General features: G+C 63.9%; 102 protein-coding genes, 2 tRNA genes and 7 pseudogenes (1 of these 111 cut by a window edge). 53 read left to right on the top strand and 58 right to left on the bottom strand.

The annotated features are described in order from the left end of the window. Positions 1 to 1297, top strand: the 3' portion of a protein-coding gene (locus OKW35_RS08765; RefSeq protein WP_184060914.1) for a phosphoenolpyruvate carboxykinase (GTP). It extends 560 nt beyond the left edge of the window; 1297 of the gene's 1857 nt are visible here — the last part of the coding sequence; the start codon falls outside the window, past its left edge; the stop codon is at positions 1295 to 1297. A gap of 16 nt (positions 1298 to 1313) precedes the next feature. On the opposite strand, the gene OKW35_RS08760 is transcribed toward OKW35_RS08765, so the two are convergent. Then, positions 1314 to 1601, bottom strand: coding sequence for a hypothetical protein (locus OKW35_RS08760; RefSeq protein WP_429551715.1), 288 nt, complete (start codon positions 1599 to 1601; stop codon positions 1314 to 1316). Positions 1602 to 1640: 39 nt separating this feature from the next. On the opposite strand from OKW35_RS08760, the gene OKW35_RS08755 reads away from it, so the two are divergent. Continuing rightward, the gene (locus tag OKW35_RS08755) at positions 1641 to 2747 is read left to right on the top strand and encodes a LysR family transcriptional regulator (protein WP_429551714.1); all 1107 of its coding nucleotides are present in this window, start codon (positions 1641 to 1643) and stop codon (positions 2745 to 2747) included. Positions 2748 to 2935: 188 nt separating this feature from the next. On the opposite strand, the gene OKW35_RS08750 is transcribed toward OKW35_RS08755, so the two are convergent. From OKW35_RS08750 to dprA, 3 genes are all read right to left on the bottom strand, one after another. Continuing rightward, positions 2936 to 5602 carry a DNA topoisomerase III gene (locus OKW35_RS08750; protein ID WP_429356405.1) on the bottom strand — a complete coding sequence of 889 codons (2667 nt, stop codon included), beginning with the start codon at positions 5600 to 5602 and terminating at the stop codon, positions 2936 to 2938. A gap of 308 nt (positions 5603 to 5910) precedes the next feature. Beyond that, positions 5911 to 6288, bottom strand: coding sequence for a thioredoxin family protein (locus OKW35_RS08745; RefSeq protein WP_018418960.1), 378 nt, complete (start codon positions 6286 to 6288; stop codon positions 5911 to 5913). A gap of 101 nt (positions 6289 to 6389) precedes the next feature. Continuing rightward, entirely contained in the window at positions 6390 to 7619 is a 1230-nt protein-coding gene (dprA, locus tag OKW35_RS08740; RefSeq protein ID WP_429356406.1) for a DNA-processing protein DprA, read from the bottom strand. A 277-nt stretch (positions 7620 to 7896) separates the two neighbouring features. Here dprA and def point away from each other — a divergent pair, with 277 nt between their 5' ends. The 14 genes from def (at position 7897) to OKW35_RS08670 (ending at position 20652) form a co-directional block, all read left to right on the top strand. After that, the gene (gene def, locus OKW35_RS08735) at positions 7897 to 8400 is read left to right on the top strand and encodes a peptide deformylase (RefSeq protein ID WP_090805503.1); all 504 of its coding nucleotides are present in this window, start codon (positions 7897 to 7899) and stop codon (positions 8398 to 8400) included. 30 nt (positions 8401 to 8430) lie between these two features. Beyond that, complete coding sequence (fmt, locus tag OKW35_RS08730) at positions 8431 to 9426, top strand: methionyl-tRNA formyltransferase (protein ID WP_429551713.1); 996 nt, start codon at positions 8431 to 8433, stop codon at positions 9424 to 9426. Between the two features lie 116 nt (positions 9427 to 9542). Next, on the top strand, positions 9543 to 10184 hold the full coding sequence (locus tag OKW35_RS08725) for a LysE family translocator (RefSeq protein ID WP_187631072.1): 642 nt from the start codon (positions 9543 to 9545) through the stop codon (positions 10182 to 10184). A gap of 105 nt (positions 10185 to 10289) precedes the next feature. After that, positions 10290 to 11147, top strand: coding sequence for a zinc metalloprotease HtpX (gene htpX / locus OKW35_RS08720; protein ID WP_018418965.1), 858 nt, complete (start codon positions 10290 to 10292; stop codon positions 11145 to 11147). 199 nt (positions 11148 to 11346) lie between these two features. After that, positions 11347 to 12786 (top strand): 16S rRNA (cytosine(967)-C(5))-methyltransferase RsmB, encoded by a 1440-nt coding sequence (gene rsmB / locus OKW35_RS08715; RefSeq protein ID WP_429551712.1) that lies wholly within the window; start codon positions 11347 to 11349, stop codon positions 12784 to 12786. After that, positions 12783 to 13382, top strand: a complete 600-nt coding sequence (locus OKW35_RS08710; protein WP_184025788.1) for a DUF4390 domain-containing protein — start codon at positions 12783 to 12785, stop codon at positions 13380 to 13382. The genes rsmB and OKW35_RS08710 overlap by 4 nt, the downstream gene beginning before the upstream one ends. Further along, complete coding sequence (locus tag OKW35_RS08705; RefSeq protein ID WP_184060907.1) at positions 13372 to 15798, top strand: sensor histidine kinase; 2427 nt, start codon at positions 13372 to 13374, stop codon at positions 15796 to 15798. The genes OKW35_RS08710 and OKW35_RS08705 overlap by 11 nt, the downstream gene beginning before the upstream one ends. Continuing rightward, complete coding sequence (esaR, locus tag OKW35_RS08700) at positions 15799 to 16488, top strand: response regulator transcription factor EsaR (RefSeq protein WP_184051110.1); 690 nt, start codon at positions 15799 to 15801, stop codon at positions 16486 to 16488. A 93-nt stretch (positions 16489 to 16581) separates the two neighbouring features. Beyond that, a tRNA-Phe gene (locus OKW35_RS08695) sits at positions 16582 to 16657 on the top strand. Between the two features lie 395 nt (positions 16658 to 17052). Beyond that, complete coding sequence (gene queC / locus OKW35_RS08690; protein WP_429407813.1) at positions 17053 to 17784, top strand: 7-cyano-7-deazaguanine synthase QueC; 732 nt, start codon at positions 17053 to 17055, stop codon at positions 17782 to 17784. A 64-nt stretch (positions 17785 to 17848) separates the two neighbouring features. Continuing rightward, positions 17849 to 18481, top strand: a complete 633-nt coding sequence (gene queE, locus OKW35_RS08685; RefSeq protein WP_184060905.1) for a 7-carboxy-7-deazaguanine synthase — start codon at positions 17849 to 17851, stop codon at positions 18479 to 18481. A 9-nt stretch (positions 18482 to 18490) separates the two neighbouring features. Then, positions 18491 to 18946: a 6-carboxytetrahydropterin synthase QueD gene (gene queD / locus OKW35_RS08680; RefSeq protein WP_184061034.1), complete on the top strand. Its 456-nt coding sequence runs from the start codon at positions 18491 to 18493 to the stop codon at positions 18944 to 18946. A 192-nt stretch (positions 18947 to 19138) separates the two neighbouring features. Beyond that, positions 19139 to 19921 (top strand): HpcH/HpaI aldolase family protein, encoded by a 783-nt coding sequence (locus OKW35_RS08675; RefSeq protein ID WP_090802233.1) that lies wholly within the window; start codon positions 19139 to 19141, stop codon positions 19919 to 19921. Further along, positions 19918 to 20652, top strand: a complete 735-nt coding sequence (locus OKW35_RS08670) for a tetratricopeptide repeat protein (protein ID WP_184060904.1) — start codon at positions 19918 to 19920, stop codon at positions 20650 to 20652. The genes OKW35_RS08675 and OKW35_RS08670 overlap by 4 nt, the downstream gene beginning before the upstream one ends. A gap of 84 nt (positions 20653 to 20736) precedes the next feature. On the opposite strand, the gene rodA is transcribed toward OKW35_RS08670, so the two are convergent. The 5 genes from rodA to OKW35_RS08645 form a co-directional block, all read right to left on the bottom strand. Then, positions 20737 to 21885, bottom strand: coding sequence for a rod shape-determining protein RodA (rodA, locus tag OKW35_RS08665; protein WP_187612101.1), 1149 nt, complete (start codon positions 21883 to 21885; stop codon positions 20737 to 20739). A 10-nt stretch (positions 21886 to 21895) separates the two neighbouring features. Next, the gene (gene mrdA, locus OKW35_RS08660) at positions 21896 to 24229 is read right to left on the bottom strand and encodes a penicillin-binding protein 2 (RefSeq protein ID WP_429551711.1); all 2334 of its coding nucleotides are present in this window, start codon (positions 24227 to 24229) and stop codon (positions 21896 to 21898) included. Positions 24230 to 24308: 79 nt separating this feature from the next. Continuing rightward, entirely contained in the window at positions 24309 to 24821 is a 513-nt protein-coding gene (gene mreD / locus OKW35_RS08655; RefSeq protein WP_018419085.1) for a rod shape-determining protein MreD, read from the bottom strand. Then, positions 24818 to 25954 (bottom strand): rod shape-determining protein MreC, encoded by a 1137-nt coding sequence (gene mreC, locus OKW35_RS08650; protein ID WP_184060901.1) that lies wholly within the window; start codon positions 25952 to 25954, stop codon positions 24818 to 24820. Before mreC ends, mreD begins: the two co-directional genes overlap by 4 nt. Positions 25955 to 26108: 154 nt before the next feature. After that, positions 26109 to 27152 (bottom strand): rod shape-determining protein, encoded by a 1044-nt coding sequence (locus tag OKW35_RS08645; protein ID WP_004189550.1) that lies wholly within the window; start codon positions 27150 to 27152, stop codon positions 26109 to 26111. A 372-nt stretch (positions 27153 to 27524) separates the two neighbouring features. On the opposite strand from OKW35_RS08645, the gene gatC reads away from it, so the two are divergent. The 5 genes from gatC (at position 27525) to OKW35_RS08620 (ending at position 32766) form a co-directional block, all read left to right on the top strand. Then, positions 27525 to 27824 carry an Asp-tRNA(Asn)/Glu-tRNA(Gln) amidotransferase subunit GatC gene (gene gatC / locus OKW35_RS08640; protein WP_018419087.1) on the top strand — a complete coding sequence of 100 codons (300 nt, stop codon included), beginning with the start codon at positions 27525 to 27527 and terminating at the stop codon, positions 27822 to 27824. A 158-nt stretch (positions 27825 to 27982) separates the two neighbouring features. Next, complete coding sequence (gene gatA / locus OKW35_RS08635) at positions 27983 to 29470, top strand: Asp-tRNA(Asn)/Glu-tRNA(Gln) amidotransferase subunit GatA (protein WP_429551710.1); 1488 nt, start codon at positions 27983 to 27985, stop codon at positions 29468 to 29470. 5 nt (positions 29471 to 29475) lie between these two features. Beyond that, positions 29476 to 30951, top strand: a complete 1476-nt coding sequence (gene gatB / locus OKW35_RS08630; RefSeq protein WP_184060899.1) for an Asp-tRNA(Asn)/Glu-tRNA(Gln) amidotransferase subunit GatB — start codon at positions 29476 to 29478, stop codon at positions 30949 to 30951. 143 nt (positions 30952 to 31094) lie between these two features. Further along, positions 31095 to 31934 (top strand): PPK2 family polyphosphate kinase, encoded by an 840-nt coding sequence (locus OKW35_RS08625; RefSeq protein ID WP_429407800.1) that lies wholly within the window; start codon positions 31095 to 31097, stop codon positions 31932 to 31934. 52 nt (positions 31935 to 31986) lie between these two features. Then, positions 31987 to 32766: an exodeoxyribonuclease III gene (locus tag OKW35_RS08620; protein ID WP_429551709.1), complete on the top strand. Its 780-nt coding sequence runs from the start codon at positions 31987 to 31989 to the stop codon at positions 32764 to 32766. A 59-nt stretch (positions 32767 to 32825) separates the two neighbouring features. On the opposite strand, the gene OKW35_RS08615 is transcribed toward OKW35_RS08620, so the two are convergent. From OKW35_RS08615 to argB, 7 genes are all read right to left on the bottom strand, one after another. Beyond that, the gene (locus tag OKW35_RS08615; protein ID WP_429551708.1) at positions 32826 to 34151 is read right to left on the bottom strand and encodes a M48 family metallopeptidase; all 1326 of its coding nucleotides are present in this window, start codon (positions 34149 to 34151) and stop codon (positions 32826 to 32828) included. Continuing rightward, entirely contained in the window at positions 34133 to 35527 is a 1395-nt protein-coding gene (locus tag OKW35_RS08610) for an AmpG family muropeptide MFS transporter (protein WP_429551707.1), read from the bottom strand. The genes OKW35_RS08615 and OKW35_RS08610 overlap by 19 nt, the downstream gene beginning before the upstream one ends. Positions 35528 to 35541: 14 nt before the next feature. Beyond that, complete coding sequence (gene metW / locus OKW35_RS08605) at positions 35542 to 36150, bottom strand: methionine biosynthesis protein MetW (protein WP_090802214.1); 609 nt, start codon at positions 36148 to 36150, stop codon at positions 35542 to 35544. Beyond that, positions 36147 to 37292, bottom strand: a complete 1146-nt coding sequence (gene metX, locus OKW35_RS08600) for a homoserine O-succinyltransferase MetX (RefSeq protein WP_184060895.1) — start codon at positions 37290 to 37292, stop codon at positions 36147 to 36149. Before metX ends, metW begins: the two co-directional genes overlap by 4 nt. A 321-nt stretch (positions 37293 to 37613) precedes the next feature. Next, positions 37614 to 38324: a nucleoid occlusion factor SlmA gene (gene slmA / locus OKW35_RS08595; protein ID WP_429551706.1), complete on the bottom strand. Its 711-nt coding sequence runs from the start codon at positions 38322 to 38324 to the stop codon at positions 37614 to 37616. Positions 38325 to 38365: 41 nt separating this feature from the next. Then, positions 38366 to 39133, bottom strand: a complete 768-nt coding sequence (locus OKW35_RS08590) for a pyrimidine 5'-nucleotidase (RefSeq protein ID WP_429356420.1) — start codon at positions 39131 to 39133, stop codon at positions 38366 to 38368. 163 nt (positions 39134 to 39296) lie between these two features. Then, complete coding sequence (argB, locus tag OKW35_RS08585) at positions 39297 to 40196, bottom strand: acetylglutamate kinase (protein WP_018419098.1); 900 nt, start codon at positions 40194 to 40196, stop codon at positions 39297 to 39299. Between the two features lie 265 nt (positions 40197 to 40461). Here argB and OKW35_RS08580 point away from each other — a divergent pair, with 265 nt between their 5' ends. From OKW35_RS08580 to OKW35_RS08570, 3 genes are all read left to right on the top strand, one after another. Beyond that, a complete protein-coding gene (locus OKW35_RS08580) occupies positions 40462 to 40686 on the top strand; it encodes a cysteine-rich CWC family protein (protein WP_090802208.1) in 225 nt (74 codons plus the stop codon). 335 nt (positions 40687 to 41021) lie between these two features. Further along, positions 41022 to 42332, top strand: a complete 1311-nt coding sequence (locus OKW35_RS08575) for an ATP-binding protein (RefSeq protein ID WP_429551705.1) — start codon at positions 41022 to 41024, stop codon at positions 42330 to 42332. Further along, positions 42329 to 42871 (top strand): response regulator transcription factor, encoded by a 543-nt coding sequence (locus OKW35_RS08570; RefSeq protein WP_184025882.1) that lies wholly within the window; start codon positions 42329 to 42331, stop codon positions 42869 to 42871. Before OKW35_RS08575 ends, OKW35_RS08570 begins: the two co-directional genes overlap by 4 nt. Positions 42872 to 43004: 133 nt before the next feature. Here OKW35_RS08570 and hslU read toward each other — a convergent pair whose 3' ends face one another. From hslU to OKW35_RS08525, 9 genes and pseudogenes are all read right to left on the bottom strand, one after another. Continuing rightward, positions 43005 to 44351 carry an ATP-dependent protease ATPase subunit HslU gene (gene hslU, locus OKW35_RS08565; protein ID WP_090802203.1) on the bottom strand — a complete coding sequence of 449 codons (1347 nt, stop codon included), beginning with the start codon at positions 44349 to 44351 and terminating at the stop codon, positions 43005 to 43007. A 10-nt stretch (positions 44352 to 44361) separates the two neighbouring features. Then, positions 44362 to 44898 carry an ATP-dependent protease subunit HslV gene (gene hslV / locus OKW35_RS08560; RefSeq protein ID WP_184051150.1) on the bottom strand — a complete coding sequence of 179 codons (537 nt, stop codon included), beginning with the start codon at positions 44896 to 44898 and terminating at the stop codon, positions 44362 to 44364. Positions 44899 to 45237: 339 nt separating this feature from the next. Then, positions 45238 to 45657 carry an RNA polymerase-binding protein DksA gene (gene dksA, locus OKW35_RS08555; RefSeq protein ID WP_090802202.1) on the bottom strand — a complete coding sequence of 140 codons (420 nt, stop codon included), beginning with the start codon at positions 45655 to 45657 and terminating at the stop codon, positions 45238 to 45240. Between the two features lie 682 nt (positions 45658 to 46339). Further along, positions 46340 to 47447, bottom strand: a pseudogene (locus OKW35_RS08550) (CobW family GTP-binding protein). Positions 47448 to 47690: 243 nt separating this feature from the next. Then, positions 47691 to 48893 (bottom strand): class I SAM-dependent rRNA methyltransferase, encoded by a 1203-nt coding sequence (locus tag OKW35_RS08545; RefSeq protein ID WP_429551704.1) that lies wholly within the window; start codon positions 48891 to 48893, stop codon positions 47691 to 47693. 61 nt (positions 48894 to 48954) lie between these two features. Beyond that, complete coding sequence (gene xerC / locus OKW35_RS08540) at positions 48955 to 49878, bottom strand: tyrosine recombinase XerC (protein WP_187615113.1); 924 nt, start codon at positions 49876 to 49878, stop codon at positions 48955 to 48957. Between the two features lie 28 nt (positions 49879 to 49906). Then, entirely contained in the window at positions 49907 to 50665 is a 759-nt protein-coding gene (locus tag OKW35_RS08535) for a DUF484 family protein (RefSeq protein WP_090802196.1), read from the bottom strand. Between the two features lie 57 nt (positions 50666 to 50722). Next, on the bottom strand, positions 50723 to 51658 hold the full coding sequence (gene dapF, locus OKW35_RS08530) for a diaminopimelate epimerase (protein WP_429551703.1): 936 nt from the start codon (positions 51656 to 51658) through the stop codon (positions 50723 to 50725). 173 nt (positions 51659 to 51831) lie between these two features. After that, on the bottom strand, positions 51832 to 52716 hold the full coding sequence (locus tag OKW35_RS08525; RefSeq protein ID WP_429407783.1) for a lipid A biosynthesis lauroyl acyltransferase: 885 nt from the start codon (positions 52714 to 52716) through the stop codon (positions 51832 to 51834). A 285-nt stretch (positions 52717 to 53001) separates the two neighbouring features. On the opposite strand from OKW35_RS08525, the gene metK reads away from it, so the two are divergent. Next, a complete protein-coding gene (gene metK / locus OKW35_RS08520) occupies positions 53002 to 54192 on the top strand; it encodes a methionine adenosyltransferase (RefSeq protein WP_090802193.1) in 1191 nt (396 codons plus the stop codon). A gap of 248 nt (positions 54193 to 54440) precedes the next feature. On the opposite strand, the gene OKW35_RS08515 is transcribed toward metK, so the two are convergent. Further along, a complete protein-coding gene (locus OKW35_RS08515) occupies positions 54441 to 54809 on the bottom strand; it encodes a hypothetical protein (RefSeq protein WP_187612087.1) in 369 nt (122 codons plus the stop codon). Positions 54810 to 55381: 572 nt separating this feature from the next. Here OKW35_RS08515 and OKW35_RS08510 point away from each other — a divergent pair. Further along, complete coding sequence (locus OKW35_RS08510) at positions 55382 to 56143, top strand: phytanoyl-CoA dioxygenase family protein (RefSeq protein WP_429490631.1); 762 nt, start codon at positions 55382 to 55384, stop codon at positions 56141 to 56143. A 31-nt stretch (positions 56144 to 56174) separates the two neighbouring features. Here the strand turns inward: OKW35_RS08510 and OKW35_RS08505 are convergent, their stop codons facing one another. Next, on the bottom strand, positions 56175 to 56381 hold the full coding sequence (locus tag OKW35_RS08505) for a DUF3185 family protein (protein WP_018419114.1): 207 nt from the start codon (positions 56379 to 56381) through the stop codon (positions 56175 to 56177). 228 nt (positions 56382 to 56609) lie between these two features. Between OKW35_RS08505 and mgrA the strand changes: the two genes are divergently transcribed. After that, a complete protein-coding gene (mgrA, locus tag OKW35_RS08500; RefSeq protein ID WP_090802624.1) occupies positions 56610 to 57653 on the top strand; it encodes an L-glyceraldehyde 3-phosphate reductase in 1044 nt (347 codons plus the stop codon). 100 nt (positions 57654 to 57753) lie between these two features. On the opposite strand, the gene OKW35_RS08495 is transcribed toward mgrA, so the two are convergent. The 3 genes and pseudogenes from OKW35_RS08495 to OKW35_RS08485 form a co-directional block, all read right to left on the bottom strand. Beyond that, positions 57754 to 57936, bottom strand: a complete 183-nt coding sequence (locus OKW35_RS08495; RefSeq protein WP_090805541.1) for a hypothetical protein — start codon at positions 57934 to 57936, stop codon at positions 57754 to 57756. Between the two features lie 330 nt (positions 57937 to 58266). Continuing rightward, positions 58267 to 59457 carry an MFS transporter gene (locus OKW35_RS08490; protein WP_429551702.1) on the bottom strand — a complete coding sequence of 397 codons (1191 nt, stop codon included), beginning with the start codon at positions 59455 to 59457 and terminating at the stop codon, positions 58267 to 58269. Positions 59458 to 59832: 375 nt separating this feature from the next. Continuing rightward, positions 59833 to 60866, bottom strand: a pseudogene (locus OKW35_RS08485) (efflux RND transporter permease subunit); the annotation flags it as partial. A gap of 20 nt (positions 60867 to 60886) precedes the next feature. On the opposite strand from OKW35_RS08485, the gene OKW35_RS08480 reads away from it, so the two are divergent. The 3 genes from OKW35_RS08480 to OKW35_RS08470 all read left to right on the top strand — a co-directional run bounded on the left by OKW35_RS08480 (position 60887) and on the right by OKW35_RS08470 (position 62754). Beyond that, positions 60887 to 61051 (top strand): hypothetical protein, encoded by a 165-nt coding sequence (locus tag OKW35_RS08480; RefSeq protein ID WP_429551701.1) that lies wholly within the window; start codon positions 60887 to 60889, stop codon positions 61049 to 61051. A 234-nt stretch (positions 61052 to 61285) separates the two neighbouring features. Beyond that, on the top strand, positions 61286 to 61498 hold the full coding sequence (locus OKW35_RS08475) for a hypothetical protein (protein ID WP_018419122.1): 213 nt from the start codon (positions 61286 to 61288) through the stop codon (positions 61496 to 61498). A 209-nt stretch (positions 61499 to 61707) separates the two neighbouring features. Further along, positions 61708 to 62754 carry a serine/threonine protein kinase gene (locus OKW35_RS08470; RefSeq protein ID WP_429551700.1) on the top strand — a complete coding sequence of 349 codons (1047 nt, stop codon included), beginning with the start codon at positions 61708 to 61710 and terminating at the stop codon, positions 62752 to 62754. 11 nt (positions 62755 to 62765) lie between these two features. On the opposite strand, the pseudogene OKW35_RS08465 reads toward OKW35_RS08470, so the two are convergent. From OKW35_RS08465 to OKW35_RS08410, 12 genes and pseudogenes are all read right to left on the bottom strand, one after another. Continuing rightward, positions 62766 to 64668 (bottom strand): annotated as a pseudogene (locus tag OKW35_RS08465) (DUF3857 domain-containing transglutaminase family protein). A gap of 182 nt (positions 64669 to 64850) precedes the next feature. Continuing rightward, a complete protein-coding gene (locus OKW35_RS08460; protein WP_184060868.1) occupies positions 64851 to 65873 on the bottom strand; it encodes an XdhC family protein in 1023 nt (340 codons plus the stop codon). Then, entirely contained in the window at positions 65846 to 66460 is a 615-nt protein-coding gene (locus tag OKW35_RS08455) for a CoxG family protein (RefSeq protein ID WP_429551699.1), read from the bottom strand. Before OKW35_RS08455 ends, OKW35_RS08460 begins: the two co-directional genes overlap by 28 nt. Further along, entirely contained in the window at positions 66451 to 67716 is a 1266-nt protein-coding gene (locus OKW35_RS08450; protein ID WP_429551698.1) for a vWA domain-containing protein, read from the bottom strand. The genes OKW35_RS08455 and OKW35_RS08450 overlap by 10 nt, the downstream gene beginning before the upstream one ends. A gap of 11 nt (positions 67717 to 67727) precedes the next feature. Beyond that, a complete protein-coding gene (locus OKW35_RS08445; protein ID WP_090802637.1) occupies positions 67728 to 68609 on the bottom strand; it encodes an AAA family ATPase in 882 nt (293 codons plus the stop codon). A 167-nt stretch (positions 68610 to 68776) separates the two neighbouring features. After that, positions 68777 to 69574, bottom strand: coding sequence for an FAD binding domain-containing protein (locus OKW35_RS08440; protein WP_429347269.1), 798 nt, complete (start codon positions 69572 to 69574; stop codon positions 68777 to 68779). Positions 69575 to 69602: 28 nt separating this feature from the next. After that, on the bottom strand, positions 69603 to 71984 hold the full coding sequence (locus OKW35_RS08435) for a xanthine dehydrogenase family protein molybdopterin-binding subunit (RefSeq protein WP_187615098.1): 2382 nt from the start codon (positions 71982 to 71984) through the stop codon (positions 69603 to 69605). Positions 71985 to 71994: 10 nt separating this feature from the next. Continuing rightward, positions 71995 to 72516 carry a (2Fe-2S)-binding protein gene (locus OKW35_RS08430; protein ID WP_184025999.1) on the bottom strand — a complete coding sequence of 174 codons (522 nt, stop codon included), beginning with the start codon at positions 72514 to 72516 and terminating at the stop codon, positions 71995 to 71997. Between the two features lie 415 nt (positions 72517 to 72931). Continuing rightward, positions 72932 to 74323: an amino acid permease gene (locus tag OKW35_RS08425; protein ID WP_187612075.1), complete on the bottom strand. Its 1392-nt coding sequence runs from the start codon at positions 74321 to 74323 to the stop codon at positions 72932 to 72934. Positions 74324 to 74621: 298 nt separating this feature from the next. Next, on the bottom strand, positions 74622 to 75278 hold the full coding sequence (rqpR, locus tag OKW35_RS08420; RefSeq protein ID WP_090802643.1) for a response regulator transcription factor RqpR: 657 nt from the start codon (positions 75276 to 75278) through the stop codon (positions 74622 to 74624). A 10-nt stretch (positions 75279 to 75288) separates the two neighbouring features. Next, on the bottom strand, positions 75289 to 76176 hold the full coding sequence (locus OKW35_RS08415) for a sensor histidine kinase (protein ID WP_429551697.1): 888 nt from the start codon (positions 76174 to 76176) through the stop codon (positions 75289 to 75291). Between the two features lie 408 nt (positions 76177 to 76584). Beyond that, entirely contained in the window at positions 76585 to 77355 is a 771-nt protein-coding gene (locus tag OKW35_RS08410) for a ferredoxin--NADP reductase (protein WP_018419136.1), read from the bottom strand. Positions 77356 to 78039: 684 nt separating this feature from the next. On the opposite strand from OKW35_RS08410, the pseudogene OKW35_RS08405 reads away from it, so the two are divergent. Then, positions 78040 to 78252 (top strand): annotated as a pseudogene (locus OKW35_RS08405) (hypothetical protein); the annotation flags it as partial. 186 nt (positions 78253 to 78438) lie between these two features. On the opposite strand, the pseudogene OKW35_RS08400 reads toward OKW35_RS08405, so the two are convergent. From OKW35_RS08400 to OKW35_RS08390, 3 genes and pseudogenes are all read right to left on the bottom strand, one after another. Next, positions 78439 to 78648, bottom strand: a pseudogene (locus OKW35_RS08400) (ABC transporter permease); the annotation flags it as partial. Positions 78649 to 78744: 96 nt separating this feature from the next. Continuing rightward, positions 78745 to 79020 (bottom strand): annotated as a pseudogene (locus tag OKW35_RS08395) (sugar ABC transporter ATP-binding protein); the annotation flags it as partial. A 180-nt stretch (positions 79021 to 79200) separates the two neighbouring features. After that, entirely contained in the window at positions 79201 to 80253 is a 1053-nt protein-coding gene (locus tag OKW35_RS08390; protein WP_429551696.1) for a LacI family DNA-binding transcriptional regulator, read from the bottom strand. 340 nt (positions 80254 to 80593) lie between these two features. Between OKW35_RS08390 and OKW35_RS08385 the strand changes: the two genes are divergently transcribed. Beyond that, positions 80594 to 81598: an aldose 1-epimerase gene (locus tag OKW35_RS08385; RefSeq protein WP_429551695.1), complete on the top strand. Its 1005-nt coding sequence runs from the start codon at positions 80594 to 80596 to the stop codon at positions 81596 to 81598. Between the two features lie 46 nt (positions 81599 to 81644). On the opposite strand, the gene OKW35_RS08380 is transcribed toward OKW35_RS08385, so the two are convergent. Further along, positions 81645 to 82442, bottom strand: a complete 798-nt coding sequence (locus tag OKW35_RS08380) for an endonuclease/exonuclease/phosphatase family protein (protein ID WP_184060845.1) — start codon at positions 82440 to 82442, stop codon at positions 81645 to 81647. 54 nt (positions 82443 to 82496) lie between these two features. Beyond that, a complete protein-coding gene (locus OKW35_RS08375) occupies positions 82497 to 83057 on the bottom strand; it encodes a hypothetical protein (RefSeq protein WP_090802651.1) in 561 nt (186 codons plus the stop codon). A 270-nt stretch (positions 83058 to 83327) separates the two neighbouring features. Between OKW35_RS08375 and OKW35_RS08370 the strand changes: the two genes are divergently transcribed. The 3 genes from OKW35_RS08370 (at position 83328) to OKW35_RS08360 (ending at position 86211) form a co-directional block, all read left to right on the top strand. Further along, entirely contained in the window at positions 83328 to 84305 is a 978-nt protein-coding gene (locus OKW35_RS08370; RefSeq protein WP_184060843.1) for an AAA family ATPase, read from the top strand. Positions 84306 to 84660: 355 nt separating this feature from the next. Then, the gene (locus OKW35_RS08365; RefSeq protein ID WP_429551694.1) at positions 84661 to 85767 is read left to right on the top strand and encodes an NAD(P)/FAD-dependent oxidoreductase; all 1107 of its coding nucleotides are present in this window, start codon (positions 84661 to 84663) and stop codon (positions 85765 to 85767) included. A 132-nt stretch (positions 85768 to 85899) separates the two neighbouring features. Continuing rightward, entirely contained in the window at positions 85900 to 86211 is a 312-nt protein-coding gene (locus tag OKW35_RS08360) for a high-potential iron-sulfur protein (protein WP_429551693.1), read from the top strand. 65 nt (positions 86212 to 86276) lie between these two features. Here the strand turns inward: OKW35_RS08360 and OKW35_RS08355 are convergent, their stop codons facing one another. From OKW35_RS08355 to OKW35_RS08345, 3 genes are all read right to left on the bottom strand, one after another. Then, the gene (locus tag OKW35_RS08355) at positions 86277 to 87833 is read right to left on the bottom strand and encodes an amidase (RefSeq protein WP_429551692.1); all 1557 of its coding nucleotides are present in this window, start codon (positions 87831 to 87833) and stop codon (positions 86277 to 86279) included. Positions 87834 to 88075: 242 nt separating this feature from the next. After that, the gene (locus OKW35_RS08350; RefSeq protein ID WP_018419150.1) at positions 88076 to 88774 is read right to left on the bottom strand and encodes a dienelactone hydrolase family protein; all 699 of its coding nucleotides are present in this window, start codon (positions 88772 to 88774) and stop codon (positions 88076 to 88078) included. Positions 88775 to 88869: 95 nt separating this feature from the next. Further along, a complete protein-coding gene (locus OKW35_RS08345; protein ID WP_184146058.1) occupies positions 88870 to 89097 on the bottom strand; it encodes a hypothetical protein in 228 nt (75 codons plus the stop codon). Between OKW35_RS08345 and OKW35_RS08340 the strand changes: the two genes are divergently transcribed. Together OKW35_RS08340 and OKW35_RS08335 are read left to right on the top strand one after the other, a co-directional pair. Continuing rightward, entirely contained in the window at positions 89096 to 90199 is a 1104-nt protein-coding gene (locus tag OKW35_RS08340) for an NAD(P)H-dependent flavin oxidoreductase (protein ID WP_429551691.1), read from the top strand. The two genes, OKW35_RS08345 and OKW35_RS08340, sit on opposite strands and share 2 nt — an antisense overlap. A 451-nt stretch (positions 90200 to 90650) precedes the next feature. Next, complete coding sequence (locus OKW35_RS08335; protein WP_184026037.1) at positions 90651 to 91796, top strand: branched-chain amino acid ABC transporter substrate-binding protein; 1146 nt, start codon at positions 90651 to 90653, stop codon at positions 91794 to 91796. 106 nt (positions 91797 to 91902) lie between these two features. On the opposite strand, the gene OKW35_RS08330 is transcribed toward OKW35_RS08335, so the two are convergent. After that, positions 91903 to 93117 (bottom strand): MFS transporter, encoded by a 1215-nt coding sequence (locus OKW35_RS08330; RefSeq protein ID WP_429407744.1) that lies wholly within the window; start codon positions 93115 to 93117, stop codon positions 91903 to 91905. Positions 93118 to 93368: 251 nt separating this feature from the next. Between OKW35_RS08330 and OKW35_RS08325 the strand changes: the two genes are divergently transcribed. Together OKW35_RS08325 and OKW35_RS08320 are read left to right on the top strand one after the other, a co-directional pair. Continuing rightward, positions 93369 to 94031 (top strand): HugZ family protein, encoded by a 663-nt coding sequence (locus tag OKW35_RS08325; protein ID WP_429551690.1) that lies wholly within the window; start codon positions 93369 to 93371, stop codon positions 94029 to 94031. A 404-nt stretch (positions 94032 to 94435) separates the two neighbouring features. Next, entirely contained in the window at positions 94436 to 94738 is a 303-nt protein-coding gene (locus OKW35_RS08320; RefSeq protein WP_008921239.1) for an H-NS family nucleoid-associated regulatory protein, read from the top strand. Positions 94739 to 94923: 185 nt separating this feature from the next. On the opposite strand, the gene OKW35_RS08315 is transcribed toward OKW35_RS08320, so the two are convergent. Next, the gene (locus OKW35_RS08315) at positions 94924 to 95127 is read right to left on the bottom strand and encodes a hypothetical protein (protein WP_187612135.1); all 204 of its coding nucleotides are present in this window, start codon (positions 95125 to 95127) and stop codon (positions 94924 to 94926) included. Between OKW35_RS08315 and OKW35_RS08310 the strand changes: the two genes are divergently transcribed. Further along, the gene (locus OKW35_RS08310) at positions 95116 to 96309 is read left to right on the top strand and encodes a cation diffusion facilitator family transporter (protein WP_429551689.1); all 1194 of its coding nucleotides are present in this window, start codon (positions 95116 to 95118) and stop codon (positions 96307 to 96309) included. The genes OKW35_RS08315 and OKW35_RS08310 overlap by 12 nt on opposite strands. Before the next feature lie 63 nt (positions 96310 to 96372). Here OKW35_RS08310 and OKW35_RS08305 read toward each other — a convergent pair whose 3' ends face one another. The 3 genes from OKW35_RS08305 to OKW35_RS08295 form a co-directional block, all read right to left on the bottom strand. Continuing rightward, positions 96373 to 96831, bottom strand: coding sequence for an Lrp/AsnC family transcriptional regulator (locus tag OKW35_RS08305; RefSeq protein WP_012431468.1), 459 nt, complete (start codon positions 96829 to 96831; stop codon positions 96373 to 96375). Between the two features lie 90 nt (positions 96832 to 96921). After that, a complete protein-coding gene (locus tag OKW35_RS08300; protein ID WP_090802665.1) occupies positions 96922 to 97554 on the bottom strand; it encodes an exonuclease in 633 nt (210 codons plus the stop codon). Next, positions 97551 to 98195: an MBL fold metallo-hydrolase gene (locus OKW35_RS08295; RefSeq protein ID WP_184060827.1), complete on the bottom strand. Its 645-nt coding sequence runs from the start codon at positions 98193 to 98195 to the stop codon at positions 97551 to 97553. The genes OKW35_RS08300 and OKW35_RS08295 overlap by 4 nt, the downstream gene beginning before the upstream one ends. A 648-nt stretch (positions 98196 to 98843) precedes the next feature. Here OKW35_RS08295 and OKW35_RS08290 point away from each other — a divergent pair. After that, positions 98844 to 99449, top strand: a complete 606-nt coding sequence (locus OKW35_RS08290; protein ID WP_184060825.1) for a septal ring lytic transglycosylase RlpA family protein — start codon at positions 98844 to 98846, stop codon at positions 99447 to 99449. 120 nt (positions 99450 to 99569) lie between these two features. On the opposite strand, the gene rsmI is transcribed toward OKW35_RS08290, so the two are convergent. Then, positions 99570 to 100454 carry a 16S rRNA (cytidine(1402)-2'-O)-methyltransferase gene (rsmI, locus tag OKW35_RS08285; RefSeq protein WP_429356447.1) on the bottom strand — a complete coding sequence of 295 codons (885 nt, stop codon included), beginning with the start codon at positions 100452 to 100454 and terminating at the stop codon, positions 99570 to 99572. A gap of 88 nt (positions 100455 to 100542) precedes the next feature. Between rsmI and OKW35_RS08280 the strand changes: the two genes are divergently transcribed. The 5 genes from OKW35_RS08280 to OKW35_RS08260 all read left to right on the top strand — a co-directional run bounded on the left by OKW35_RS08280 (position 100543) and on the right by OKW35_RS08260 (position 103006). Beyond that, on the top strand, positions 100543 to 100965 hold the full coding sequence (locus OKW35_RS08280; protein WP_429551841.1) for a YraN family protein: 423 nt from the start codon (positions 100543 to 100545) through the stop codon (positions 100963 to 100965). 142 nt (positions 100966 to 101107) lie between these two features. Then, positions 101108 to 101695, top strand: a complete 588-nt coding sequence (locus OKW35_RS08275; protein ID WP_429551688.1) for a phosphoheptose isomerase — start codon at positions 101108 to 101110, stop codon at positions 101693 to 101695. A 26-nt stretch (positions 101696 to 101721) separates the two neighbouring features. Continuing rightward, entirely contained in the window at positions 101722 to 102513 is a 792-nt protein-coding gene (locus OKW35_RS08270; RefSeq protein WP_184060819.1) for a BON domain-containing protein, read from the top strand. An 8-nt stretch (positions 102514 to 102521) separates the two neighbouring features. Then, entirely contained in the window at positions 102522 to 102866 is a 345-nt protein-coding gene (locus OKW35_RS08265) for a c-type cytochrome (RefSeq protein WP_429551840.1), read from the top strand. Positions 102867 to 102930: 64 nt separating this feature from the next. Further along, a tRNA-Ala gene (locus OKW35_RS08260) sits at positions 102931 to 103006 on the top strand. Between the two features lie 134 nt (positions 103007 to 103140). Here OKW35_RS08260 and OKW35_RS08255 read toward each other — a convergent pair. Continuing rightward, positions 103141 to 104709 carry a phage integrase central domain-containing protein gene (locus OKW35_RS08255; protein ID WP_429551687.1) on the bottom strand — a complete coding sequence of 523 codons (1569 nt, stop codon included), beginning with the start codon at positions 104707 to 104709 and terminating at the stop codon, positions 103141 to 103143. 895 nt (positions 104710 to 105604) lie between these two features. Here OKW35_RS08255 and OKW35_RS08250 point away from each other — a divergent pair. The 5 genes from OKW35_RS08250 to OKW35_RS08230 all read left to right on the top strand — a co-directional run bounded on the left by OKW35_RS08250 (position 105605) and on the right by OKW35_RS08230 (position 111101). Further along, complete coding sequence (locus tag OKW35_RS08250) at positions 105605 to 106603, top strand: hypothetical protein (RefSeq protein WP_429551686.1); 999 nt, start codon at positions 105605 to 105607, stop codon at positions 106601 to 106603. Between the two features lie 278 nt (positions 106604 to 106881). Then, positions 106882 to 107130, top strand: a complete 249-nt coding sequence (locus OKW35_RS08245) for a helix-turn-helix domain-containing protein (RefSeq protein ID WP_429551685.1) — start codon at positions 106882 to 106884, stop codon at positions 107128 to 107130. After that, entirely contained in the window at positions 107130 to 107408 is a 279-nt protein-coding gene (locus tag OKW35_RS08240) for a hypothetical protein (protein ID WP_429551684.1), read from the top strand. Before OKW35_RS08245 ends, OKW35_RS08240 begins: the two co-directional genes overlap by 1 nt. A gap of 240 nt (positions 107409 to 107648) precedes the next feature. Continuing rightward, the gene (locus OKW35_RS08235) at positions 107649 to 109112 is read left to right on the top strand and encodes a DUF3987 domain-containing protein (RefSeq protein WP_429551683.1); all 1464 of its coding nucleotides are present in this window, start codon (positions 107649 to 107651) and stop codon (positions 109110 to 109112) included. Positions 109113 to 109877: 765 nt separating this feature from the next. Then, on the top strand, positions 109878 to 111101 hold the full coding sequence (locus OKW35_RS08230; protein WP_429551682.1) for a hypothetical protein: 1224 nt from the start codon (positions 109878 to 109880) through the stop codon (positions 111099 to 111101). Between the two features lie 708 nt (positions 111102 to 111809). Here the strand turns inward: OKW35_RS08230 and OKW35_RS08225 are convergent. Beyond that, on the bottom strand, positions 111810 to 112169 hold the full coding sequence (locus OKW35_RS08225) for a hypothetical protein (protein ID WP_429551681.1): 360 nt from the start codon (positions 112167 to 112169) through the stop codon (positions 111810 to 111812). A gap of 167 nt (positions 112170 to 112336) precedes the next feature. Here OKW35_RS08225 and OKW35_RS08220 point away from each other — a divergent pair. After that, positions 112337 to 112516 (top strand): annotated as a pseudogene (locus tag OKW35_RS08220) (helix-turn-helix domain-containing protein); the annotation flags it as partial. A 1118-nt stretch (positions 112517 to 113634) separates the two neighbouring features. Beyond that, the gene (locus tag OKW35_RS08215; RefSeq protein ID WP_429551680.1) at positions 113635 to 114369 is read left to right on the top strand and encodes an SIR2 family NAD-dependent protein deacylase; all 735 of its coding nucleotides are present in this window, start codon (positions 113635 to 113637) and stop codon (positions 114367 to 114369) included. The last annotated feature ends 27 nt before the right edge of the window (positions 114370 to 114396 follow it).

Raw genomic sequence — 114396 nt, 5'->3', positions numbered from 1 at the left:
CGGCGCGCCGCTCGCGGCGGGCGAGCAGGACGTGTCGTGGCCTTGCAACAAGACCAAGTACATCGTGCATTTCCCCGAATCGCGCGAAATCTGGAGCTTTGGCTCGGGCTATGGCGGCAATGCGCTGCTCGGCAAGAAGTGCTTCGCGCTGCGCATCGCATCGACGATGGGCCGCGACGAGGGCTGGCTCGCCGAACACATGCTGATTCTCGGCGTCACCTCGCCGGACGGGCGCAAGCATCACGTGGCGGCGGCGTTTCCGTCGGCGTGCGGCAAGACCAACTTTGCGATGCTGATCCCGCCGGCGGGCCTGAACGGCTGGAAAATCTCGACGATCGGCGACGACATCGCGTGGATCAAGCCGGGCAAGGACGGCCGCCTGTACGCGATCAATCCGGAAGCCGGCTACTTCGGCGTTGCGCCGGGCACGAGCGAAAAGACCAACTACAATGCGCTCGCCACGTTGAAGGAAAACGTGATCTTCACAAACGTCGCGCTGACCGACGACGGCGACGTCTGGTGGGAGGGCATGACCGACGAGCCGCCGGCGCATCTGATCGACTGGCAGGGCAAGGACTGGACGCCGGCCGAGGCAAAGGAAACCGGCCGCAAGGCGGCGCATCCGAACGCGCGCTTCACGGCGCCGGCTTCGCAGTGCCCGTCGATCGACGCGGACTGGGAAAACCCGGCCGGTGTCGCAATCGACGCATTCATCTTCGGTGGCCGCCGCTCGACCACCGTGCCGCTCGTCACTGAAGCGCGCAACTGGGTCGAGGGCGTCTACATGGCGGCGACGATGGGCTCTGAAACCACCGCCGCGGCGGCTGGACAACAGGGCGTGGTGCGCCGCGATCCGTTCGCGATGCTGCCGTTCTGCGGCTACAACATGAGCGACTATTTCACTCATTGGCTGAAGACCGGCGAGCGTCTGCAGCAGTTGAGCGCGAAGCTGCCGAAAATCTTCTGCGTGAACTGGTTCCGCAAGGGCGCGGACGGCAAGTTCGTGTGGCCTGGCTTCGGCGAGAACATGCGCGTGCTGAGCTGGATGGTGGGCCGCATCGAAGGCACCGCGCAGGGCGAAGAGCATGCGTTCGGCATTTCGCCGCACTATGAGGACATCGACTGGAGCGGGCTGAACTTCAGCCGCGAGCAGTTCGAGCAGGTGATTTCCGTCGATGACGCTGCATGGCGCGACGAGCTCGTGTTGCACGCGAAGCTGTTTGACACGCTGCAACACGGTCTGCCGCCGGCACTGACTGAGGCGAAGCGCGCGCTCGAGGAAAAACTCACAGCTTGATTATGTGAGTGCACACTCAGCATAAAAAGCCGCCCTCGGGCGGTTTTTTCGTTTGGGCGCACGGTTTATTTCCGTTTTTTCGAGTTCCGCAACGGCCGAACGACCGTTGCGCCTGTTCGAACAAAAAAAACGGAGCGAGCTGCAGCGCAGCAGATTGTTTTTGATTTGGGAATAACCGCTGGTCAGACCCCGGTTTTATCGACACAGTCGTACCAAAATTGACAATATTTCCTATTTTGCGGGCAACTTCTGCACGATTTTGCGAGTCGTAGGAGAATTCCAAGTTCGCTTCACTGGTTTTCACCAATTGTCAGGAAGCAGTAACAAGGCAGGGAGTTGTCATATGGATCATTTGCAGTCGATGCGAGTTTTCGTCAAGGTGGCGGATCTCGGCAGTTTTGCCCGCGCCGCGAGCGCCATGGATATTTCCAACGCGGTCGCCACCCGTCACGTTGCCGACCTCGAGGGCCGTCTTGGTACGCGGCTGCTCAATCGCACGACCCGCAGCTTGTCGCTGACCGAATCCGGTCAGGTCTACCTCGAGCGCGCCCGTCAGATTCTCGACGAACTGGAAGACGTCGAACAGATGGTGGTCGCTCGCAATCACGAACCCGTCGGCACGCTACGCGTCGTCGCGCCTGTCGTGTTCGGGCTGCATAACCTCGCGCCCGTGCTGCAAACGTACGCGGAGCGCTATCCAAAAGTGATTCCCGACGTCACGCTGGTCGATCGTCAGGTGGACCTCGTCGAGGAGGGCTTCGACGTCGGCGTCGTGATCGCGCGGCAAATGCGCAGCGCGAGTATCGTTACGCGGCGTCTGACCACGGGCTGCATGACCGTCTGCGCGACGCCGGCTTATCTGGAAAAGCATGGCATGCCGACGCGTCCCGAACATCTGCTCGAGCACCCGTGCCTGAGCCTGCCATCCGAATACTGGGGCGATGAACGCGTGTTTACGGGGCCGGAAGGCGAAGTGCGCGTGCGGCCGTCGAACGTGATCGTCGCGAACAACACGGAGATGCTGAGACAGTTTGCGCTGCTCGGCATGGGCACCGCGATTCTGCCGAGCTATCTGATCGGTCGCGACATGACGCGCGGCCGGCTCGTGCGTTTGCTCGGCGATTACCGTTTGCCGCAGGTCGAGATCAATATTGCGTACCCAAGCCGCCGTCACCTGCCGGCCAAGGTGCGCACGTTCATCGACCATCTGGTCGAGCACTTCAACCAGACGCCGAACAGCGTGCTCGGCGAGCAGTGGATCAAGGACGGTCTGGAGCGTCCGGCGACGTCGGCCGCGTTCGAGACTGCCGAGTCGCGCGCACCGGAAGCGTTCGATGGCGCCGAGCCGCTGTCGCGGCTTCTCGATAGCGAGCTGTCGCCGGCCGTGCCGAAGCCGATGACGAAGTCGTCCAATCGCAGTCCACGCCCGACGGCGTTGTCGCCGTTGTAAATCTCTGAATGTCGAAGCCCGCAGCGATGCGGGCCGGCATTAAAAAGGCGCAGTCACCTCAAGTGACTGCGCCTTTTTTCATGGACAGATGCGGACTACACCGCGGGCTGTGCACGGATCGCCGACTGCGGTGGCTAATGTAGCTATTCCTGCTACCACCGCGAGCCGCCGGTCCGAATCTCGCCCCACTAGCCGGTTTTTCGCGCCGCGGTCTTTTTCGCCGGTGCCTTCCTGGCCGCCGCGGACTTGGCGGCGGGCGCCTTCTTCGCCGCCACCTTCTTTTCCGCCGGCTCGGCCTTCACGGCCACCGCGGTATCACCTTCGTCCGCTTCCGGCATCGCCTTGGCCGCGGAACGAGCACCCGAAGTCTTCGCCGCTGCGGTCTTCGCCGCCGCCGGCTCCTTCTTCTCGAATTCGAAGCCGATCTTGCCGTCGTTCTGCTTGACGAGGAAAGCTTTGAAGTTACGGCCGGTACGCGACGACTTGAAGTTCGTCAGCAGATCGGTGCGACCCTCCTCGAGCAGTTTGGCCATCTGCTCGCGGGCGATTTCCTGCTGCAGGATCACCTTGCCGGAACGGAAGTCGCACGACTTCGGATTCGCCACCGAGTTTTCGCAGACGTAGCTCATGCCATGCTCGAAAACGCGGCCTTGGCACTTCGGACACGCGCCGACCGGCTGCTGATCGGAGAAGTCGGGCGGCTCGCCGTCTTCGCCGGCCGCGTCCTGGCCGAAGTCGAACTCGAGCTTGTAATTCTTGATCTCGTCGTCGAGCGACAGTTTCAGGATCGCCGAGAACGGCCGCCCCATCTTGCTGCGGAAGCCCGACAGCGGCCCGATCGTCTTGTTCTGCAGCAGTTCTTCGACTTCGGCGATCTCGAACTGACGGCCGCCCGGAATCTTCGAGATCGAGAACTCGCACTTCGAGCACGCGAAACGCCGGTAGTTTTCCTTCACCTGGCCACCGCAATGCGGGCAAGGTGTCTGCAATGTCGCGTAATCGCCCGGGATCGTGTCGGAATCGTATTCCTTCGCGCGCTTGACGATAGTCTGCGTCATGCGCGCGATTTCCTGCATGAACGCGTCGCGTGGCAGGTTGCCGCGCTCCATCTGCGACAGCTTGTATTCCCATTCGCCGGTTAGCTCCGGCGCAGTCAGCTCCTTCACGCCGAGGCCGCGTAGCAGCGTCATCAGCTGGAAGGCCTTGGCGGTCGGAATCAGATCGCGGCCTTCGCGGATCAGGTACTTTTCGGTGAGCAAACCTTCGATGATCGCCGCGCGCGTTGCCGGCGTGCCGAGCCCCTTGGCCGCCATCGCTTCGCGCAATTCGTCGTCTTCGACCAGTTTTCCCGCACCTTCCATCGCCGACAGCAGCGTCGCTTCGTTGTAGCGTGCGGGCGGCTTCGTGATCAGTTGCTGCGCGGCGATCTTGTCGGTCTTGACCTTTTCGTCCTTCTGCACCGGCACGAGGTTCGCGTCATCGCCGCTGGTTTCACGGCCGTAGATCTGCAGCCAACCCGGCTCGACGAGCACCTTGCCCTCGGTCTTGAAGTGATGGCCGACCACCTCGGTGATACGCGTCGTCACTCGGGATTCGGCGGCAGGGAAGAACACGGCGAGGAAGCGCTTCACGACGAGGTCGTAGAGCTTCTGCTCCGGCTCGGACAGATTCTTCGGCGCCTGCAGCGTCGGGATGATTGCGAAGTGGTCGCTGATCTTCGAGTTGTCGAAGATGCGCTTGTTCGGTTTCACCCAGCCCTTGTCGAGCACCTGCTTCGCGAACGGCAGGTAGTTGTTGCTCTCCTTGAGCATGCCGAGCGTCTGCTTGACCGTGTCCAGATAGTCTTCCGGCAGCGCGCGCGCGTCGGTACGCGGATAGGTCAGAACCTTGTGCTTTTCGTACAGCGCCTGAGCGAGACCCAGCGTGTTCTTCGCCGAAAAGCCGAAGCGGCCGTTGGCTTCTCGCTGCAGACTGGTCAGGTCGAAGAGCGCGGGCGACAGCTGCGTCGACGGTTTCGACTCCTCGGTCACCGTGCCGAGCTGGCCGCGGCAAGCCGCGACAATCGTCTCTGCCGCTGGCAACGCCCAGAGGCGCGAATCGCGCTTCTCCGGATCGAACTCATCGCGCTTGAATTTCGGATCGAACCAGCGGCCTTCGTAGAAGCCGCCCGCGCAGACGAACTCCGCCTTCACTTCCCAGTAGTCGCGCGGCACGAAGCGTCGAATCTTCTCTTCGCGCTCGACGACGATCGAAAGCGTCGGCGTCTGCACGCGCCCGACCGTGGTCAGGAAAAAGCCGCCGCCCTTGCTGTTGAACGCGGTCATCGCGCGCGTGCCGTTGATGCCGACGAGCCAGTCCGCCTCCGAGCGGCAGCGCGCCGCGTCGGCGAGCGGCTGCATCTCTTCGTCGCTGCGCAGACGCGCGAAACCGTCGCGGATCGAGCCGGCCGTCATCGACTGCAGCCACAGCCGTTGCACCGGCTGTTTGGCTTTCGCGTGCTGCGCGATCAGGCGGAAAATCAGTTCGCCCTCGCGCCCCGCGTCGCATGCGTTGATCAGACGGTCGATGTCCTTGCGCTTCATCAGCCTGGTCAGCACCTTCAGGCGCGACTCGCTCTTCGCGATCGGATTCAGATCGAAATGCGGAGGAATGACGGGCAGATTGGCAAAGCTCCACTTGCCGCGCTTGACTTCGTAGTCGTCGGGCGCGGCGATTTCCAGCAGGTGGCCCACTGCCGATGAAAGGACGTAGTCGTCGCTTTCGTAGTACTCGTCATGCTTGGTAAAGCCGCCCAAAGCGCGCGCGATGTCGTTCGCGACAGAAGGCTTTTCGGCGATGATCAGTGCTTTGGACATGACTCGATGTGAGGTTGGTAGATCCGGGTTGGTGGCCTTGAGGGCCAACATGGCGCGAGACGCTCGCTTGAGACCTCTTTCGATCCAATAACGACCGCTTTATAGCACAAGGTGCGAACCCAACGGGTCAAGTGCCATAAAAGCGCGTCATCATAATTGCGCGTCCGGCGGTTGATCAACTGCGGCAAACGCCGCGTGCGGACAGCGATGCCAGCCGCGATGCCGTCCCAAATGATCGGCGGGGGCCTGTGCCGCAAGCCGCGCGTCGCGAGGCTTTCCGTTTGACCGGGCGGCGCGCGAGGCCGCCTTCAGGCGACCGCCAGCGCCGGTCGGAGCTTCGGCGCTCCGGTTACGCCGGGCAGCGCGGTCAGATCCGACAGCATCCGCTCGACGATCGACACCTGTGGCAAAACCGTACCGAAAAACCGTGTCGTCACCGAGTCTTCGATCAGGACGGTCGGGAAATTCTCGACGTCCAGATCGTCGAACCGATCCGCATGAGTTTCGATGTCGATCCATGCGAAACAGACTTCCGGGTGCCGCTCGGCCAGTTGGTTGAAGGAGTCCCGGTACTCGCGACACGTTCCGCACCACTCCGCGCACAGGCATGCAACGAACAGCGTGTCGGGTTCGTTGACGCGCTCGGCGATCCGGTCCTGGTCGGTGTCGAGGTTCAGCGCGGGCATGAAGTGATTTCCTTGTGTGTTTTGTCGGGTGCTTTGGCGCGAATGTAGCATGGCCGGTCGCGAAAAGTTGCCAATCTGCATTGACGCCGGTCAGTCTCGGCTCAGTCATGATGGGCTCGCATGAAGCGGCCGCCGGGCAGCAGCGTGACCTCGCCGGCGAGTTCGAGCCGGAGCAAGGCGGCGTGCAGGGCGGCGTTCTCCATCTCGGTACGGGCGGCGAGAATTTCAAGCGTGGTCGGCGAATGGCCGAGCGCGGCGAGCAGACGCTGTGCGTCAGGGGCGAGCGCCGGCTGCGGGGCCGGCCCGGACGCCGGTGAGTCGGCGAAGGCTGCGGTCGTAGCGGGCAAAGCGGTCCCACCCGACGAAACGTGCAAACCCGCATGCTCCAGCGGCACGGCCCGCTTCGCCGAGCGTCTCGCATCGCCCGCCGGCCGCCGGGCAAAACCGAGCTCCTCCAGCACCTCGTCAGGCGTTTCCACGAGCCGCGCTCCCTGCTTGATCATCCGATGACAGCCGCGCGACAACGGCGCGTAAATCGATCCGGGCAACGCGAACACGTCACGCCCCATCTCATTGGCAAGCCGCGCAGTAATGAGCGAACCGGAACGCATAGCCGCCTCGACGATCACGACTCCGCTGACCAGCCCAGCGATCAGCCGGTTGCGCTGTGGGAAGTTGGCGGCGCGTGCCGGCGTGCCGAGCGGCCACTCCGAGAGAATCGCACCCTGCGCCGCGATCTGCCGCGCGAGCGCTTGATGCGCGGCGGGATAGACGAGGTCCGCGCCGGTGCCGACCACCGCGACCGTTCCGCCGACACCCTCCAACCCGCCCCGATGCGCGGCGCCGTCGATGCCGAGTGCGAGCCCCGATACGACCGTCACGCCCGCCGCCGACAGTTCTCGCGCGAACCGCCGCGCATCCTCGATGCCCTGCGGCGTCGCGCTGCGGCTGCCTACGAGCGCGACCGCGCGCGTATGCAGCAGCTCAAGCCGGCCTTTTATATATAGGAGGGGTGGCGGATCGGGCAACGTCAGCAGCGCGGGCGGATAGGCGGGATCGTCGAGCGTGACGATCTGGTTGCCCGGCTGCTCGCGCCATGCGAGCACCGCATCGAGCTGGCCGTCGAACGCTGGACCCGGCGGCGCCAGCACCGCGCGCGCCGCGGCGTCTCCGGCGACCTCCGCGAGCGTCTCCGGCGACTGCGCCAACAGCGCCTGCGGCAGCCCGAATGCGCCCAGCAACAGGCGCAACGCCGCGGGTTTTAGGCCCGGCGCAAGTGACAACCGCAGCCAGGCGGCAAGTTCGATACGGGTCGCGGGCAAGGTCTGCATGCGGGTCGCTCCTCTGGCGGGGCCTGCGGGCAGGCGGGCGCCATGCTAAAATTTTCATCATCCGAAATAAAAACGCGGAAATAAAACGGCAATGAGCCGCGAATAATCGCGGCGCCGTGCTTACCGGCGCGGGTTCGTCGTCGGGCGCACGAGGCGCGTTGAATCGAACCGGTTCGACATCATCTATCCTCTGCGTATTACGACGGGCTCACAACCTGGCCAAATGGCCAACGCGAGCCGCCAACGGTTGGCGGCGTCTCAAATCACACTCGAAATCATGGCTTTACTGAGCATCCTCAATTACCCGGACAAACGGCTGCACAAGGTGGCGAAGCCAGTCCCGGAGGTCAACGACCGTATCCGCCGTCTCGTCGCGGACATGGCCGAAACGATGTACGCGGCGCCCGGCGTCGGCCTCGCCGCCACCCAGGTGGACGTGCACGAACGCGTGATCGTGATCGACGTGTCGGAAACGCACGACGAACTGCTCGCGTTCATCAATCCGGAAATCGTCTGGTCGAGCGATGAGAGGAAGTTGTCGGAAGAGGGCTGCCTGTCGGTGCCCGGGATCTACGACAACGTCGAGCGTGCCGAGAAAGTGCGCGTGCGTGCGCTCAACGAGAAGGGCGAAACGTTCGAGCTCGATTGCGAGGGGCTGCTCGCCGTGTGCATTCAGCACGAAATGGATCACCTGATGGGCCACGTGTTCGTCGAGTATCTGTCGCCGCTGAAGCAAACGCGCATCAAGAGCAAGATGAAGAAGCTCGCCCACGCGATGTAACGCGCTTTCAACTTGCCTATCGCCCCATTCATGAGTCATTCGTTGCGCGTCATCTTTGCCGGCACACCGGAATTCGCCGCGGCCGCGCTAGCCGCGATTCATGGCGCCGGGTTTGCCGTGCCGCTCGTCTTGACGCAGCCGGACCGGCCGGCGGGTCGCGGCATGAAGCTGCAGGCGAGTCCGGTCAAGCGCTACGCGCAGGAGCACGGCCTCGCGGTTGCGCAGCCCGCGTCGCTGCGCCGCGCTGGCAAATATCCACAGGAAGCCGCCGCCGGCATCGAGCAACTGCGCGCGACGCCGCACGACGTGATGGTTGTCGCCGCCTACGGACTGATCCTGCCGCAGGAAGTGCTCGACATTCCGCGCTTCGGCTGCATCAACATCCACGCGTCGCTGCTGCCACGCTGGCGCGGCGCGGCGCCGATTCATCGCGCGATCGAGGCGGGCGACGCGCAAACCGGCATCACGCTGATGCAGATGGACGCTGGACTCGACACCGGCGCGATGATTTCCGAAGTACGCACCCCCATCTCCGCCGACGACACCACCGCCACGCTGCACGACCGCCTCGCCGGGGACGGCGCGCAACTGATCGTCGACGCACTGATCGAGCTCGAGCGCAGCGGCAAGCTGACGTCGATCCCGCAACCGGCCGACGGCGTGACCTACGCCGAGAAAACCGCCAAGCACGAAGCGGCGCTCGACTGGCGCCGGCCGGCCGAGGCGCTTGCGCGTCAGGTGCGCGCGTTCGACCCGTTCCCCGGCGGCGCCGGCACGCTCGACGACGGCAGCACCGTCAAGATCTGGGCCGCCACCGCCGTAGCCTCGCCGGCGTCGGGCAGCAACAAGGCGCCAGGCACCATCGTCGAAGTTGCGCCCGACGGTGTGCTGGTCGCTTGCGGCGAAGGTGCACTGCGTCTGACGCAATTGCAGAAGCCCGGCGGCAAGCGCCTGCCGGTGCGCGAATTCATTGCTGGCTCGCCGCTCGCCGCAGGCCAGCGCTTCCAGCTTCCCGAGGCGCAATAAGCGCGTCTCGCACGCCGGAGCATCGTCCATTCGGCCGGTGTTCTCCGCGCCCGCCGCGAGCGCGACGCGCGTTAGAATCCTCCATGCAGCAGACCAGGTTTTCGAGGGTGCATCACATGTTCGGCATCGTCCATTTCGAGTTTTTCATCGTCGCGGTTTTTCTCCTGAACATCACGCCGGGGCCGGATACCGCTTATATCGTCGGGCGCAGCGTCGCCCAGGGCCGCGGCGCGGGGCTGATGTCGGCGCTCGGCATTTCGGCGGGCTGTTGCATTCACTCGCTTGCCTGCGCGTTTGGGCTGACCGCGCTGCTGGCCGCGTCGGCCACGGCGTTCACCATCGTCAAATTCGTCGGCGCGATTTATCTGATCTATCTGGGGGTGCGCCTGATCTTCACGAAACCGGCCGCGGATGCGCCGGTCGGCGACGCGCGCGCGTCGTCCACGCCGAAGTCGCTGCGGCAGTTGTTCCTGCAAGGCTTCTGGACCAACGTTCTGAACCCGAAAGTCGTGCTGTTCTTCGTGTCGTTCTTCCCGCAATTCGTCACGACGGGCAGCGAACACAAGACCTTCGCGTTTCTCACGCTCGGCGCGGTCTTCGTGCTGATGAGCATGGTCTGGAACAGCTTCGTCGCGTGGATCGCGGGAAGCGTCACGCAGCGTTTCTCGGGCAAACCGGCGGTCAAGCGCTGGCTCGATCGCGGCGTCGGCAGCGCGTTCGTCGGCCTGGGCATCAAACTCGCGAGCGCCTCGCGATGATTGAATTTTCCCGCACCGCCCATATCTAACATTTCGCTTACAATCTGGCGCCGCAATCGCGCGGCACGGAGATGAAGGCCACGCTCGGGGCAAGGAGTTGCAGACATGTTTAACTGGGTGAAAACCGCGATGTTGATGGCCGCGATTACGGCCCTTTTCATCGTGATCGGAGGGATGATCGGCGGGTCGCGCGGCATGATGGTCGCGCTCGTGATCGCCCTTGGGATGAATTTCTTCTCGTACTGGTTCTCCGACAAGATGGTCCTGCGCATGTACAACGCGCAGGAAGTCGACGAAAACAGCGCGCCGCAGTTCTATCGGATGGTGCGCGATCTCGCCACGCGCGCGAACCTGCCGATGCCGCGCGTCTACCTGATCAACGAAGACGCGCCGAACGCGTTCGCCACCGGTCGCAACCCGGAGCACGCGGCAGTCGCGGCGACCACCGGCATTCTGCGCGTACTGTCCGAGCGCGAAATGCGCGGCGTAATGGCGCACGAACTCGCGCACGTGAAGCATCGCGACATTCTGATCTCGACGATTTCGGCGACCATGGCCGGCGCGATTTCCGCGTTGGCTAACTTCGCGATGTTCTTCGGCGGCCGCGACGAAAACGGCCGTCCCGCCAACCCGATCGCGAGCATCGCGGTTGCGCTGCTCGCGCCGATTGCGGGTGCGTTGATCCAGATGGCGATTTCGCGTGCGCGCGAGTTCGAAGCCGACCGGGGCGGCGCGCAGATTTCGGGCGACCCGCAGGCACTGGCGTCGGCGCTCGACAAGATCCATCGCTATGCGAGCGGCATTCCGTTCCCGACGGCCGAGGCGCATCCGGCCACCGCGCAGATGATGATCATGAATCCGCTGTCGGGCGGCGGTATCGCGAGTCTGTTCTCGACGCACCCGGCGACCGAGGAACGCATCGCGCGTTTGATGGAAATGGCGCGCACCGGGCGCTTCGACTGAGGCGCCGCGTCGCTCGGCGCGTCGAGCCTGAAGTACTGAAGAGCGGGCCCGCGAGGCCCGCTTTTTTTCGCACCGTTCGTCGCCACTGCGCGACAGCGTCTGCGGCCACCACCCACGCATGGCAGCGCCCCACCGGCGCCACGCTACAATGTGCGCTGATTGCGCCGCGCGCACCGTGCGGCTTGCCCTTGCTCCCTTCATGACTCCAAAGCCTTCTTCGCGTTCTGCTTCCTCGTCGGCGCATTCGCGCGAATCCCGTTTGTCGACGCTGCAACTGTCGCCCGAATCGCTCGGGTTCGCACTCGATTGCGCGGCCCAGGCCGTCGGCGCCGTGCGTCTCGGCGCGGCCTTGCCCGCGGCGCTGCAAAGCGTTTTCGTGGCGGTGCCCGAGGACAACGCCGCAGCGGCGCGCGGCGCGGTGCAGGATATCGCCTATCGCACGATGCGCCGTCTCGCAACCGCCGAGTGGCTGATCGCGAAGCTGGTGAAGAAGGCGCCTCCGCCGCACGTCGCGCATGTGCTCGCGTGCGCGCTCGCGCTGCTCGTCGACGACGAAGCGAGCGCCGCCTACACGCCGTTCACGGTCGTCGACCAGGCGGTCAGGGTGATTGGCGCGCGTCGCGAGTTCGCGTTCGCGAAGGGGCTCGTCAACGCGGTGCTGCGCAACTTCTTGCGCGAGCGCGACACGTTGCTCGCCTCGGTGCAAGCCGATGAAGTAGCGCGCTGGAACTATCCGGCCTGGTGGATCGACGCGGTGAAGCGCGCATGGCCCGAGGCGTGGCAATCGGTGCTGGCCGCCGGCAACACGCAAGGTCCGCTGACGTTGCGCGTGAACGCGCGCCATTCGACGGTCGACGCCTATCTGCAAGTGCTGCAACGCCAGCAGATCGCCGCAAGCAAGGCTGGCGAGTACGCGGTCACGCTCGCGACGCCAATGCCGGTCGAGCGCATTCCGGGCTTCAGCGAAGGTGTCGTGTCCGTGCAGGACGCAGGGGCGCAACTCGCCGCGCAATTGCTCGGCGTGCGCGACGGCATGCGCGTGCTCGACGCATGCGCGGCCCCTGGCGGCAAGACCGGGCATCTGCTCGAACTCGCCAACGTTCAACTGGTCGCGCTCGAAAGCGATGCGTCTCGTGCGCGCCGCATCGGCGAAAACCTGCGGCGTCTGAAGCTCGAAGCGGAAGTGCGCATCGGCGACGCGGGCAACCCCGCGCAGTGGCACGACGACCTCGACCAGCCGTTCGACCGCATCCTCGCCGACGTGCCGTGCTCGGCGTCGGGCATCGTGCGGCGTCATCCGGATATTCGCTGGCTGCGTCGTCAGTCCGATATCGCCGCGCTCGTCGCCGAACAGCGCCGCATTCTCGACGCGCTGTGGCCGCTCGTGAAACCGGGCGGCGAGTTGCTTTACGTCACCTGTTCGATCTTCCCCGAAGAGGGCGAGTTGCAGGCACAGTGGTTTGGAAACCAGCACCAGGATGCGGTACGATTGGACGCGCCGGGGCAGCTTTTACCCTCAGTTGCTCGCGCGCCCGCCGACCCATCGGCCGGTTCTCATGCTGGACGACCCGCTGAATTCAGCGCCGGCACGAACTCAGACCACGACGGATTTTTCTACGCGCGCTTTCAGAAACGGTGACCATAAAACGCTTCTTCCCGCTTCGGCTCGCTGCCGTGCTCTGGATCGCGCTGGCCGTCTGGCTTGCAGCGCCGGGCGCGGCGCACGCTGACTCGATAGCGGTGCAGCGGGCGTCGCTGCAGGCCGACAACGGCGGCTGGAGTCTCGACGCGCATTTCGAATTCCAGCTGAACAGCAATCTCGAAGACGCGGTCAACAAAGGCATTCCGCTTTATTTCACGACCGATTTCGAACTGAGCCGGCCGCGCTGGTACTGGTTCGACGAGCAGCCGGTCAGCGTGTCGCAAAGTTTGCGGCTGTCGTTCCAGCCACTCACGCGCGAATATCGCGTGTCGAGCGTGCAGTCGGGCGGCTTGCAGCTCGGCTTTTCCACGCTCAACGATGCGCTCGCGGTGATCAAGCACGTGACGTCGTGGCACGTGATCGACCGCAATCAGGTGCGGGTCGGCGAAACCTATAACGCGTCCGTGCGCATGCAACTCGACATCGGGCTGATGCCCAAGCCGTTCCAGATCGACGCGGTGAACAACCGCGACTGGAACCTCGCCTCCGATTGGAAGCGCTTCACTTTCACGGCCGCCGATCGTGCTAAATAAAGTGCGCTCATCTTCCACCAGTGTCAGCAGCATCGTCGTGCGCGTGCTCGTATCGACGGTCGCGGTGACGGCCGTGTTGCTGCTCGTGTTGTTGGCCGCCGCCAGCGCGAACACCGAATTCTTCGACCGCTATTACCAGTGGCTGTATGCGGCCAACGTCGCGGTCGCGTTGATCTTTCTGCTGGTGGTGGCGACGCTCGTCGTCATCATCATCGTGCGATTACGCACGGGCAAATTCGGCACACGGCTGCTCGCGAAGCTCGCGTTCTTCATGGCGCTGGTCGGTGTGGTGCCGGGCGGCATCATCTACATCGTGTCGTATCAGTTCGTGTCGCGCAGCATCGAGTCGTGGTTCGACGTGAACGTCGAAACCGCGCTCGCGTCCGGCCTCAACCTCGGGCGCGGCATGCTCGACGCGTCGCTGTCCGATCTGCAGACGAAGGCGCGTCTGATGTCCGAGCAGCTCGCGAGCGCGGATGCGGCCGGCACCACGTTGACGCTGCTGCGGTTGCGCGACCAGTTCGGTGTGCAGGACGCGACGATCGTCGAGCCGACCCGCAGCATGTCTGGCGCGACGCCGGACATGCACGTGGTCGCGCAGGCGTCCGGCAACTACGCGATGCTGCTGCCGAACGATCTGCCGACACCGCTGATGATCGAGCAGGCGCGTGGCCACGGCTATGCGGCGATCGAAGGCGAAGTGGACGGCGATCCGAATGCGCACGGCGGCAAGGGAGCGCTGCGTCTGCGCGTGGTGCAGCGTATTCCCGATGCGAACGCGTCGCTGTTGCAGCCCGCCGAGCGCTTCCTGCAACTGACGCAGCCGGTCTCGACGACACTCGCGCGCAATGCCGACTCGGTGCAGCGCGCGTATCGCGAGTATCAGGAGAAGGCGCTCGGCCGCACCGGCTTGCGCAAGATGTACATCGGCACGCTGACCCTGTCGCTGTTTCTCGCGACTTTCATCGCGATGATGCTCGCGCTGGCGCTCGGCAATCAGCTCGCGCGGCCGCTATTCCTGCTCGCGCAGGGCACGAAGGAAATTACCGAGGGCGACTACACGCCAAAGCGCGAGATCAAGTCGCGCGACGAACTCGGTTTCCTCACGCAGTCGTTCAATGCGATGACGCGGCAGTTGTCGGAAGCGCGCGGGGCGGTCGAGAAAAATCGTATCGCGCTCGAGCATTCGAAGGCGTATCTCGAGAGCATCCTCGCGAACCTGACCGCGGGTGTGTTCGTGTTCGACCGGCAATTCCGGCTGACCACCGCGAATCGAGGCGCCGAGCGGATTTTCCGTCAGCCGTTCCAGACGGTGCTCGGCTCGTCGCTCGATCAGATCGGCGTGCTCGGCGAATTCGGCGCGATGGTGCGCAAGGCATTCGCCGATCGCGAAGCGGCGAGTGAAGACGGCCATGACGACAACGGCCATTGGCAGCAGCAGTTCTCGGTGCCGGTGCCCGGCGAAACCGAGCCGCTCACGCTGCTCGTGCGCGGCGCGCGCCTCGTCGCGGCGAACGAGCGCGACGCTGAAGGCATGCAGACCGCGGGCTACGTGATCGTGTTCGACGACATCTCCGACGTGATCTCCGCGCAGCGTTCGATCGCATGGGGCGAAGTCGCGCGGCGCCTCGCGCACGAGATCAAGAATCCGCTCACGCCGATTCAACTGTCGGCCGAACGATTGCAGATGAAGCTCGCCGACAAGCTCGCGCCGTCGGATGCGGACGTGCTGAAGCGCGGCGCGACGACGATCGTCAATCAGGTCGCCGCGATGAAGCAGATGGTCGACGATTTCCGCGACTACGCGCGCACACCGCCCGCGGTACTCGCGCATCTGCAATTGAATGGTCTGGTCAGCGAGGTGCTCACGCTGTACGGTATCGAAGAAGGCAAGGGCGCGATCCAGGTCGAGCTGGCGACCTTGCCCGCGATACGCGGCGACGCGACGCAGTTGCGACAGGTGATCCACAACCTGCTGCAGAACGCGCAGGACGCGGTCGCCGAAGTCGCGCATCCGCGTGTTTTGCTCGAGACGAGGACAGTAGAATACGGAGACCCCGACGCGCAAGGCAAGGCGCGCGTCGCGGTCCGTCTGACAGTGTCGGACAACGGACCAGGCTTCCCCGCGCGTATCCTCACGCGCGCGTTCGAGCCGTACGTGACGACCAAGGCCAAGGGTACGGGTCTGGGACTTGCGATGGTCAAGAAGATCGTCGACGAACATGGCGCGCGCATCGACATTCGCAATCGCATGAAGGCCGGCGACGTGATCGAAGGCGCGCAGATTTCGATTCTCTTCCTTCAACTGGCGGACGACCCCGCGCAGCCGGGTGCACCTGGTTCGGGTGCCCATCCGGCGCACGGCGGCGCGTCGCAGGGAACGACAAAAGCAACAGTGCAGACAAGGGCAGCGTAAATGGCAACCATCCTGGTGGTAGATGATGAAATGGGCATCCGGGAACTGCTCTCGGAGATCCTCAGCGACGAGGGACACGTCGTGGAGGCCGCTGAAAACGCGCAGGAGGCGCGCGAGTTCCGTCTGCGTCAGGCGCCGGACCTCGTGCTGCTCGACATCTGGATGCCGGACACCGACGGCGTGACGCTGCTCAAGGAATGGGCCGCGCAAGGTCAATTGACGATGCCCGTGATCATGATGTCCGGTCACGCGACGATCGACACCGCGGTCGAGGCCACCAAGATCGGCGCGCTCAACTTCCTCGAAAAGCCGATCGCGTTGCAGAAGCTATTAAAGGCGGTCGAGCAGGGACTCGCGCGTGGTAACGCGGCGGCCGTGCCTGGCGGCGTGGCTGCGAAGCCGGCGTTGCCGGTCAGCGCATCGTCAGTCGCGTCGGCGGCCGCGTTGCCGATACTGTCGTCCGATGGCGTCGGCGGCGGCACGCTCGTCGCGCAAACCGCGTCGATCTCGTTCGACATTCCGCTGCGCGATGCGCGCGATGCGTTCGAGCGCGCGTACTTCGAATATCACCTCGCGCGCGAGAACGGCAGCATGACGCGTGTCGCGGAGAAGACCGGTCTCGAGCGCACGCATCTTTATCGCAAGCTGAAGCAACTCGGCGTCGATCTCGGCAAGAACAAAGGGGAGTGAGCGCCACGTGTTGCATGCGAACGCGGCCCGGCAGATTATTTATGAAAGGGCTTGCTGAACTGCGGATCGCTTGATATAGTTTCGTTCTTCGTTGGCCCGGTAGCTCAGTTGGTAGAGCAGCGGATTGAAAATCCGCGTGTCGGTGGTTCGATTCCGCCCCAGGCCACCAGGATTCGGCCCCAGGAAATCGCAAGATTCCCTGGGGCTTTTCCGTTTGGCGGACAAGTCGTCACTTCGGCTTGCCATGCAGTTGAAGCCGCGCGCGTGAGACAGCTGGCGTCGGCGACATTCGGTGTCGCGTGATAAAATCGCGCCAGTTCAAGGACTTGCATGCAGGCGTCGGACGCGGTCGTGCACCGCGCGAATGCAGTGCCGAGCATGTCGCACCGAAGCACCCAATCCTTCGCCCGACGATCGGCGGTATAAGCGCCCAGCCACGTTCCCGCGCAACGCGCGACCTATACTGCTTTGGGCCGGCACAGTGCCGGCACACGTCGCGCCGCGTTGCTTGCATGGCGCACCTCGCGCAGCGCGACGTGGCACTCTCATTCACGGAGTATCACGGTGATCCGCAAAGACGCTAAGCGTAGCGCGCTCGTGCTGTTTTCCGGCGGCCAGGATTCTGCCACGTGTCTCGCGTGGGCGCTCGACCGTTACGACACGGTCGAAACGGTCGGCTTCGATTATGGTCAGCGTCATCGTGTCGAACTCGAATGCCGCGAAGGATTCCGTCAGGCCGTCGCGCGTGCGTTTCCGGCGTGGGCCGATCGTCTCGGCGACGATCACACGATCGACCTGTCGCTGCTCGGCGCGATCAGCGACACCGCGATGACGCGCGAGATCGAAATCGAAGCCACGGCCAATGGGTTGCCGAACACGTTCGTGCCGGGCCGCAATCTGATGTTCATGACGATCGCCGCGGCCATCGCGTATCGGCGCGGTTTGCAGGTGCTGGTCGGCGGGATGTGCGAGACGGACTTCTCGGGCTACCCCGATTGCCGCGACGACACGATGAAGGCGCTGCAGGTCGCGCTGAATCTCGGCATGGACACGCGCTTCGCGCTGGAGACGCCGCTGATGTGGCTCGACAAGGCCGACACGTGGCGCCTCGCGCGCGCGCTCGGCGGCGACGCATTGGTGGAACTGGTGCGTGTCGAGACGCATACCTGCTACGTCGGCGAACGGGCCGAGTTGCACGCATGGGGCTTCGGCTGCGGCGAATGCCCGGCATGCCGGTTGCGCAAACGCGGCTATGAGGCCTATCTCGCCGGCGAAAAAGTCACCGAGCCGGTCTGACGGCTCGCGCGAGAGCGCCCATCATTGAGCATCATTGATTCAGGAACACAGGACAGAAAGCAGCATGACGTACGCGGTCAAGGAAATTTTCTACACGTTGCAGGGCGAGGGTGCGAATGCCGGGCGGCCGGCCGTGTTCTGCCGTTTCGCGGGCTGCAATCTGTGGTCCGGCCGCGAAGAGGATCGCGCGGACGCCGTCTGCCGTTTCTGCGACACCGATTTCGTCGGCACCGACGGCGAGAACGGCGGCAAGTACCGCACACCTGACGAACTGGTCGCGATGATCGCGTCGCAATGGCCGCAAGGCGAGGGCGAACGCTTCGTCGTGTGCACTGGCGGCGAGCCGATGCTGCAGCTCGATCAACCGCTCGTCGACGCGCTGCACGCGGCCGGCTTCGAGATCGCGATCGAGACCAACGGCTCGCTGCCGGTGCTCGACACGATCGACTGGATCTGCGTGAGCCCGAAGGCCGACGCGCCGCTCGTCGTGACGAAGGGCAACGAACTGAAAGTCGTGATCCCGCAGGACAACCAGCGCCTCGACGACTACGCCAAGCTCGACTTCGAGTATTTCCTCGTCCAGCCGATGGACGGCCCGTCGCGCGACATCAACACGAAGCTCGCGATCGACTGGTGCAAACGTCATCCGCAGTGGCGCCTGTCGATGCAGACTCACAAGTATCTGAACATTCCCTGATTTGCCGTGCTGACGATTACCCGAAAACTCGAATTCGACGCGGGCCACCGCATTCCCGATCACCGCAGCCAGTGCCGTAATCTGCATGGCCATCGCTACGTGCTCGAAATCACGCTGCTAGGCGATCTGGTCGACACCGAAGGCGCGCCCGATCGCGGCATGGTGATGGACTTCGCCGACGTGAAGTCGCTCGCCAACGAGCACCTGGTCGACAAGTGGGACCACGCGTTTCTCGTCTACGAAGGCGACACGCAGGTGCGTGGCTTCCTCGACAGCATGGCGGATCACAAGACGGTCGTGATCGATCGCATTCCGACCGTCGAAAACCTCGCCGCGATTGCGTTCGACATTCTCGCGAACGTCTACGACGCGCACTACGGCGTGAACCTGCGCCTGCACAAAGTGCGTCTGTACGAGACGCCGAATTGCTGGGCCGAGGTGGTCCGCGACTCGCTTCCCACCTGAACCCACGCCCCGCCGCGCGAACGAACTTCTCGCGTTATTGTCACGGTATGATCGTTCCGACCAACACACGGAGCGAGACATGCCGGTCACCGCATCGCGTCGCAGCAGGCAACGAGGCCGTCAGCGCCCCGGTGCCTGCCTGATCCACTATCTGGCCCCGCTTCGCATTGCAAACCTGCGCGAGGCCAGCCGATGAGCACCTTCACCAACTCCCTCAAACAACGTCTGAAGGACAACGCGCCGCTGATCGGGCTGTGGTTGTCGCTCGGCAGCGAGGCCGCCGCCGAAGCACTCGCGCACGCCGGCTTCGACTGGCTGCTGATCGACATGGAGCACGCGCCCAACGATAGCGGCGGCGTCGAGTCGCAATTGCGCGCGATTGCCGCCGCCCATCTGCCGAGCGAGCCGGTGGTGCGGGTGCCCGCGAGCGAGCCGTGGCTCGTCAAGCGCGTGCTCGACGCCGGCGCGCGCACGCTGATGTTCCCGAACATCGAATCCGCTGAAGACGCGGCACGCGCCGTGCGGCTCACCCAATATCCGACCGCCGAGGCGCTCGACGGCCTGCGCGGCGTCGCGGGCGTCGTGCGCGCGGCCGGTTACGGCATGCGGCGTGATTACGTGCAGACGGCCAACGCACAGATCGCGACGATTGTGCAGATCGAATCGGCGCGCGGCTTGCGGGAGGTCGAGCAGATCGCGGCGACGCCGGGCGTCGATTGCCTGTTCGTCGGGCCGGCCGATCTGGCCGCGAGCCTTGGTCATCTCGGCGACGCGAAACACGCGGACGTGCAGGCGGCGATGGCGCGTATCGTCAGCGCGGCGGACAAGGCCGGCATTGCCGCCGGCATCTTCGCGATGGACGTGGCGAGCGCGCGGCAGCATCGCGACGCCGGTTTTCGCTTCGTCGCGCTAGCCGCCGACGTGATCTGGATGTTGCGCGCGACGCGCCAGGCATTACAGGAGGTGAGGTCATGAACGGCAGAGTGCAGGGGGGCGCCGGGCGGATGATCACGCGAGTGACCGCGCAAGTGACCATGGCGGTGGCGCTGCTCGCGACTGGGGCGTGGAACGCCGCGTATGCACAGGATCACGTCGCCAAGGCGAACGATCCGCAGACGCAATCCGCGGTGGCCGACTACAACGCCGGCAATCTTGGCGCCGCGCTGAGCGAATTCCGCCAGGCCGCCGAGCGCGGCAGCCGCCTCGCCCAGTTCAATTACGCGATGATGCTGCTCAACGGCGAAGGCACGCCGGTCAACGTCGACGAAGGCAAGAAGTGGCTGCGCAAGGCCGCCGACGCGAACATGTCGCACGCGCAATATGTGTACGGCAAGATGTACGACGATGGCGAGTTCGTCGGGCGCGATCCGGTGGAGGCGCATCGCTGGTTCATGAAGGCGGCCGCGCAGGGCCATGTGCAGGCGGAGCTCGCGCTCGCGAATCAGTTCCTCGACGGACGCGGTACCGAGCGTGACAACAAGCAGGCGTTCGTCTGGTACAAGAAAGCGGCGCAGGGCGGCGACATGACCGCGCAGTACGTGACCGGCTCGTTCTACGAGCGCGGCGGCGATGGCGTCGACCGGAATCTGAATGTGGCGCGCGCATATTACGCGGCCGCGGCGGCGCAGGGCGATCCGGCCGCGCGCCTGAAGTATCAGCAGTTGAGCGCGCAGCTGCGCGATCAGAAGGAAGTGAAGCCGCAGTAATAAAGCAGCAAAAAAGCAAAAAGGGCGCTCGCAACGAGCGCCGTTTTTTGCATTGTCGTTTGCTAGCGTGCCGCTAGCTACGGGTTAGCTCTGCATCAACCGCTTCTGTCGCGCGACGCTCATGATCAGCCCGATCGCGACGCCCAATGTAGTCAGCGCGGTGCCACCGTAACTCATGAACGGCAACGGCACGCCGACCACCGGCAGAATCCCGCTCACCATGCCGATATTGACGAACGCGTACGTGAAGAACGCCATCGTCAACGAGCCGGCCAATAATCGCCCGAACAATGTCGCGCCGTTGGCCGCGATGTAGAGCCCGCGCGCGATCAATAGCATGTACAGCGTGAGCAGCACGATTCCGCCTGCCAAACCGAACTCTTCCGAAAACACCGCGAAGATGAAGTCGGTGTGCTTCTCGGGGATGAACTCCAGATGCGCCTGCGTACCCTTCAGCCAACCCTTGCCGAGCGGGCCGCCCGAGCCGATCGCGATCACCGCTTGAATCGTGTGGAAGCCTTTGCCGAGCGGGTCAGAGGTCGGATCGAGCAGCGTGCAGATGCGGTGCTTCTGGTAGTCGTGCATCAGCGGCCACTGCACTTCGGGCTGACAGATCTTGTCCTGGAACGCCGCGATCGACGCAACCGCAATCACGGCCGCGATCAGCACCGGCATGATCAGCTTGAAGCTCAGCCCCGCGAAGTAAATCACGAACAGGCCGGCCGCGAACACGAGCACGGCCGTGCCGAGGTCGGGCTGCTTCGCGATCAGGCCGACCGGCACGATCAGGATCACGAAGCCGACCAGGTAGTCGTACCAGCGCATCACGCCTTCGCGGCGCTGGTAGTACCAGGCGAGCATCAGCGGTGTGGCGATCTTCATGATTTCCGATGGCTGGATCACCACGCCGACGTTGATCCAGCGCTTCGCGCCCTTGCGCGTAAGGCCGAACATCGCGACTGCGACCAGTAGCGCGATCCCGAACGCGTAGAGCGGGACCGCGAAGCGCATCAGCGTATTGGGCGGCACATTGGCGAGCCCCCACATCAGCACGAAGGTGAGCAGGATGTTGCGCAACTGGTCTTCGACGCGGCCCGGCATGTCGAGCGTCGCGCTGTACAGCGTGACGATGCCGACGCACAGCAGCAGAAACACGATCAGTGCGAGCGGACGGTCGAAGCCTACGAACATCCGTTTGATGCGCTCGAGCCAGGCGCGCTTGTCGAATTGCATGCCTTTCTCCTTATTCGTCGATGCCGCCGGCGGCCGGCTGGCGCGGCGACGCGCCCTGGAAGCTGTCCTCGCGCGATGGTGCCGCTGCGGTCGGCGCCGGCTCGCTTGCCGGACGGGGTTGGTGCGGGGCGCCGGACGTACGCGACGCGGATTTCTTTGCCACGGACGAAGCCGATGCCGCTGCCGGCGCGCTGGCCGGCACCGTTGCCGCCGCGCCAGCCGACGCCGCCACCGGCGCAGACGCGCCATTCGTGCCCGAAGCCGCAACGGCCGCCGACGCACCGGAGGCCACAGCGGCAGCCGCCGCCCCTGGCATCGGCAGTGCCTTGAAGCCCGCCGCAATCTTGAGCGGCTGAGCGCCATCATGCGAGGCCGGCGTATCGCCGACCTGCGGCGCGGATGCTTCGAGCGTGGTCGATGCCGCTACCGCGACGGCCGCTTCTTCCGCGCCGGGCTTGTTCTTGCCGACCAGGTAATAGTCGAGCACCCTGCGCGCAATCGGACCGGCCGCCTCCGCGCCCCAGCCGCCGTTTTCGACGACCAGCGCGAGTGCGATCTTCGGTTGATCGGCCGGCGCGAAGGCGATGAACAGCGCGTGATCGCGCAAATTCTCCGCAACCGCGTGACCTTTGTAGTTCGCGCCTTGCAGCGAGTACACCTGCGCGGTACCGGTCTTGCCGGCCGCCTGATATGGCGCGCCCGCGAACACTTTGGCCGCCGTGCCGTTCGTGACCACGCCTTCCATCGCGCGCTTGATGAAGTCGATGTCCTGCTGCTTGACCGCGATCTTGTCGCTCGGATCGCGCACCACCGGCCGCGTGTCCTTCGTGATCGGATTCTCGATGTCGCGCACGAGGTGCGGCTTCATCACGACGCCGTTGTTCGCGAGCGTTGCGGTGGCATGGGCGAGCTGCAGGATCGTGAACGAGTTGTAGCCCTGGCCGATGCCGAGGCTGACCGTTTCGCCTTCGTACCACTTCTGCTGCTCGGGGCGGCGGTACGCGTGGCGCTTCCAGTCGGTCGACGGCAGGATGCCCTTCGCTTCGCCGGCGATGTCGATGCCGGTGATCTGCCCGAAGCCCCACGGCTTCATGAAGTTCGCGATGTTGTTGACGCCGAGATCGTGCGCGAGCATGTAGAAGTACGTGTCGTTCGACACGACGATCGCGCGGTTCATGTCGATCCAGCCTTGGCCCGAGCGCACGTCGTTGCGGAACGTGTGGCCGCCGAACGTGTAGTAACCGGGGTCCTGGAAGCCCCAGCTCGGCGTGCGCTTGTGCAGCGTCAGCGCGGCGAGCGCCATGAACGGCTTGTAGGTCGAGCCCGGCGGATAGGTGCCGTGCAGCGGCCGGTTCAGGAGCGGATGGTCGGGCGAGTTGTTCAGCTCGTCCCAGGTCTGCTGGTCGATGCCGTCGACGAAGGAATTCGGATCGAAGCTCGGCGCCGACACGAATGCGAGCACGTCGCCGGTGGACGGCTCGATCGCGACGAGCGCGCCGCGGTGTCCGGCGAACGCCTGCTCGGCGACCTGCTGAAGGCCGATGTCGAGCGACAGCACGAGGTTGTTGCCCGGCGTCGCCTGGGTGCGCGACAGCGTACGCACCGGGCGGCCGCCCGCCGTCACCTCGACTTCCTCGAAACCGGTCTGGCCGTGCAGCTCGGTCTCGTAGCTCTGCTCGACGCCGATCTTGCCGATGTAATCGGTGCCCTTGTAGTTGTTCGCGTCAAGACGCGGATCGTAGTGATCCGGATCGCTGTCGTTCTGATCGCTGGCGTCGTCGATGCGGTCCTGGTCGCGTTGCGAAATCCGTCCGATGTAGCCGATCACGTGCGCGGCGGTCGGCCCGAGCGGGTACTGGCGGAACAGCCGCGCGCGCACTTCGACGCCAGGGAAGCGGAAGCGCTGCGCGGTGAAGCGCGCGACTTCGTCGTCGGTCAGGCGCGTGCGGATCGGCAGACTTTCGAAGTTCTTCGAGTCTTCCTGCAGCTTCTTGAAGCGGCGACGGTCGCGCGCATCGATCGACACGACGGTGGCGAGGTTGTCGATCACGTTATCGAGCGTGTCGTTCAGCTTCGACGGGGTGATTTCAAGCGTATAGGCCGAGTAGTTCTTCGCGAGCACGACGCCGTTCCGGTCGGTGATGATGCCGCGGTTCGGCACGATCGGCGCGACGGAGATGCGGTTTTCATCGGCTTGCAGCGAGTACTTGCTGTAGTGCCAGACCTGCAGGAACAGGAAGCGGAAGCCGATCAGCCCGAAGCAGACAAACACGAACAGGCCGGCCGCCGCGACGCGCAGGCGGAATTTCGTGAGCTGCTGTTGAGTGTCCTTGAATTCGGTCATGCGATTCTGCAAAAGGCCGGCATGCGGCCATCAAGAGTGTGCGCCCAAACTGGCCGCGGCCGGTGGGCCCGATGCGGGATCAAATGGGGCGCGTATCGTCCGGGTCGGCGGGGCGGCGCTGCGGCATCAGCAGCAAGATGCTGGCGACCGGCCACAGCGCAGCTTCGACGAAACCGTCGATCAGATAACTCCAGCCCGGAAACGCCGCGCCGGTCAACAACCGGATCACGAACGGCACCAGTTGCGCGACGACGAGCAGCGGCATCACCGCGAACGTCTGCACGCCGAGCGACATCCACAACACGCGGCGGTGAATCGTGATCGCGCCGTACGAGAGCAGCGTGTAGGCGAGCGCGTGCTCGCCGAGCAGGCTCGCGTTGTGCACGTCCATCAGCAGACCGAGCAGAAACGCGATGCCCATGCCCACCTTGCGCGGCTGATGGACATTCCAGAACAGCAGCACGAGTGCGACGAAATCGGGCACGCCGGCGAGACGCCCCCACGGCATCAGGTTCAGCAGGAACGCGGAAGCGAGGCTGAACGCGATGAAGTACGGGTTGACCGGCTGCAGGATGTATTGCGGGCGATTCATGGCTGAGCCCCCGGCTCGGCTTGCGGCTTCACGTTCTTCGCGGCGGCCGGCTTTTCGGCTTTCCTGTCGGCTGCGGGCTTGTCGGACTTCTTGTCGGCCGCAGCTTTGCCCGGCGCCTTTTCCACGGATTTGGCTGCGGGCTTTTCGGTCGGCGCTTTGTCGGCGGCGTTCCTGTCGGCTGGCCTGGCGGCGGATTTGTCCGCCGCGCCCTTGCCGTCCGCTGCTTTGGCGCCCTTCTTCGCTTTCGCTTCCTTCGCGACGGTTGCCGCGTCGGGTTCGTCCGCCGGGCGCGGCGGCGCGTTGTTCTGGACGTGCAGCACGAGCACCTGACGCGCACCGCGCACTGCGGCGACCGGCAGACTGACTACGTGCGCAAACGCGGTGTCGGCCTGCTTGTCGACGCGCACGACCTTCGCGACCGGCAGCCCCGGCGGATACACGCCGTCGAGGCCGCTCGTGACGAGCTCGTCGCCGGTCTGGACGTCGGCGCTGATCGGCACGAAGCGCAGATCGAGCGTGTCGCCCTTCGGCGTACCGTAGATCACGCTGCGCAAGCCGGTGCGCAGAATTTCGACCGGCACCGCCTGGTCCTTGTCCGTCAGCAGCGTGACTTCGGCCTGCAGCGGGAACACCCGTGTGACCTGGCCGATCACGCCATCTTCGTCGACGACCGGCGAGCCGTTCTGGATGCCTTGCTGCGCGCCGCGTCCGATCACGACCTTCTGCGTGAACGGATCGCGCGTGTCGTACTGGATTTCGGCGGGCAGCGATTGCGTGGTGAGGCTCTGCGACAGTTGCATCAGCGCGCGCAGATGGCCATTTTCGGCGGCGAGCGACGCGGCCAGATTGGCCTGCTGCGACAGCCGCAGATCCTTCGCGCGCAGCTTCGCGTTCTCGTCGCGCAGCGTGGCGCTCGTCACGGCGAGGTCGGCGGCGCCCATGAAGATGTCGCGCGGCACGAGCGCTGCGCGCTGCAAAGGATAAAGACCCGCGCCGAGCACGCCGCGGACGATTTCGAGCGTCTGGAAGCGGGCATCGGAGATCAGCAGGGCGAGCGCCAGCACGACGAAGAACACCAGTCGGGCCAGAGCGGAGGGGCCTTGCTTGAACAGGGGCGGCGGACTGTATTCCATGGTCGGCGCCGGGGGCGTGAGCGGTTGGGTGAGACGGCGACGCGCAAGGCGCGCGCGGTCAGCGAGCGGAGGCTGGTCGGCCCAGCCAACGACAAAGCGGCCCGCAAGGGGCCGTGTGCCAGATCCGCGCTACTGACATGGGAGGAAGGCTCGCTTACTCGTACGAGAAGATGCTGCCGAGCTTGTCCATGCGTTCGAGCGCCATGCCCGAGCCGCGCACGACGCAGGTCAGCGGGTCTTCGGCGACGAGCACCGGCAGGCCGGTTTCTTCGGCGAGCAGGCGATCGAGGTCGCGCAGCAGCGCGCCACCGCCGGTCAGCATCATGCCGCGCTCGGCGATGTCCGCGCCGAGTTCCGGCGGCGTCTGTTCCAGTGCGATCTTCACCGACGACACGATCTGGTTCAGCGGATCGGTCAGCGCTTCGAGGATTTCGTTGCTGGAGATCGTGAAGCTGCGCGGAATGCCTTCCGACAGATTGCGGCCCTTCACTTCCATTTCCTTGACTTCGGAGCCCGGGAACGCGGAGCCGATTTCCTTCTTGATGGCTTCGGCGGTCTGTTCGCCGATCAGCATGCCGTAGTTGCGGCGGATGTAGTTGACGATCGCTTCGTCGAACTTGTCGCCGCCGACGCGCACCGAGCCCTTGTACACGATGCCGCCGAGCGAGATCACGCCGACTTCTGTCGTGCCGCCGCCGATGTCGACGACCATCGAACCCGTTGCTTCCGACACCGGCAGGCCCGCGCCGATCGCGGCAGCCATCGGCTCTTCGATCAGATACACCTGCGAGGCGCCCGCGCCGTGCGCGGCTTCCTTGATCGCGCGACGCTCGACCTGGGTCGAACCGCACGGCACGCAGATGATGATGCGAGGTGACGGCGAGAACATGCGCGATTCGTGAGCAGTCTTGATGAACTGCTTGATCATCTGCTCGGTGACGGTGAAGTCGGCGATCACGCCGTCTTTCATCGGGCGGATCGCCTCGATGTTGCCCGGCACCTTGCCGAGCATCTGCTTGGCTTCCTTGCCGACTGCCTGAATGGTCTTCTTGCCGTTGGGGCCGCCTTCCTGGCGGATCGACACGACCGACGGTTCGTCAAGAACGATGCCCTTGCCGCGCATGTAGATAAGGGTGTTGGCGGTGCCGAGGTCAATCGCCAGATCGTTGGAGAAGTAGCTGCGCAAAAAACCGAACATTCAAAATCCTGTCTCGCTGGGGGCCGGGCCTCGCACCGTATGCGTAGGGCGGCAGCGGAAAAATAACAGCTTCAACCGGGCGGTAGCGACGCCACATGAACTTGAAGCCGCGGGGGAGTCTACCGGAGGCCGTTGCAAAGCCAGGGCGGAAAGCGCCGGACGTTCTTGGAATTGTCCGTAAGGCCTTGGTAAGTCGGTCCGGGTTTGGGTCGAACGCGTAATGATACCTTATAATTTTGGATGTTTTGAAGGAAACGGAGCGCACATTTTGTCATTGCGGCTCCTTTTTCCGGATTGTCCTATCTTGTCGTAACCCGCTGTTACAACGCGACTTTTTAACTGTTGTGACATTCCACCCTTTCCGGTGACTGCATGGCTCTGACCCTGACCGATGTAAAACGCATCGCGCATCTCGCGCGACTCGAACTGGCCGATGCCGACGCCGAGCACACGCGTGCCCAGCTCAATGATTTTTTCGGCCTCGTCGAGCAGATGCAGGCGGTCGATACCACCGGCATCGCGCCGCTTGCCCACCCGATCGAGCAGATCGAAGACGTCGCGCTGCGTCTGCGTGACGACGCCGTCACGGAGACGGTCGAGCGCGAGGCTTTCCAGCGCCCCGCGCCGGCCGTTCAGGACGGCCTGTACCTCGTGCCGAAGGTGATCGAATAAGACCCGCCGGGCAGACCCCGGGTCTGGCGTCGGCGCGAGCCTCCGTGGTCCAGACGCGCGTCCTCGCCGCGAACCTTGCCGGACCGGTCTGCCGACGGGCAACCGAACGCCTCCACGGCGGCGTGACCACGCTGCCGCGCTTTCCAGGATAAAACGCAATGCATGAAAAAAGTTTGAGCGAACTGCGCGCTGCGCTCGCGGCCAAGGAATGCTCCGCAGTCGAACTGGCGCAGCTGTACCTGAAGCGGATCGACGCGGCCAATAGCCTGAACGCGTTCATTCAGGTCGATCCGGAACTGACGCTCGCGCAGGCGAAAGCCGCCGACGCGCTGCTGCACACCGGCCATGCGGGCCCGCTGGTCGGCCTGCCGATTGCGCACAAGGACGTGTTCGTCACGAAGGGCTGGCGCTCCACGGCCGGCTCGAAGATGCTCGCGAACTACGAAAGCCCGTTCGACGCGACCGTGGTCGCGCGTCTGCAGAACGCCGGCATGGTGTGCGTGGGCAAGACCAACATGGACGAGTTCGCGATGGGTTCGTCCAACGAGAATTCGTATTTCGGCGCCGTGCAGAATCCGTGGGACCGCAAGGCCGTGCCGGGCGGTTCGTCGGGCGGCTCGGCTGCCGCCGTGGCCGCGCGTCTCGCGCCCGCCGCGACCGGCACCGACACCGGCGGCTCGATCCGCCAGCCGGCGTCGTTCTCGGGCATCACCGGCATCAAGCCGACGTACGGCCGGGTGTCGCGCTACGGCATGATCGCGTTCGCGTCGTCGCTCGACCAGGGCGGCCCGATGGCGCAAAGCGCCGCGGACTGCGCGACGCTGCTCAACGCGATGGCCAGCTTCGACGAGCGCGATTCGACGAGCCTCTCGCACGAGCGCGAGGACTACACGCGCTATCTCGGCAAGTCGTGGCAGGACGACGGCACGGACAAGCCGCTCGCCGGTCTGCGCATCGGCCTGCCGAAGGAGTATTTCGGCCCCGGTCTCGCCGACGACGTGCGCGCGTCGATCGACGCCGCCTTGAAGCAGTACGAAGCGCTCGGCGCGACGCTCGTCGAGGTGTCGCTGCCGAAGACCGAACTGTCGATCCCGGTCTACTACGTGATCGCGCCGGCCGAAGCATCGTCGAACCTGTCGCGTTTCGATGGCGTGCGCTTTGGCCATCGCGCGGCCGAGTACCGCGATCTGCTCGACATGTACAAGAAGTCGCGTGCCGAAGGCTTCGGCCCGGAAGTGAAGCGCCGCATTCTGGTCGGCACCTACGTGCTGTCGCACGGCTACTACGACGCGTACTACCTGCAGGCGCAGAAGATCCGCCGCATCATCGCGCAGGACTTCCAGCAAGCGTTCAAGCAGTGCGACGTGATCATGGGACCGGTCGCGCCGTCGGTGGCGTGGGACATCGGCGCGAAGGGCGACGATCCGGTGCAGATGTATCTGGCCGACATCTATACGCTGTCGGTGAGCCTCGCCGGCCTGCCGGGCATGAGCGTGCCGTGCGGTTTCGGCGCGGGCGCGAACGCGCAGCGTCCGGTCGGTCTGCAGATCATCGGCAACTATTTCAACGAAGCCCGGATGCTGCAGGTGGCCGACGCGTTCCAGCGCGCGACCGACTGGCACCGTCAGGCACCGGCAGGAGTGTGAGCACCATGACCAAACAATGGGAAGTCGTGATCGGTCTGGAGACCCACACGCAGTTGTCGACGCATTCGAAAATCTTCTCGGGCACCGCGACCCAATTCGGCGCCGCGCCGAACACGCAGGCCAGCCCCGTCGATCTGGCCCTGCCGGGCACGCTGCCGGTGATGAACCGCGGCGCGGTCGAACGCGCCATTCAGTTCGGCCTCGCGATCGGCGCAACGGTGGCGCCGCGCAGCATCTTCGCGCGCAAGAATTATTTCTACCCCGACCTGCCGAAGGGCTACCAGATCAGCCAGTACGAAATTCCCGTCGTGCAGGGCGGTCAGGTGACGATCCAGGTACCGGCCAATGAAAAGGCGGGCAAGGAAGCGTACGAGAAAACCATCAACCTGACGCGCGCCCACCTCGAGGAAGACGCGGGCAAATCGCTGCACGAAGACTTCGCGGGCATGACCGGCATCGACCTGAATCGCGCCGGCACGCCGCTGCTCGAAATCGTCACCGAGCCGGAAATGCGCAGCGCGGCCGAGGCCGTTGCCTATGCGAAGTCGCTGCACACGCTCGTCGTGTGGCTCGGCATCTGCGACGGCAACATGCAGGAAGGCTCGTTCCGCTGCGACGCGAACGTGTCGGTGCGTCCGGTCGGCCAGAAGGAATTCGGCACGCGCACCGAGACCAAGAACCTGAACTCGTTCCGCTTCCTCGAAGAAGCGATCCAGTACGAAGTGCGTCGCCAGATCGAGCTGATCGAAGACGGCGGCACGGTGGTGCAGGAAACGCGTCTGTACGATCCGGACAAGCGCGAGACGCGTTCGATGCGCAGCAAGGAAGACGCGCACGACTACCGCTATTTCCCCGACCCCGACCTGATGCCGCTCGTGATCGACGCCGCGTGGGTCGAGCGCGTGAAGAGCGAGATGCCGGAACTGCCGGAAGCGATCCAGCGGCGCTTCGTGTCGCAGTACGGACTCACGCCGTACGACGCGAACGTGCTGACCTCGAGCAAGGCGACGGCCGCTTACTACGAAGCGGTGGTCGCCAAGTTCGGTGCGGCCAACGCGAAGGTCGCGGCGAACTGGGTGATGGGTGAAGTGTCGTCGCAGCTCAATCGCGAAGGCCTCGACATTGCCGCGTGCCCGGTCTCGGCCGCGCAGCTGGCGCTGGTTCTGCAACGTATTGCCGACGGTACGATCTCGAACAAGATCGCGAAGGAAATCTTCCTCGCGATCTGGGAAGAGAAGGCCACCGACGAAGCCGCCGCCGATCGCATCATCGAGGCGAAAGGGTTGAAGCAGATTTCGGACACCGGCGCGCTCGAAGCGATCATCGACGAAGTGCTCGCCGCGAACCAGAAGTCGGTCGACGAATATCGCGCCGGCAAGGAAAAGGCGTTCAACGCGCTGATCGGCCAGGCGATGAAAGCAACCAAGGGTAAGGCCAACCCTGCTCAGGTCAATGAATTGCTCAAGAAGAAGTTGTCCTGAGTTGAAGTGCCGCGGGCCGGGCGTGATCGCGCCCGAGTCACCACGGGCCGTTGCCGGATCGAAGCAGGGCAACGGCCCGTTTTATTTTGCGGACCCGCTTCAGCCGGTTAAGCGTAGGTAAGCGTAGACCTTGGAGTGTATGCATGACAAAGCAACCCGATCTCGACGATTTCCGCGTGCCGTATTTCGACGACGGCAAGAAAAAAAACCACTTCTCGCTCGAGCATTTCGACCCGAAGGCGAAGCCGTTTTCGAGCGGCTCGAAAGACGCGGACCGCGCGCGTCTGTCGGAAGTAGGCCTGCTGCTCGACAACCTGCAGGAGCGGCTGCACGCGCAGCGCAAGCGCCGCGTTCTGCTAGTGCTGCAAGGCATGGACACGAGCGGCAAGGACGGCACGATCCGCGCGGTATTTCACGAAGTCGATCCGCTCGGCTTGCGCATCGTGCCGTTCAAGGCGCCGACGCCCGTCGAACTCGCGCACGACTTCCTGTGGCGCGTGCATTCGCAGGCACCCGCGGCCGGCGAGCTGACGATCTTCAACCGCAGTCACTACGAAGACCTGCTCGTGCCGACCGTGCTGGGCGCGCTCGACGCCGCGGCGTTCCAGCAGCGGTGCCGCCACATCCGTCAGTTCGAGGAGATGCTCGCCGACAGCGGCGCGACGATTCTCAAGTGCATGCTGCACATTTCAAGGGACGAGCAGCGTGTGCGTTTGCAGGAGCGCATCGACGATCCGCTGAAGCACTGGAAATTCGACGTGTCGGATCTCGAAGCGCGCAAGCAGTGGGACGCGTATCAGTCCGCGTATCGCGACACACTGGCCGCGACGTCGACGGAATACGCGCCGTGGTACGTGATTCCGGCCGAGTCGAAGACGCATCGCAACGTGATGGTCGCCGAACTGCTGCTGCGCACGCTCGACGCGCTGAAGCTCGAATATCCGCCGGCCAAGGAATCGCTGAAGGGCGTCAAGGTCGAGTGAACGCGGCCTTGCCCCTTGGCTTCAGAAACGAATCGAACAAAAGAGGAAAGACATGTTGCGTCTGATTACCGCCAACCTCAACGGCATCCGCTCGGCGGCGAAGAAGGGCTTTTTCGACTGGTTCGGCGAACAGGGCGCCGACGTGCTTTGCGTGCAGGAAATCAAATGCTCGCAGGACGACATGACGCCGGAGTTCATGGCGCCGCATGATTTCACCGGCTATTTCCAGCATGCGGTAAAAAAGGGTTATAGCGGCGCGGGCGTCTATACGCGTCATGAGCCGGACGAAGTGGTCATCGGCTTCGGCAGCGAGGAGTTCGACCCGGAAGGGCGCTATGTCGAGCTGCGTTTCGGCAAGCTGTCGGTGGTCTCGGTGTATGTGCCGTCGGGGTCGAGCGGCGACGAGCGCCAGCAGGCCAAGTTCCGTTTCATGGACGAGTTCATGCCGCATCTCGCCGAACTGGCGAAGGAGCGCGAGGTCATCGTGTGCGGCGACGTGAACATCGTGCACAAGGAAATCGACATCAAGAACTGGAAGAGCAACCAGAAGAATTCGGGCTGCCTGCCCGAAGAGCGCGCATGGCTCGACAAACTGTTCGACGAAGTCGGTTATGTGGATGTGTTCCGCACGCTCGATCAGCGGCCCGAGCAGTACACGTGGTGGAGCAATCGCGGTCAGGCGTATGCGAAGAACGTCGGGTGGCGGATCGATTACCAGATCGCGACGCCGGGCGTCGCAAGCAAGGCGAAGCGCACCGACGTGTTCCGCGACATCAAGTTCAGCGACCATGCGCCGCTGACCGTCGACTACGACCATAAGGTCAAAAAGTAAGCCCACCGGCCGCGACGCGTGCAGCGCCGTGGCCCGCCGGCAGTCGTAGAACCGGGGTATCAGTCGCGCGCAGGCTTGCGGGTCGGCCGACCGATGCCTGCATAATCGGGCAACTCGTCGACGCTCTTGCCGATTGCCTTCGCGTACAGCGGCAGCATGTCCGGCAGCCGCTTGATGATGTCGTCGCGGCGCGCCGGCGTGTACGGATGCACGTAGATGAAGCCCTGCTTGCGACTGCCGCGCGTCGCCTGCGCGAGCTTATCCCACAGCGTGACCGCCGCGCGCGGATCGAAGCCGGCGCGCGACGCGATATCGCTGCCAATCACGTCGGCTTCGGTTTCGTCGGTGCTCTCGTACTTCATTTCCAGCAGACGCGAACCGATGCCGAGCGGCGCCATGCCCAGATCGGCGAGGCCGAACAGTTGCGGAATCGTGCCGGACGAATCGAGCTGGCTCGCCTGCAACTGACCGAGCCGCATGCGCGCGTGCTCGCGCAACGCATGCGCGATCTCATGGCCGATCAGCATGCCGACCTCGTCGTCGTTCAGGCGGACGCGATCGAGAATCCCGCTATAGACGACGATCTTGCCGCCCGGCAGGCAGTACATGCGGATGTCGGTCGAGCGCACCACCGCGACTTCCCACTTCCAGAGCTTGGCTCGCTCGTTCCATTTCAACGAGTACGGAATCATCCGGTCGATGATCGAGCGCACGCGCGTCACGCGCGCGTCCGTCTCGCCGTACAGGCGGTTCGCGTGGCTGGCGCCGTAGACGATCTGGTTGAACTCCTCGGCGGCCTGCGCCTCGAGCATCGACGACGGGATCAGGTTGCGGAACACCATGTAGCCACCGTAGCGCAGTTGCGGGCTCACGTAGTAGGGCGGCGGGACGGCCGCGGGGGCCGATGCCGCGGCGGGCGCTTTGGCGGTGGCGGGGGCGTGCGCGGGCTGCGGCGCGGAGCCGGAGGTAGCGGCGCCCGGAGCGCTACCGCTAGCGCTGGGCGTGCCCGGGGCACCGGCGTTGGCACCGGTGCTGTTATTCGCGCCAGGATTGGCACCGCCGGCGCTGTTGTTGCCGCTGTTGCCGCTGTTGCCGCCTGCAGCCGAAGTCGCGTTGTCCGCGGCGCTGGTGCCGCTGGTCGCGGACCTGGCCGCAGGCATCGGGGCTGGGTTGGGCGTCGCACCGCTGGTGGTCGCGGCGGCGGCGGCCGGCGCGGGCGCTTGCGCGCCGCTCACCGGGCTGGCGCCAGTCGCCGGCGTGCCGGCCGCATAGGCGCCCGCCGGCATCGCCAGCGCGACGCTCGCGCAACCGAGGACGCTTACGGCGCTGAGTGTGGTGCGGCGCGCGCGGGTCGGAATCGATACCTTCACGACCGGTCCCTCCACGGCGCGATACGCACCAGCAGCAGCATGCCGGGCACCGCGAGCGCGGTGCAGAGGACGAAGTAGTCAAACCAGCCCATCCGCGCGACCACATAGCCGCTCGCCGCCGACGCGAGCGTGCGCGGCACCGACGCGAGGCTCGTGAACAGCGCGAACTGCGTCGCGGTGTAGCGCGGATCGGTGGTGCTCGCGATATACGCGGTGAACGCGGCCATCGTGAGACCGGTGGCGAAGGTCTCGAAGCCGTACACGAGCGCGAGCGCGACCGAGCGTGGATCGAGCTGCACGCTCCAGTCGATGCCGACGAACGACAGCAGCTTCGTCGTCCCCTGGCTCAGTGCGACGGCAATGTTGTAAATCGCGGCAAGTCCGGGCGAGTCCGGGCCGAGATGCGCGAGCCACGCGAAGCCGAGCGTCGACACCATCTGCAGCAAACCGAAGATCCACAAGCCGCGGCCGATGCCGATCTTCATCAGCCAGATCCCGCCGACGATGCCGCCCGCGAGACTCGCGCCGAACGCCGTGGTCTTGGCGATCACGCCGATCTGCGTGCGCGAAAAGCCGATGTCGAGGAAGAACGACGTGGACAGCGTGGTCGCCATCGTATCGCCGAGCTTGTACAGGAAGATGAAGCCGAGCACGAAAAGGGCAGTGCGCCAGCCGTCGCGCTGAATGAATTCCCTGAACGGCTCGACGATCGCCTCGCGCAGATTCTTCGGCGGTTCGCCGTGCACCTCGGGCTCGCGCACGACCAGCGTCATCAGAACGCCCGGCAGCATGAACGCGGCCGTCACGATGAAGACGGTGCTCCACGGCAGATGATCGGACAAAATCAGCGCGAGCGAACCGGGCACGAGCGCCGCGATCTTGTACGCGTTCACGTGCACCGCGTTGCCGAGGCCCTGCTCCGTGTCGCTGAGCAATTCACGCCGGTACGCGTCGATCACGATGTCGGAGCTCGCGCCGAAGAACGCGACCAGAGCGGTCAGCGCGGCGACGGTCCAGATCGATTCGCGTGGCGACACGAAACCGAGCGTCGCCATCGCGCCGGCCACGAGCAATTGCGTGACGAGCATCCAGCCGCGCCGTCTGCCGGGCCGCCAGGCGGGCACGCGCGGTACGTAGCGGTCCATCAGCGGTGCCCAGACGAATTTCCAGGTGTACGGAAACTGGATCAGCGCGAAGAGGCCGATTTCCTTCAGATTGACGCCTTCCGAGCGCAGCCACGCCTGCACGAGGTAGACGAGCGTAAACAGCGGCAATCCCGACGTGAAGCCGAGAAAGACGCAAATCAGCATGCGCGTATTCAAAAACGCGCGCCAGCCGGGATGTTCTTCGTGAGCGGTAAGTGCGGGCGCCTCGTGCGGCGGGTTCGACATGTGGATAAGTGACGTTAGCTTTTCTTGACGCGATAGACCGCAAGACTACCACGCCAGTTCACGCCCCAACGCACCACCTGTCCGTCATGCAGCACGACGCGATCGAGAATCTCGATGCCGACTTCGGGCGCGAGGGCTTCGAAGTCCTTGATCGTCAGCACACGCACGTTCGGCGTGTTGTGCCATTGATAAGGCAGCGACTTCGACACCGGCATACGCCCCTGCAACACCGACAGCCGATGCGCCCAATAGCCGAAATTCGGAAACGACACGATGCATTGCTTGCCGACGCGCACCGTCTCGCGCAGGATCGCCGCGGTCTGATGAATCGTCTGCAGCGTCTGCGACAGCACCGCGAAATCGAAGCTGCCGTCTTCGAACAGGCGCAGGCCGTCTTCGAGATTCTGCTGGATCACGTTGACGCCCTTCTGCGTCGCGGCGAGCACGCCGGCGTCGTTGATCTCGATGCCGTAGCCCTGCACGTCCAGTTCTTCGTTCAGCAGCGACAGCAACGAGCCGTCCGCGCAGCCGAGATCGAGCACGGTCGCGCGCGGTTCGACCCAGCGGGCGATCGCGCGGAAGTCGGGGCGCAATGCCAGGTAATCAAGTGCTCGCTGGTTCATGCGTTGACCTCGTTTGCAATGCGTTCGTAGTAGGCGCGCAGCAGGTTGTGATAGCGCGCATCGTCGAGCAGGAAGGCGTCGTGGCCGTGCGGCGCGTCGATCTCCGCATAGGTGACCGTGCGCTTGTGGTCGAGCAGCGCCTTCACCAGTTCGCGCGAGCGTGCCGGCGCGAAACGCCAGTCGGTCGAGAAGCTCGCGATCAGATACTTCGCGGTGGTGTGCGCTAGCGCGGCGGTCAGATCGCCGTCGAAGGCCTTGGCCGGATCGAAGTAGTCGAGCGCGCGCGTGATCAGCAGGTAGGTGTTCGCGTCGAAGTAGTCGGCGAACTTGTCGCCCTGATAGCGCAGATACGATTCCACTTCGAATTCGACGTCGAAGCTGAAGTTGTAGTCATCGAGCGCGCCTTCCGCGCGACGCAGCGAGCGGCCGAATTTTTCGGCCATGTCGTCGTCCGACAGATACGTGATGTGGCCGATCATTCGCGCGACGCGCAGGCCGCGCTTCGGCTTCACTCCGTGCGCGTAGTAGTTGCCGCCGTGGAAGTCGGGGTCTGACAGGATCGCCGAGCGTGCGACCTCGTTGAACGCGATGTTCTGCGCGGACAGTTTCGGCGTCGATGCGACCACGATGCAATGCGCGACCCGCTCCGGATACATCATGCTCCACGCGAGCGCCTGCATGCCGCCGAGACTGCCGCCCATCACGGCGGCGAAGCGCGTGATGGCCAAGGCGTCGGCGACGCGCGCCTGAGCGTTGACCCAGTCTTCGACGGTGACGACCGGAAAGGTCGCGCCATACGGCTTGCCGGTCGCGGGGTCGATGCTCATCGGCCCGGTCGAGCCGAAGCACGAGCCGAGGTTGTTCACGCCGATCACGAAAAACCTGTCGGTATCGAGCGGCTTGCCCGGGCCGACCATGTTGTCCCACCAGCCGATGTCTTTCGGATCGTCGGCGTACACGCCCGCCACGTGATGCGATGCGTTCAGCGCGTGGCACACGAGCACCGCATTGCTGCGCGCGGCATTGAGCGTGCCGTAGGTCTCGACCATCAGGTCGTAGCCTGCGAGCGAGCTGCCGTTGCGCAATGGCAGCGGCTCGGTGAAATGCATTTTTTGGGGAGCGACGATGCCGATGGATTCCATTCATTCCGCCATTGAGTCAACAGGGCGGCTAAACGGCGTCGGCGAAGCACGAAGAGAAGGACGGTGTGCGCAGCTGACGACCTCTTTAGCCGCATTTATAGTGAACCGCGGGCCTGGGGCCAAGGGTTCGCGCGCCCGCAATCGAGTCAGCAAATCGGCGCGTGAAAGGGTGTGAAACCGGGTGCAACGTGTATCGGGATGCCTTGGCGCGGCCCGTTATGCATCGGAAGGCCGCGGCAACATCAGGCGCAAAGTATAGCGGAAAATTCCGCGCGGCAGCGGCACGGGCGATGCCGCGCGAAGGGGGCGAGTCCTCGCGGACTACTGAAGAATCAGCAGCAGTTGCTCGTCCGCGTGTTCGGCGGGCGGCCGCGCGAAACCGCTGCGCACATAGCGATGCCAGCGGCCGATCACGTAGCTCACCACCAGGCTCGCGCGAATGGCGGGATCGTAGTCGGCAGGCAACGCAGTGGATTGCGGTGCGGTCTGCGGGCCGGCGTTGCCTGTGACGTCGTTATCCGCACGGGCAAGCGCTTCGGTCTGCGCGAGCCGCAAGCACTGCTTCAGCGATGCCTCGACCCGTTCGAGCATCTGGTTCACGCGCTCGGTGAGTCGCTCGTGCTCGCCGATCAGTGCCTCGCAGGTCAGCACGCGCGTCATGCCGGGATTTTTCGCGGGAAAGTTGAGCAGCATCAGCGCGATCGCGCGCGCCTGCAGCACGCCGTTGTTTTCGTGATTGGTGATCTGGTTGATGAGGCCGAACAGCGTCTGCTCGATGAACTCGATCAGCCCTTCGAACATCTGCGCCTTGCTGGCGAAATGGCGATACAGCGCGGCTTCCGACACACCGAGCCGGGCGGCGAGCGCGGCCGTGGTGATCTTCTCGCGCTTCGGCGCCTCGAGCATGCTGGCAAGCGTCTGCAGGATGTGCACGCGACGCTCGCCCGGCTTCGGACGCGGCGAGCGTGTGGCGGCCGGCGCCGCGGGGGAGGCTGCGGCTGAGGTTTCGTCAGGCTTGTCGATCGGCTGCATGGCTGTGGTCCCCCGGCTGATGTCGTTGGCGGCTTTCGTCCCTACTGTCCCGGCTTGCGTCCCTTCCATCGAACCGAGCGCGTGCCCAGTCGTAGCGATTTTAGCGAACGAATGCTGCGGTCGACATAATGCGGCCGGCCGGTGCCCGGCAGGCGCGTCGGTACACCGTCCGCGTGCGGCTTGCGCGGCAGGTGCCCGGTGATCCACACGGTGCGGATGCCGAGCCGTCGATAGTTTTTCAGGTGCGAACGCGTGTCCTCGACGAGGATCGCGTCTTTCAGCGACACGTGCGCGTCGCGCATCGCGCGGCGCAGCATCGCGTGATCGGGCTTCGCGCGCCATTGGCGGCGATCGCGCATGTGCTCGATCGCGATCACGCGCTCGAATAGCCGCTCGATGCGCAACTCGGCGAGCACTGCGCGCGCGTAGGTTTCGGGCGCGTTGGTCAGCACGATCTTGCGGCCCGGCAGCGCCGCGATCAGACGCGCGACGCCGCGCTCGTGACGGATCATCGAGCAGAGGTCGGGGAACGTGTGCACGACCTTCAGGAAGTCGTGCGCGTCGAGCGGATGGTGGCGCGTGAGACCGAGCAGTGCTGCGCCGTAGCGCAGCGTGTAGCCGGTGCGCAGACGGTTGGCTTCGTCGATGTCGACTTGCAGCGCGTCGATGATGTACTGGGTCATGCCGCGATTGATCGCGGGGAAAATGGCATGCGACGCGCGGTGCAGCGTGTTGTCGAGATCGAACAGCCAGACGGGCTTGCCGCCTGCGAGGTCAGGACGGCGGCGCCGCGAAGTGTGGGTGCGCATGGTGAACTTCTTCAGCCGCTGACGGGTGTTTCATGCTGCGGATGCGCAGAGATTGCCACATCAACATCAACGCTCGGGGGCGCGCATGGACTGCCGGCCGCGAGGTGGGGCACAGGCGTCGCGCCGCTCGGACGCAACCCCTGTGCCGGGGATGCCGCAACGATCAATGCGAGCGGATCATTGTGCCGAACGGCTGTTCGGTCAGAATTTCGAGCAGCACCGAGTGCTCGATGCGGCCGTCGATGATGTGCACCGAGCGCACGCCGCTCTTCGCCGCATCGAGCGCGGACGAGATCTTCGGCAGCATGCCGCCGGAGATCGTGCCGTCTTCGAACAGACCGTCGATTTCGCGCGCCGACAGGTCGGTCAGCAGATTGCCTTCCTTGTCCATCACGCCGGGGATGTTGGTCATCATGACGAGCTTTTCGGCGTTCAGCACGACCGCCAGCTTGCCCGCGACGAGATCCGCGTTGATGTTGTACGACAGGCCGTCTTCGCCGAAGCCGATCGGCGAGATGACCGGAATGAACGCGTCGTCCTGCAACGCCTTCACGACCGCCGGGTTGATCGACTCGACTTCGCCGACCTGACCGATGTCGACGTACTGGCCCGGAGTTTCGCGATCCGGCATCAGCATCTTGCGCGCGTGGATCAGGCCGCCATCCTTGCCGGTCAGGCCGACCGCGTGGCCGCCGAAGTGGTTGATCAGCATCACGATGTCCTGCTGCACCTCGCCCCCGAGCACCCATTCGACGACTTCCATCGTCTCTTCGTCGGTGACGCGCATGCCCTGGATGAACGTGCCCTGTTTGCCGATTTTCTTAAGCGCCTGGTCGATTTGCGGACCGCCGCCGTGCACGATGACCGGGTTGATGCCGACCAGCTTCAGCAGAATCACGTCGCGCGCGAAGCCCTGCTTCAGACGCTCTTCGGTCATGGCGTTGCCGCCGTATTTGATGACCACGGTCTTACCGTGATACTGACGGATGTAAGGCAGCGCCTCGGCCAGAATTTCGGCTTTCAGGGTGGGCGCAATCTGCGAGAGGTCGGGAAGCTCGGACATGGCGGCAGGCTCGGGCACGGAACAGTTGAAACAGCGCGAATTGTACAGGACTGGCGCGCTGCAACAGGGTTTTCGGCCGCGGCGCGAGCGACGGGCGGTGCAGGCTTGGCGTACCGCACCATGACGCGCCGCGGGGGTGGCGAACAGCAAGCGTAACGCACTTGCGTGACGGCTGTGCATTGGCCGAACGGACGACTGCACCTGAGCGTGTCAGTCATGGCATCATGGCTTGATCAATGTCCCCGGCCCTGAGCGCCGATCTGCGATGAAATCGTCTTCCCCCCGCTCCGAACGCAGCGCACGCTGTCCGCGCTGCGGCAATGCTTTCGACTGCGGCATGCAGACTGAGCCGTCCAACTGCTGGTGCCGCGCGCTGCCGCCGCTACCGGTCGAGCGGTTAAAGCCAGGCGGCCGATGTCTATGCCCGGAGTGTCTGGCCGCGGAGATTGCACAGGCGACACACGAGGCGAGTGAGCATGAGCGGCCGTGATGGTCGGATTTGCCCCGGGGCCGATCAGAAACCGCCGACGCGCGGCGATGCTGCGCCACCCGCGCCCGCAGATCGCGCACAATCGCTTCCAGCGCCGGCTCCCATTCGCCGAACCGCGGCTGCCGATCCGCGGCGATCGCGTCGGCGTGCCGGCTGGCCATCCGCAGCGTGTAGCCGGCGCGGAATTGTGCGACGGCGTTTCCCGGGTCGAGTGGGGCAATAATGGCGGGCGTCGTCGAGCGGGTGCAGTTTGGCCGCGGCGGCGAAGCAACGGGCTTCATCTGCCGCAGCGCCACTGGCTCGGGCCGCGGCGGCGTAACGGGTAGACTAGGGTCATGCACCGTATAACCAACACCGGCCGCGTCAATCTCGGTCATCTGTTCTGGCTGCGCAGCCTCGCGATCATCGGTCAGCTGCTGACGATCGCGTTCGTGCAGATCTTCATCGGCGCCAATCTGCCGTTGCCGGCGATGCTGCTCGTGATCGGGCTCGAAGTGCTGTTCAACGCGCTCACGTGGTGGCGCGTGTCGCAGCAGCGTCCCGAGTCCAACCTCGAGCTGTTCGGGCAGATCTGGGTCGATCTCGGGGCGTTGTCGGCGCTGCTGTTCCTGTCCGGCGGCACCACCAACCCGTTCGTGTCGCTGTACCTGCCATCGCTTGCGATCGCGGCGGCCGTGCTGCCGTGGTATCTGATGGCCTGGCTCGCGGCGTTCGCGGTCGCCTGCTACGCGATGCTCAGTTTCGATTCCGTGCCGCTCAATCTCGAGAATCCCGCCAACCTGTTCGACTACTACCGCTCGGGCATGTGGGTCAACTTCATGGTCAGCGTGGGGCTGATTGCGTGGTTCGTCGCGCGCATGTCCCGAGCGCTGCGGCTACGTGACGCAGCGCTTGGAGAAGCGCAGCAGCGCTTGCTCCACGACGAACGGGCGGTCGCGCTCGGCGTGCAGGCGGCCACCGTGGCCCACGAAATCGGCACCCCTCTGTCTACAATCGCGATGTTGTCCGAAGAATTGCGCGACGCGGCGCGGACCGACGCGGGACTCGCCCCCTACCGCGCCGATCTCGAGCTGCTCGAGCAGCAGATGATGTTGTGCACGTCGGCGCTCGCGCGGTTGCGCAGCCGCGCAACGACCACGACGAACCGCCAGCCGGTCGACGAATGGCTCGAATCATTTGCCGGGCAATGGCGCCTGCGCCATCCTCACGTGAAGTTCGAGCGGCTTGGCACACCGCCCGCCGATGTCGGTCTCAACGACACGGTGGCCGTCAGCCAGATACTGACGATCCTGCTCGACAACGCCGCGCGCGCGAGCCGCGATCACGTGACGCTGTCCTGCGTGCTCGCGCCACGCGGCGACCAGATCGTGTTCGAAGTGTGCGACCACGGTCCGGGCATTCCGGCCGCGCTGCGCGGCTCGCTCGGCGCGATGCCGGTGGAGAGCACGCAGGGCGGTCACGGCGTCGGCCTGTATCTGGCGTTTTCGGCGGCGGCGCGTCTGAAGGGATCGATCGAGCTGACCGACGCCAACGGCGGACGGCCGCGCGGCACGCGTGCGGTGCTGCGACTACCGCTCGCCGCGCGCAAGATTTCCGGAGCGAGCCCACATGGCGCCGCGCCATCCAACACGGAGAAACAGGCATGAGCGAGAAGAATTTTCTGGTGATCGACGACGACGAAGTGTTCTCCGGCATCCTCGCGCGCGGCTTGACGCGGCGCGGCTACACGGTGACCGAAGCACACAACGCGGACGAGGCGATCCGGCTCGCGAATCAGCAGAAGTTCAGCGAGATCACCGTGGACCTGCATCTCGGTAACGACTCCGGCCTGACGCTCGTCGCGCCGTTACGCGATCTGCAGCCCGATGCGCGCATGCTCGTGCTGACCGGCTACGCGAGCATCGCCACCGCGGTGCAGGCGGTCAAGGACGGCGCCGACAACTATCTCGCAAAGCCCGCCAACGTCGAGACGATCCTGTCGGCGCTGCAAAGCGAGGCGAGCGCGTTGCAGGCCGAGGAGGCGATCGAGCATCCGCAGCCGCTGTCGGTGGCGCGGCTCGAATGGGAGCATATCCAGCGTGTGCTCGCAGAACACAACGGCAATATCTCGGCGACCGCGCGCGCGTTGAACATGCATCGGCGCACGTTGCAGCGCAAGTTGGCGAAGCGGCCGGTGAAGCAGTAGGCGGCGATCTTCTGGCGCGGCGTTGGCTGTTCGAGGCGCCGCCGCGGGAAGGGCGGCACAAAACAAAACGGGCTGCCTATGCGAAGGCAGCCCGTTTTTCATGCATCAGCGCTTCGCGCTGCCACCGCGCATGTCAAAGCACGTAGCGCGACAGATCCTCGTCTTCGGCGATTTCGTTCAACGCGCTATCGACATACGCCGCGTCGATCTGCACTGCATGGCCCGAATGATTGCCGGCCGAGAACGACACTTCTTCGAGCAGTTTTTCAATCACCGTATAAAGACGCCGCGCGCCGATGTTCTCGGTCTTCTCGTTGACCGAGTACGCGATCTCGGCGAGACGGCGGATGCCGTCGTCGGCGAATTCGAGGTGCACGTCTTCGGTCGCGAGCAGGGCCTGGTATTGCTTGACGAGGCTCGCGTCCGTCGACACGAGGATCGATTCGAAGTCGTTGACCGACAGCGAATCGAGCTCGACGCGAATCGGGAAGCGTCCCTGCAGCTCGGGAATCAGATCGCTCGGCTTCGCGAGATGAAACGCGCCGCTCGCGATGAACAGGATGTGATCGGTCTTCACCATGCCGTACTTGGTGTTGATCGTCGTGCCTTCGACGAGCGGCAGCAGATCGCGCTGGACACCCTGACGGGACACTTCACCGCCGCCCGCTTCGTTGCGCGACGCGATCTTGTCGATTTCGTCGAGGAACACGATGCCGTTCTGCTCGACGTTCTGCACCGCCTTGCTCTTCACCTCTTCGTCGTTCAGCATCTTGCCGGCTTCTTCGTCGGTGAGCACCTTCAGCGCTTCCTTGACCTTCATCTTGCGGCGCATCTTCTTGCCGCCGCCGATGTTGGCGAACATCGAGCGGATCTGCTCGGTCATGTCTTCCATGCCCGGCGGCCCCATGATGTCCATGCCGACCTGCGGCTGCTCGACGTCGAGCTCGATTTCCTTGTCGTCGAGCTGGCCTTCGCGCAGGCGCTTGCGGAACGTTTGACGCGTCGTGCTGCCTTCATCGGCGGTATCGGTCGAGCTCGAGCTCGAACCGAAGCCGACCGGCCGTGCGGTTGGCAGCAGGATGTCGAGGATGCGGTCTTCGGCCAGATCGCCGGCCTTGGTCCGCACTTTGCGCATTTCGGTTTCGCGGGTCTGCTTGACCGAAATTTCGATCAGGTCGCGCACGATACTGTCGACGTCGCGGCCCACGTAGCCGACTTCGGTGAATTTGGTCGCTTCGATCTTGATGAACGGCGCGTCCGCGAGCTTCGCGAGACGCCGCGCGATTTCGGTCTTGCCGACGCCGGTCGGTCCGATCATCAGGATGTTCTTCGGCGTGATTTCCTGGCGCAGCGGTTCGTCGACCTGCTGACGGCGCCAGCGGTTGCGCAGCGCGACCGCCACGGCCTTCTTCGCGCGGCCTTGGCCGATGATGTGTTTGTCGAGTTCGGAGACGATCTCGGCGGGGGTCATGGTGCTCATCGATGGGTCCTTACTCGATCGTCTCAATGACGCGGTTATGGTTCGTGTAAATGCACATGTCGCCGGCGATTTCCAGCGACTTCTCCACGATGTCGCGCGGCGACAGCTCGGTGTTGTCGGCAAGCGCCTTCGCGGCCGCCTGCGCGTACGCACCGCCCGAGCCGATCGCACAGATGCCGCCTTCGGGATCGAGCACGTCGCCGTTGCCGGTGATGACGAGCGTGGTGGTCGCGTCCGCGGCGATCAGCATCGCCTCGAGACGACGCAGCATGCGGTCGGTGCGCCAGTCTTTCGCGAGCTCCACGGCCGCGCGCGTCAGATTGCCCTGATGTTTTTCCAGCTTCGCCTCGAAGCGGTCGAGCAGCGAGAAGGCATCCGCCGTGCCGCCGGCGAAGCCGACCAGCACCTTGCCGTTGTAGATGCGCCGGACCTTCTTCGCGCCGCCTTTCATGACGATGTTGCCGAGCGTGACCTGGCCGTCGCCGCCGAGCGCCACCTTGTTGCCGCGGCGCACGGAAACGATCGTCGTGCCGTGAAATTGCTCCATATGCGTTCCTCTTTGCAAAACGGGTAGAACGCGGCAGCGCTGTGCGCTACCGCATGAATCCAGTCAGCGGACGGCGCGCCGGCTGGCGCGCTCGTGAGCGCATGTCCGATCTATTTTAGGGCGCGCGCGGTCATATCAAGATCCGCCGGAAGGCATAGGACGAAAAACTGAAAATCCGCTCAGGGAGCCTGAGAAACGAGGCGGGAAGGGACGGCGGGGCGGGACGGATGGCGGAGCATGCGCGGATGTCGCGCAAAAAGAAAAGGCGCACGGTTCACCGTGCGCCTCTCGACGAAGCAGCGTTTTCAGGGCGCTAAGCCGAAGCCGCGCCGCAGATAATCAGTCGCCGAACAGCTTCTGGCGCAGTTCCCGGCGCTCCTGGGCTTCGAGCGACAGCGTAGCCGTGGGCCGCGCGAGCAGACGCGGAATGCCGATCGGCTCGCCGGTTTCCTCGCACCAGCCATAGTCGCCCGCCTCGATTCGCGCGATCGATTGCTGCACCTTCTTCAGCAGCTTGCGTTCGCGGTCGCGCGTGCGCAGTTCGAGCGCATGCTCTTCCTCGATCGTGGCGCGATCGGCCGGGTCCGGCACGATGACCGTTTCGCGCAGGTTCTCGGTCGTCTGGCCGGCATTGCGGAGAATGTCCGCCTGCAACTGTTCGAGCCTGTTCTTGAAGAAGGCGAGCTGATCCGCATTCATGTAATCCTTGTCGCTCATCTTCAGGATTTCGGCTTCGGTCAAGAGTCGTTTCGTCGTCATCTGGCTTACTTCTTCAATGTGAGGCAAAACTCATAGGGCCCGCACTTTCGTATTGCCCGCAAACGCGTCGCGCGGACGCGCAGCGCAGGGTGGCCACGAACGTTGGACTGTCGTGACGCCGAAGCGCCTGGCGCCCACACACCGGGCGTTGCTAGCTACGCCGCTGCGGGGCCGAACTCCTCTGGAAACCGATTCACACATGCTCCTGAGGCATCGCTCGCCGACGAGCGCGTGCCCTTTCAGGCCATGCCCGCCGGCGTTTTCGGCGTGTCTCCGGACAAGATTTTCCGGCGCCGTTTCAGGCCCGTCGCGGGATACGCGCGACCGGGCAATTCGTTGTCATTCTCCAGTGGGCACGTATTGTAACTGAATCACAATACGGCACCGCAACTGCTGAAAGCCGGCCTGCGGCGCTGCGATATCCCGAAAATATAACGCGCAGAAAGCCAAAAAGCGATGGTCGTGCGCGCTTTAATACAGCAGGGTTTTCACGCGTTTTTCATATGGCCTGGATTCGAAAGGCCTCGGCGCCGCGGCGTCGCAGTTTCAGCAGAGGATTCATGCCCGCGCAGTCGGCGGCGGGCGTCTCACCGCACTAGACGTAGCACGGCGCATGCCGCGCTGCGCGCGGCGTGTCGTGGGCTTGCTCCGAGGCTTGCTTGCGCGACGGCGCTGCGCCCGCTCAGGCGAGGCAGGCGTCGAGACCGTCGGTGATCAGATCGCGCGGCAGTTCGATGCCGATGAACACCATCTTGTTGGTCTTCTTCTCGGCCGGTTGCCATTTCGCGGCGAGGTCGCTGCCCATCATTTGATGCACGCCCTGGAACACGACCTTGCGATCGACGCCCTTCATGTACAGCACGCCCTTGTAGCGCAGCAGGTGCTCGCCATAGATCTGCAGGATGCCGCCGAGGAAGTCTTCGAGCTTGTTCGGATCGAACGGACGATCGCTGCGGTACACGAACGACTTGATCTTGTCGTCGTGATGCGCATGGTGGTGATGTCCGTGATCATGGCCTTCGTGATCGCAATGGTCATGGTCATGATCGCAATTGGCGTGATCGTGATCGTGGTCATGGTCGCCTTGCGTGTGGCCGTGCTCGTCGTGCGCGTGCGCGTGGCTATGCGCGTGTTCGTCTTCACTCAGGAAGTCCGGATCGATTTCGAGCTTCGAGTTCAGGTTGAAGCCGCGCAGATCGAAAATTTCCTTGATGTCCGCCTCGCCGAAATTGACGACCTTGATCGCCGCCTTCGGGTTCATGTGCAGCAGACGGTGGCGCAGATCGCCCACGTGCCGCTCGTCGACCAGATCGGCCTTCGTGATGAACAGCCGCGTCCGCGAAACCGACCTGGCGCTGCACCACTTCGTGCTCGTCGAGCTGATGGTTCGCATGCTTCGCGTCGACCAGCGTGATGATCGCGTCGAGCAGGAATTCGCTCGCGATCTGGTCGTCCATGAAGAAGGTTTGCGCGACCGGGCCCGGATTCGCGAGGCCGGTGGTTTCGATCACGACGCGGTCGAAGTCCACTTCGCCCGCCTGCTTCTTCGCGGCCAGATCGTTGAGCACGCGCGACAGGTCGCCGCGAATCGTGCAGCAGATGCAGCCGTTGCTCATCTGGATGATCTGCTCGCTCGTGTCCTGCACGAGGATCTCGTTGTCGATGTTCTCTTCGCCGAACTCGTTCTCGATGACGGCGATCTTCATGCCGTGCTTTTCGTTCAGGATGCGCTTGAGCAGGGTGGTTTTGCCGCTGCCGAGAAAGCCGGTCAGGATGGTGACTGGAATCATGTGGGTCGCCTGTAAGTCGTGAAACGGTGCGTGATCGGACGCTAGCGCGCAAGGCTAGCCAGATGCGTTAGGCGGGCCGCCGCAGCCAGATGGCGCGAGCCCCGTCCAGCCGGTCATTGAAACATATTTGCCAGGCGGGCGCAGGGGCGGCCGCGCTGCGGCCGGCTGATGGCCGCCTGCGCGGAGGCGGGCCGCTGCCGCTGCCGCCGCCGCCACGCGCAATCACCGGGAAAATAAGGGCGATCAGGCGATTTGCAACAGCAGCCCCTTCAGATACTCGCCTTCGGGGAACGCAGTGAGCAGCGGATGATCGACGCCCGCGCCAAGGCGCTTCAGGATGCGTGCGTCGACGCGTGCGTCGGCGGCCGCGCCCGACACGATCTTCTGGAACAGCTCGGGATCGATCGCGCCCGAGCACGAGTACGTGAACAGCAAACCGCCCGGGCGCAGCAGCTTCAGGCCCGTCAGATTGATGTCCTTGTACGCGCGCGAGGCGCGGTCCACGTGCTCGCGCGATGGCGCGAATTTCGGCGGATCGAGCACGATCAGATCGAAGCGTTCGCCTTCGTTGTAGAGGCGCCGCAATGTCTTGAACGCGTCGGCGTCGAGCCAGGTCGCGCGGTCGGCGTCGAAGCCGTTGGCCGCGACGTTCTGCTGCGCGAGCGCGAGCGCTTCACCCGACGAATCGACCGACACCACGCGCTTTGCGCCACCCCTGAGCGCCGCGAGCGAAAAGCCGCCGGTGTAGCAGAAGCAGTTCAGCACGTCGCGATCTTTCGCGAACTGCTGCACGAGCAGGCGGTTATCGCGCTGGTCGACATAGAAGCCGGTCTTGTGGCCGTTGCGCACGTCGACGTGATAGCGCACGCCGTTTTCGCTCGCGATCAGCTTCTCGGAAGGCGGCTCGCCCGCGAGCACGCCGGTGATCTGCTCGAGCCCTTCCTTCTGACGGATCGACACGTCCGAGCGCTCGTAGACGTTCGGGCAGCCGGTCGCGCCGACCAGCGCCGCGACGATCGCGTCCTTCCACGCTTCGACGCCGGCCGCCATGAACTGACAGACGATCTGGCTGCGCTGATCCGCGTCCTCGGCGACGTAGTAATCGACGATCAGGCCCGGCAGACCGTCCGCCTCGCCGAAGATCAGCCGCACGGCGCCGGTGTCGCGCACCATCGCCTGACGATGCGCGAACGCGCGCTGCACGCGGCGCTTGAAGAACGCGTGATCGATCGGCTCGGCTTCGTCGAAGCTCCAGACGCGCGCGCGGATCTGCGAGTGCGGGCTGTAGGCGGCGCGGGCGAGAAAGCGGCCATCGTGCGCGCGCACGAGCACGGTCGCGCCGGGCGCGGGGCGGCCGTCGACGTGCTCGATCGCATTGGCATAAACCCACGGATGGCGGCGCAGCAGCGATTTTTCTTTCGACGGTTTGAGCGTAACGGTATTCATCAGGTGTAGGTAAAGTGCAAGCGAAGGCGGCGCGTCGTGGCGCGCGGCGTCAGTCGCGTGATCAGTTGCGTTTCTTTGCGCGAGGATGCGCGCTGTCGTAGACGTGGGCGAGGTGCTGGAAATCGAGGCCCGTATAAACCTGCGTCGCGGTGATGCTCGCGTGGCCGAGCAGCTCCTGCACGGCGCGCAGGTCGCCGCTCGACTGCAGCACGTGGGTCGCGAACGAATGGCGCAGCACGTGCGGATGCACGTTGGCCGGAATGCCGGCGGCGAGCGCCGCGCGCTTCACGCGCTCGCGCACGACGTTCGGCGACAGCCGGTTGCCGCGCGCCGACAGGAACAGCGGATGCGGATCGTGGCGGACCATCGGTTCGCGCACCGCGAGCCATGCGTTCAGCGCCGCGACCGCCTTGCTGCCCACCGGCACGACGCGCCGCCGGTTGCCTTTGCCGAGCACTTCGACTTCGCCGGAATCGAGTTTCAGCCAGCCGGCCGAGCGATAGCCGTCGACGTCGGCGAAACGCACGTCGAGGCCGACCAGTTCGGCGAGGCGCAGGCCCGACGAGTAGAACAGCTCGAGCATCGCGTGATCGCGCAGGCCTTCGGGCGAGTCGGCGGGCGGGCTGTCCATCAGGCGCGCGGTGTCGTCGACGGAAAGCGCCTTCGGCAGCATTTTCGCCTGCTTCGGCGCGCGCACCGCGGCGACCGGATTGGCCGGCAACTCGACGTGGCCCGCGAGCCAGCGATAAAACGCCCGCCATGCCGACAGCCGATGGCCGATCGACCGCGCGGTGAGACCGCCCGCATGCGCGCGCGCGACGGCGCCGCGGATGTCGACGGCGGTGAGGCTTTCGAGCGCTCGGCCTTTGGCGAGCTGCTTCAGTTCCGCGAGCTCATGCGTGTAGCCGCGCAGGGTGTGCGCCGACAGCCGCCGCTCGTGCTCGAGATGCGACAGGTAGGCGGCGATCGGGTCGGCGGCGGTCACGGTACGCGGTGACGTTGCGTGGCGCGGCTCAGCGCGGCAGCAGCCGGCTCAGCGCGGCGCTCGCGAGCGCGCCGATCTGCGTGAGGAAATCGGTGGCCATGCCTTCGTGGAAGCGCCGCGGGTCGGATGAGCCCATCACGAGCAGGCCGAACGTCGGCGCGTCTTCGACACCTTCGGGGTCGCGCAGCGCAAGCAGCGCGATCGATTCGGTGCTCTGCGCCGTCCCGTTCGACGCGACGCCGAGGTCGTCGGTCGCGCTCGTTGTCGCGCTTGCCGCCGGGTTGGTCGTCCCGTGGGACGCGACCGCAGCTTGCGCGAGCCATTGCGCGGCCTCGAAGCCGGTGTTTGCGCCGCAGTACGGCGTGCTCAGGCTGCCCGCGAAAATCCGCACTTCCTCGCTGACGTGGCGCGCGAAGTCCGCTTGCGCATACGGCTCGGCGACGTCCCACACGCGCAGAGCCGCTTGCGGCACGTCGAAGATGTCGCGCAGACCGCCGGCGATCGTGCGCGGCAGCGCGTAGGGATCGCGCTCGGCCATCACACGGATGGTCCAGCGGTTGAATTTCGACGCGATGCTGTCGTTCTCGTGACCGTAGCGCAGCAGTTCGGCAAGACGCCGCTCCAGATGCTTGTTCTTGTCGCGCAGCATCTCCATCTGCCGCTCCTGCAGCGACACCGCGGCTTTGCCGTGCGGGTTCGCGAGCCGGATCGTCGCGAGCGTTTCCGCGTGTTCGACGAAGAATTCGGGATTGGCGAGCAGGTATTCGGCGACTTCGCGATCGTTCATGGTTTCGGCTAGAGGACTACGGGACGGCCGCCTCACGGCGGCGCGTCGGTCAATGAGTTAGACGGAGGGCGCCATGTCGGCCGGGCTGGACGGATTGTGCTGCGTCGAGTCCGACGAGGCGCTCGACGCCTCTTCGGCCAACTCGATCTCCCCTTCGAAGACGGTGGCTGCGGGGCCGGCCATCAGCAGCGGCGCGCCTGGGTGCGCGCTGTCCCACGTGATGGTCAGATCGCCGCCGTGCGTATGTACGAGCACCGGCGAATCCAGCAGCCCGCGCCGTATACCGGCCGCGACCGCCGCGCACGCGCCGGTGCCGCACGCGAGCGTTTCGCCTGCGCCGCGTTCATAGACGCGCAGCCTGACCTCGTTGCGGTTGACGATCTGCATGAAGGCCGCGTTGACCCGCTGCGGGAAGCGCGTGTGCCGCTCGATGGCCGGACCTTCGGCGAGCACCGGGAACACCTCGGCATCGTCGACGACCTGCACGGCGTGCGGATTGCCCATCGACACCACCGACATCCAGCGCGTCGTGCCGTTCACGTCGAGCGGCCAGAGCGTATCCTCGCCTTCGCGGCGGCCTTGCAGACCCTTGGTCGCGAACGGCACGAGTTCGGGATCGAACACGGGCGTGCCCATGTCGACGATCACTTCGCCGTTGTCCTGCATCGTCAGCGTGATCGTGCCTTTCTGGACCTGCACGCGCACGCTGCGTTGGTCGGTGAGACCGCGCTCGCGCACGAACTTGACGAAGCAGCGCGCGCCGTTGCCGCAGTGTTCGACCTCGCCGCCGTCGCAATTGAAGATGCGATATCTGAAATCGACGCCTTCGACGGTCGGCTTTTCGACCAGCAGCAACTGGTCGGCGCCGACGCCGAAATGGCGGTTCGCCAACGCGCGCACCTGCGCCGTGGTTAGATCAACCGGTTGGGTATAGCCGTCGAGTACGACGAAGTCGTTGCCCGCGCCGTGCATTTTGGTGAATTTGAGCTTCACGTTTTCCGTGTATCCGTTGCTGCGTAGGGCTTCGCGCGTGCGGGCGGAGCCGAAAATCCCGGCCTCACCGGTCGTTGGGCGAATCGCCCATTGGAGCCGTGCCCGGCCAATAGCAGATGATACACGTTGGCACATCGGAAACGGTACGGCTGGCAAGGAGCCCAGCCCCACCTTCAATACACCCCCGGCACCCCCGGCGGGCGTGTCTTGAACCGCTTGTGCACCCAGTAATACTGCTCGGGCATCAGCGGAATCTGCTCTTCGAGAAACTCGTTCATGCGTCGCGCATCAGCGTCATCGTCGCCGGTCGGATAGTCGTCCCAAGGTTTGAAGACCTTGAGCCGGTAACCCTTGTAGTTCGGCAGCACCTCGCCGATGAACGGTACGACCTGTGCGTGCCCGACCTTGGCGAGACGGCCGACTGCGGTCAGCGTGCAGGTCGGGACGCCGAAGAACGGCACGAACGTCGAATTGCGCGCGCCGTAGTCCATGTCCGCGCCGAGCATCACCGGTTTGCGTTCGCGCAGCCAGCGCAGCACGACGCGCGCGCTGTCTGCGCGGCTCGCCATGTCCGCGCCGAAACGCGCGCGCGCTGCTTTCGCGGCTTCCTCGAACTCCTGATTCGACATCGGCTGATAGAGCGAGCCGCACTGGCGCTTCAGCGAGTAGTTCAGAAAGATCGAACCGGCCTCGATGCCGACAAAATGAAAGCCGAGAAACAATGTGGGCGGCAGGTTCGGATCCGTCAGGTCGATCGCGCTGTCGAGCTGGATCAGCTTGTCGAGCTTCTTCGCCGGGCCGAACCACTGCACGCTGCGCTCGAGATAGCTGCGGATCGCATGACGGAAGTGCTTTTGCGCGACGTCCTCGCGGCGCTCGTCGCTCCAGTCGGGGAAGCACAGCTTCAGATTCGTATGAACGATGCGCTTGCGACGGCTCGGGATCTGGTAGAGCAGCCAGCCGAGCCCGTCACCGAGACGGGCGACCAATCCGTAAGGCAACAGCGCAAAGAGTTTGAGCAGCCCGATCGCGAGCTTCGCGCCGTAGCGGCTCAGCATGCAGCCTCCAGGCGCGCGGCGCCGCAGGGGGCGAAATTGTGGAAAGCGGAAAAATTGACGTGATACCGCACTCGTTTCGACTCTGTGACATTCAAAGGAAGTCGCTATAATAAGGGCTTCGCCGAGTTAATAGACAACTTGCGGGGCGAAGCCGGCGGGTGCGGTCCATGGGTTTTCATGGGTTATGCGTCCATCGGTCAGGTAATCCGCTAAAGCGTCGCCGCTTCAGACTCCCGAAGTCGGCTACGTGGAACGCAACCGTAACCACTAACAGGAGTCTGCAACGTGGCAAACGACTATCTCTTCACTTCCGAATCCGTTTCCGAAGGCCATCCCGACAAAGTCGCGGACCAGATCTCGGACGCGATCCTCGACGCCATCCTCGCTCAAGACAAGTACTCGCGTGTCGCGGCCGAAACGCTGTGCAACACGGGTCTCGTCGTGCTGGCCGGTGAAATCACCACCACCGCGAACGTCGACTACATCCAGATCGCGCGCAACACGATCAAGCGCATCGGCTACGACAACACCGACTACGGCATCGACTACCGCGGCTGCGCGGTGCTCGTCGCCTACGACAAGCAGTCGCCGGACATCGCCCAGGGCGTGGACCGCGCGCACGACAACAACCTCGATCAAGGCGCGGGCGACCAGGGCCTGATGTTCGGTTACGCGTGCGAGGAAACGCCGGAACTGATGCCGCTGCCGATCCACCTGTCGCACCGCCTCGTCGAGCGTCAGGCGAATCTGCGCCGCGACGGCCGTCTGCCCTGGCTGCGTCCGGATGCCAAGTCGCAGGTCACCGTGCGCTACGTCGACGGCAAGCCGCATTCGATCGACACCGTCGTACTGTCCACCCAGCATTCGCCGGACATCGCGCTCGACACGCTGCGCGAAGCGGTGATCGAGGAAGTGATCAAGCCGACGCTGCCGGCCGAACTGATCAAGGGTGACATCAAGTTCCTCGTGAACCCGACCGGTCGTTTCGTGATCGGCGGTCCGCAGGGCGATTGCGGTCTGACGGGCCGCAAGATCATCGTCGATACGTACGGCGGCGCGGCACCGCACGGCGGCGGCGCATTCTCGGGCAAGGATCCGTCGAAGGTGGACCGCTCGGCAGCGTACGCCGGCCGTTACGTCGCCAAGAACATCGTGGCCGCGGGCCTCGCATCGCGCTGCCTGATTCAGGTGTCGTACGCGATCGGCGTCGCCCAGCCGACCTCGGTGATGGTCAACACGTTCGGCAGCGGCCGCGTGTCGGATGCGACGATCACGGAACTCGTGCGTCAGCATTTCGACCTGCGTCCGAAGGGCATCATCCAGATGCTCGACCTGCTGCGCCCGGTCTACGAGAAGAGCGCGGCGTATGGTCATTTCGGCCGCGAAGAGCCGGAATTCACGTGGGAAGCCACCGACAAGGCGCTCGCACTCGCCGAAGCGGCAGGCACTGAGCCGGTCGCGGCGCTTGCCGAATAAGGGCGAGCCGATCGCCGCTTGAAAGCAAACAAACCCCGCCGACGTGAGCCGGCGGGGTTTTTCTTTGTCCATTGATGGCGTAGCGATGCCGCCGCGCGAAGCACGTCGTCGAGGCGGCGCGCTCGAAGTCTTGCGGTGCTCGAAGTCTTGCGGTGCTCGAAGTCGGCCCAGCGGTGAACGGCCAGCCGGTCGGCAGATCAGCGGTCTAGCCACTCAACGCGCAACTGCAACTCCCCGGCCCAGCAATCTCACCGGCTCGCAAACGCAAACGCAAACGCGAACCACCCGCCGCTGCTCGCCGACAGGCGACGCGGTCGGCGGCTCGCAGGCGTGCGCACCGCCGGCGCGCGTTTCGCGACCGCGAGGCGCAACGGTGTCGGTTTGCGCAGCAGCGTGCGCAGCGACAGACGGCGCGTGCCGCTCTGCTGGCGTAGCGCCGAGAAGAACGTATGGAACCAGGTGCGAAAGCCGTCGACGGCCTTCGCGTCGCGCCACTGCTCGCCGAGCGCGCGGGTGCGCGCGGCATGATGGCGCAGCGCCCGCATCATATGGCGGCGCGCGGGACGCGCCGCTTTCAGCGCGGCGCGGGTAAGACGGGTGCTCAAAAGAGTATGCATGGCTTCACATTTAGGCAATGAACCGCACGTCGGCGCGTGCACCGGATGTGCACGGACAAACAGCACCATATGTGCCAATGACGGGGTTGCGATGAACGGCCTGAAAGCGGGAAATTCGTTGCGGGTCGTGGCGCGGGAGATTGCGACGCGAAACACGGCGCACAGCGCAGCGAAGGTACAACGCGGAGAAACCGACGGCACGGGCCCTGGCGGCCTGCGCACAACAGAAAACTGCGTAAGCGACGATCGACATGCGAGCAGGCTACACGGGAATCGTGACGTCAGAAAGTCGGTTAATACCCTGCGCGAACCAGATTTCTCCGCGGATCGAATCGTCGCGGATGCCGGTTTGCTGTCACCCCTTACGGGCGATTTGCGTGCGCGTTTGCCCAGCGAATGTGCGGTGCGGGCGCGCCGCGCGCCTGAAACCGGTGCATTGGCGCGCCGCGAAAAGCGAAGGCGACCGGCGCAAAAGATCAGCAGGACGCAGGAGCCTCTCGCGGTGAACCAACGCATCCCGATCGCGCCCGTTTTACAATCGAACATCAGTCAGTCGACGGTAACGGAACGCCATGTCACTCCATTCGAAGAAAGAGCAGATTCAAACGTTGCGGGAGCAGGGTTTTGTCGTCGTGCCAGGACTCGTGTCGCCCGAGCGTTGCGACGAGCTGAAGCGGATCGCGCAGCGGCAGCTGCAGGAAGCGGCGGCGCCGATCGAATTCGAAGCGGATTTGCAGTATCCGGGCGCGCCGTCATCGAAGGATGCTCCGGGCGGACATACGGTGCGGCGCCTGCTCGACGCGTACGGTCGTCACCCCGCGTTCGCGCAATGGGCGACCGCGTCCGAAATCCGTGGCTGGATGGAGCTGTATTTTGGCGAGGAGCCGCGTCTGTCGCGCGCGCATCACAACTGCATGATGACCAAGCACCCCGCGTACGGCAGCCTGACCGGCTGGCATCGCGACGTGCGCTACTGGTCGTTCGAGCGCGACGATCTGGTGTCGGTGTGGCTCGCGGTCGGCCCGGAAACCGTCGATAACGGCGCGCTGTGGTTCGTGCCGCAATCGCACGGCGCCGCGTTCACATCGGACCGCTTCGACGAAGCGAAGTTTTTCCGCGCGGATCTCGCCGAGAACGAGGCCGCGATCCGCACGGCGGTGTCGCCCGAGCTGAAGACTGGCGACGTGGCGTTCTTTCACTGCAACACGCTGCACTCGGCCGGCAAGAATCTGAGCGACCAGGTGAAGTTCTCGCTGGTGTTCACCTATCACGGCGCAAGCAATGTGCCCCTGCCCGGCACGCGCTCGGCCGCGAAGCCCGAGATCGCGTTCTAGATTATTTTGGTCGCGGGCCTCGCGCCGACGCTCAGCGCTTGCGCCCCGACATCGCGATTCCCGTCAGCCCGGCGAGTGTCGCCACCACGCCCGCGACGATCAGCACGATCGCCTTGTTGCTCGGCGAGCCGGTAAAGAAGCGCGACACGTCGCTGCTCACCGAATTGAATGCCTGCCCGCCGAAATACAGCAGCACGATACCGCCGACAATCAGCGCGATCGAAATCGCTTTCGTCATCTGCACCTCCCATCAACCTGAACCGGCCAGAGTGTAGGTGAGCCGTGCGTGCTCGTCCATCCCGCATACTGGTTGCGCTGCAAGCGCCGCGTCGATTGGCTAACATAGCGGTCTGGCCGCACCGCGGCGACACCACAACAACAAATCTCCCCAGCAGCACGCCTCCCGCAACGCGCGAATCCTCACGCCCGCCATCCTCGGGCGATCTCATCGACAAGGACACTAGCAATGGCTTACGAAGCAGCTTCAGAACGCTATTCGGACATGCAATACCGCGTCTGCGGCAAGTCGGGTCTCAAACTGCCGGCGCTGTCGCTCGGCCTGTGGCACAACTTCGGCGACACCACGCCGATCTCGACGCAGCGTGACATTCTGCGCACGGCCTTCGACCTCGGCATCACGCACTTCGATCTGGCGAACAACTACGGGCCGCCGTACGGCAGCGCGGAAACCAACTTCGGCCGTCTGTTCAAGGACGATTTCAAACCGTATCGCGATGAGTTGCTGATTTCGTCGAAGGCCGGTTGGGATATGTGGCCCGGTCCGTACGGCCAGGGCGGTGGCTCGCGCAAATATGTGCTCGCGAGTCTCGATCAGAGCCTGAAGCGCATGGGCCTCGATTACGTCGACATCTTCTATTCGCATCGCTTCGACGCGCATACACCGCTCGAGGAAACCGCGGGCGCGCTCGCGAGCGCGGTGCAGCAGGGCAAGGCGCTGTACATCGGCATCTCGTCGTACTCGTCGGCGAAGACGCGCGAAATGGCGAAGCTGCTCGCCGAATACAAGGTGCCGCTGCTGATCCATCAGCCGTCGTACAACATGCTGAACCGCTGGATCGAACACGACCTGCTCGATACGCTCGATGAAGTCGGCGCGGGCACGATCGCGTTCACGCCGCTCGCGCAGGGATTGTTGACCGGCAAGTACCTGAACGGCGTGCCGGAAGATGCGCGCGTCAACAAGCCGGGCGGCGGTTCGCTGAAAGACGAGCATCTGAGCCCGCGGAACATCGAGCACGTGCGGAAGCTCAACGACATTGCGCAGCGCCGTGGTCAGAGCCTCGCGCAGATGGCGCTCGCGTGGGCGTTGCGCGATCCACGCGTGAGCTCGGTGCTGATCGGCGCGAGCCGCGCGGAGCAGGTGCGCGAGAACGTCGGCGCGCTGAAGAAGCTCGCATTCTCGGCCGACGAACTCGCTGAAATCGATCGCTATGCGACCGAAGGCGGGATCAATCTGTGGGAAAAGCCGTCGACCGATCAGGCGATCTGATCGCGTGAGGAGCCGTCCGCACAACAGGCGGACGGACGCAAGGGCAAAACGAAGCCGCACGCTCAGCGTGCGGCTTTTCTGCAGGTATTTCGCCGCGCCGCTACACGAGCGCCGGCAGACCCTCGACCAGCGCCACCGCGCACATCACACCGATCAGCGCGCCCAGCACACGCAGCCCGTTGTGTCGCAACTCGGTCTTGCAGGGCAGCGCGCCGACGAATAGCGCGCCCGCCAATGCCATCGGAATGACCAGGATGAAATCGCCGATCGTAAAGTAGGTCATCTTCGTCTCCTCCCCTGCGGGATGGTTGGTTGCTATGTCGTTCCGGCAGAGGCCGCGGCTTCGAAATCATGCCGCGCCATTGCACGAATCGAGTATAGGAGACCGATGGAGCGGCGCGACGGCGCAAGCCGGCGCGTCGGCGCTTATTCGTAAGCTGCTGAACCCAGGCGCGGCGCGGCCCGCGGCGATTGGCGCGGCGCAACAAAACGCGGCGGAAAATATCAAACGTTCGCTTACGCAAGCCTTTCGTTTTGCCGCCGATCCATGCGGGTTGGCTGATTGCGGCCGGCTCGCGGTGCCTGCACCGCGCAACGCGACCGATACGCCGGGCTATTCGCGCCCGCGCAGGCGGCTCGCCGCGATCAAGCCGATCACGAGCAGCGCACCGACTAGCCCGACGACGCCGTTCCAGCCATGACCGGCCCACACATGGCCGCCATACGAACCGACCAGGCTCGAGCCGATGTAGTACGCGAGCAGATACAGCGCAGCGGCCTGGCCTTTCGCGTCTTTCGCCAGACGCCCGACCCAGCCGCTCGCGACCGAATGCCCGGCAAAGAACCCGAACGTCACGCAGGCGATACCGGTCGCGATCGCCGCGAGCGGATGCAGCATTGTCAGCGCGAGGCCGAACACCATCAGCAGCAGGCTCCCGATCAGCACGCGCGCGCGGCCGAACGTGTCGGCCATGCGCCCGGACCATGGCGACGCGACCACGCCAACCAGATAGACGATGAAAATCGCGCCGATCTCCGTCTGATTCAACCGATACGGCGGCGCGAGCAGCCGGTAGCCGATGTAGTTGTACAGCGTGACGAAGCTGCCCATCAGCACGAAGCCGAGCAGGAACAGCAGCGGCAGACCCGGTCGCGTGAACTGGCGCAACAGCAGCGTGCGGTGATGCGCGAAGCCGAGCCCGCGGCGCGGCACGAAATGGCGCGACGGTGGCAGCAGCGCGCGGAACGCGAGCATCGACAGCAGGCCGAGCACGCCGATCGTGCCGATCGCGATGCGCCACGAAAACAGATCCGCGACCACGCCGGTGATGACCCGCCCGGCCATGCCGCCGATCGCCGTGCCGCCGACGTACAGGCCCATTGCGAGGCCGAGGCCGTCGGGATGCACTTCCTCGGCGAGATAAGCCATCGCGACGGCCGGCACGCCGCCGAGCGCGAGCCCTTCGAGCGTACGCAGCACGAGCAGCTGGTGCCAGTGCGGCGCGACCGATACGCCAATCGTCAGCACCGACGACACCGTCAGCGACAGCGTCATCAACTTGTGCCGGCTCCAACCCTCGGAGACGAAACCGGCGACGAAGATCGCGAGCGCGAGCGCAGCAGTGGATAGTGACAACGACAGACTGCTTTGCGCCGGCGTTACGTTGAACGCTTCGGAGAACGACGGCAGCAGCGGCTGCACGCAGTAGAGCAACGAGAACGTCGCGTAGCCGGCGAACAGCAGCGCGAGGCTGGCACGCCAGTACGCGCGCGAGCCGCGTTCGAGATAAGGGATGTCCGACACGGTGGTGGTGCTTGCGCAAGCAGCTGAAGCTGCGCCGCGGGAGGGAACGGCAGATGCGGTCCGCTGGGATGGCGGCGGCAGGGTCACAACAAAACTCCTTGGGTCACACGGAAACGCGCAAAAGTGTTAAGGATACGCTGAAAACGCGTTTCAAGCCGGCGTCGCGGGCAACGCGGCGTGCCAATGGTGACCCGCAGCGCTCCATCCGCAACATGTCGCGCGCCTGTCTCCCGGCGCTAGCCGTGCGCCCCGGCTTCACTGCCCGGCGCCGGCGCCCGCGTCGCCCCGAAGTCGCCGTCGACGGATGCACGAGCGCGTCGTCGCCCGGCACTCGGATGATGATCAGGGTTCAGCGTGATCAGGATGTCCGAGTCGGCACGCGAGAAACAGCGTGACGAACAGTCCCGGTCGCGCGACACGCGCTTCAAGAAATACGCGGTAGCGCTCGCGCAAACGCGAGAAACCGCGCTCGAACGCGTAGTGCATGCGCATCAACGGATTGCGCGTTTGCACCGGTGTGTGATGTAAATCCGCGGGCTTGTGCTGATAGCGCAGCAGATACTTCGCGAGCGTCGGCACGAGCGTACGCGAGAAGAAGTACGACGCGAGCATCGCGAACACCACCGCTTCGGCAAGCGGAATGAACAGATAGTGCGCGACACCGGTGAGCAGAAACATCGGCACGAACACGATACAGATCGCCAGCGTCGACACCAGCGTCGGAATCGCGATCTGATGCGCGCCGTCGAGAATCGCCTGTTCCAGCGTCTTGCCCTGTTCGAGCTGATGGCTGATGTTTTCGATCGCGACGGTCGCATCGTCGACGAGAATCCCGACCGCGAGCGCGAGGCCGCCGAGCGTCATGATGTTGATCGTCTGACCGAGCGCGGACAACGCGATGATCGACGTGATCATCGACGTGATCATCGACAACGGAATCGATACCGCGATGATCAGCGTCGCGCGCCAGTTGCCGAGGAACAGCAGAATCATCAGGCCCGTCAGGCACGCGGCGATCAGCGCTTCACGCAATACGCCCTGCACGGATGCACGCACGAACAGCGATTGGTCGGCGACGGGATCGATATTCAGCGACGGCGGCACCAGATTGCGCAGCGTCGGCATCATCGTCTTGATGCGGTCGACGATATCGAGCGTGGACATTCCGTGTGTTCGATATCGTTGACCGCCACCGACAAGCCGCGCTCGTAGTTCAGCGCGATGCGCCGCTCCATTTCGTCGGCGGGCAGGCCGTTATACGACCAGATGACCGAGAGCACCGGAATATCGATGTTCGGAAAGATGTCGGTGGGCGTGCGCAGAATGGTCAACGGTCCGACGATCAGCAACAGCAGCGCCAGCACGACGAACGTATAGGGGCGCCGTAGCGCGAGACGAACGATCCACATGACTAGCGCAGACGAATGAAATGAGCGGCGAGCGCGCCGCGCGGATCCGAAACGCAGGCGCGCACCTCGGCGCGAAGGCAGGTGCGAAGCCGCGCGGCGCCCGCATCTGGCAGATCGTTCCGGCAATGCACGTTTTTGATGTCTCCCCCCGCAGGGTTTATGATGGTCTGCATTACGACGTCTGACGCCGAGATAATCGGCCGTGCTCAGCGTAATGGGAATAGGGCGAAACGACGGGTGAAAGCCTTCTATTCGCCTTCCCAAAGCCCCGCAAAGCGGGAACAATGACTCGAACCTCTTACGCGCCATGCGCGCGACAGATTAAGTGCGCACGCAACGTCAAATGCGAAGCGGCGTTTTTATCATCACCTCGACCGGCGTGAAATCATAAAGCCGGCTAAGGGAAGCGGGGAATTATCATGGAAGTCGGTTCCATTGTCCGATCGGTACATATCGCCGTGCCGCAAGGCGCGCGCGGAATCGTCATGCGCATTCTTGGCGACATGGCGATGGTGGCATGGTACGCCGGCGAGCCCGGCGCCTCGCAGCAACTCAATACCGAACCCTTTTTCCTGGAAGATCTGATCGATACCGGCGACCTGATACGTCCGGCCGGCGCGCAGACGCATTGAACGAGAGGCTTACCGGTTGCTCATTGCCGTTGTGTGACCCGCAGGTGCGGGCTGTAGTGATGCTGTAAGGTGAGCTCGGCTCGCCAGCATCGCCGTGGGCCGATGCGCGCGTCGATTCACGGCGCGTCCCAAATCAGCCCGTATTTCTAGCGATGCCACCCACGCATTGTGAGTCGTCGCCCTCGTCTTTACCCGCGGCGCGGCGCACAATGCGGGGCATGAACGACACCATTCCCGACAATTCCTATCCCGAGGCCGGCGCCGATGGCGCCGTGCCATTCGCGCGGCTCACGCCGGAAACCGTGCTCGACGCGATCGACGGCGTGCTCGCAACGACCGGCGTGCGTACCGACGGCCGTCTGCTGCCGCTCAACAGCTATGAAAATCGCGTGTATCAGGTCGGCGTCGAAGACGGTCCGCCCGTGGTCGCGAAGTTCTATCGTCCCGAGCGCTGGAGCGACGCGGGGATTCTCGAAGAGCACGCGTTCGTTGCCGAACTCGCCGCGCGCGAGATCCCAGCCGTGCCCGCGCGCGTGCTCGATGGCCGCACGCTGCACAGCTTCGACGGCTTCCGCTTCTCGGTCTTCGAGCGACGCGGCGGTCGCGCGCCGGATCTCGACCGGCGCGACACGCTGGAATGGCTGGGGCGTTTCATCGGACGCATTCATGCGATCGGGCAGACCGAGGACTACGTAGAACGTCCCACGCTAAACATCGACACGTTCGGCTACGAGCCGCGCGACTTCCTGCTCGCGCACCGTTTCGTTCCCGACGATCTGCGCACCGCGTGGGAAACCGTCGTGAATCTCGCGCTCGAAGGCGTCGCGCGTGCGTTCGAGCGGGCTGGCGAGATTCGCAGGCTGCGTCTGCACGGCGACTGTCATCCGAGCAACGTGCTGTGGACCGACGCGGGCCCGCATTTCGTCGATTTCGACGACAGCCGCATGGGGCCCGCGATTCAGGATCTGTGGCTGCTGCTGCCGGGCGAGCGTGCGGAGGCGTCGCGCGCGCTGGCCGATCTGCTCGCCGGTTACGAGGATTTCTGCGAATTCGAGCCGCGCGAGCTGTATCTGATCGAAGCGCTGCGCACGTTGCGGCTGATTCACTATCAGGCATGGCTCGCGCGCCGCTGGAACGATCCGGCGTTTCCAGCCGCGTTTCCGTGGTTCAACACGCAGCGCTACTGGGAAGATCGCATCCTCGAGATGCGCGAGCAGATCGGCGCGATGCAGGAAGGGCCGTTGTGGCCGGTTTGACGTCTTGACGGTCAAGGCGCCTGCGACGCCACATTCGACGACTCCACCAACGTCGATCTGACGATTACCTCCGCGCGCACGTCCCGCCCAATCGCTTCGATCGCGGGACGCATGCGCGTGAAATCGTCGGGCGTGCAGACGTCGCTGTCGAAATGGGTGGCGCCGTCGCGCGTCATCGTGACCACGTTGCTGCGCGGGTCGAACGCGTACTGCGACGTGAAATCGACGAAGCGGTCCTGCGTGCGTTGCGCCTCCGGCATGTCGAGCACGCGGAAATTGGCCGGCAGTTCGATGCGCGCGCGTTCGTGGATCGCGAGGTTGTGGCACACGAACGGCTGCGTGCGCTTGCGTTCGCCGAGCCAGTAGCGCGTGTCGGCTTCGACGCCGCCGCCGAGGCTCGTCAAGGCCGGAATCGAGGCCGTCATGCCGGTCACCACGAGACTCTCGAGCGTGCCTTTCATCGTCAGCGTGAGCGGGCCGTCGGCCGCGCTGAGGTCGCTCGTCGTCAGCGTCGCGGTGCCGCGCAGATTCGCGTTGCGTAACTCGGCCTGAATCGATTCCTCGCGTTGCGCGGGCGTTTGCGTGCGCAGCCGCGCGCGGGCCTGCTCGGCGTACGGCCCGGCATCCTGCAGCCGATACGTGAAGCTCGCCGAGCCATCCGGTTCGATCTTGATCGCGAGATCGGTGCTGCGCGACATCTGCGCGGTGGCCGGCGTTTGCGCGAGCACGCCGTCGCCGATCAGCACGGTAGGACGGTCCATGTCGGACGAAGGCAGAAAACCGAATTCGACGTTCGACGCGGTCGAATCCGCGTACATCTGCAAATCGGGTAGCCACGTGATCGCATGATTGATGACGCCATAGCCCGGGACGCTCGGCAGCGTGTAGATCGTGCCGCTGCTGATCAACGCCGGCTCGTTGCGCACGCCGACCGCGTCGAGCAGCGCGCCGTAGAGCGCGACGTGGTCCTTGCAGTCGCCATAGCGGTTCGCGAGAATCGCGCTCGCGCTGTGCGGCACGACGGCGCCACGTCCGACGTAGATCGCGACATAGCGGATATTGCGACGAACCCAGTCGTACAGCGTTTTGGCTTTGTCGTGTGGGGTGTGATCGTGCGCGCTCAGCTGCTGCGCGAACTGGGTGATCGCGACGTCGTGCGCGCCCGGGTCGGCCGCGGAGCTGCGATAGGAGGCGGCGAACGCGGCATAGCTCGGGAAGGTCGACACCATCAGCCGATCACCGTACGACACGTACGCGACCGAGCCGCGTTCGAGCCGGTCGAAGTGTGCCTTGTCATAGCGGAATTCGTAACGCGTGCGGCCGTCGCGCGTGACCGGTGTCACTGCGCTGAAGCCGCGCGCGTCCGCATACAGCGGCTTGTCGGCGGGCAGGTCGTAGATCAGGCGGAAGTTGCGGGTCGGCGCGAGTTCGGGCGGCGTGAAGTCGCTGAATTCGCCCGGCACTATCGGCTGACGCTGCGTCTTGCGGTACGTCAGATGCACACGCGCGCCGGGTTTGACCGCGGGGAACACGATCACCTTTTCCTGGATGTCCTGGAACATCGGCGCGTCGAACGAGCGGACTTCCTGGACGTCGCGGATCTGCTCGGGCGCAACGTCGTGACGCTTTTTTGCCGTCGGCGGTGACCGTGTAGGCCTCGAGGATCAGCACGTCGGCCATGTTGCGGTTGAACCAGACGTATTGCTGAGCGACCCGCTCGACGCCGGCTTCGTTGTTCACGCGCAGCGTCATCGAATCGAGCTTCGCATACGAGCCGTCAGTGTTGACGGTGAAGGTCTGCGTCTCGCCTTCGTTGGTGTAGGGATCGTCCAGGTTGAGCGGCGCGCTCGCGCTCGCGGCGTGAACGCCGGCCAGCCAGCCGGCGGAGGCAAGGACCACGAGGCAGAGTCGCATGACGGCGGGTATCCGGACGACGACGTTGACGGGATCGCCAGCTAGCGTCGTTTCGCGCCGCGCGGATGTCAAGCGGCTGGCGCGCGTTTGGAAGCGATCGAAAGAGGGTTCGCCGGATATGCACGGCGAGCCCGCCGCCTGTCGACATTGAGCAAAGTACTTAATTGCGTGATGTCGACGGGCTACACGCTGTAAGCGGCGCCACCCGACGCCGCAATCTCCCGCGCGGCCTTCGCGCCTTCGACCTGCAATAGCGTCGGCAGCGACACGCCATTTTTCGCCGCCGTCACCTCCGCCAGAATCGACACCGCGATCTCGGGCGGCGTCCTGCTGCCGATATAAATGCCGACAGGTCCATGCAAGCGGGCCAGTTCGGCTTCGTTCAGATCGAACTCCTTCAGGCGCTCGCGTCGCGCGTGATTGTTCCTGCGCGAGCCGAGCGCGCCGACATAAAACGCCGGCGTCTTCAATGCTTCCATCAGCGCGAGATCGTCGAGCTTCGGATCGTGCGTGAGCGCGATCACTGCGCAGCGCTCGTCGAGCTTCATGTCGATCACGGTATCGTCCGGCATCGTGCGTACGATCTTCGTGCCCGGCACGTCCCATTCCTCGGTGTATTCCTCGCGCGGATCGCAGACCGTCACCTGATAATCGAGCCCCACCGCGATATGGCACAGGTAGCGAGACAACTGCCCGGCGCCGATCACTAGCATCCGGTAGCGCGGGCCGTGGATCGTCGACAGACGCTCACCGTCGAAATGCACGCCGTCGGTCGCCTGCGCGTTGTCGAGCCGCACCGCGCCCGTCGTCATGTCGAGTTCGCGCGCGACGAGCCGGCCATTTTCGACCGCGTGACACAGCTCGGCGATGCCGCTTTGCCGCGTCAACGGTTCGAGCACGAGCTGGATCGTGCCGCCGCACGGCAGGCCGAAGCGATGCGCTTCCTCGGCCGTGATGCCGTACTTCACCGCCTCCGGATGTGTCTGCTCGATGCCCCGTTGCCGCACGCGATCGATCAGATCGTCTTCGATGCAGCCGCCCGACACCGAGCCCACCACGAGTCCGTCGTCGCGCACCGCGAGCATCGCGCCCTCGGGACGCGGCGACGAGCCCCACGTCTTCACGACCGTCACGAGGAGCGCGCGATGTCCGTCCGCCAGCCAGCGGGCGCTGGTTTTCAGAACTTCGAGATCCACGCTGTCCATGATTTCTTCCCTTTCTTTGCCTCGCCACCGGACTCGCCGTCCGCGGCCTCGTTCGATTCCGTTTGCTCGGAGGCGGATGCGGCTTCGGCTCCGGTTTCGGTATGCACCGGGGCGTCGCCTTCCGCTGTTTCATGAGCGCTATTGTCTCCCGAGAGCTGGGCGCTCAAGCGCTTGAAAAACTCCCCCGCAATCTTGCGCGCCGCACCGTCGACGAGCCGCGAGCCGATCTGCGCGAGCTTGCCGCCGACCTGCGCATTGGCGGTGTAGGAGAGCTTCGTCGCGGCATCGCCGTCGGCTTCGAGCGTGACATGCGTGTTGCCCTTGGCAAAACCCGCGGCGCCGCCCTGGCCTTCGAACACAATGGTGTAGGTGTTCGGCGCGTCGATATCGGTCAATTGCATGCGCCCCTTGAAGCGCGCCTTGACCGGGCCGACCGCCGCGCTCAGCGTGACCAGGTACGCGTTTTCGCCCTCCGGGTCGATACTTTCGCAGCCGGGGATGCAAGCGCGCAGAATCTCGGTGTCGTTCAACGCGTCCCACGTTTGCTGCTGCGCGACCGGCAGCGTATGAGTTTCGCTCAATTCCATGACGTTGCTCCTGCGAGTGTCGTCGCGGCGACGGCGTGGCGAGGCGCGCGCGTCAGTTGCGCGAGATCGTGGCCGAACGCTGCGAGACTGTCTAGATTATGAACCGGACGATGCGCGTCGACATACGGCAGGATCGCCTGCACGCCGCGCGCCTTCGGAGTAAAGCCGCTGAACCGCAGCAGCGGATTGAGCCACACGATGCGATGCGCGAAGCGTGCGAGCCGCGCCATTTCGGTATCGAGCACGTCGATCGCTTCGTGATCGAGACCGTCGGTGACGAGCAGCACCGTCGCACGACCTGTGAGCACGCGGCGCGCCCAGCGTCGGTTGAACTCGGCGAGCGCCGCGCCGATGCGCGTGCCGCCCGACCAGTCGACCACCTGATCGCTGAGCGTCGCGATCGCGACGTCCGGATCGCGTTCGCGCAATGCGCGCGTCGCGTTCGTGAGCCGCGTGCCGAAAAGAAACACTTGCAGACGTTCGCGCGACTGCAACAACGCGTGGCAAAAGTAGAGCACCGCGCGCGAGTAGTTGCTCATCGAGCCGGAAATGTCGAGCAGCAGCACGAGCGGCGGCTTGCGCTCGACCCTCGCGCGATACTTCCACACGGTCCAGTCGCCACCGGCGCGCACCGCATGCCGCGCGCTCGCGCGCAAGTCCGCATGCGTGCCGTGCGATGCCGCCTTCAGGCGCCGCGTCGATTCGGTTGCGAGCGGCAGCCGCTGGCCGCGAATCAGATGCCGCAGCGTGCGCCATTCGTCGGCGTTCAGCGTGTCGAAATCGCGATGACGCAGCCGCTCTTCGGCGCTGAACGTCAACTGCGCATGCAACTCGTGCTGCTCGGTTTCCTGCGGCGCATGCAGATGCGGCGACGGTGGCATGCGCACCGCGAGCGCATCGGCGAGACGGTTGTTGCGCTTGGGCGGCGGCAGCCCGTCGCGCACTTTCGGCAGCAGCAGCGCGCGCAGCTTGCCTTCCCAATCGGGGTCGCGCCAGAACAGATCGAACGCGGCATTGAAGAGTTCGCGTTCGTCGGGCGCGGTGACGAGCAGCGCGGCAAGCGCGGCGTGCACGTCGTCGCGGCGGCCGAGGTCGATCCACTGCAACGCGGCGAGTGCGTCGACTGCTTGTGCGGGCGACATCGGCAAGCCAGCGCCGCGCAGCACGCGCACGAAATGGACGACGTTGCGCGCGAGCGTGGGCGCAGTGTGCTGGTTCGTGTCGTCGAGCCTGCCCGAGCCGGTTCCGTTCGTCATGCCAACGGCCCTCACCCGGACAGACACTGCGCGATCTGCGCGGCATCCACACGCGCGAGATCGTCCTGATACTTGAGCAGCACGCCGAGCGTGTTCTGCACCGATTGCGGATCGAGCTCCGTGACCGACAGCGCTTCGAGCGCGCGGCACCAGTCGATCGTCTCGGCGATGCCGGGCGCCTTGAACAGATCCATGCCGCGCAGCCGATGCACGAAGTCGACCGCGCGCCGCTGCAATTGCGCCGACGTTTGCGGCGCGCGCGCGGCGACGATCTCCAGTTCGCGATCGCGGTCGGGATAGCCGATCCATTGATACAGACAGCGGCGCTTCAACGCGTCGTGAACTTCGCGCGTGCGGTTCGACGTCATGATGACGAGCGGCGGCTGCGTCGCGCGCACGGTGCCGTATTCGGGAATCGATACCTGGAAGTCGGACAGGAGTTCGAGCAGGAATGCCTCGAACGGTTCGTCGGCGCGGTCGATTTCGTCGATCAGCAGCACGCGCCGCGCGCCGGGATGGTTTTCGTCGGGCATCAACGCCTGCAGAAGCGGACGCTTCAGCAGGAATTCGCCACGATATAGCGTGTCGTTGTCGGGGCGCTCGCCGCTCGCTTCGGCAAGCCGCAGCGCCATGATCTGGCGCGGGTAGTCCCATTCGTAAAGCGCGCTCGCGGTGTCGAGGCCTTCATAGCATTGCAGCCGCAGCAGCGTGGTGCCGAGCATGCCCGCCGCGGCTTTCGCGAGCTCGGTTTTGCCGACACCCGGCTCGCCTTCGACGAACAACGGCCGCTCCATGCGCAGCGCGAGATACAGTGCGGTCGCGAGCTCGCGGCTCGCGAAATAGCGTTGGGCGGCGAGTTGGGCGAGGGTGTCGTCGATCGAAGCCGGCTGCATGGTGGTCCTGAATCTGCGCGACGGCCATGGCAAAGCGTGGCGCGAGTGAAGAACGCAATGGCCGCGAGCCCGGCGTCGAACTGTCGCGCCGGCTCGCGAAGTGAACGAAGCCGGCTTGCGCGCGCCGTGGTGAAGGCGCGGCAAGCCGGGGCGCCTAGCGAGGATCGCTAGGCATTTGCCTTCGTGACCGCGCGCGCGGCGAGCACCGGAATCAGATGCGCGCGATACGCGGCGCTCGCGTGCATGTCGTCGTTCAGCTCGTCTGGCGACACGCTCACTGCACGTGCCGCCTCGGGCGTGAAGTTCGTCGACAGCGCGCTTTCGAGCTCGGCCACGCGAAACACCGATGACGCCGCCCCCGTTACCGCGACGCGCACGCCGCTCGCGACCTTCGCGACGAACACGCCGACCAGCGCAAAGTGCGAGGCCGGATTGCGGAATTTCTCGTATGCGGCACGCTCGGGCACCGGAAACTCGACGGCGACGATCAGCTCGTCGGGCGCGAGCGCGGTCTCGTACATGCCGACGAAGAAGTCGGCCGAAGCGATGCGCCGCCGGTCCGTGACGATCGTCGCATCGAGGCCCATCGCCGCCGCCGGGTAGCACGCGGCCGGGTCGTTGTTCGCGAGCGAGCCGCCGATCGTGCCGAGCGCGCGTACCTGGCGATCGCCGATATTCGCGGCCAGCTCCGCGAGCGCGGGCAACACGCGCCGCACGTCCGCGTGTTCGGCGACGTCCGCGTGACAGACGGCTGCGCCGATCGTCACCGTGCTGGCGTCGACGGTGATCGTCCTGAGCGCGGGAATGCGCGTCACGTCGATCAGTTGCGACGGCTGCGCGAGACGCAGGCGCATCGTCGGCAGAAGGCTCTGGCCGCCGGCGAGGAACTTCGCGTCGCTGTCGGCGGTGAGGGCTGCGGCGGCCGCTTGCGGATCCGTCGCGCGTTGATACTCGAATGAATACATGTCGAATGCTCCGCTCAGGATCGTTGGGTCAGGCTTGCTTCGCCGCTTGAATCGCGGACCAGACGCGATGCGGCGTGGCCGGCATCTGCAGATTGGTCACGCCAAGCGGCGCGAGCGCGTCGATGATCGCGTTGATCACGGCCGGCGGTGAGCCGATCGCGCCCGCTTCGCCGCAGCCTTTGACGCCGAGCGGATTGTGCGTGCACGGCGTGCCCTTCGACGTTTCGACCGTGAAGTCGGGCAGGTCGGACGCATGCGGCATCGCGTAGTCCATGTAAGAGCCGGACAGCAACTGGCCGCTGTCGTTGTCGTACACGCAGCGCTCGAGCATCGCCTGGCCGATGCCTTGCCCGAGCCCGCCATGCACCTGACCTTCGACGATCATCGGATTGATCACGTTGCCAAAATCGTCGACCGCGGTGAACTGCTGGATGCGGGAGACGCCGGTGTCCGGATCGACTTCGATCTCGCAGATATACGCACCCGACGGATACGTGAAGTTGGTCGGATCGTAGAACGCGCTTTCTTCGAGCCCCGGTTCGAGCACGTCGAGCGGATAGTTGTGCGGCACGTACGCGGCGAGCGAGATCTCCGCGAACGCCTTGGTGCGGTCGGTGCCCGCGACGCGGAACACACCGTTCCTGAACTCGATGTCTTCAGCCGACGCTTCGAGCAGATGCGCGGCGATCTTCTTCGCCTTTGCTTCGATCTTGTCGAGCGCCTTCGAGATGGCCGAGCCGCCGACCGCGATCGAACGCGAACCATACGTGCCCATGCCGAACGCGATGCGGCCGGTGTCGCCGTGCACGATCTCGACGCTTTCGAGCGGAATGCCGAGGCGGTCCGCGACGACTTGCGCGAAGGTCGTTTCATGCCCCTGGCCGTGACTGTGCGAGCCCGTGAACACGGTGACCGAGCCGGTCGGATGTACGCGGATCTGGCCGACTTCGAACAGGCCCGCGCGCGCGCCGAGCGCGCCCGCGATGTTCGACGGCGCGAGACCGCATGCCTCGATGTAGCACGAATAGCCGAGGCCGCGGCGCTTGCCGTTCTTTTCGGATTCCTGCCGGCGTGCGGCGAAGCCCTCGACGTCCGCGAGCGTGAGCGCGCGCGCGAGGATCGCGTTGTAGTCGCCGGTGTCGTAGGTGAGGCCGACCGGCGTCGCGTACGGGAATTGCGTGATGAAATTGCGGCGGCGGATTTCCGCGGGGTCGAGTTTCATCTCGCGCGCCGCGGCTTCCACCAGGCGCTCGACGACGAACGTCGCTTCCGGCCGGCCCGCGCCGCGATACGCATCGACCGGAACGGTGTTGGTGAAGACGGCCTTCACTTCGGCGTAGATCGCGGGCGTCGCGTATTGCCCGGCGAGCAGCGTCGCGTACAGGATCGTCGGCACGCTCGACGCGAACGTCGACAGATACGCGCCCATGTTAGCGATCGTATGCACGCGCATGGCGAGGAACTTGCCGTCGGCGTCCAGCGCAAGCTCGGCTTTGGTCACGTGATCGCGGCCGTGCGCATCGGAAAGGAACGCCTCGGAGCGCTCGGCGGTCCATTTGACCGGCCGGCCGATCTTCTTCGACGCCCAGGTGAGCGCGACGTCTTCGGCGTACAGGAAGATCTTCGAGCCGAAGCCGCCGCCGACGTCCGGCGCGATCACGCGCAGCTTCGATTCCGGCAGCGACAGCACGAACGCGGCCATCAGCAGCCGCTCGACGTGCGGGTTCTGATTCGCGACGTACAGCGTGTAGCTCTCGTCCTGCGCCGAATAGTTCGCGTTGACCGCGCGCGGTTCGATCGCGTTCGGCACGAGGCGGTTGTTGACGATATCGAGCGTGGTCACGTGTGCGGCCTTCGCGAACGCGGCATCGGTCGCGGCCTTGTCGCCGTGGCCCCAGTTGTAGCAGACGTTGTCGGGCACTTCGTCGTGCACGGCCGCTTGACCCGGGTCGGCCGCATGCGCGGTATCGACGACGGCCGGCAGTTCTTCGTAATCGACTTCGATCAGTTCGGCCGCATCTTTCGCCGCCTTGATCGATTCAGCGATCACGAGCGCGACCTGATCGCCCACGTGCCGTGCTTTCGTATGCGCGATCACCGGATGCGGCGGCTCGTTCATCGGCTTGCCGTCGGTGCTATGGATCAGCCAGCCGCACGGCAGTCCGCCGACGTTGTCGGCGGCGAGATCCGCGCCGGTGAAGATCGCGATCACGCCCGGCGACTGTTTGGCCGCGCTCGTGTCGATGCTTCTGATCTTCGCGTGCGCGTGCGGCGAGCGCAGGAACACCGCGTAGGTTTGCTGCGGCAGCACGATGTCGTCGGTGTACTGGCCTTTGCCGGTCAGGAAGCGATAGTCTTCCTTGCGTTCGACGGCGGCGCCAATCAGGCTCTGTGTATCGGGTGCGTTCATCGACGGCTCCTCAGGCGGCGGTGGCGCCGGCGGCATTCGCGCCGGCAGATGCGCTCGATGCGGCGGACTTCATACCCGCGGCGCCTTCGAGCACGGCCTTGACGATGTTGTGATAGCCCGTACAGCGGCACAGGTTGCCGTCGAGCTGCTCGCGCACCTCGTCGCCGGTCAGATCGGGTTGACGCTGCACCAGCGACACCGCGTTCATCACCATGCCCGGCGTGCAGAAGCCGCATTGCAGACCGTGGCAGTGTTTGAACGCGGCCTGCATCGGATGCAGCGCGCCGTTGTGCGCGAGCCCTTCGATGGTCGTGACTTCCGCGCCATCGGCTTGCACGGCGAGGATGTTGCAGGACTTGATCGCGCGGCCGTTCAGATGCACGGTGCAGGCGCCGCATTGCGCCGTATCGCAGCCGACATGGGTGCCGGTCAGACGGAGTTGATCGCGCAGGAACTGGACAAGCAGGGTGCCAGGGTCGACTGAGGCGCTCACGGGCGCGCCATTGACCGTCAGACTGATGCTGATCGCCATGAAGCTGTCTCCTATATTGATCGGAGCGAGCGCTTCGGCGTATCGATCCCTGCCTCGGCGCAGACCACGATCCCATGCAAGATAGTTGCTGTGGGTGAGACCGGACCTGTGATTGTTATTGCCCCTGCTTTGCTTCGACTGCGTGCTGACTTCGATTCGCCAAGTCCGATGAGGGTGCTACGGGTTTTACAAATCTGCCGAAAAGTAAAGCACAAATCGCGCGGGCGCGCTATGAGGGGAAGTGTGTTCGGCGCGCGCGAGCGCACGAAGAGAACACGGCGGCCACGGAATGGGACGCCGCAAAGACAAGCGCCCCGTCTGCGGAGCATGACGGGGCGCATCGATAGATCGGCGGAAAGCGAGGCCACGCTCGCGAGCATTCAGCTCATTGGCGTGGCTTCATCGGAACGGCGCTTTACTTTGCCAGTTTCGAATGACGGCGCGAGTAGCCGAAATAGATAACCATGCCGATCAGCAGCCAGATCACGAACGCGCCCCACGTGATGCCTTGCAGGTTCAGCATCAGGAACAGGCACGATGCGACCGCGAGCACCGGCACGACAGGCACGCCAGGGCAACGGAACGCGCGCGGCAGCTCTGGGTGCGTCTTGCGCAGCACGAGCACCGCGATCGATACCATCGAGAACGCCGCGAGCGTACCGATATTGATCAGCTCAGCCAACACATTGAGCGGCACCAGCGCGCCGATCAGGCCGAAGAAGATGCCGACGAGCCACGTCGTGAAGAACGGCGTCGCGAAACGCGGATGCACTTTCGACAGCTTCGCGGGCAGCAGGCCGTCGCGCGACATCGCGAAGATCACCCGCGTCTGACCGTAGGCCATCACGAGAATCACGGTCAGCATGCCGAGCACGGCGCCGAGGTCGATGAAGCCGGCGACCCAGTTCTGCCCCGCGAGTTGCAGCGCGTACGACACCGGGTGCGAAATGCCCATGAACTTCCCGGACGGCACGATGCCGGTGACGACCGCGGCCACGGCCACATACAGCACCGCGCACACGCCGAGCGACGCGATGATGCCGATCGGGAGGTCGCGCTTCGGATTCTTCACTTCTTCGGCCGCCGACGACACCGAGTCGAAGCCGATGAACGCGAAGAACATCACCGCGGCCGCGCCGAACACGCCGCTCCAGCCGTGAGGCATGAACGGGTGCCAGTTGGCCGGCGTGACGTGAAACACGCCGACGCCGATCACGAGCAGCACGACGACGACCTTGATCGCAACCATGATGTTGTTGATACGCGCGGATTCGCGCACGCCGAGCGACAGCAGCGTGGTGATCGCCATCATCACGAGGAAGGCGGGCAGGTTGAACAGCGTTTCGTGTCCGGGCACGGCGCCGGGGGCTGCGCTCAGCGCCATCGGCAGCGATACGCCGAAGCCCGACAGCAACGACTGCAGATAGCCGGACCAGCCGACCGACACCGCCGAGGTCGCGAGCCCGTACTCGAGCATCAGGTCCCAGCCGATGATCCACGCGGCCAGCTCGCCGAGCGTCGCATACGAGTACGTGTAGATCGAACCGGCGACCGGAATCGTCGATGCGAATTCAGCGTAGGCGAGCGCGGCGAAGCCGCAGGCGATCGCCGCGATCAGGAACGAGATCATCAGCGCGGGACCCGCCTGTAAGGCGCCCGTGCCGGTCAGCACGAAGATGCCGGTGCCGATGATGGCGCCGACGCCGAGGAAAGTCAGGTCGAGCGCGCCCAGCGCCTTTTTCAGGCCGGCGGTCTGAGCGCTCGCCGCAAGCATGTGCTCGACGCTCTTTTTGCGAAACAGGGACATTGGCGTGGGTCTCCAGTGGTGCACGCGTGTTGCGCGCCGAATGTCGGAAAAACCCGCGATTCTAGCGGATGCGTGTCGCCGGGCTGGTTCGCGCGGCGCTTTCTGGGCCAAGGCGATGGGCGGAAACTCCCGCCAGGAGGTGATTTCGAGGAGGTCTTGCGGAGCCGGAAGCGGGGCGGCGGTGAAGCTATTTATTGAAAAGTCAATTGATGAGGATGGAATCTCTCCGATTGCGCCGGCGCCACGATCGGACGACAGCGGCGCAACGCCGCAGGCACGGCTGGCGGCGCCTGCTGGGCTAGCCCGCCATCGCGGGATTCAGATCGACCAGGCGGTTACTCATTACATAAAAGGTCAACTCGGCGTTGTTGCGCAGCTTCATCTTGTCGAGCAGCCGCGTGCGGTACACGCTGACGGTCTTCACCGACAGCGACAGCGCGGCCGCGATATCGGTGAGACGTTTGCCGGACGCGAGCATGCACAGCGTCTGGTACTCCCGATCGGACAGCTTTTCGTGCGGCAACTGCTCGCCGTCGAACGACACGTAGTCGGCGAGCGCCTCGGCCATCTCGGGGCTCACGTACTTGCGGCCCGCCGCGACCTGCTGGATCGCGCCGATCATCTGCGCGGCATCGACCGTCTTCGACAGATAGCCGGACGCGCCGGCTTTGAGCGCGCGCACCGCGTACTGGTCCTCGCGGTACATCGAGAACATCAGCACCGCGACGCGCGGCGCCTTGCGCTTCAGACGCTTGAGCACCTCGACGCCATTCATGTCGGGCAGCGAAATGTCGAGCAGCACGACGTCGAAGCTCTGGTGGACGACCAGGTCGAGCGCTTCGGAGCCGCTTTGCGCCTCGGCGACCTCGCGCGCGACGCCGCGATCGAGCAGCAGATGGCGAACGCCCTGGCGGACCACCGCGTGATCTTCGACGATCAGGATGCGCAGGCTCATGGTCGCGGGCTCACGATTGCAGCGCGCGCCGGGCGGCGCGCGGCGTTGGGGCGGCCGCGAGCAGCGCGTGCCACGCGAAGCGGGCCTGGATCAGGGTGCCGCGCGGGGTGGTGGCGCCGTTGTTGCCAGCGCCGCTGTCCTCGCCACGACCGACGCTCGTGCGCCTCGCGCTGATTCGCAGCGTGCCGTCGAATGCGGCGCAGCGCGCCTGCATGCCGGCGAGGCCGAAATGACCGCCGTTTTTTTTCTGGCCACCGCGTTCGCGCGCGCCGCGCGGCAGGCCGATGCCATCGTCGCTAACGAGGAGCCTCAGATGACGCGCACCGGTTTCGACGCGCAGGTCGGCGCAGGTCGCGCGCGCGTGCTTCGCGATGTTGTTCAGCGCTTCCTGCGCGACGCGGAACACGGCGAGCGCGGCATCGGCGGGCAGGCGCGCGAGCCGCGCGTCGACGCTGCAGGTGAAGGTGATGCGCAAGCCGGTGCGCATGGAGAAGTCGCGGGCCCAGCACTGCAGCGCGCCGGCGAGGCCTGTCTCGAACGACGGCGCGTGCAGTTGCGCGATGGCGTCGCGATTTGCCGCCTGCACGGCGTCGAGCGAACGATTCGCGACCGCGAGCGCGGCCGCGCATTGCGGCGGCGCGTCGGCGGGCAGCCAGGTTTCGATGCCGGCGAGCGCGAAGCGCGTCGCAGTCAGCTCGGCGCCGACGCCGTCGTGCAGCTCGCGCGCGACGTGACGGCGCACGCTTTCCTGCGCGTCGACCAATTCGGCCGACAGCTCGCGTACCCGCGCGCGCAGCCGCTCGATCTCGCGCGCGGCGAGCGATGGCATGTCGAAGCCATCACGCTGCGCAGACGAAGCCAGCGCAGCGTTGAACGGGACGGCAGTCGACGTATCCATGAATTTCCCTCTCAGGAGGCGGAGTGGACGGCGAAGCGGGCACGCGCAGACGGAATCAAAGCTCGCGAATCACGAGGTTTCGCGTCGGACGAAACACGATGGCCCAACGTAACGAAATTTACATTCAGTAACAACTCGGATTGACGACGATCGGTGCATGAATTCGTCTGATCTCGCGGCGCGATGATATCTCAAAAAGATTAAAAAAGCAGTCGTACCAAGGCTTAGCGCAGAGTCTTCAGAGATTACATGATGTTTACCGCGGACTCGTGCTGTCAGAGGAATTCTGACAGCGAAGGTGACGCAACGCGCTCCGATTTGTAACGGAGCAACAAAAAAAGGAGCCCGGAGGCTCCTTTTTTTTCGGAATTCGCGGCGCGCGGGCCGCGAAGAAGAATGCCGGCCGGCTTAGCCGACGAAGGCCTTTTCGACCACGTAATGGCCCGGCTCGTTGTTGCTGCCTTCCTTGAAGCCCGCGTCTTCGAGCAGCTTGCGCGTGTCGCGCAGCATGTGCGGGCTTCCGCACAGCATGACGCGGTCGTCCTCGAGCGAGAAACCCGGCACGCCGAGGTCGGCGAACAGCTTTTCGGTTTCGATCAGCTCGGTGATGCGGCCGCGGTTCTGGAACGCTTCGCGCGTGACGGTCGGGTAGTACAGCAGCTTTTCCTGTACGAACTCGCCGAGGTGTTCATGCGCCGGCAGGTGCTCGGTGATGTATTCCTTGTACGCGAGTTCGTCGACGAAACGGCAGGTATGCGTGAGGACCACGCGCTCGTAGCGGTCGTAAATGTCCGGATCCTTGATGATCGACATGAACGGCGCGAGGCCCGTGCCGGTGGACAACAGCCACAGCGTCTTGCCCGGCAGCAGGTTGTCGGCCACCAGCGTGCCGACCGGCTTCTTGCCGATCAGCACTTCGTCGCCGACCTTCAGGTGCTGCAGTCGCGATGTGAGCGGGCCGTCCTGCACCTTGATGCTGAGGAATTCGAGATGTTCTTCGTAGTTCGCACTGGCGAGGCTGTATGCGCGCAGCAGCGGCTTGCCCTCGACCTGCAGGCCCACCATCGTGAACTGGCCGTTTTCGAAACGGAACGACGGATCGCGCGTGCAGGTGAAGCTGAAAAGCGTATCGGTCCAGTGATGGACGCTCAGGACGGTTTGTGAATTCAGGTTGCTCATGGCTTCTTGGATAGTGCGAAAACAAAGGCGGCCAGTCGTCTGAGCCGGCCGGCACGGCAAGGGGCGATGCTGCGCTGACCCGTGGTCGGGACTCCCGCGCAATCCGTCATTTTACCGTGCCCGCCGGGGCGGGGCCGCGGCGCGGCGGTCGAGCGTGGTAAAGCGGGTTGCTAAACCGGGAAGCGGCGGCGCCGGCTTGCTGGCGCCGCGAAGTACGTTGGCGTGAGTGCGGCCGTGCTTCAGCGGGGTACGGCGATTCGGCGAACGCCGCGAAGGGCGGCTGCCATTGGTTGCCCGGCAGGCGCGAAAGCGACGCGCCGCAAGGGCAACATTTTCAAGATGATACCGAAAGGCGGCGTGCGCTGCAGCATTGACCCTGCTGATAAAACTGGCAAATGGGGCGGAACCCTGCCGGCGCCATCGAGATCGCCTCGCTTTCGACTATCGTTTGCGCGCCGTGATTTTTTGGGGAATACGCCCGACGTTGCCTCGTTTACGCAGGAGGCGAGTCGCGCTAAGCCAGGCAGCGCGGTGGGTGCGCGACTCGTCCTGGCGGCTGCGGCCGCCCATGCGAGTAGGAGGTGTCAAATGGAGGCTTCTCGTGCGATATCTGCATTCGGTTCATACACTGGCTTCGACGGGTTGGTGATACGGGCACGCGCATCGCGCCGCGTGCGTCGCGCGCCCGACCCGAAACGTCCTAGCGAAATCGTCGAGTTCACCGTCGACGGACAATTCGTCGCTCAAATGTCGGTCGACCCTGCGCCGGGCTCCGCGTTTGGCCTCGCGTTCGGCCTCGCACTCGGCCTCGATAGCAAGCGCCACTTGCAGTTCACCGCGGTAGACGACGCCACGAATACGGCGACCGTCTGGACGTTGCGCACCGACAGTCAATAAGGAAACCGGGACGACGATCGGGGACGTCGTGACGCGTCGGGGACGCGTCACGGTCACACGGTTTCGCGGCGAGTCTATCGGTACACAGAGATGGGTCGGGGGCGGCGATTGTGGCGGCAAGCCTCGGCCAAGTAAGGAAATTCTGTCCGATGGAATTGATGACGCCAATTCGCAGGTGCCGCTTGCTCACACCGCCGGCACCCGCTTTTTTCCGCGCTGTTTCAACACGCGCGCCTGCAGCACGATCACGAGTAGCAGGAACACGCCGCGAATCACCGATTGCCAGTACGCGGACAGACTGATGAACCCGAGCCCGTTCTCGAAGTTCAGCAGATTGAACACGAGCCCGAGCAGCAGCACGCCGGCAATCGTCATCGCGACTGAACCCTCGCGCCCGCGGCGACGCTCAGATTCGCGGAACGGCACCAGGTTGATCTCCCGGTAGATCGTGCTGATGCCCGCTTCGCGCGCCTGCTTGGGCGTGCGGAAATCGAGCATCGTCGTGACGAGCTGCAGCTTGTCCATCTCGGCCATCGTGCTTTGCACGACCGTCTGGCCGTCGCGCATCACGGTCACGCGATCGCACAGCGCGTACAGCTCGTCGAGCCGGTGCGAGACGAAAATCACCGCGCGGCCGTCGTCGCGCAGCTTGCGCACGACGGTGAACAGCAGTTCGACTTCGCGCTCGTCGAGCGACGACGTCGATTCGTCCATGATCACCATCTTCGCGTCCGACGACACCGCGCGCGCAAGCGCCACCATTTGCCGCCATGTCTTCCTCCAGTAACCGGTGACGGTTTATTTGCTTTTCGTGCTGCTCGGGATTGCCTCTGTCCAGCCGGGGGGGCCGACGTTGGTTCGCCGGCGAGCGCGCGATTGGCTATGACCCACCGGCGCGCTGTCTTCCCGACCTGACGTGCCGATTATTCCACTCAAAATTATTATTGGTCAATCGCTAATAATATTAGTTATCGCCGGTTTTGCCTCGGTAATTACCCTGACCGAGGTGCGTTCCACCAGCGGTCCGTCGAGCTTGACCGTGCGATGGCGCACCGGCGCGCCGGCTGCGCGGTTGTGCTCTTCCTGCAGCAGCGTTTCGACGGCCCAGCGGCCGAGTTCGTAGTTGGGCAGCACCACCGTCGACAGCGGCGGATGCGTGTGGCGCGCGATTTCCTGGTCGTCGTAGCCGAGCACCGACACGTCCTCGGGCACGCGCAGGCCGAGCTGCTTGAGCGCCTCGATCGCGCCGATCGCGGTCAGGTCGTTGGCGCAGAAGATCGCGGTGGGCGGATTGGCCTCGCGCATCAGCGACAGCGTCAGCTCGAAGCCGAGGCCGGGGCTCCAGTCGCCGTCGCGCACGAGTTCGGCCGCGAAAGGCAGATCGGCGGTCGCGAGCGCGGTGCGGTAGCCCTTCAGGCGGTCTTTCGCGGCGTCCTGCCACGGCTCGCCGTTGATGTAGCCGATGCGCCGATGGCCGGCCTGCAGCAGGTACTCGGTCGCCAGATGGCCGCCCGCGACCTCGGCTGGCACCACGGACGAGAACGTGCTGTCGCCGGTGTAGCAGTTCAGCAGCACGGTCGGCACCTGCGACAGCGCGGTCGGCGGCGCGACCTTGCGCGTGTAGACGGTCGCGTAGATCACACCGAACACGTGCGGATTGGTGAGGACCGTGTCGAGTACCTGTTTTTCGATGTCGGCGTTGCCGTGCGTCGAGTAGACCGCGAGCATCTTGCCGCTCGCGTACGCGGCGTCGCGCGCGCCGTCGATGTTGACGACCGGGTGCGGGCTCGTCGAGATTTCGTCGGCCAGATAGACGATCAGGTTGCGCTCGTCGCTCGATGCCGCTACGGGCGCGCGCAGCGACAGCCGGTAGCCGAGGTCGTGCGCGGCCTTCAGCACCTTGTTGCGGGTCGCATCGGAGAATTTCGCGCCGGCCGCGTTGTTGAGCACGAGCGAAACGGTGGATTGCGACACGCCGGTGAGCTTGGCGATGTCGGTCATGGTGGGACGGCGTTGAGTCGATTTTTTCATCGTGCGGGCCGCGCGGAGGCGGCGCTGAAGCGGGGGAATGCCAGCGGCATCATGCTGCTGACGGTACCACTAATAATATGCGCGCGGCAACGCGCGCTAACCCGCCATTTTGGAACGGAGCGTACGGCCCGTTACCGGCCCTTTTTGAACGAATTTATTACTAATAATATTGACCAATGGTGCGGTGTCGTGCGATTCTCGCTCGGGGCGGACTGAGGTGGTCCGCCGGCCGCGGGGTGCGCGGCACGTCAAAGGAGATATGAATGCACGTTGATGCCGCTTTCCGCTCGCGGTTTCGCCTCGTCTGACCATGCGCGACGTTTCCCTGAATCCTGCCCGGCCGCGCGAGGCACATGACGTGACTCGTTCGGCGACTCGACGCTCATGGCTCGACGATCCCGTGATCGCCGCGCGCCTCGTCACGTTGTCGGCCGGTGCGTTGCGAGCGGTGCTCGCGCCGGACGTTGGCGGCGCGCTCGCGGCGTTCTACGAAGTCACGCCGGAAGGTCCGTTGCACTGGCTGCGGCCGGCGCTGCCGGAAGCGTTCGAAGCGCGCGATCCGCTGCGCATGGCGAGCTTTCCGCTGTTCCCATACTGCAACCGGATTCGCGATGCGCGCTTCGCGTTCGACGGCGCGACGATCGATCTCGCCGGCAACGACCCGCGTTTCGCCCACGCGCTGCATGGCAACGCGTGGCGGAATCCGTGGTGCGTCGGCGCGCGCAGCGAAAGCGCGGTGGACTTGCACTTCGAGCACGAACCGGATGCGAGCGCGACTGGCGACTGGCCGTTTCGCTATCGCGCGCGGCAGCGTATCGAGTTGCGCGGTGGCGCGCTCCACATCACGATGTCCGCGCGGAATCTCGCCGGCCGGCCGATGCCGTTCGGCATGGGCCATCATCCGTACTATCCGCGCACCGCGTCGACGCGCATCCATGCCGACGTGCAGGCGATGTGGCACGCGGACACCGACGTGCTGCCGACGCATCTCGGCCCGCATCCGGCCGTCGACGCCTTGCGCGCGGGCATGTCGCCCGATGCGTTCGATCTCGACAACAACTTTTCGAATTGGTCGCGCGTGGCGACGATCGCGTGGCCCGACGAGCGCCGCAATCTGACGATGCGTGCCGACGCGCCGTTCGATCACCTGGTCGTGTTCGCGCCGGTCAACGATCCGCAGCTATGCGTGGAACCGGTCACGAATACGACCGATTGCTTCAACGCGGTTGGTACACAAGAACACGTCGGTGGCTGCGTATTGCAGCCGGGGGAGGAGATCGAAGCGGCGTTCAGCTGGACGCCGCATCGCGAGTGAGGGGGGACGCGCTTTCCGTTGGCGAAAGCTCAACCAACAGAAGCGCTCACTCCAGCCGCAACTTCGCCATATACGGCAAATGATCGGACAGCCACGCGGTCTCCTGCGTTGGCTGGATCCATTCGACCGGCTGCATGTCGCGCACGAACATCTTGTCGAGCGACAGCGCCGGCGAGAACGCCGGGAACGTGCGCGCCGGTTCGCCGAGCAGCGTCGCGACTTCCTGCAAGCCATGCTCGCGAAAGAGCGGCACTGAATCGTTGCGCCAATCGTTGAAATCGCCGGCCAGCACGAGCGGACCGTCGGGGGCTTCCTTCGCGATCCAGTGCGCGATCCAGTCCATCTGCCGCAACCGCGCCGGACGCGTCAGCGCGAGATGCGCACAGAGCAACGTGACGAGTCGTCCGCCGAACGTCGCACGCGCGACCAGCAGGCCGCGCTTTTCGAAGCGGTGCGCGGAGATGTCCCAGCGGCCGCCGAGATCGAGCGGATGCGGCGACAGGATCGCATTGCCGTGCCGCCATGACGGCTTGAACACGTTCGGGCCGAGCGCGACTTCGAGTTCGAGCGCGCGCGCGATTTCGGTTGCCTGACAGTGCCATACGTCGGTCAGTGGATCGCCCATCGGCGTGCCGAAACTGCTCGCCAATACCGGTGACGGCATACGCCGCGCCATCGCTTCCTGCAGGAAGTATGCGTCCGCGTGGGTCGATTGAACCCAGCGCTGCATCGCCTGCCAGGCCTGAAAACCGAGCGGTGTGCGGCCCTTGTGCAGGTTCCAGCTCACCGCGACGAAATCGTTCGGAGCGAGGCTCTCGCGGATCAGTTCTTCTGGGTTTCGCATGCCGCGTTATCCACGTGTTCTGTTTGAGCGCGTCGGTAAGGCGCGCGGTTCCTGTCAGTTCGGATTGCTGCTGCCGGTCGCGGCGCCATTGCCGCTCATGCCGCCGTTCGTGCCGTTGCCGTTCGCACCGTTGCTCACGACGTTCGCATGCACGCGGTACACGAGGTTCGGATTGTGATCGACGATCGTCCAGCTCGCCCATTGATCCGGCGGCACCACGAGACCCGGGTGGCTCGCGCTCACCTGGCGCGGCTGCGGCGGCAGCTTGCAGCCGATGTCGGTGCGCCGCGCATTGTCGTCCTCGAGCGTTTCCTGCGTGTCGATCGAAAACATCACGCCCTCGGGATCGACGCGCAGCGGCGACACCGTGATCGTGCGTGACAGATCGATGCTGCCGGCCGGCTGGTCCTTGCAGCCGACCTCGTGTTGCACGACCTGGTGATGCGTATCCGTGCGCGCCTGGCCGACGGTCGTGGTGCCGTCGAACGAATCGATCTGCTGGCCATCTTTCACCACCTGCAGCTGCCATTGCACGACCTGCTGCGCTGGCTGTTGTTGCGCGTGGGCGAGCAACGAAGCGCCAAGCAGCATGGCCACGATACTGGTTTTCCACATAAAAAGGATCTCCGCTTACGCGTCGCTTGCGTGGGTGCCTCGTCGCAATTAGAGAGCCATCTTACCCCCGATGGCCGCAACGATTTCTGACACGGTCGACGAGGGCCGGTTCAGCAACACTCCATTCCAGATGAGGATGGGATGCCAGCGATCGTTAGCAGCAGAGCCACATGACTGCTGGCTTGCACGCGTTTGTGTCCTCGCTACACTGGACTCGAACCGGCGCTCACAAGGCGCCGCCGCTGCAGAATCAGCCAGACGGGGTGAGCGATGACGACAGCAATGGTCAAACAGGAAATCGCGGTGGCCTCGTTCAGCCGGGTGTATGACCTCGACGAGGTCGAAAGCGCGCTGAACGGTCTCGGCGAGGGCGCGAACGAGGCGCTGCGCGCGACCTACGAAAAGATGCTGAAAACCGGCAATCTGCGATTCTGCGTGAAGCCGAACCGGATGCCGTCGATCGACGATCTGATCGGCGCGCTGCCCAATTTTTCCGCCCCGCTCGACGACATCCGCAAGCAGGTCGCGCTGTGCCTCGAAACCGAGGACCGGCTCGAACTGATGCCGATCCTGTTGCTCGGCGAGCCCGGCATCGGCAAGACGCATTTCGCGAAGCAGCTCGCGCGCCTGCTCGGCACCGCGTACCAATACGTCGCGATGAGTTCGCTGACGGCGGGCTGGATTCTGTCGGGCGCCTCGTCGCAATGGAAGAACGCGAAGCCGGGCAAGGTGTTCGATGCACTCGTGAACGGCAGCTACGCGAACCCGGTGATCGCCGTCGACGAAATCGACAAGGCGAGCGGCGATTCGCAATACGATCCGCTCGGCGCGTTGTACGCGCTACTCGAACACGACACCGCCCAGAGCTTCATCGACGAGTTCGCCGAGATACCGATCAACGCGGGCAACGTGATCTGGATCGCGACCGCCAACGACGAACGCGCGATCCCCGAGCCGATCCTGAACCGCATGAACGTCTACGAGATCTCGCCGCCGGACCACGCCGGCGCGCGACGCATCGCGCAGTCGATCTACGACGAGATCCGCGGCGCGCACAACTGGGGCCTGCGCTTTCCGGGGACGCTTGGCGAAGCGACGCTCGATGCGCTGAAGCGGGCGTCGCCGCGCGAGATGCGCCGCGCGATCCTGAACGGCTTCGGCGCGGCGCGCATCGCGGGACGCGACCAGATCGAGCCCGCCGATATCCGCCTCGATTACGGAAACCGGCGAAAACCGATCGGTTTTTGAGGTTTTCGGTCGGTTTTTTGCACCCAAACCCCGCTTCTCTGGAATTTGGGGAGCTGTCTCGGCAAATTTGGACAGCCTGCGTGGTGAATGCCGCGGCAATTATTGCTATTTTCGATGTGGAGCGCAGAATCGAGCCAGCTTGCGCCGCCATCGCCTGGTCGGCGCGCACGAACGTTTGTCACTTCTGTCTGTACCGAGTCGTACACTTTTCCGTGGCGGTGATAAAAAGACATAAGCAGACCAGCGGACAGATGCGTTCGACAACAAACGGAACGCGGCGGCGAGGTGCCGTACTTGTCTTCCTTCCATCGGCTGAACGAGGCAGCGCGCGGCCCAATGCGCCGCGTCAACGGATATGGATCAGATCGAATGTGTAGTGATCGGCGCCGGCGTGATCGGCCTCGCGACGGCGCGCGCGCTGGCGGCGCGCGGGCGCGAGGTGATCGTGCTGGAGGCCGCCGACGCCATCGGCGTGGGCACGAGTTCACGCAACAGCGAAGTGATTCACGCGGGCATCTACTATCCGCGCGGATCGCTGAAGGCCACGCTGTGCGTGCGCGGCCGCGAAATGCTGTATGACTATTGCGCCGAGCGCAACGTGCCGCATTCGCGCTGCGGCAAGCTGCTCGTCGCCACGTCGCGCAACCAGATTCCGCAGCTCGAAAGCATCATGGCCAAAGGGCGCGACAACGGCGTGCTCGATCTGCTGCGCGTCACCGGCGATCAGGCGCAGGCGCTCGAACCGGCGCTCGAATGCGTGGAGGCAGTGTTTTCGCCGCAGACGGGGATCGTCGATAGTCATCAGTACATGCTCGCGCTGCAAGGCGATGCCGAGCGCGACGGCGCCGTGTACGCGTTCCATGCGCCGGTCGAGGCGATCGAGGCTCACAACGGCCGTTTCACCATCGCGGTCGGCGGTGCGGCGCCCACCACGATCAGCGCTGCCTGCGTGATCAACAGCGCGGGTCTGCATGCGAACGCACTCGCGCGCAAGATTCGCGGACTCGACTCGCGCCACGTGCCGCCGCTCTACCTGGCGCGCGGCAATTACTTCAGCATCTCGGGGCGCGCGCCGTTCAGCCGCCTGATCTATCCGATGCCGAACGAAGCCGGCCTCGGCGTGCATCTGACGCTCGACCTGGGCGGCCAGGTGCGCTTCGGCCCCGACGTCGAATGGGTCGATGCGATCAATTACGACGTCGATCCGCGTCGCGCGGAGTCGTTTTATGCGGCGATTCGCGCGTACTGGCCGGCCTTGCCCGATGGCGCGTTGCAGCCGGCGTACGCCGGTATTCGTCCGAAGTTGTCCGGCCCGGGCGAGCCCGCCGCGGACTTCATGATCCAGGGGCCGGCCGCGCATGGCGTGCGCGGGCTCGTCAATCTGTTCGGCATCGAGTCGCCGGGGTTGACGGCATCGCTTGCGATTGCGCAGCGGGTCTGCGAGCTGAGCGGGCGGCCTTGAGGCTGCGTTTGGACCGTACCGCTCCGCTTATCTTTAGCATTTGGAATATCACGGGCGACGGCTACGTTGCTATGCTTGGCGAACGCTGTCATCAGAACGGCGTTGATTCCCATATAAATGGAGTGAGTCCCCATGAGTTCTTCCCGTCGTACGTTTTTGATCGCCAGCATCGGTGTGGCATCGACGTTCGCGCTGTCGCGCCAGGCGTTCGCCGACGCGCCGAAAGTCTCCGAAACCGATCCGACCGCGCAGGCGCTTGGCTACAAGGCGGACGCGAGCAAGGTCGACAAGGCGAAATTCGCCAAATACGCGCCTGGCGAGCAATGCAGCAACTGCAGCTTCTTCCAGGGCAAGGCGGGCGATGCCTACGGCCTCTGCCCGATGTTCGCGGGCAAGCAGGTCGCGGCCACGGGATGGTGCAGCGCCTATAACAAGAAGGCCTGATCAAGCCTGCGCGGCGCAAGCCGGGCCGGTTTTTCAAAGCTTCATTGCAGCGGGCCGCTGGACTATTAGCGGCGCGCATTCATCAATGGCGGCCGCCTGTCGAACCACGGCCGCGCCGCCTCGAGTTGCGCGGCGAGTCTGAACAGAGTCGCCTCGCCGCCGGTACGCGCCGCGAACTGCACGCCGATCGGCAGCCCGCGCGAATTCCAGTACAAAGGCACCGACATCGCCGGCTGGCCGCTCAGGTTGAACAGCTCCGTGCATCCGGCCCACGCGAATGCCTTGTTCGACGCTTCGAACAGCAGTTTCTTCATCAATCGTTCTAGCGGCATCGTGGTGATCGCGCGCATCTGCATGCGCTCGACCGAGCTTGGTCGCATCTCGCCGATCTTGATCGGAGCGGACGCGAGCGTCGCGCACAACAGCACGTCGTAGCGGTTCAGCAGGTCGGTCAGACGCGCAGTGATGCGGCGCTGTTCGTCGAGCGCGGCCGGCAAGCCCTGCTCGCCGAGCTTGCGGCCGACGTGCGCCATCGCCCATGTCGAAATTTCGAACTCGCCGCGCGTTGGCTTGTGGCCGGTGATGCGCTCCGCGTTCAGCACGAGGTCCTCGGCGGTCACCGACCACAGCGTCAGGAACGCATGACGGACCGCCGCGAAATCGACGCCGAGCGACACCGGCTCCAGACGATGGCCGAGTGAGCTCGCGAGTTGCGCGGCGTCGTCGAGCGCGGCGCGCGCATCGGCCGATAACGACGGCGCGAGCATCGGCTCGGTCACGTAGGCGATCGTCAGCGGTTTGCACGGCTCGCGCGTCGCGCCGAGAAAGGTGCCGGGCGCGCCGCTCGGCCGCTCGGCGTTGCCGGCCAGCAGATCGAGCAGCAACGCGCTGTCGCGCACGCTGCGCGACACGGCGTGATCGATGCCGAGTTCGCCGGCGCTGGCCTGCGCCGCGCGCGGCACGCGACCGCGCGAGGGTTTCAGGCCGAACAGTCCGCAGCACGACGCCGGAATCCGGATCGAGCCGCCGCCGTCCGACGCATGCGCGAGCGGTACGATGCCGGCAGCGACCGCTGCCGCCGCGCCGCCGCTCGAACCGCCCGGCGTGTGATCGATATTCCACGGATTACGGCACGCGCCAAATAGTTCGGGCTCCGTATAAGGCATCTGGCCGAGCTCGGACGTGCTGGTCTTCGCGAAGATATTCAAACCCGCCGCTTTCGCGAGCGCGACGACCGGCGCATCCTGAGTCGGAATGAAGTGCCGGTAGTGTCGGCTGCCCATTGCCATGGGCAGTCCCGCAACGGGCGCGCCGAGATCCTTGATCAGGAACGGCACGCCGGCGAGCGCGGCGTGGGCGGCGGAGTTGTCCGTTCCGTTCGCGCCGTCGACGGTATTCGCGCGATTCGCGTCTTCGCGCGACGCACGTTGGCGGGCCGCATCGTAGTCCTTCAGAACGACCGCGTTGATCGCGGGATTGACGGCCTCGGTGCGCGAGATCGCGACGTCGATCAATTCGCGCGCGCTGACCTGGCGCGTGCGCACGAGTTCGGCGAGGCCGATGGCGTCATGAGCGAGATAGTCTGATTGCACGTCGATTGAGCCCTCGCGGTCGGTTGGCATGCTGCGTCGAATTCGTGGCCGGCCATGCACGCGCGACTGGGGCGTTTCGCTCGGCATCGCGTTGCCCCGCTCGGGCGTCGCACATGTGAAAAGACGGCGTGTCGGCCGACACGCCGTCTTGCACAGAGTACCCGAGTTGAGCGCCGACGTGACTCATGTGAATTCGAGTGCGCACTTCAAATGCGCGAGCTTGCGATCACATGCGCAACGCGGCGGGGCCGACTGAATGCCGGAACCGCGGATTACATCCGCTCGCCGAGGAACGTCAGCGTGCGGCCATGCGCCAATGCCGACGCGTGCTGGTTGTACGACGCACGCTCCGAGCAGTTGAAACCGTGGTCGGCGTTCGGGTAGATGTTGAATTGCACGTCGGCGCGACCCGCGAAGCGCTCCTGAATCTGGCCGATGTCCGACGGCAGAATATGCGCGTCGAGCTCGCCGTAGTGGAACTGCATCGGCACCTTGATGTTCGCGGCTTTGTCGAGATGGTTATGGATGCCGCCGCCGTAGTAGGCGACAGCGGCGTCGACCGAACCGGCCGCCGCGGCCAGATAGGCGAGACGGCCGCCGAAGCAGTAGCCGATCGCCGCGATCTTGCCGGTCACTTCCGGCAGCGCGCGCAAGGCGGCCGCGGCGGCGCCGAGGTCGGCGACCGCGTCGTCGACCTTGGTTTTCTGCATCAGCTCGATGCCCTTTTCGCGATCCTTGCCGTCATACGTCAATTCGACGCGCGGCTGCACGCGCCAGAACACGTCCGGGGCGAGCGCGACATAGCCGTCCTGCGCGTACTGATCCGCGACCGAGCGGATATGGCCGTTCACGCCGAAGATTTCCTGAATGATGATGACGGCCGGTCCCTTGCCGCCCTTCGGCAGCGCGAGGTAGCCGCCGAAACTGTCGTTGCCGGCGGGGATGTCGATCCATCGGGAAGTCGTGCTCATGCTGTTCTCCATTGACTCGCGCGACCACCGCGCGAGGTCGGTGTGTACGAAACGCTCAAGGCCACGAGGCCCTGCAACGGGCGGTTAGTTTGCCATCAAAAGAATCGCCTTGCAGGGAGGCGGGACGGGGCCTCGCGGGTGATGCGGCGTGCTTCGATTCTCGTCAGGCGATTGAAACGATCTCGATAATTCATTTCTCCGCGATGGCGCGTGTCGGTAAAGTCAGCGCGTGATGGCTCGCGCGTGTCAGCGCATCTCGCGAACATGTTGGCGAGCGCATGAATCAGCACATCGACGGCTTTGCGCCGGAAGGAAACGAACATGAATGAAGGCAGTTTCGTGACGCCGCTCGCCGAGCACTTGCAGATGCGGGTACCCGTCGTGCAGGCGCCGATGGCCGGCGGCGCGACGACGCCGGCGCTCGTCGCGGCGGTATCCAATGCGGGCGGACTTGGTTTTCTCGCGGGGGCGGCGCTCGCGCCCGAGAAGATCGCGAGCGAGGTCGCGGCGATTCGCGCGCTGACCGATCGCCCGTTCGGCGTGAATCTGTTCGTGCTCGATCCGGTCTCGCCCGATGAAGCCACCGTGCGCCGCGCGCTCGACGCAATCGATCCGCTGCGCGCCGATCTCGGCTTGCCGCCGGGACAGCCGCTCGCACGCTATGCGCCTGACTTTCGCGCGCAACTGGAAACGCTGATCGAATTGCGGGTGCCGGTCGCCGGCTTTACGTTCGGACTGCTAGCAGCGGACGACGTCGAGCGTTTGCACGCGAGCGGCAGCTATGTAGTTGGGACTGCGACGCATGTTGAAGAAGGCATCGCGTGGCGCGATGCGGGCGCCGATGCCGTCGCCGCGCAAGGCGCGGAGGCGGGCGCGCATCGCGGCACGTTCATCGGCGCATTCGAAGATGCGCTGGTCGGCACGATGGCGCTCGTGCCGCAACTGGTCGACGCGACCGGGCTGCCGGTGCTCGCGGCCGGCGGCATCATGGACGGTCGCGGCATCGTCGAGGCACTCGCGCTCGGCGCGCAAGCCGCGGTGATGGGCACCGCGTTTCTGACCACCCGCGAGAGCGCGATCCCCGAGGTATGGAAAACCCGCGTGCGCGGCATGGCAGATACCTCGACCACGGTGACGCGCGCGATCACGGGCCGCCACGCGCGCGGTATCCGCAATCCGTTGATACAACGTTTGCGCGACTCGGCGGACAGCATCGCGCCGTATCCGGTGCAAAACGCGTTGACGCAGGAGCTGCGGCAAAACGCGGCGCGTGCGCAGAACGGCGATTACCTGTCGTTGTGGGCGGGGCAGGGTGCGCCGCTTGGCCACACGCGCGCCGAAGCAATCGGCGCGATCGAACTGATGGCGCAGCTCGAGCAGGAATGGCAGGCGGCCTCCGTGCGAATCGCCGCGTTCTTGCGTTGATTGCATGGCCGATTTAAGGCTGATTCAAGTTTTTTACCGCACTCACAATCCTGTGCGGCACGCCACATTTTTGAGTTGAAAAACACTTCGAATCATATGTGACAGAAGCCGGAAAATGGCTAAATCCGCGCCCGCGGAGAAACTTCCTAATTAGCGGAAACCCGCATGGGCTGGGGCTTTCCGGTCCGCTCGCCCAAGCCACGAGCGGTTCGCCCGGGAACTGCGCTATTAGTGTTGTTCCCACTTTCTCAAAAAATTCCCCCAAATTAATTTGATGGCCTACACTTGCGCGCAAGTACGGTTTGCCAACTGTCACAAACAGTCCGGTAAACGTACTGGCCAAGTGCATGAACGATGCAACCGGCGTGGTCGTCCACGGGACTGAGCGACACGAGTAGGGGAAGCGGGGCACAGGGCGATTACGTTGTTTTGACCGAAACTGGAGACTTACATGAACATCAAGATTCAAAAGCTGTTGCCGATCAGCGCTGCGGCGGTGCTGTTCGCGACATTGGCAACATCGGCCGCGGCCGACACGGTCGTGAAGATCGGTCACGTCGCGCCGTTGACTGGCGGTATCGCTCACCTGGGTAAAGACAACGAAAACGGCGCGCGCCTCGCCATTGAGGAAATCAACGCGAAGGGTCTGACGATCGGCGGCCAGAAGATCACGCTGCAACTCGACGCGCAGGACGACGCGGCCGACCCCCGCACGGCCACGCAGGTTGCGCAGAAGCTCGTCGACGACAAGGTCGTCGCCGTGGTCGGCCACCTGAACTCGGGCACCTCGATCCCGGCATCGAAGATCTATAGCGATGCGGGCATCGTGCAGATCTCGCCGTCGGCAACGAACCCGGCCTACACGCAGCAAGGCTTCAAGACGACCTACCGTGTCGTCGCGACCGATGCTCAGCAAGGCCCGGCACTCGCGAACTACGCGGCGAAGGGCATGAAGGTGAAGAGCGTCGCGATCGTCGACGACTCGACCGCTTACGGCCAGGGTCTCGCGAACGAATTCGAGAAGACGGCGAAGTCGCTCGGTATGAACGTCGTGTCGCACGACGCGACGAACGACAAGGCTGTCGACTTCCGCGCGATTCTGACGAAGATCAAGGGTGAAAATCCCGACGCGATCATGTACGGCGGCATGGACGCGACCGGCGGCCCGTTCGCCAAGCAGGCGAAGCAGCTCGGCCTGCGCGCGAAGGTGCTGGCAGGTGACGGCGTGTGTACCGACAAGCTGTCGGACCTGGCCGGCGACGCAACCGACAACATCGTCTGCTCGGAAGCCGGCATGGCGCTCGAAAAGATGGCGGGCGGCAAGGCGTTCGAAACGAAGTACGAGAAGCGCTTCGGCCAGCCGATCCAGATTTACGCGCCGTTCACGTATGACGCGGTGTACATCATCGTCGACGCGATGAAGCGCGCTAACTCGACCGATCCGGCGAAGATCCTGGCAGCGATGCCGACGACCGACTACAAGGGCGTGATCGGCGAAACGACGTTCGACTCGAAGGGCGACCTGCAGCACGGCGTGATCTCGCTGTACAACTACAAGCAAGGCAAGAAGACGCTGCTCGACGTCGTGAAGATGTAAATTCGGTGTGGTCGAAGGCGGCGTCGGGCCGCACTTCGATTTGCCGCCAAAGAGGCACGTGGGCCGTCAGGCTTGCGTGCCTCTTCTTTTTGGCGTTGCGTTTGCGTCAGATCTTCAAACGCCGCAGCACCTTCGGCCCGACGAGCGCGATCATCGCGGCGCACACGGCGACGACCGACAGCCCGATCGTCAGATTGGTCACCTGCGCGACCGCACCGATGATCACCGGTCCGAGCAGCAACCCGAAATAGGCCAGCCCCGCGACGTGCGCGAGCCCCTCGGCCGCGTGGATGCCCTTCACGCTCGCGGCCGCGGCGAACAGCACCGGCATCATGTTCGCGAGGCCCAAGCCGATCAGCGCAAAGCCGGCGAGCGCGGCCACCGGATTCGGCAGCAGCAGCGCGTCGACCATCCCGGCGCAGGCGAGCGCCGCACTGATCATCACGAGTTGCGGCGCGCCGAAGCGGGCGCGCACCGCGTCGCCGGCAAAACGCGCTGCCGCCATGCCGCCGGAAAACGCCGCGTAGGCGGCGCTGGCGAGCGCGGGCGTGGAGAGCACGACATCGCGCATATAGACCGTGGCCCAGTCGTACATCGCGCCTTCGGCGATCAGCGCGACCAGCGCCATCGTGCCGAGCGCCCACAACGCCGGCGAGCGCCAGCGGCTCGCGCGCGGCGTCGCGGCATCGGGATGCTCGGCGTGCGGCACGTGCGGCAGCACCGACGGGCACGCGAGCACCAGCACGAGCGCGCTGGCCGCCGCGGCGAGCGCGAGATGCACAGCCGGCGCCATGCCGCGCGACAGCAGCGCCCCGCCCACCGCCGCGCCGAACATGCCGCCAAGGCTGAACATCCCATGCAGCGACGACATGATCGGCTTGCCGAGCGCCTTTTCGACGGCGCTCGCTTCGGCGTTCATCGCGACGTCGAGCGTGGCCATGCCCGCGCCGAAGACGGCCAGCACGATCAGCACGATCCAGTACGCCGGCACGACGAGGATCAGCGCGGCGCAGGCGGCCATCGCGAGGCCGCCAGTCAGGCAGGCGCGGCGCGTGCCGACCCGCGCGATCCACGACGCATTGGTCACCATCGCGCCGATCGATCCGCCCGCCACCGCGAACAACGCAAACGACAGCATCGCCGGATTCAGATGGAAGCGGTCGCGCACCGTCGGCACGTGCACGCCCCACGAGGCGTACATCATGCCGGCGATGAAAAATACCGCCATCGTGGCAACGCGTGCGCGTTGCCGTGCGGTGACGGACAGATTGCGATGCGCGGCGGGCAGGACGGCGAATTCGGAGGCTTGGTGATCGGGCACGGAGGTCTCGAGGCGAAGTGCGCGAGAAAGCGCATTGAAAGCGGATCTTCGATTCTATCGAAGCGTGGTGGCGAATGCTTGGAGCCGTGGGATCGGGCGCATACGATTGATAGGCTGGGGGATGCAACCTGGCGGTATTGCCGGCTGTCATGCCATGGCACGCCGCAGTTGGTTTTTGGATTGCCGTGCGCGGCGGCTTTTCTGCCGCTCACCGCTTTCCGTTCATTCCTAATTCAACGAGGAACGCTCAGTTGAACATTCCGGCTCACGCTCCGCTGCATCTGCTGCACACGGCCGCGGTCGGCACGCTCGCCACGCACGCTCGCCAGCCCGAGGGCTTTCCGTATCCGTCGGTGCTGCCGTTCGCGCCGGACGCGCGGCATCGTCCGACGATCCTCGTGAGCCGGCTCGCGGAGCACACGCACAACCTGCACGCCGATCCGCGCGCCGGTTTTCTGGCCGTCGACGCACCCGACGGCGACGTGCTGGGCGGCCAGCGCGTCACGCTGCTTGGCCGCTTCGAGCCGGTCGGCTCGAGCCCGGAACTGGCGCGGCGCTACCTGCGCTATCACCCGGACGCGGAGCGCTACCTGATTCTGGGCGATTTCACGTTCTGGATCATGGAGGTCGAGCGGCTGCGCTACATCGGCGGCTTTGGCGCGATGGGCTGGCTCAATGGCGCCGAACTCGATCCGCTGCCGCCGCTTGCAGTCAGCGAGGAGGACGCGCTGATCGCGGAATTCGGTCACCGGCTGAGTGGCACGGGCGGCGTCGAATTGCTGGGTGTCGACCGTTATGGCGCCGATCTGAAACGCAACGGCGTGCGCCACCGTTTCGCATTCGATGGCGCCCGGTCCGATACCGGGACATTGCACGCCGCGCTCGAAGTCTGCATCGAGCGGAATGCGGATTAAGTATTTATCGTTTATCGAGAAAGCGCGCGTGCGCCAGTCGCGACGAACGGGTCTGATCTTTGTCTCAATAGTGCGCGGCTTATCCAAGCCAAAGCTTTCATGCCGTGAAATGTTCGATGTGCAATGGACCGCTCAAGTCTCATTTCTTGATAGTTAAATCGTGTAAATATGCAGATGAGTGGACTTTTTTAGCGACATGCGAAATCAGCGATTAGAAAGGCCGTAGTCCGACCCAAAAGCAGCGCAGGAAACTTTTTGAAACGAATTTAAATTAATTTTTTCCGGTTGCTTATCCAGCCTTTCTATTTTGTGTTAATCTCGCCGTCAAATTCCGAGGCATGAAACCTTCAAAGGCGAGTCGGCAAAAGACCGGCGGTCATTTATCCATACCACAAGGGAAACCTATGTCTTCTTACAAGGAACTGCTCGCACAGCGCGAGAAGCTCGAAAAGCAGATTGAAGAAGCGAAGTCGCGCGAATACGCGGAAGTCTTGAATGAAATCAAGCAGAAGATGGCGGATTACGGCATTTCGCTGAGCGAACTCGGCGGCGGCCGCGCACCGAAAGGCGCTAAAGCGAGCCGGCCGCGCGCAGGCGTCGCGCCTAAATATCGCGATCCGGAAAGCGGCAGCACGTGGTCCGGTCGCGGCAAGCCGCCGCGCTGGATTGCGGGTCTTGATCGCGAAAAGTTTCTGATCCAGAAGTAATCACGATCAGGCGGGCAGTGAGGGTTGGCCGCACGTAGTACGAATAGCGGCGATCCACCGCGTTTTATAGCCTGCTGCAGAATCTGAAAAAGCCGCGCACCGTTCAGGGCGCGGTTTTCGTCATTTGCGGCGCCGAGTTTTTTGTCGCATGCGCTTCAGGCAACTGGAACGCGAATGCTTTTCGTTTAGATAAGCGATTGATTTAAAAAGGTTTTTTTCCGCTTTTCCCTGCGCGCGCGATTCGCGGCGGCTACAATAACGATAATTGACATTTCCGCCACTTCAGCATGCAGTCCGCCGCGATCGCCCAAACCACCGAGAAACAACGCGTTGCGCGCAAAAGTACTTTTGCGAGTATTGCGCTCAATAGCGTGTTGATGACGCTGCAAATCGCCATCGGCACGATCGCGCACTCGCAGGCGCTAGTTGCCGACGGTGTCCATTCGCTTGCCGATCTTATTTCCGATTTTGTCGTGCTGATTGCCAATCGGCACAGCGGGGCCAAGCCCGACGCGGATCACAATTACGGGCATAGCCGTTATGAGACGGTGGCGTCGTTATTTCTCGGCGCGCTGCTGATCTCGGTCGGCGTCGGCATGTTGTGGCGCGCCGGTACGCGGCTCGCCGACCTGCAAAATATTCCCGCCGTGCACATGAGCGCGCTCGCGGTCGCGGCGCTCGTGCTGGTCTGCAAGGAAGCGCTGTTTCGCTACATGCTGCGCGAGGCGAAGCGCGTGCGTTCCGCGATGCTGATCGCGAACGCATGGCACGCGCGCTCGGACGCGGCGTCGTCGCTGGTGGTGGGGATCGGCGTGATCGGCAGTCTCGCCGGCTTGCGGTTGCTCGACCCGATCGCGGCGGCCATCGTCGGTTTCATGGTCGCGCGCATGGGCTGGACCTTCGGTTGGGACGCGCTGCAGGATCTGTCGGACCGCGCGCTCGACGAAACCGCCGCGGCCGACATGCGCGCATTGCTGATGTCCACCCCCGGCGTGCGTGACGTGCACGAAATGCGTACGCGCAAGATGGGCGATTTCGCGCTCGTCGACGCGCACATTCTGGTCGATCCGATGATTTCGGTATCGGAAGGGCATTACATCGCGGAGTCGGCGCGGCTGCGTGTGCTGACCGACAAGCGCGTGCTCGACGCGCTGATCCACGTCGATCCGGAAAACGATGCGCTCGCGCATCCACCGGTCGATCTGCCGCCGCGGGAGCGCGTGACCGCCGAGGTCGACGCGGCGCTGGCGGCCTGGGGCTTGCAGGCCGCTGGGATAAATCTGCACTACCTGAGCACCGGGCTCGACGTGGAGGTGGTGTTACCGGCGGCGGCGTCCGTTGAAGGGCGCGCTGCGGACGGCCCAGAGGCCGCGCGTCTGCTGGAAAGCGAGGCGCAGTCGCTTGGGCGCGTCGATCTGGAGGCGCTCAAGCGTCGTCTCGGCGCGCGCAAGCTAGACGTGCTGCTGCAACGGGATATCTCGGCCGCGCAAGGCGGTTCGGTGGCGGAACTCAAGACCGGCGTCGCCCCCGGCGGTCGGTCAATCGCCACGGAGCCTCACAACGCCGCCTGAGTCCGATGAGTTTCGGACACCCGATGCCGCGAACCTTCATGCCGCCCGCGGCGGCGGCATGCGTCACAACGGCAACTGCGTATCGAACTTGATTTCGCGCAGCACGACGCTCGTCCGCACCTGCGCGACGGCTGGAATCTTGAAAATGCGTTCGTGCAGGAAGCTGTCGTACGCCTTGATGTCCGGCGCGACGATCTTCAGGATGTAATCGGATTCACCGGTCGTGCTGTAGCACTCGGTCACTTCGGGGCAGGTGGCGATTTCCCGCTCGAACTGCTCGACGCCGCCTTCGGTGTGGCGCGTCAGATGGATATGCGCGAGCGCGCACACATGCAAGCCGAGTTTTTCGCGATCGAGCAGCGCCGTGTAGCGCTGGATCACGCCCGACTGTTCCATGTCCTTGATGCGCCGCCAGCACGGCGTGCTCGACAGCCCGACCTGGTCGGAGATTTCCTGCACGGAACGACGTGCGTCGAGCTGCAGTAGGCGCAGGATCTTCTGTGAGAACGTATCGAGTGTCAACTGCGCCTCCGTTAGCGTCGCCGTATCAACGCATGGTAGAGGGCGCGAAAACGAAACGCAATGTAAAACGGCTCTCGCGAGCGAGATTGCCTAATTTACCGGGTCGGGAGCGGCGTTTTGCCCTGAGCCGTCCCCATCATCCTTGCCATCCCCCGGCAGCTCGGGCTGACGCGCGCGCAGGTCCTTCAGCATGTTGCAAAAGAGGGCACCCTGCTCGATCGCGTCGTCGAGCGCGACGTGCGTGTGCGGATGCTCGTCGAACCAGTGCTTCGGAAAGCGCGGCTTGATGTTCTTGCGGTACGGCAGGCCGGTCATCGCGAACGCGAGCGTCTTGATGTCGAGCGCCGACCACGAAAACGGGCAGCGGCCGACGAAGCGCATCATGTACCAGAACATATAGGTGAAGTCGAAGCCGGCGGGCATCGCGACGAACACCGGCTTGCCCGGCAGCGCCTCGACCCATTCGACATAGGCGGTCAGGGCGGCCTCGGGTTTCTGCAAGTCCTGGCGGCAGGCCGCCCATGCTTCCGGCTGGGTCTTCCACCACGCTTCCTGAACCGGATGCGGCGCTGCGCCTTCGAGCAGTTCGAGATTCGCCGAGAACGTCGCGATCAGCTGCTTGTCTTCGGTGTATGCGGCGGATGCGAAGCTCAGCATCGAATGCGGGCCGGGGATCGGGCCGTCCGCTTCGACGTCGGTACTCACATAGATTTCGCTGCTCATGCGCCCACTCCGTCGGCGACGTAGGGATTCGTGCGGCGCTCGGCGCCGAACGTCGAGGTCGGGCCGTGGCCGGGCACGAACGTGACGTCGTCGCCGAGCGGCCAGAGTTTGTCGCGGATCGAGCGGATCAGGTCCGCATGATTGCCACGCGGGAAATCCGTGCGGCCGATCGAGCCGGCGAACAGCACGTCGCCAACTAGTGCAAGCCGGTGCGCGCGGCTGAAGAAGACCACGTGGCCCGGCGTGTGGCCGGGGCAGTGGTAGACCTCGAGGGTTTCGTCGCCGAAATGCACGGTGTCGCCGTCTTGTAGCCAGCGGTCCGGCTCGAAGGCGTCGGCGGCCGGGAAGCCGAAGCGCGTGCTCTGGTCCGGCAACTTGTCGAGCCAGAAGCGTTCGTCGGGATGCGGACCTTCGATCGGCACGCCGTAGTGGCTGGCGAGTGTCTTCGCGCCGGCGCAGTGATCGATGTGGCCATGGGTCAGCAAGACCTTTTCGACGGTCACGTTCTGCCGCGCGATCTCGCGCTGGATCATGTCGAGGTCGCCGCCCGGATCGACGACGGCAGCGTGCCCGGTGGCCTCGCAAACGAGCAGCGAGCAGTTCTGCTGGAACGGCGTGACGGGGATCAGGGTGACTTTCATGGCTGGACGACGCGCTGGGAAAACGTTGATTGTACCGGGCCTCGCGACAGCCTCCGCCGCCCATGCGACGGGGCCGGCTCACGGCCCGTCTCGGACTTTCGTATGTCCATTTTTGCGATAAATGTGAAGATTGATCAAGTTTTTGAGCAGCTCACCATCCCAAAAAAAAGTTTTGGGTATAATGGACTCCATGCACTAGGAATTGTGCTGCCACAAGGCGATGCGTTCCCACAAAAAGGGAATGCCGCTCGCCGTTCAAGTAAGGGCTGTCGGAATACCGACGGCCATCAGTATCGATGCGTTCGATGCACACGTCTTGCCCAGCCAGGCGCCGCGCGCCTGCTACGGAATTAATCTCCGTGACGCTGGGTGGGGCCTACGCCGCCGTTCCTGCGCGCTGAGTTGCGCGCGCAAGAACGTGTCATTGCCACGTTCAGTTGGCGGCATGTGGGGTCTGGTCAGGCTGCCGGGGACAGGTTGCGCCAGACGTGAAAATTAACCGTGCGGTAGCGGCTGAGTGAGCCGTATCCGGGCTTTGACGTACTGCGCATTTTCGCGCGGCGCGTTGTCGTCCCTACCGCCGGAGCCGCAAGCAACATACCCAGCAGTTTGCGGGTGACGCGGCTCGACAATGTGATTGCACGTCTTATGAAAACTCGGCTAACCCGTGGTGTAGGGACTCTTTTTGCCTTTTTTGTACTGGCCGGCTGTGCCACGCCTCCGGGCGCGCCCGATACGTCCGCGAACGACACGCCGCAAAGTACAAAGAACATGCACCTGAGCTCTTTCGGACCGCAATCGTTCGGTAGCGCGCCGGCCTCGAGCCCGAGCGCGTCGAACGCGCCCGCGTCGCCGCTGGCTGACGCGCAGCCGCTCACCGACGACGGCGTCGACGTCGCGGACTTCCATCAGATCGGACGCGCGTCATGGTACGGACGCTTCTTCCACGGCCGCCGCACCGCCAATGGCGAGCGTTACGACATGCATGCCATGACGGCCGCGCATCGCACGCTGCCGCTCGGCTCGTACGTGCGCGTGACCAATCCGGCCAATTCGCGCTCGGTGATCGTACGGATCAACGACCGCGGCCCATACGCCCGCGGCCGCGTGATCGACCTGTCGATGGCGGCCGCCGCCATGCTCGACATGCGCCACACCGGCACCGCGCGGGTCAAGATCGAAGGGCTCACGCAGCAGGAAGCGCGCGCCGAGTTGAACGAGACGCTCGCGTCGAACTCGGATTCGAACAAGTGATGTGACGTTACGTGGCGATGATGCCGCGTCGGCTGAACCAACCGTCTGCAGAAAATCGAAGGGCCGCGACATGCGGCCCTTTTCTGTTGCCGTCAGCCTTTTACCCGCCGGGCTCGACCCTCACGTTTCGGGCTTGTCTTCCTTCAGCGCCAGCGCGCGCGCGTACAACACGTTGCGCGATGCGCCCGTGAGCGCCGCCGCGACCTTCGCCGCGCTGCTCACCGTCAATTCTTCCAGCAGGATGCCGAGCAGCGCGTCGTGATCGTGCTCGCCGGCCGCTTCGGGCGCCGCGCCTTCGACCACCAGCACGAATTCGCCACGCTGCCGGTTCGCGTCGGCAGCGAGCCACGTTGGCCCTTCGGCCAGGGTGCCCTGGTGCAGGGCTTCGTGTAACTTCGTCAGTTCCCGCGCGATCAGCAGACGGCGTGTGCCGCCGAACGCATCGGCGAGCGCCTGGACCGTCTCGACGATCCGGTGCGGCGCTTCGTAGAACACCATCGCGTGAGGATGTTGCGCGAGCGCTTGCAAGGCGGCGGCGCGCGCCCTCGGCTTCGGGGGGAGGAAGCCGAGGAACGAGAACGTCGCGACCCAGTCGCCGGTCGCGCTGAGCGCGGTGGCGAGCGCACTCGCGCCGGGCAGCGGGACCACCACGAAGCCGGCCTCGCGCACGGCATCGACGAGCTTGGCGCCGGGGTCCGAGATGCCCGGCGTGCCCGCGTCGGACACGTAGGCCACGCGCTCGCCGGCCTGCAGATACTCGATCACGCGCTGCGCGGCGGTGCGCTCGTTGTGCTGATGCACGGCGACGAGCGGCTTCGAGATGCCGTAGCGCGCGAGCAGCTGACCGGTGTTGCGGGTGTCCTCGGCGGCGATGCGGTCCGCGAGTCCGAGCACGTGCAGCGCGCGCAGCGTGATGTCGGCGATGTTGCCGATCGGCGTGGCCACCACATACAGCGCGGCGGCGGGGTACTGCTGCCCTTGCGCGAGTTCGGAGAGAGGAGTCATGACACGGAAGACACAAACAGACGGAACGAGGCCGACATTGTGCCATGTGGGCTTGCGCGAGCAGGCCGTGCCGAAGACTGCGCAAAAGATGCCCATAAACGCCGGTCCAAAAACCGCCCACAACTTTTCCTGCGCTCACCAGTCCAAATCCGTCGGCGCGGCTTTCGAAGCACGCGCGCGAGAATATTTGCAGCGCCAGCGTCTGCGCTTCGTGGCGCGCAACGTCACCTGTCGGGGCGGCGAGATCGACCTCGTGATGAGTGATCGTGACGGCGCGCTGGTGTTCGTCGAAGTTCGCGCGCGTGCGCAGCTGCATTATGGCGGTGCGGCTGCGAGCATCGGTTGGCAGAAGAGACAGCGCATCGTGCGAGCGGCGCGGCACTATCTCGCGACGCGCGCCACGACGACCCGCGGCCCGCGCGACGAACCCGCGTGCCGTTTCGACGTCGTCGCGTTCGAGAGCGGCAGGCTGGTGTGGTTGCGCGATGCGTTTCGCGCCGACGAAGTCTGACCGACAGCGCAGACAACGCGCGTGAGTGCGATAAACTTGCGCTCGCGTGCCGCGCGAACTCATCGGCGGCCACAGCCTGGCAGTATGACTTCACAACACGGCCGCGCAGTGCGGTCCATTCGCGGTAGAAGATAGAGACTCGATGTCAGTCGAACGCATCCAACAACACTTCCGCGACAGCGCGGCAGTCAAACTCGAAGCCCTCGAAACCCTGTCGATGCCGATCGCCGCCGCGATCGACACGATGTTCGCCGCGCTCGCCAACGGCAATCGCATCCTCGCGTGCGGCAACGGCGGTTCGGCCGCCGACGCGCAGCATTTCGCGGCCGAGCTGATCGGCCGCTTCGAGCGCGAGCGGCCAGGTCTGCCGGCCATTGCACTCAGCACCGACACCTCCGTGCTCACCGCGATCGCCAATGACTATTCGTTCGAACAGATCTACGCGAGACAGGTCTGGGCGCTCGGTCAGCCCGGCGACGTGTTGCTCGCGATCACTACATCCGGCAATTCCGCGAACGTGCTGGCCGCGATCGAAGCCGCGCATGAGCGCGAAATGATCGTCGTTGCGCTGACCGGCAAGGGCGGCGGACGCGCGCAGCAAGTGCTGAGCGACACCGACATCCACGTGTGCGTGCCGTCCGACCGCACGGCGCGCATCCAGGAAGTGCACCTGCTGACCATCCATTGCCTGTGCGACGGCATCGATGCCATGTTGCTCGGCGAAGACTGAGACTGATTTCGAAGGAGAGCTAGTTGATGAGCGTTTTCCGCATCAAGAAGACACTGGTGAGAACCGTGCTCGTGGTCGGGTTCGCGGCGGGCCTGTCGGCCACGCTGCAAGGCTGCTTTCTCGCCGTCGGGGCCGCGGCGGGCGGCGGCGCGCTGATGGCGACCGACCGCCGCACGCTCGGCGCGCAGACCGAGGATCGCGAGATTCAGGTGAAGGCGCTGTCGCAGATCAGCCAGAATCTGCCGGACTCCGCGCACGTCAACGTCACGGTGTTCAACCGCCGCGTGCTGCTGACCGGCGAGGTCGCGGGCGAGGCGTCGAAGCAGCGTGCCGAGAGCATCGTGCGGAACATGAACAACGTGAATACGATCGTCAATGAACTGGCGATCGCGCCGGCGAGCTCGTTCTCGTCGCGCACCAACGACACCTACCTCGAAACGCGCGTGAAGACCGCTCTGATCGCCGAGAAGAACATTTCGGCGAACAATTTCAAGGTCGTGGCCGAGCGCGGCAACGTCTATCTGATGGGCCTCGTCACGATGAATGAGGGCAATATCGGCGCCGACGTCACGAGCCGCGTGCCGGGCGTCGTGGAGGTGGTCAAGGTGTTCCAGTACATCCAGCCGCAGGAAGCCGAAGCTGCTGCTGCCGCCGGTGCGACGGCGCCGGTGGCCGCCTCGCAGCCCGAGGTCAGCGAGCCGACGGTCGGCGCGATTCCCGATTCGTCGGTGAGCGCGCGGCCGCTCGATCAGCAGGCGCCTGCGCCGGTCAACTCGTCGACGTCGGTGCGACCGGGTAATCCGAAGGCGGTGCCTTGATGCGCGGTATGAGGCGTGCGGGTGTCGTGTTCGCGTTGGTGGTCGGAGCGACGGCGGGCGCGATGACGTCGGTTGCTCGCGCGGCCGAGGTGCCGCGCGGCCAGCAGGTCGCCGCCGCGAATGCGTGCATGGGCTGTCACGCGGTCGATCGCAAACTGGTCGGTCCGTCGTTCCAGCAAATCGCCGCGAAGTACAAGGGCGACGCGCAGGCGCCGGCCAAACTCGCGCGCAAGGTGAAGGACGGCGGCTCCGGCGTATGGGGCATGATTCCGATGCCGGCCCATCAATCAATGAGCGATGCGGACATCCGCGCGGTGGTCGACTGGGTGCTCGCGGGCGCGCCGTCCAGATGAGGTTTTCCCGGGGCTGGAGGCTTGGCAAAAGGGAAAATGGCTGTGCTAGAATTATTTTTGTGTTGGGGGGGTAGCTCAGCTGGGAGAGCGTCGCGTTCGCAATGCGAAGGTCGAGGGTTCGATCCCCTTCCTCTCCACCAAGAAAATCAAAGGGTTACAGGTAATTTTCCTGTAACCCTTTTCTGTTTCTGCGGCTCATGTAACCGCCATGTAACCGGATTTGGTACACGCCAATCCATATAGATCGCCCTGCCGGGTAGAGCTGTGGGACCGCTTACGGTTCGCGCGGGTCAGGCGCGCTGTCGTCACGCTTGTTGTCGTTGTCCGGCGATGCAAGGCCGGCTTCGGCCGTCGCTTCGTTGATTTGCCGAATGCTCAATCGAGCGCCGTTTGTCCTGCTCTTCAGGATGCCCCGCAGCTCCTGGAAGGCGCTCTTCGTGTGTGCGGCCCTCAACTCGGCGCGGCCATTCGGCAGCAGGTGCAGCTCCACCTTCCCGCCGGGTTCGATGCTCAGGCGCTGCAATACCTCCTTCGAGAACGTCACGCGGCCCCGCGCGGTGACAGGTAGCGTGCTCATGGCATCGTCACCGCCAATTGCTGTCACCTCGTGACGCAAAAATTCGCACGCCTCAAATGTTTCTCGGCCGCTTCGGCCCTGTATTCGACCCAGTTTAAGCCGATCCAAGTAATCTGCCCAAGCCTGCATCATCGCGATCCGATCCTCGATAAAGCGGGTGCGGTTGAAGGCGTTACCAAGCGCACCGGGTACGCTGTGGGCCAGTTGGTGCTCGATGACGTCGGCAGGGAAGCGGAGACGCTCATGCAGAATCGTGCGCGCCATTGCGCGAAAACCATGGCCGGTGATCTCCGTTTTCGTGTCGTAACCGAGTCGTTGAAGCGCGGCATTGATAGCCGCAGCGCTCATCGGTTTTCTGCGATCGCGGCCCGGGAATACGTAGCGCCACTGGCCGGTGAGCGCCTGCAACTCCCTCAAAACTTCAACTGCCTGCGTGGCAAGCGGCACCAGATGCTCAGTCTTCGTCTTTGAAACGGTATAGCGCCATTGGCCCTGCTCGAGGTCGATTTCCGCCCATTCGGCCTGCCTCAGCTCGCCGGGCCGCACGAACAACAACGGCGCTAACCGCAGGGCAGCGTGTACGACAGGGGTGCCCGAAAAGCCATCAAAGGCGTGGAGCATCTCGCCGACCTCTACGGGATCCGTGATCGAGGCGAAACGAGTATGCCGATTCGGTCGCAGCGCGCCGCGTAGGTCGGCGCTGACATCGCGGGTGGCGCGCCCGGTCGCAACGGCGTAGCGGAAGACCTGCCCGCAATTCTGATGGAGCCGATGCGCGGTATCGTGAGCCCCTCGCGACTCGGCCCGACGCAGCACTTCGAATACTTCCGGTGGAGTGATGTCCGCAATGGGCCGGAAGCCAAGCCACGGGAACAAGTCCTTCTTCAGGCGTCCCATGATCTTCTCGGAATGGCTGGACGCCCAACCTGGAGCCTGTCTCTCGAACCACTCCAGCGCAACCGCCTCGAAGGTTGCCGCCGCGTTGAGCCGGGCCAAGCGCTTCTTCTCTTTCTTAGCCTGTCCCGGGTCAACACCATCTGCCAACATCGCACGCGCCTCGTCGCGTTTGCGGCGAGCATGGGCGAGTGTGACGTCAGGGTAGACGCCAAGCGCCAGCCGCTTCTCGCGGCCGAGAAAACGGTATTTGAGGCGCCAGTACTTTCCCCCTGTGGTTGTGATCTCAACATACATTCCGCGACCGTCCGAGATACGATACGTCTTCGTTCGTGGTGCAGCCCGGCGAACTTCCGGATCGGTAAGCCGCATGGGCACCTCCCTTGGCGTAGGGGGCAGAGATTTTCGGCGATGCGAGCAAGTGGCCGGCGCCCTAAAGCTGAATCCGAGAGACTCGGCTGTCAACGAACTTCTCGGGAGAGGAGCCCAGAAAGCCCTATGCTGCGCGAGGGGTTGCGGGTTCTTTCGAACTACGTGGACGTTGCGATGTCAGGGCTCTTCTCCCGCAATGGTGACGCGACGTCACGTCCGGCGAGGCTCGGGATGAGTATCTCGAGAGCCGCCAACTGCTCTGGAGCGAGCGCCATTACCACTACGATCACCCGCAGCATGCCACCCCAAAACGCATGGCAAGGACATGACCCGGGCCGGCGCTCTGGCCGAAGGCAGCAGCAGGTTCCATGCCGCCGGCATCTACCGCACGATTTTTCCGCACCCGTCGGATCACCGCGTGCCCGCTTCTCTGGAAACCGTTGCTCTTCAAGTTCCGCGCACCCCGTTGCCATTCATATTTAGGTCGGAAACAATATACTTTCGGGGGCGGAAAGATGTTGCGGGAAACACGCAAAGAGTCGCCGGGCGAGCTGAAAAGGATCGCTGACAGCGAATACGCGTTTGCTATCGCAGTTGCGCTGAAACAGGAAGTGGGGATTCGAGAAACACTGCGAAGAAGCTGGCACGCGTCACCGGCGCAAGCGAGCGGACTGCGCGGAATTGGATGTCGGCGATACGAGGCCCGAGCGCATTACATCTGGTCCATCTCGCACAAAACTTGGTAGCGGTGGGTGCGGTCCTAGCAGTTCTCATCGGGGCTGACAGTTACTGGCCAGAAAGCCCAGGCACCGCCGTATTACTTTTGAATCAGGCTGTCGAAATTCTGATTGATGGACCGGCATAGTTGAAGGAAAACTAGTTTCACGGGGTGTTTATGGCCATGGTCGTGACGGGTATCAAAGACGAAGAAATCGAGACACTTCTTAAAGAGGAATACTGGCCGATACTCGCCGGAGCACTTCTAGTCTGTGGGATAGACCCGCGGACTAACGAGGGGCCGCTCGATGAAGCTCAATGCCAGGGCCTTAAGATTGCCGATCCCAGGATCCCCCCGGCACTACGGATACTCGCATTGTGGCGCAGCCAAATTGGCGGCGGCGACCTGGCTCGGCCTCGGGATTTTCTGTCGTGGTGCAAATACCGCAACATCCACGAGGTTGATGCGTTTCTTGAACGTACACGAATCGCGGTACCAGGGTTCAAACCCGAATGGATTCTTCGCGCGCAGAACATGCAGCGGACAGCGCAGGCCTATGGCATTGGCGACCGTACTTGGGGCGTTCCAACAATTGATGCCGAAGCAAACACATGGTTTTCGGACTCGAAGAGAATCGCTTCTCTTGATCGTCCCTCAGCAGATCGCAATGTATCTGAAGTTTCGTTTCCGAAGGTGCAAACGGTCGAAGAAGCCGTACCCCAAGGCAATTCAAGACCTACACGCAAATCGCCCCCCTTCTTCCTGGAGCGATTGATGAAGATGAACGATCCTCCAGCGCCCCTAACTTCGGATGTCGTCGCGGACGCGTTCGGTGGTCGAATCGGATGGAGTCGGACAGACTTGAAAAAAATGCTCGGGGACTCGAAGTCTTATCGTTGGTTACATGAAGCGAGAATCAATCCCGGCGCTGCACCGCATTCAACGGTGCATTGGCATCCCTTTGTGGTGGCCTGGGCATTGGCTCTTGGCGACGGACGCGTCAAAAATAAAAAGGTCCTACACGACGGTACAAGAACATCCGAGCGGACAATTGTGAAAGTCTCGCTTGAAACGTTGGATAACGTGTTCGCGTGCCCGGGAATGGCAGAATGGAATGATCGATGGATAGCAAGTGAGCGTGCAGAGCTTGCTAGCCGGGTCAAGTATGGGGAATGAGCTTGCCCCGGCCCCTCACGTCCCATCGCTGGTGAATTTCTCACCTGGCGTCGCAGGCTAACTCCGGATGCTTACGGTACATTGTTGCCTGATCGTCCTAAATTTACGGTAGTCCTCGTAGCAAATCAGCGCCAGTCAACGAGGATACTTACGGTAAAGCGGCCGGACCTCTTACCGTAAATGATCCTCCCTCCAACTGCTCGCCCAACCCAGTGTTGGCGAGTAGCCAGCCCCACCACGGTGGGTACTCAAATGGCTACAAGTTGGAGGGTTCCATCATGCAGCAATGCTTTAGCCAAACGACGCACGCTACTCCGTATCAGAAGCATGTCGAGCAGCAGCCGGCATTCCTGACGCTTCCGAACTGGACGGTTGAAGAGACCGCCACCTATCTGCGCTGCGAGCCGCAAACTATCCGCAAGGCGATCTCGACGAAGGGCTCGTATCACGGCCTGAAGCCGCGCCGCTTTGGACGTCGCTGGTTCTTTCGCGCGGCCGACGTGCGGTCGATGCTGGAGGCCGCCTAATGAGCCAGTCACCGAACGGCCTGCAGCCGGCATCCAAGTTTTATAACGATGTTGATCGTCACAAGCTGCGCAGTCTGAAACCTGATCCAATGGCTGAGACGCGCGCTCGTTTTCACGAACTCTTTGACGACGTCAAGTATGCCAAAGAAAGCGGCGCGTCTGTCGCGGAAATCCTGCGCGTGCTGAAGGATCTCGGCGTGGATATCGTGCGCGGAACGTTCGAGCGTTGGTACGACGCCGAGTGCAAATCGCGTACGTTAGGCAGCGACTCCAATTAAACGTGACAGCATCGATCGGTGTGGCAATCACAGCATCGGCCATATGTCGTCTATGCAGCGGAATACTCTTCAATCACGGCACCCATGTGGTGCCATTTCCATATTCAATCCATGTATCAATACGGCAATAAACGATTTACGTCGAGGTGGAGCGATCCGCCTCGAGACATATTTCGCGCGGCTGATGCTGCTCCAGTCAATAAGGAAGGCTGGGGGCTCGATGATTTCGCGGAACCAGGCATGTCGCCGAGTGACATGCCGCCGATGATGGCGGCGCTTGTCAATGAACTTGGCGACACGACGAGCGATGACGTTGCTCCAATGATCAAGACCACGGTGCTCGGCAATCTCGCGCTGTCTGTGCAAGGTCTGTACGATCAGGTGAGGCCGAACTGCGCACCCGGTCCGTGCGCGTTGCTGACCATTCCGTTGGCGGAGACGAGTGCGTTCAAGTCGACCATCAGAAAGGAGCTCGAAAAGCCGATTCTCACGTTCGAGCGAAAGCAGGCGGCAGAGCTGGCGAAGAGCGATAACGCCTCGAAAAGCGAGCACCGGATCTGGGCGATCCGACTCGATGTTTGCGAAAAGCAGCTCAAGAAGGAGTGGAACCGTCCACTTCGTCGCAAGCGCCGGAGTCTTCAGCATGAACTGATTATGGCTCGTGAGCCGGGCAAGAAGAAGCCGTTGCAACTGCTGTATGCTCATGCTACATGGCAAGGCTTGTTCTTCGGGATGGCAGAGCACGGACCGGTAGCAGGTCTGTACTTCGATGAAGCGAGCCGTTTTACCAGTGGGCCGCTCACCTCTGCACTCGACCTGATCAATAGCGGTTGGGACGGCTCGGATTTTCGTAGCAACCTGAAAACGACGGGCAACACCAGAATCACCGGTATATGCCTGACACTTGTTGCTGCGTTGCAGTCCCGTCCATTCCGTCGATTCGTCGAGGGCAAGGGGCAGGATGCAGACGAACTCGGTTTCCTTGCTCGCTGCCTGGTGTCACACTCGCCTAAACCGGATCGACGTGGTATCGCCGGCAAGCAGGGTGTTTCAACGGCAGCACGTGAGCATTACTGGAGCTGGTCTGAGCGTCTGCTGACGCGCCTGGGGGAGAAGTTGAGCGCAGGCGATGTCAGCCGAAAGCCTGTGCCAATGAGCGCAGATGCCAAGCGGCAGTGGATCGCCGCGTTCGAGTGGTTGGCGCAGTCGGTACGTGCGGGTGGCTGCTACGAGCCGATCGAGAACTACATCGCCAAGTGTGCGGAGAACATCGCGCGCATCGCGCTGATTTATGAAGTGACGGAGAACGAGCATCCGCTTGATGTATCGCTCGAAAACATGCGACGTGCTATTCGCATGTGCAAGTGGTTTACGGAACAGTACATCCAAATCTTCGGTTCGATGTATATCCCGGTCGTGCAGCAGGATGCAGTGCAGATGAAAGCGTGGTTGCGCGATTACCATCAGAATACCGGCCAGATGCACGTGAGTACGCGCATCGTGCGTCAGTATTGCTGGGGCGGTCGTGAATTCCGTCACGATAAAAAGCGCGTCGATGCCGCGCTGGACTATCTTGAGGTCGAAGGCGTGATTGCTCAGGGCGGTTACGGCTCGCGCAAGTTCATCTGGTTAAGCACGAACCACTTCGGCATCGGTGCCAGTGCCGTCAGTACGCTGGGCGGGACCTCGCTTCCTCCGCGGTGACCGGGGCGTGCTCGAATCGGTGCTACGGTGCTACATGTAGACCTGTAGCACCGATTTTTCGCCTTGTGGCGCAGCTTGCGCTTGTTTTTGGGGCGGGCGCCGTCTTCGTGACCGGCAGGCAGAGCCTGCCGCATTTATTCTGGACCGTCCAACATTTTCGTGTTCTTCGCTGTATCGATCCGATACGATACGTGCCGTGCGAGAGGGGCGCAAAGCTCCTGTTCGTATGTGCAATGTGTCTGCCCGGCAGGCATCACGACACGTCGTATTTGAGCATGCAGATGATGAAACAATCTTGTTTGCATCATCCTGCCGGACGAAATCGGCCGTAACTCAGAAGAATCGATCTGTAACGATCGATGTCAACGAATACGATGCCCGGCACACCGAGATGTACGGTGTGAGCTACCGACAAATCAGCTTGACACGGCATGATTCGTCGTCTTTTCAATCATGAAAAATCTCGGGATAACTCTGATCCATCATATGGTGAATATTTCAGTGTTCGAGATCGAATTCCACGATTTATACCCTGTTTTCACGAGATGGCGCCAAGGTTATACAGTGAGATCATTTGTTTAGTTGTTTTATTGATCAGTTTTCTATAAGAGCATGCAATTATGTTTTTTTATAAGCATCTATCCATACACAGGTGATTACGGGATTCAAGCGTCACTCTCCGTGATGCAAGGATCCCTTGCTTCAGCGTAGGGAAATATTTACCTGCAGAGGTAATCGTCATGTAGATACAACGTAGAGGAAGCCATGGGCGCACAACTCGCAGAAAAGAAACCGGATATCTTGGATCTCTCGTTCGAAGAGGTCATGCAGCAACCCGGTGTTGAAATCTCTCACCGGACAGAAGAAGACCGTACCTGGAAAACAGGTGACTTCGGATGGCTCTCGAAACGGCTGAGAAAGTTCATGGACTTCGTCCTGTATTCGAAGGGAGTGCCATTTCATGTCGAATGCAAGCGCAATCGCAGAAAGGTAACGGAAACATCTCCGCTGGCAAGCTACTACAAGTGCCTTCATCACCTCATGAGCTTGCACTGGGAGCATCAGACATATAGCCCGGATTTTGAATTGTTCTTCGAGTGCTTTCGATCACATCCGACGATAGGTCATTGCGTATTCCAGAAACCGGCATGGCACCTGGTGGATGGCATGTGTGAGGCAGAGATATTCAATGACTTCGTTGATTATCTGCGGCGCCAGGCGGTGGTGAAGAATACGAAGAAGAGGATGGCCGACTGGAAGGCCGTGATCAAGGGCGAGAAGAAATCGATTCGGCAGACCATCGCGAAGCTAAGCAAGTTCTCGAAGATTCTGGGTGTGCGTGTCGATATGGGCTATATGCAATTCGCGCTAGACGGACAGGCAACGATGGTGAGAAAAGCGTGGGAAATTGGTGATGCGACAGCCTGGTCAGCCACGCGTGACGCGCAACTTGATGGGGATCGACTGGCAGAGAACAGGGCGAGGATCGATGCGGAAGTAGCGTTCCAGGATCGAGCGAACTTCTTCGCGAATCAGCGAGGCGCGGGTAAGGATGTATTCGAGAACATGATCGGATACGTCACGAAGATGGAGAGGTCCGACGATGGTCCGCTTCACTTTCATTGCATATTTTTCTTTGATGGTCAGAAGGTGCAGAGCGTGAAGTATCTCGTCAAGAAAATCGAGGCGTACTGGAAGGCGATTACGGGGAGACGTGGCTATGTGCACAACTGCCACATCAATCCAAACCGGGATGAGCTGGAAAAAGCCGATAAGTGGGTAGTCGGCAAAATCAGGGGCAGTGACCAGGTCAAGCTCAGAAAGCTCACCAGATACGTGACGTGGTATTTCGCGAAAGATGAGCAGCGTGTGAGAGCGAAGCCCAAGATCAAGTCGAGGCTATTGACGATGGGCATGATGAAGAAAAAGAAGAAACGATTGGGTGGGCCTGAGCGACAGCGAATGAGGCTGAAGGTGCGGACAACGTAAAGGCTGAACGCTCCCTGCTGATCAAGGGAGCGGGATGTGCTCCTACTGCTCGTGGATCGTATCTTCGGCATCAGTCATACACCGGGGGCAGGGGTGCGTCGTCTGGAGCTTGACGTTCTCGATGCCGAGTGTCACGAGGTGCTTCAAGTTCCCGGTTTGCCCGAAGCGTCGGCGGTTTCTGTCACGCGAAGGCAGGGCAGCACTTGATGATCAAGCGGGCACGAGAACGTGCATACGTTCGGCACGGGACGGCTGCCAAAGAAGCTGAAGCAGGGACGGCGACGTGTTACTTCCTCTTCGAGCATCGCAGTGGCAGACGATGCCGTTCGAGCAACAGGCGCAATCGAGATCGTTGACGACTTCGTTGTAAGCGACGAATGAGCCTAGCCGAGGTGGTGTTCGTCGGGGCGAATCGTTCCGTCGACAGCACACCACTGCGTTGCAGCGCAGTCAAGCGGGGCGAGCTTCATCCCAGCCGGTCAGTATTGCGAGAGCACTTTGGGCAAGAGATACGAAACCACCTCGATGCTACTGTGTAGACCCAATAAGCGGAGGTGCTTTGCGGGTTCCCATCACCCAATCGGCTTCCGGTGCACTTCCAAATACATTCCGATTCGCCTTTACAGCCGAGCTTAGTCCGCCAACCGCCGCGAACTCAACCACAACGCGGTGTCCCGACTTACGCCTTATCTCAACTCCGACCAACTCCTAGGAATCGGATTCATCCCAGAAGAGCACATACCGAAATCCTTCTTGAGTAACGAAAGAAGTTATAAAGAAACGCTCAACGCTCGCACGATTTACTACGGAAGAAATTATTCCCACTCGAGTACTCCCCGGACCCGCGACGACTTGACGAAACTTATTGTTGGTGGTCTTTTTTGAGTCGATCTCGTAAATCAGGCAAACCTCGAAATCCTTTGACGAGGAAAATTTTCCCGTTACCGTGACCTCATGCAGCATAACGTTCGGGTCGGAAAGAAAGTGCTCGAGTGGGCGCGGGTCGCCGACAGAGAAAATCTTCACGAGCAACTCTCTGCCTTCAGGCTTCTCTACCGCTGATGTCATTCAGTCTAACCTCCAGATGATTTAGAACAAGCACGCAAAACCAACGATAAGTCAATCATACATGTTCTGCAGACGACAACTTCACGCAATGTCGGGCATTCGTTACGCGACTATAGATGACGGCCTCAAATCTGAAATGCATCACCTGTCTCGTATAAGGTGTTGCAATGCACAAAAGAACCTAGTGCCGGCAGCTTCAACCGGAAGTGCGTCTGACCATTGCAAGCCTGCACCTGCAGGGTTCGAGTATCCGGGCCATCGCCCGGATACTCGGGCGCTCGCCGACCACCGTTAGCCGCGAACTGACGCGAAACAGTTCTCCTGCTGGCTACGCGTCCGCGTCGGCTTAAGCACTCAGTGCCGCACGCCGCAGTGCGGGTCGCCATCCCACGAAGCTTTGCGTGCAAAGCGTCTGCGGGCGTATCGTTCTCACCCTGGATTCTGGCGTTCACCTGCCATCCGTCTGCGTGGAGCGATCTCGGCGTGAAGCAGCGGCATATGGAGGATTTGAAGGCTGAGCTGAGAGCGTCGCTTGACGCCTGATATCGATCGGTTGGAGGCGGTGTGCAATGCGGTCGATAACAGGTGGCATGCGGCGCCAAAGTGCCGCTGGCCGGATGTTGGAGTGCGGAATGTCCGCCCGGTTAGGGACTAGATGTGTCATCGCTTTCTCCGAATGTCCCGCTGAAGTCCTCCCAGAGCGTGTCTTGTGTCTGGTTTGTCCATTCGACGATGTTTTGTTCGTCGGTTGTTAGCGCGACCTCAACTCGGTCTCCTGGCTGGCTTTCGCGAATGCGCGAGACGATGAGGTGGGAGATTTTCGGCTCGACCATCGCTACCCGGGGTGGTTGCCCCTGCACTCGGTATCGCACCTTGTAGCGGGGCGCGCGGTGACTTTCTGTTTGTCCTCGCCGTCGATATCGCGACGTCCGTATGTACTTTACGTTGACGAATTCCAGCGTGCCCGCAATTTTTGTCATTTGATTCCTTCACTCGAAGCGGCAGTCTGCACAACCTCGGACAGGAGTGCTCCCGTCCATGCGAGCGTCCCGTCCGGCGCTGGCAACGGTTTCAGCCGCGTCTTTGCGAGAGATGCGTCGTATCCCGATAACCTCGATGCGATGCAACGCGGCGCTTTGGCGAGCCGTGCGCTCGTTGCGCTCTGTATCAAGACAGGCCTGTACACCTAGCCCTGCTTTGCCATTGCAATTAGTGAGTTCTCGTTGCATTGGAGCGAGCAGTTTGCGCCGCGAATGGGACAACCGCTGCCTCGATGCCACAGACTGGCGACTAGAGCTGGATTGGCGGAGTATCTTCGCTAATGGGGCGTGCAAGCGGGGCTTTCGCGAGTGGTATAGCAGGCTGAGTTCAGTCGGGACAAGAAATGTCCTTACCTCGACTTATAGTCTTTCCCGCGGCAGGGATTGACTATCACGCCGCGCGCCGAACTACGGCCGGAGCACACATGCCACAGGAAGAATTTATGGAAGCACAGGCGCACGCAATTGCACGCGCAGCCGAATGGATTCGCAACGCCGACGCGCTCTTGATTACCGCGGGCGCAGGAATGGGCGTCGATTCGGGCCTTCCTGACTATCGTGGCAACGAGGGGTTGTGGCGCGCCTATCCAGCGTTGGGGGCGCTGCAGCGCGGCTTTCAATCCATGGCGAATCCGGATGCATTCCGGGACGACCCCCTGCTTGCCTGGGGCTTCTATGGCCACCGCCTGGCGCGCTATCGCGAAGTCGAGCCGCACGGCGGATTCGCGATACTTAAGCGTTGGGCGGCGCGCATGCCACACGGGGCGTTCGTTTATACGAGCAACGTCGATGGTCAATTCCAGAAGGCAGGCTTTTCGGAACGCTTCGTCGCGGAATGTCATGGATCGATCCACCATTTCCAGTGCGCGACGCCGTGCTGTGTGGACATCTGGCCGGCAACCGGATTCGACCCCGCGGTTGACGAGCAAGCCTGTCGAATGATCGGCCAATTGCCGCGTTGCACACGGTGTGGTGTCCTCGCGCGTCCCAACATCCTGATGTTCTGGGACCATGCGTGGCTGGAAGAGCGTACAGAACGTCAGATAAGGCGTTTGCAGATGTGGTTGAGCCAGGTCAAACGTCCCGCGGTGATCGAGATCGGTGCTGGAACGGCGCTACCGACTATCCCCCCCGCGTCACAATGGTTGTCGCCTGGATAAAATTGGAATCTGGGGGCGATAAAGAGA

The organism is Paraburkholderia sp. MM5477-R1, from assembly GCF_050436385.1.
GTDB classification, from domain to species: domain Bacteria; phylum Pseudomonadota; class Gammaproteobacteria; order Burkholderiales; family Burkholderiaceae; genus Paraburkholderia; species Paraburkholderia tuberum.
The sequence above is the reverse complement of the archived record's forward strand: the minus strand, read 5'-3'. Positions and strand labels throughout refer to the sequence as shown.

Bases quoted from the DNA above. Each gene is read 5' to 3' on its own strand.
- OKW35_RS08450 (WP_429551698.1), bottom strand. From the start codon at position 67,716: ATGACGAACGGAACCGGCTCGGGCAGGCTCGACGACACGAACCAGCAC.
- hslV (WP_184051150.1), bottom strand. From the start codon at position 44,898: ATGGAGCAATTTCACGGCACGACGATCGTTTCCGTGCGCCGCGGCAAC.
- OKW35_RS08425 (WP_187612075.1), bottom strand. From the start codon at position 74,323: ATGTCCCTGTTTCGCAAAAAGAGCGTCGAGCACATGCTTGCGGCGAGC.
- htpX (WP_018418965.1), top strand. From the start codon at position 10,290: ATGTTTAACTGGGTGAAAACCGCGATGTTGATGGCCGCGATTACGGCC.
- OKW35_RS08535 (WP_090802196.1), bottom strand. From the start codon at position 50,665: ATGAACGATCGCGAAGTCGCCGAATACCTGCTCGCCAATCCCGAATTC.
- def (WP_090805503.1), top strand. From the start codon at position 7,897: ATGGCTTTACTGAGCATCCTCAATTACCCGGACAAACGGCTGCACAAG.
- OKW35_RS08430 (WP_184025999.1), bottom strand. From the start codon at position 72,516: ATGGCGATCAGCATCAGTCTGACGGTCAATGGCGCGCCCGTGAGCGCC.
- OKW35_RS08510 (WP_429490631.1), top strand. From the start codon at position 55,382: ATGTCACTCCATTCGAAGAAAGAGCAGATTCAAACGTTGCGGGAGCAG.
- OKW35_RS08435 (WP_187615098.1), bottom strand. From the start codon at position 71,984: ATGAACGCACCCGATACACAGAGCCTGATTGGCGCCGCCGTCGAACGC.
- OKW35_RS08320 (WP_008921239.1), top strand. From the start codon at position 94,436: ATGTCTTCTTACAAGGAACTGCTCGCACAGCGCGAGAAGCTCGAAAAG.
- OKW35_RS08515 (WP_187612087.1), bottom strand. From the start codon at position 54,809: ATGCATACTCTTTTGAGCACCCGTCTTACCCGCGCCGCGCTGAAAGCG.
- OKW35_RS08355 (WP_429551692.1), bottom strand. From the start codon at position 87,833: ATGCCAACCGACCGCGAGGGCTCAATCGACGTGCAATCAGACTATCTC.
- slmA (WP_429551706.1), bottom strand. From the start codon at position 38,324: ATGCAGCCGATCGACAAGCCTGACGAAACCTCAGCCGCAGCCTCCCCC.
- rodA (WP_187612101.1), bottom strand. From the start codon at position 21,885: ATGCAATTCGACAAGCGCGCCTGGCTCGAGCGCATCAAACGGATGTTC.
- OKW35_RS08280 (WP_429551841.1), top strand. From the start codon at position 100,543: ATGCCCATAAACGCCGGTCCAAAAACCGCCCACAACTTTTCCTGCGCT.
- argB (WP_018419098.1), bottom strand. From the start codon at position 40,196: ATGTCCGAGCTTCCCGACCTCTCGCAGATTGCGCCCACCCTGAAAGCC.
- dprA (WP_429356406.1), bottom strand. From the start codon at position 7,619: ATGCAGACCTTGCCCGCGACCCGTATCGAACTTGCCGCCTGGCTGCGG.
- OKW35_RS08230 (WP_429551682.1), top strand. From the start codon at position 109,878: ATGGGCGCACAACTCGCAGAAAAGAAACCGGATATCTTGGATCTCTCG.
- esaR (WP_184051110.1), top strand. From the start codon at position 15,799: ATGGCAACCATCCTGGTGGTAGATGATGAAATGGGCATCCGGGAACTG.
- OKW35_RS08725 (WP_187631072.1), top strand. From the start codon at position 9,543: ATGTTCGGCATCGTCCATTTCGAGTTTTTCATCGTCGCGGTTTTTCTC.
- OKW35_RS08250 (WP_429551686.1), top strand. From the start codon at position 105,605: ATGGCCATGGTCGTGACGGGTATCAAAGACGAAGAAATCGAGACACTT.
- OKW35_RS08750 (WP_429356405.1), bottom strand. From the start codon at position 5,602: ATGTCCAAAGCACTGATCATCGCCGAAAAGCCTTCTGTCGCGAACGAC.
- OKW35_RS08590 (WP_429356420.1), bottom strand. From the start codon at position 39,133: ATGCGCACCCACACTTCGCGGCGCCGCCGTCCTGACCTCGCAGGCGGC.
- OKW35_RS08370 (WP_184060843.1), top strand. From the start codon at position 83,328: ATGACGACAGCAATGGTCAAACAGGAAATCGCGGTGGCCTCGTTCAGC.
- dksA (WP_090802202.1), bottom strand. From the start codon at position 45,657: ATGACGACGAAACGACTCTTGACCGAAGCCGAAATCCTGAAGATGAGC.
- gatC (WP_018419087.1), top strand. From the start codon at position 27,525: ATGGCTCTGACCCTGACCGATGTAAAACGCATCGCGCATCTCGCGCGA.
- OKW35_RS08360 (WP_429551693.1), top strand. From the start codon at position 85,900: ATGAGTTCTTCCCGTCGTACGTTTTTGATCGCCAGCATCGGTGTGGCA.
- gatA (WP_429551710.1), top strand. From the start codon at position 27,983: ATGCATGAAAAAAGTTTGAGCGAACTGCGCGCTGCGCTCGCGGCCAAG.
- OKW35_RS08475 (WP_018419122.1), top strand. From the start codon at position 61,286: ATGGAAGTCGGTTCCATTGTCCGATCGGTACATATCGCCGTGCCGCAA.
- OKW35_RS08290 (WP_184060825.1), top strand. From the start codon at position 98,844: ATGAAAACTCGGCTAACCCGTGGTGTAGGGACTCTTTTTGCCTTTTTT.
- OKW35_RS08675 (WP_090802233.1), top strand. From the start codon at position 19,139: ATGAGCACCTTCACCAACTCCCTCAAACAACGTCTGAAGGACAACGCG.
- OKW35_RS08255 (WP_429551687.1), bottom strand. From the start codon at position 104,709: ATGCGGCTTACCGATCCGGAAGTTCGCCGGGCTGCACCACGAACGAAG.
- OKW35_RS08580 (WP_090802208.1), top strand. From the start codon at position 40,462: ATGAAATCGTCTTCCCCCCGCTCCGAACGCAGCGCACGCTGTCCGCGC.
- OKW35_RS08625 (WP_429407800.1), top strand. From the start codon at position 31,095: ATGACAAAGCAACCCGATCTCGACGATTTCCGCGTGCCGTATTTCGAC.
- gatB (WP_184060899.1), top strand. From the start codon at position 29,476: ATGACCAAACAATGGGAAGTCGTGATCGGTCTGGAGACCCACACGCAG.
- OKW35_RS08495 (WP_090805541.1), bottom strand. From the start codon at position 57,936: ATGACCTACTTTACGATCGGCGATTTCATCCTGGTCATTCCGATGGCA.
- OKW35_RS08545 (WP_429551704.1), bottom strand. From the start codon at position 48,893: ATGAATACCGTTACGCTCAAACCGTCGAAAGAAAAATCGCTGCTGCGC.
- OKW35_RS08385 (WP_429551695.1), top strand. From the start codon at position 80,594: ATGCGCGACGTTTCCCTGAATCCTGCCCGGCCGCGCGAGGCACATGAC.
- OKW35_RS08505 (WP_018419114.1), bottom strand. From the start codon at position 56,381: ATGACGAAAGCGATTTCGATCGCGCTGATTGTCGGCGGTATCGTGCTG.
- rqpR (WP_090802643.1), bottom strand. From the start codon at position 75,278: ATGAGCCTGCGCATCCTGATCGTCGAAGATCACGCGGTGGTCCGCCAG.
- OKW35_RS08620 (WP_429551709.1), top strand. From the start codon at position 31,987: ATGTTGCGTCTGATTACCGCCAACCTCAACGGCATCCGCTCGGCGGCG.
- mreD (WP_018419085.1), bottom strand. From the start codon at position 24,821: ATGAATCGCCCGCAATACATCCTGCAGCCGGTCAACCCGTACTTCATC.
- OKW35_RS08245 (WP_429551685.1), top strand. From the start codon at position 106,882: ATGCAGCAATGCTTTAGCCAAACGACGCACGCTACTCCGTATCAGAAG.
- OKW35_RS08270 (WP_184060819.1), top strand. From the start codon at position 101,722: ATGAGCGTTTTCCGCATCAAGAAGACACTGGTGAGAACCGTGCTCGTG.
- metX (WP_184060895.1), bottom strand. From the start codon at position 37,292: ATGGAATCCATCGGCATCGTCGCTCCCCAAAAAATGCATTTCACCGAG.
- rsmB (WP_429551712.1), top strand. From the start codon at position 11,347: ATGACTCCAAAGCCTTCTTCGCGTTCTGCTTCCTCGTCGGCGCATTCG.
- OKW35_RS08460 (WP_184060868.1), bottom strand. From the start codon at position 65,873: ATGGACAGCGTGGATCTCGAAGTTCTGAAAACCAGCGCCCGCTGGCTG.
- OKW35_RS08575 (WP_429551705.1), top strand. From the start codon at position 41,022: ATGCACCGTATAACCAACACCGGCCGCGTCAATCTCGGTCATCTGTTC.
- OKW35_RS08645 (WP_004189550.1), bottom strand. From the start codon at position 27,152: ATGTTCGGTTTTTTGCGCAGCTACTTCTCCAACGATCTGGCGATTGAC.
- OKW35_RS08445 (WP_090802637.1), bottom strand. From the start codon at position 68,609: ATGCAGCCGGCTTCGATCGACGACACCCTCGCCCAACTCGCCGCCCAA.
- mgrA (WP_090802624.1), top strand. From the start codon at position 56,610: ATGGCTTACGAAGCAGCTTCAGAACGCTATTCGGACATGCAATACCGC.
- OKW35_RS08275 (WP_429551688.1), top strand. From the start codon at position 101,108: ATGTCAGTCGAACGCATCCAACAACACTTCCGCGACAGCGCGGCAGTC.
- OKW35_RS08570 (WP_184025882.1), top strand. From the start codon at position 42,329: ATGAGCGAGAAGAATTTTCTGGTGATCGACGACGACGAAGTGTTCTCC.
- OKW35_RS08215 (WP_429551680.1), top strand. From the start codon at position 113,635: ATGCCACAGGAAGAATTTATGGAAGCACAGGCGCACGCAATTGCACGC.
- queE (WP_184060905.1), top strand. From the start codon at position 17,849: ATGACGTACGCGGTCAAGGAAATTTTCTACACGTTGCAGGGCGAGGGT.
- OKW35_RS08365 (WP_429551694.1), top strand. From the start codon at position 84,661: ATGGATCAGATCGAATGTGTAGTGATCGGCGCCGGCGTGATCGGCCTC.
- OKW35_RS08410 (WP_018419136.1), bottom strand. From the start codon at position 77,355: ATGAGCAACCTGAATTCACAAACCGTCCTGAGCGTCCATCACTGGACC.
- OKW35_RS08745 (WP_018418960.1), bottom strand. From the start codon at position 6,288: ATGCCCGCGCTGAACCTCGACACCGACCAGGACCGGATCGCCGAGCGC.
- OKW35_RS08525 (WP_429407783.1), bottom strand. From the start codon at position 52,716: ATGCTGAGCCGCTACGGCGCGAAGCTCGCGATCGGGCTGCTCAAACTC.
- fmt (WP_429551713.1), top strand. From the start codon at position 8,431: ATGAGTCATTCGTTGCGCGTCATCTTTGCCGGCACACCGGAATTCGCC.
- OKW35_RS08240 (WP_429551684.1), top strand. From the start codon at position 107,130: ATGAGCCAGTCACCGAACGGCCTGCAGCCGGCATCCAAGTTTTATAAC.
- OKW35_RS08310 (WP_429551689.1), top strand. From the start codon at position 95,116: ATGACGCTGCAAATCGCCATCGGCACGATCGCGCACTCGCAGGCGCTA.
- hslU (WP_090802203.1), bottom strand. From the start codon at position 44,351: ATGAGCACCATGACCCCCGCCGAGATCGTCTCCGAACTCGACAAACAC.
- OKW35_RS08440 (WP_429347269.1), bottom strand. From the start codon at position 69,574: ATGTATTCATTCGAGTATCAACGCGCGACGGATCCGCAAGCGGCCGCC.
- metW (WP_090802214.1), bottom strand. From the start codon at position 36,150: ATGAACCAGCGAGCACTTGATTACCTGGCATTGCGCCCCGACTTCCGC.
- OKW35_RS08670 (WP_184060904.1), top strand. From the start codon at position 19,918: ATGAACGGCAGAGTGCAGGGGGGCGCCGGGCGGATGATCACGCGAGTG.
- OKW35_RS08455 (WP_429551699.1), bottom strand. From the start codon at position 66,460: ATGGAATTGAGCGAAACTCATACGCTGCCGGTCGCGCAGCAGCAAACG.
- OKW35_RS08340 (WP_429551691.1), top strand. From the start codon at position 89,096: ATGAATGAAGGCAGTTTCGTGACGCCGCTCGCCGAGCACTTGCAGATG.
- OKW35_RS08265 (WP_429551840.1), top strand. From the start codon at position 102,522: ATGAGGCGTGCGGGTGTCGTGTTCGCGTTGGTGGTCGGAGCGACGGCG.
- OKW35_RS08235 (WP_429551683.1), top strand. From the start codon at position 107,649: ATGTCGCCGAGTGACATGCCGCCGATGATGGCGGCGCTTGTCAATGAA.
- OKW35_RS08295 (WP_184060827.1), bottom strand. From the start codon at position 98,195: ATGAAAGTCACCCTGATCCCCGTCACGCCGTTCCAGCAGAACTGCTCG.
- OKW35_RS08470 (WP_429551700.1), top strand. From the start codon at position 61,708: ATGCGGGGCATGAACGACACCATTCCCGACAATTCCTATCCCGAGGCC.
- OKW35_RS08480 (WP_429551701.1), top strand. From the start codon at position 60,887: ATGAGCGGCGAGCGCGCCGCGCGGATCCGAAACGCAGGCGCGCACCTC.
- OKW35_RS08380 (WP_184060845.1), bottom strand. From the start codon at position 82,442: ATGCGAAACCCAGAAGAACTGATCCGCGAGAGCCTCGCTCCGAACGAT.
- OKW35_RS08375 (WP_090802651.1), bottom strand. From the start codon at position 83,057: ATGTGGAAAACCAGTATCGTGGCCATGCTGCTTGGCGCTTCGTTGCTC.
- OKW35_RS08755 (WP_429551714.1), top strand. From the start codon at position 1,641: ATGGATCATTTGCAGTCGATGCGAGTTTTCGTCAAGGTGGCGGATCTC.
- OKW35_RS08610 (WP_429551707.1), bottom strand. From the start codon at position 35,527: ATGTCGAACCCGCCGCACGAGGCGCCCGCACTTACCGCTCACGAAGAA.
- mreC (WP_184060901.1), bottom strand. From the start codon at position 25,954: ATGGAATACAGTCCGCCGCCCCTGTTCAAGCAAGGCCCCTCCGCTCTG.
- rsmI (WP_429356447.1), bottom strand. From the start codon at position 100,454: ATGACTCCTCTCTCCGAACTCGCGCAAGGGCAGCAGTACCCCGCCGCC.
- mrdA (WP_429551711.1), bottom strand. From the start codon at position 24,229: ATGACCGAATTCAAGGACACTCAACAGCAGCTCACGAAATTCCGCCTG.
- OKW35_RS08415 (WP_429551697.1), bottom strand. From the start codon at position 76,176: ATGGATACGTCGACTGCCGTCCCGTTCAACGCTGCGCTGGCTTCGTCT.
- OKW35_RS08390 (WP_429551696.1), bottom strand. From the start codon at position 80,253: ATGACCGACATCGCCAAGCTCACCGGCGTGTCGCAATCCACCGTTTCG.
- OKW35_RS08350 (WP_018419150.1), bottom strand. From the start codon at position 88,774: ATGAGCACGACTTCCCGATGGATCGACATCCCCGCCGGCAACGACAGT.
- OKW35_RS08335 (WP_184026037.1), top strand. From the start codon at position 90,651: ATGAACATCAAGATTCAAAAGCTGTTGCCGATCAGCGCTGCGGCGGTG.
- OKW35_RS08300 (WP_090802665.1), bottom strand. From the start codon at position 97,554: ATGAGCAGCGAAATCTATGTGAGTACCGACGTCGAAGCGGACGGCCCG.
- OKW35_RS08345 (WP_184146058.1), bottom strand. From the start codon at position 89,097: ATGTTCGTTTCCTTCCGGCGCAAAGCCGTCGATGTGCTGATTCATGCG.
- OKW35_RS08225 (WP_429551681.1), bottom strand. From the start codon at position 112,169: ATGACATCAGCGGTAGAGAAGCCTGAAGGCAGAGAGTTGCTCGTGAAG.